Genomic DNA, 114,120 nt, shown 5'->3' with positions numbered 1-114,120 from the left:
ACACAGAAGTTAAGCTCTCTAGCGCTGATGGTACTTGGTGGGAAACTGCCTGGGAGAGTAGGACGTAGCCACGTAATCTTTTTTTGTTGTATAAAATTTAATAAAACTACAATTATTATATGTTTTTATTTGTCTTTTATAGATTTTTTTGGCAATAAATGATATAGTGGATATAATTAAATATATTAGATATATTTAATTTTTTTATTTTTTGTGTTTTATAAGTTTATTTTTTATATAATTATTTATAATTTTGGGTAGATACACTTTGATATATTTTTTAAATTTAAATCTATAAAACAAAATAGAAATTTATATTAAGTAAGGAGATTAATAAATTAATATGAGAAGAAATGCGAAGTTATTAACAACAGGAATTCTTTCAATGGCAATTGTTGCACCGACAATGGCATTTGCCACTGAATCTAGTGCTATGGAAAATAATGCAGATTTAAATATAAGCTTAGAGAAAAAAAGTATAGTTTTAGGTAGTACATCAAAAGTTAGTGTTAAATTTAAAGAAAAGCCAGATGCAGACAGTATTACATTAAAATATAAATGTTATGACATGCCATTAGATACGACTATAAATTACAATAAATCAACTGGAGCATATGAAGGGACTATCAATTATAATAAAGACCCAGAATATCAAAATGTTTGGGAATTACAAGGTATAATAATAAACAGTGAAAATAATCCGAAGACTTTAAACAAACAAGACCTGGAAAAGATGGGACTAAATTTAAAAGACTATAATGTAACACAAGAATGTATAATTGAAGACATAACTTCGAGAAAAGATGTAAGTAAATACTTGAGAAAAACTTCTGCACCTATCACAGAACTTACAGGAAGTGATAGATATGAAACAGCAGTTAAAATAAGTAAAGAAGGCTGGAAAAATGGTTCAGATAAGGTAATTATAATAAGTGGAGATGTAAGTATTGATGGGATTATATCAACTCCATTAGCGACTACGTATAATGCACCTATACTTTTGGTTGAAAAAAATAATGTGCCAGATAGTGTAAAATCAGAATTAAAACGTCTAAATCCTAAAGATGTAATTATAATTGGAGATGAAAACTCCATTTCTAAAACTAGTGCTAATCAGATAAAAACAGCTGTAAATGCTAGTCAAACACGTCTAAGTGGCTCTAATAGATATGAGACATCTCTATTGATAGCAAAAGAAATAGATAAAAATCACGATGTAGATAAAGTGTACATAACGAATGCTACTGGCGGAGAAGTGGATGCACTCACTATAGCAGCGAAAGCAGGTCAAGATGAGCAACCGATTATATTAACTGATAAAGATAGTATTACAAATAATACATACAAATGGTTAGAGAGTGAGGACTTACAAAGTGCTTATTTTATAGGTGGTCCTCAAATGATATCAACAAATGTCATCAATAAAATAAATGATATAACGAAGGATAGTGTTACTAATAATAGAGTATTTGGTGCAGATAGACATGAAACAAATGCAAATGTAATAAAGAAATTCTATACAGAGGATGAATTAGAAGCTGTGTTAGTAGCTAAATCGGATGTACTTGTTGATGCTTTAGCAGCAGGTCCATTGGCAGCTAACTTAAAATCACCAATACTTATAACACCAAAAACGTATGTGTCAGCATATCATAAAGAGAATTTAGAGGCTAAATCAGCTAATAAGGTATATAAAATAGGTGGTGGATTGACTTCCAATGTAATGAACTCTATAGCAGCATCACTATCTAAACATAATACTACTCCAACAGACCCAGATAATAATACTGGTGCTAAGACAGTTATGATTGACCCAGGACATGGCGGTTCGGATAGTGGAACAACAGGAAAACCATTAGGAGGTATTAAAGAAAAAGATTATACTTTAAATACTTCACTTGCAACTACTGAATATTTACGTTCAAAAGGTATAAATGTAATTATGACTAGAGACACAGATAAAACTCTATCACTTGGAAATAGAACTGCTTTATCTAATTCTTTAAGACCAGATTTATTTACAAGTATACACTATAATGCGTCTGATACAACTGGAAATGGTGTGGAAGTATTTTATAAACTTGAAGATAAAAATGGTGGAACTACCAAAACTTTAGCTACAAATATATTAAATAGAATTTTAGAAAAGTTCAATCTAAAAAACAGAGGTGCTAAGACGAGAGCACTATCAACTGATGCAACAAAAGATTATTTATATGTTTTAAGAACAAATGACATGCCAGCAGTACTTGTAGAATGTGCGTTTTTAGATAATGAAAAAGATATGAGTTTATTGAATACATCAAGCAAGGTAAAGGAAATGGGTACACAAATTGGTAAAGGTATAGAAGAGTCACTAAAATAGTCTAAATGAGAATAATTAAAGGTCTTAATATAAAATAAATTATTGTATTAAACTTAGACTAAGTCTACAAAATAAAATATAATTGTATTAGTAAGAAAGGCTATATATATACTGTTGCATATAAGTGCAAAATAGTGTATATATAGCCTTTTGTAGTTAAGTATAATATAAAAACATTCATATAGACCAAGAATATTATTAGCTATTAAAAATGGTGATATTTGCCTATAAAATACGATTAAAATTAAGGTATTCTGTGTTATTATTTGTTTTTTATGGATTTTTATTGTAATAAGTGATATAGTGAAGATAAATAAATGTATCTAATACGTTTATTTTTTTATTATTTTATTTTTATAATTTATTTATAAATTATTTATAATTTGGGAAGATACACTTTGACATATTAAAAAATTAAGAAGATTAAATTAGAAATTTATTTTAAATAAGGAGATTGATATGAAAAGAAATACAAAATTATTAACAACAGGAATTCTTTCAATGGCAATTGTTGCACCGACAATGGCATTTGCCACTGAATCTAGTGCTATGGAAAATAATGCAGATTTAAGTATAAATTTAGAGAAAAAAAGTATAGTTTTAGGTAGTACATCAAAAGTTAGTGTTAAATTTAAAGAAAAGCCAGATGCAGATAGTATTACATTAAAATATAAGTGTTATGATATGCCATTAGATACGACTATAAATTACAATAAATCAACTGGGGTATATGAAGGGACTATCAATTATAATAAAGACCCAGAATATCAAAATGTTTGGGAGTTACAAGGTATAACAATAAACAGTGAAAATAATCAGAAGACTTTAAACAAACAAGACCTGGAAAAGATGGGACTAAATTTAAAAGACTATAATGTAACACAAGAATGTATAATTGAGGACATAACTTCAAGAAAAGATGTAAGTAAATACTTGAGAAAAACTTCTGCACCTATCACAGAGCTTACAGGAAGTGATAGATATGAAACAGCAGTTAAAATAAGTAAAGAAGGCTGGAAAAATGGTTCAGATAAGGTAATTATAATAAATGGAGATGTAAGTATTGATGGTATTATATCAACTCCATTAGCAACTACATATAATGCACCTATACTTTTGGTTGAAAAAAATAACGTGCCAGATAGTGTAAAATCAGAGTTAAAACGTCTAAATCCTAAAGATGTAATTATAATTGGAGATGAAAACTCCGTTTCTAAAACTAGTGCTAATCAAATTAAATCGGCTGCAAATGCTAATCAAACACGTCTAAATGGCTCTAATAGATACGAGACATCTCTATTGATAGCAAAAGAAATAGATAAAAATCATGATGTAGATAAAGTATATATAACAAATGGTAAGGATGGTGGAGAAATAGATGCACTTACTATAGCAGCAAAAGCAGGTCAAGATAAGCAACCAATTATAGTGGCTGACAAAGATAGTATTACAAATAATACATATCAATGGCTAGAGAGTGAGGATTTACAAAGTGCTTATTTTATAGGTGGTCCTCAAATGATATCAACAAATGTAATCAATAAAGTAAATGACATAACGAAGGATAATGTTACTAATAATAGAGTATCTGGTGCAGATAGACATGAAACAAATGCAAATGTAATAAAGAAATTCTATACAGAGGATGAATTAGAAGCTGTGTTAGTAGCTAAATCAGATGAACTTGTTGATGCTTTAGCAGCAGGTCCATTAGCTGCTAGCTTAAAATCGCCAATTCTTATAACGCCAAAGACGTATGTGTCTGCATACCATAAAGCTAATTTAGAAGCTAAATCAGCTAATAAGGTATATAAAATAGGCGGAGGATTGACTTCGAAGGTAATGAATTCTATAGCAGCATCACTATCTAAACATAATACAACTCCAACAGACCCAGGAAATAATACTAGTGCTAAGACAGTTATGATTGACCCAGGGCATGGTGGTTCAGCACCTGGAAATTCATTTGGAGGAATGATTGAAAAAGATTACAATTTAAATACTTCACTTGCAACTACTGAATATTTACGTTCAAAAGGTATAAATGTAATTATGACTAGAGATGCAGATAAAACTGTATCACTTGGAAGTAGAACTGCTTTATCTAATTCACTTAAACCAGACTTATTTACAAGTATACATTACAATGGTGATAATAATAGAAAAGGTCATGGAGTAGAAGTATTTTATAAACTTAAAGATAAAAATGGAGGAACTACTAAGACTGTAGCTACAAATATATTAAATAGGATTTTAGAGAAATTTAAACTTACTAATAGAGGTATAAAAATAAGAACTCTAGACGATAACCCTGCAAAAGACTATTTATATGTTTTAAGAACTAATAATGTGCCAGCTGTACTTGTAGAATGTGCATTTTTGGATAATGCTAGTGACATGAGTTTAATAAACTCTCCAGCAAAAGTAAAAGAAATGGGAACACAAATAGCTAAGGGAATAGAAGAGTCATTAAAGTAATTGTAAGTAAAAATATTTAAAAGTTTAATATAAATTTATAATTGTAAATTTACATTAAAGCCATAAAATGAAATATAAGTGTATCAATATCAAAGACTGTATATACATTGTTGCATATATGAATGCAAGACTCTGTATATATAGTCTTTTTTGTAGTTAAATGCAATAATTTGATTGTATTTTGAAAAATACACAATATGATATAATTAGATAATATATACTTAATTTAATTGAGGAAGGTGATTATGTGGAATATTTACTTGAAAAGAGTGGTTTAAAAGAATATAGATATGAACCTTTAAATAAATACAGAGAAATATTAGAAAAAAACTATAATAATTCAAGAAGCATTATACTATTAGTTCCAAATAATAATACAAAAATAAGATATGAAAGATTTTTAAATTTAGATTACAGTGAAGAGTTGAAAATAACAACATATATAGGTTTTGTAAAAAAAGAATTATTGAAGTATTGGCCACTTATAATAGAAAAATGTAATGAAATAAATAAAAAAACTGTATCTCCAACATTTATATCAAACAGCTTAAGTGAATATTTAATAGTACAGAAAGTTAAGGAAAAAAGGATACAAGAAGGTTACTTTGAAGATATTACAGGAACAAATAAATCAATAGCAAATAGTATAATGACTAATATAAACAAAGCAGCATTCAATTTAACTGACTTTGATTCTATAGGAGAAAAAATATATTCATCAAAGAAAAATAGAGACAGTATATACAGATTTTCATACACTCAGATGGATGAAATTATATCGTATTATATAAATTCATTACTATCAAATTCAATTTTGGATAATGCTTTAAGTGTATATCTATATAATCAATATCTGCTTACTGATGATTTTTATATAAAAAACTTATTTAAAGAAGTAAGATATATAATAGTGGATAGCCTTGAAAGTTCAAGTAATGTAGAAGTTGATTTTATTGCAAAAGCATTAGACAATGTATTAGAAAGTTATATATATATTGACTATAGCAAGGATTATTCTGTATTTAACAATATAGATATAGACTATATAAATGAAAAGATAATATCAAAAATTAACTCACAAGAAAAAGATAAGATTAAGAAGAAGAGTATTAAAATAGAGGATTTATATTTATTAAATGCAAAAGTAGAATTGAATCAATCAAGCCAACTGTACAATGAAATGTTAGATTTAATAAGTAATAAAATTATATCTCTTATAGAAAGTGGGGTATCTCCAAGAGATATAGCAATTATATCTCCTATAAATAATACTATATTAGAGTATCAAATTAGGGATTCTTTGATAGAAAAAAACATAGATGTTTTTAATACTAAAAAAGACAAAAAAGCAATAGATTATCCTTATGGAAATGCCCTTGTAGTGGCTACTTGCATATTTTATGGGTATTTAGATTTTATAAAAGAGGATGAATATTTAAGCTTTTTAGAAACTCTTTTAGAAATAAATCGGATAAAAGCATTTAAACTTTTAAATGAAACAAGAAATTCAAGTATTGATGATATAGATGGATATAGTCAGTACTGTGATATTTTACAGTATATTGAAGATAAGAAGAAAAGTGATATAAAAATACATGAATTTTTAATTCAGTTCTATATAGATAAAATGCTAGGTTTAAAAGCAGGTAAAAAGAACGTTGGGTTATGTAAAAAGATAATAACTGAAAGTGAATCTTTTAGTGAAAGTATAAATTTACTTGGTATGAGAGAAGAAAAAATATTTATAGAAGCTTTAAAGACTACAATAAACGATTATTACTCTGTTGTTGATTTAGAGGAGTTGAAATCCAAAGATAAAATAGTAATAACTACTCCTTATTCATATATATCATCAAATATAGATAGAAGTATACAAATATGGGTAGATATAGGAAGCAATGCTTGGAATATGAAAATAGAAAAAGATATAAGTAATTTAATTGTACTTAGAAAATCTTTTGAGGAAAAAAAGGTTTATACAAATGAAATGGAAGAATATTATAAGAAATATTATCTATACAATACTGTATATAATTTATTACTAAATGCAAATAAAATTTATGCATATAAGAGTGAGTATACTATTAACGGATATATTCAAGAAAGTATGTTATATAGTATACTCTTAAAAATCTCACATAAAGGAGATAAGAATTATGATTAATATAAATTATAGAGAAGATCAGATACCGATAATAAATTATGAAGCTGGTACTATGGCAGTACCAGCAGTACCAGGTGCAGGAAAAACATTCATAATAACAAACTTAGTAGCGAAGCTATTACTTGAGCAGAAGCATAAAGGAGGTAAAATATTAGTTCTTACATATATGAACAGTGCTGTAAATAATTTTAAAGGTAGAATAAAAAAGATTCTTGAAGAGAACAAAATAGATGATATTGGCTCATATGAAGTAATGACCATACATAGTTTGGCTGTAAAGATAATAAAGGAAAAACCAGAAGTTGTAATGTTAAGTGAGAATTTTAATATAGCTGATGATTTACAAAAAAATATTATATTAAATGAATGTATAAATAGATTTAGATTTGAAGGAGGAGAAAGAGCTTTTAGATGGTTTCTAAAGGAGCAAAAAGATGAGCATTGGAAGGAAATAACTCTTGAGGCTTGGGAAAGAGGTTTTTTTGAATTTGCAGTAAACGCAATAAGTGAACTTAAGTATAAGGGGATTTCTCCAGATAAACTTGAGGAAATATTGTCAAGAGGACACAAAGGAATGCTTAAAATTATTTTACCAATATATAAATTATATGATAGGAAGTTGAAGCAAAATGGATTACTAGATTATGATGACATATTAATTTTAGCAGAAAAAACTTTGACATTAGATGAAGCACTTAGAAAGAAATTTCAAGTTAGGTACAAATATATTTTTGAAGATGAATGCCAAGATTCAAATGAAATTCAAGGTAATATAATAAAAATTATATCTAGTGAAAACAAAAATTTAGTTAGAGTGGGGGATATAAATCAGAGTATAACAGGTACATTTTCATCATCAGACCCTAGATTTTTTAAAGAATTTATAAATAACTCAGATTTCTGTTATAGGATGAATATGTCAAATAGAAGTTCAGAAGATATACTTAATTTAGCAAATACTCTTGTAGATTATGTTACAAAGGAATTTAAACAGGAAGAATGTAGACATGCTCTTGAAGATATGCAAATAAAGACTGTTCCAAATGGAATGGGTTATAAAGAAAATCCTAGCCCAGAACATTACAATATAAATGTAAAGTGGTATAAAAGCTGGAAAAATGAAATAGAGCAAACTGCCAAATATGTTAAAGGGATAAAAAATAAATACCCAGATAAGAGTATAGGTATATTAGTTCCATTTAATGAGCAAGTTACACAAGTTGCTAAAGAGCTTAGAGAATACAATCTATCTTTTGAAGAATTAGGTCCAAATTCCATGAGTAAGAGGAAAATTATAAACAACATAGCATCTATTATTGATTTTATGCTACATTGTGATGATATAGAAAAGTTAATAGATGTACTTGATAAGGTTTTTATAAATACTGATAATGGAGCAGAGAAAAAAACTTTCTTAGAAGTAATAAAAAATTATTCAACAGAAGAAATTATCTACAATTTTGAATTTAGTAAGATAGAGACTGATTTAATCGAAATTAATGAAGAAAGTGATATATATATAAGTTTCAAAAGAGGAATAGATATTATAAAACATATATTAGAATATCCAGTAATAAGGTTAGACCTATTAGTTTTATTTATTGGGAAAAAACTTAATTTAGAAAAAGAAGATAAGGCTATACTTGATTATATATCTTTTTATATAAAGTATCTAGTATCAGAAAATATACATATGGATTTAGAAGATGTATATAATTTATTGTTTGATGTAAAAAATAAGGTATTCAATCACATAATAGATGTAGTATATGAAATAAATGGATATGAACCAGAACCTGGAAGTATAACATTATGTAACTATCATAAGTCAAAGGGCATGGAGTGGGATTGTGTGTTTTTATTAGGTCTTATTGAATATAATTTCCCTGACAATATCAATCAAAAATTTCAGAGTGATAAATGGTATTTAAAAGAAAAATACAAAAATCCTATGGCAATTATTAAATCAGAAATTGAGGCTATATTAAAAGGAAGTATCTCAACTGACTATGCTCATAAAACTAAGATTGATTCTATAAATGAAAAAATTAGGCTTTTATATGTAGGAATCACTAGAGCAAAGGAAATGTTAATACTTTCGGGAAGTGCTTATAGAGATGAAAATGATATAGGGAATAAAAGAAAAGAGCAAAAACCAAGTATATACTTAAACAGATTGAACCGACATATTAGTGAAAAGAGGTTGAATAACTGTTAATATATAATAAGTTTGATTGATATATTGTTTAAAATATTGATTGAAAAAGTTAAAACAATAGATAGTAGCAAATAGCTATTAAAAATAAAGTTAAGAGAGAAGTGATATGAGTGAATGATAAATTAAAATATTTTTCTTATAGTCAAAATTCAATTAACACATATAAATCATGTCCATTGAAGTTTAAATATAAATATATTGATAGAATAAATTGGAAAAATGATGATATTGGCAGTAGAGAGTATTATGAAAGCTTAAAAACAGGAAGAGATTTTCATTTAATTTGCGAAAGGTATTTTAGTAATATACCCCTTGGAATCTATTTTAATGATGAGGATAAAAATGGCAAAAAATTTTTAAAATGGATTGAAAATATAAAAAAAGTTGTCCCTATTAAAGAAGATAAAATATATCTACCAGAGTATGAAGTAAGGATGACTTTAAGAGGAGATACACTACAGGCAAAGTATGATTTAGTTGTAGTTGGAAAAGATGAGATAGAGATATGGGATTGGAAAACTGAGTCTAGAAAGATTGACTATAAAAATGTAGAAAATAGAATACAAACAATTGTTTATATGTTTTTAGCAAAAGAAGTAATCCCAAAAGTTTTAAAAATGGACATAAATGTTAAAGATATAAATATGAAATACTATCAACCTGAATTTGATGATTTACCAATCATCATTTCATATGATGAAGAAAAGCATGAAACAAATAAAAATAAAATTCAAACTTATATAAATATGATAAAGAATACTAATTATGAAGAACATACATACGAAGACAATCTATACAATGATATAGAAAAGGTATATAATAAAGAAGAACGTATGTGCTATAGAAATAAGAACCATTGCAAGTATTGCGAATTCAATAAATTATGCAATGATAAAGAAATAGATTATAGTATTTTGGAGGCGGAAATTTATGGGACTTAGGTTTATATTAGGTAGAGGTGGAAGTGGAAAATCTACTTATATGCTAGATGAAATTAAAAGAGAAGCTCAAAGAAATGAAATAACATCAATTATACTTTTAGTTCCAGAACAATACACATTTGAGGCTGAAAATAGAGTAAGTAAACTATTTTTAGGAAAAGAAAAAGATAAGTATCTAAGAGTTAGAGTGCTTAGTTTCAAAACACTAAGTAATATAGTTTTTTCTCAAGCAGGAGGATTAACAGATGTAAATATAAATTCTAGTGGAAAAGCAATGATGGTATATAGAGCGATTGAAGATGTAAGTGAAGAATTAAATGTATTTTCAAAGTCAAAGTCACAATCTGGTTTTGTAAGTTCAATTACAGATATGATATCGGAAATGAAACAGTACAATATAAGTCCTGAAATGTTAGAAAATATATCAGGAGAATTAGATAATGAGACTTTAAGCCTAAAATTAAAAGATATAAGTAAAATATATAATTCTTTTGAAGGAAAATTACATGAAAATTATGTAGATGCTCAAGATATGTTAACTTCATTGGCAAATAGGATAGAATTAAGCAGTTATTTAGATGGAGCTTGTGTTTATATAGATGAATTTACAGGTTTTACACCAAATCAGTACAATGTGATAAAGAGCATATTAAATAAAGCTAAAAATGTCAGTATTTCTTTAACTGTAGATGACATTAATTATATTGGATATAGTAAAGCAGATGTATTTTCTAGAACTAAATTTACTTATTCAAAGTTAACTCAATTGTGTAATGAAGAGGGGATAAAAATACTTCCACAAGTAAATTTGAATACAGGTGTTATAAAAAGATTTGAAGAAATCAAAGAATTACAACACTTAGAAAGATTTTATAATGCTTATCCATATAAAACATATTTAAATCCAACTGAAAATATAAAGATAAAAGAGTTTAATAATTTATATTCAGAGGTAGAAGAAATAGCTAAAGAAATTGTACATTTAGTTAGAGATAAGAATGTTAGATATAGAGATATAACTATAGCCACAAGAGATTTAAATAGATATGATTTTTTAGTACACTCTATATTTAATGAATATAATATACCAAATTTTATAGATAAGAAGAGAGAAGCAAAAAGTAACCCGATAGTTATTTTAATTATTTCAGCCTTAGAAATGAAGCATAGACGATATGGATATGAGACCATGTTTAGATATTTAAAAAGCGGACTTATAGGAATTGATAATAATGATATAAATTTACTAGAAAACTATGTGCTAGCTAATGGAATAAAAGGTAAGAAATGGTTTGATGAAAAATGGGATTATAGAATAACACAGAGTCTTTCTAGTGAAGAAAGTGACTTTGAACTAGAATTAAAAGATAAAATAAATGAAATAAAAAATAGAGTACTAGAGCCAATAGTTACTTTACAAGAAAAACTAAAAGGGAAAAATAGGGTAAAAGAAATATGTAAGTATATATATGAATTTTTACTGGATATAAATATGCCAGAAACTATAGAAAGTTTAATAGTAAATTTTAAAGATAAAGGAGAACTTGATGTTGCCAATCAATACTCACAAGTTTGGGATATAGTAGTGGATGTACTAGACCAAATGGTTGAGCTTATGGGTGACGAAATAATTTCTTTAGAAAAATTTATAAAGCTAATAACTTTAGGTTTTGATGAATACGAATTAGGATTAGTTCCTCCTAGTATAGACCAAGTACTTGTAAGTAGTGTGGATAGAATGAAAAATCCAAATACTAAGTATTTATATCTAATTGGAACTACTGATGGTATATTTCCTCTAATTACAAAAGATAGTGGGATATTAAGTGATAATGATAGAGAAAATCTTGGAAGTAAAGGAATTGAAGTTGACATTGATAGTAAAACTAGAAGTTTTGAGGAACAGTTTCTAGTATATAAGGCTCTTACTTCTACATCTGAGAATTTAATCATAACATATCCTATATCTGACCATGAAGGTAAAACTCTTAGACCATCAATAATTATATCAAGACTTAAAAAGATATTTCCAAATATAGACAACAAAAGTTATTTAGTAGAAGAAGATAAGCAAAATGATGAAGATATACTTAAAAAAATAACTGTTAAATCACCTACGTTTAATGAACTTATAAATGTAATAAAAAATTATGATAATGATAGTTACAATAAAGAAGATATTAATAGTATTTGGCTAGATATATATAGATACTATCTAAAGGATGAAATGTATAGTTCGATAACAAAGAAAGTTATAAAAGGCCTTAGTTATACCAATCAAGTCCATAAGATTGAAGAAAAAAAGATAAGGTCGTTATATAAAAGTAATTCTCTTAGTGTATCTAGGCTTGAAAAATATGCAGAGTGCCCATTTGCTTATTTTATACAGTATGGTTTAAAAGCTAGAAAACGTAAAGAATATTCATTTACACCACCAGATTTGGGAACTTTCATTCACAATATTTTAGATAGATTTTCAAAGGAGCTTTCACAAGATAGTTTATCTTGGAGAGACATTGATGAAAAGTATATAGAATTAAAGATAGGTATAATAGTTGATGAAATAATTTCAAAGATACCAGGATATATATTAAATAGTTCTGAAAGGTATAAATATCTTGCATATAGATTAAAAAATATGTTGACAACTGCTGTAGATATAATCAGTCAACAAATAAAACAAGGTTCATTTGAGCCAATAGATTATGAAGTTAATTTTGGAAGAGATGGAAAATATCCTCCTATAAAAATAGTATTAGATAATGGAGAAGAAGTAAATCTAATTGGGCAAATAGACAGAGTTGATGAATTTAAAGAAGGAGAAAATAAATATATAAGAATAGTAGATTATAAATCGGGCAATAAAGATATAAGTTTGACAGAAATATATTATGGTCTACAGTTGCAATTACTTGTGTATTTAGATGCAATTCTTGACAGTGTAAAAGGAGAAGATGTAAATATAAATCCAGCTGCAATATTATATTGTAGAATAAATAACCCAATAGCGAAATTTAATGAAGATAAAGATGATGAAGAAATACAAGAAGCAATACTAAAAGAACTTAGAATGAAGGGGCTTGTAATAAAAGATTCTCATATAATAAAAGAAATGGATAAATCATTAATAGATGGAGAAAGAAAAAACTCTTTAGTAATACCAGTAGGTCTTACAAAGGATGGAAATGTAGGCAAAAGCACATCAGCAGTAACTTATGAGGAGTTCAAATTACTTAGAAATTATGTAAAACATGCTATAAAGGATTTATGTGAAGATATGTTAAGTGGAGAAATCTGTATAGCTCCATATAAACACAAAGATGGAACATCATGTGATTTTTGTGATTATTCAGCTATATGCCAATTTGATTCAACTATGAAAGATAATAAATATAAAAATTTAAATAATAAGAGCAATGAAGAAATAATAAAACTGATGAAAGGAGATGTTAATTAGTGAGTTCTCCTAAATGGACAAAAGAGCAATTAGAAGTCATAGAAAGTAGAGATTGCAATTTATTGGTTGCAGCAGCTGCTGGGTCAGGAAAAACAGCAGTGCTAGTTGAGCGTATAATTCAAATGATAACAAGTAGGGAAAATCCAATCGATATAGATAAGTTATTAGTGGTTACATTTACTAATGCTGCTGCATCAGAGATGAGAGAGAGAATAGGTGATGCTATAGGAAAATCACTAGATGAAAATCCAGAAAATAAACATTTACAAAATCAACTGGTTCTATTAAATAAATCTAGCATTACAACAATACACTCATTTTGTTTGGATGTTATAAAATCAAACTTTCATAGAATAAATTTAGACCCAAATTTCAGAATAGGAGACCAAACTGAATGTGCTATTTTGAAACAAGAGGCAATAGAAGATGTATTTGAAACCTTGTATGAAGAAAGAAATGAGGGATTTTTAAATTTAGTTGAAAGTTATGCAGAAAGAGGAGGAGACAAGGAAGTACAGGATATTATTTTAGGAATATATTCATTTGCAATGGCTTCTCCTAAACCTAAAAAATGGTTGCTTGATTCAGCAGAGAGATTTAATATTGATGAAGACTTTGATTTTTCACAATCTATTTGGGCTAGAGCTATATTAGATACTGTAAAAATAGAAATTAATGGTCTTTGTTTAAATATGGAAAAGGCATTAAAAGAAGTTGAATCAATAGCAGAATTAGAAACCTTTTCAGAAAAGTTAGCTATTGAGTATAAAAAAATAGTAGGTATTTCAGAAGCGTGTAATAAGTCCTGGAATGAAGCATATAAAAAGATGGCAGCTATGTCTTTTGAAAACTATGTAAAAGGAGTAAAAAGGATACCAAAAGATGCTCCTTCATATATAAAAGAATCAAAAGAAAAAGCAAAGGCTATGAGAGATAAGGCTAAGAAATCTTTAGAAAGTATAGTAAATGCTACATTCAATAAAGATAATGACTCTATTAAAGAAGAAATAAAATATCTTTATAATATAGTCAAGCCTATATCTAATATTGTACTGAGATTTGAAGAGGAATATAGTAATAAGAAAAGTGAAAAAGGAATAATAGACTTTAATGATATAGAGCATTTTGCCTTAAATATACTAACCAATATGGATGAAGAAGGTAATATTGTACCTTCTGATATAGCAATGGGATATAGAAAGAAGTTCTATGAGATATTTATAGATGAATATCAAGATAGTAATCTAGTACAGGAAGTGTTGCTTAAAGCTGTGGCTAACACAGAAACACCAAATAGGTTTATGGTTGGAGATGTAAAGCAGAGTATATATAGATTTAGACAAGCAAAGCCAGAATTATTTTTACAAAAATACAATAACTATAATGATAAAAAGGGAACTTCTCATAGAAAAATAATGCTTTATAAAAACTTTAGAAGTAGGGAAGAAGTTGTAGATGCTGTAAATTATATATTTGAAAATATAATGAATGAAAATATAGGAGAAATTGAATATACAGAAAAAGAAAGGCTCAATTTAGGGGCTGATTTTAAATTGGATACAGATGAAGCATCTATTATTGGCGGAGCAACAGAAGTACATCTTATACAAAAAGATAATAAACTTGATGATGATACTATAAACAATAAAAATGATAGTGATAATAATGAAGACAATGAATTAGAAGAAGAAAAATTAGATAATATACAACTTGAGGCCAGAATGGTTGGAAAGATTATTAAAGATTTAATGAGAGCTAATGAAGAAGGAAAAATCCAAAAAATCTACGACAAGGGAATTGACGAATATAGACCTGTGGAGTTTAGAGATATAGTGATTCTTTTAAGAGCAACATCAGCATGGGCTCCAGTGTTTGCAGATGAATTGATGAATATGGATATACCAACATATGCCGATGTTGGAGTGGGATATTTTGATACCATTGAAATAAAAACTATATTATCATTACTTCAGATAATAGATAATCCAATACAAGATATACCACTTATATCTGTATTAAAATCTCCTATATTTGGATTTACACCAGAGGATTTGATTGATATTAGAATTCAGAATAAAGATAAGACTTTTTATGAAGTTTTAGAAAGTACATCAGAGTATGATGATTTTATAGATTCTCAAAATGAAAATAAGTCTGAGTTTATTCCAAGTAAAGAATGTATAAGTAAAAGCAAGGATTTTTTCGTTAAATTAAGGGATTTTAAAGAAAAATCAATGTACATGAGTACTGACGAATTTATTTGGTATTTGTATACAAAGACTGGATATTATGCTTATGTTGGGGCATTGCCAGGTGGAAGTCAAAGACAAGCTAATTTAAAAGTATTGTTTGAGAGAGCAAAACAATTTGAAGAGACTAGTTTTAAGGGAATATTCAACTTTGTAAATTTTATAGAGAAATTAAAAAAATCTAGTTCTGATATGGGAAGTGCAAAGACACTTGGAGAAAATGCAAATGTTGTTAGGATAATGAGTATTCATAAAAGTAAAGGATTAGAATTTCCAGTAGTTATATGTTCTGCAATGGGTAAAAACTTCAATACTCAAGATTTTAAAAAGAGTATCTTATATCATCATAATTTAGGGTATGGACCTCAGTTTGTGGATTATGAAAGAAGAATATCTTTTCCAAGTATAGCCAAGGAAGCATTAAAAAGTAAAATAAATATAGAAAATCTATCAGAAGAGATGAGAGTTTTATATGTTGCATTTACAAGAGCAAAAGAAAAATTGATTATAACAGGTTCTACTAGAAATGTACAAGATAGTATAAAACGATGGGCAAATGGAATTGAAGGTCTGGATACAATATCACAATATGAGATACTAAAAGGTAAAAATTTTCTGGATTGGATAATGCCTTGTGTATTAAAACATAAAGACTTATCTAATTTATTGGAAGATGTAGGTTTAGATGCAGTCTTTAATGTTGACCATAATTCAAAATGGTATGGAAGACTATGGAATAAGAATGATGTCTTAATAGAAAGAAAGACTAATGAAGAAAATGAAAGTATTGAAGAAATCCTTGAAAAGATAGATGTAGATAATCCTGATAGCAATTATTATACTGAAATAGAAGGAAAATTAAATTATGTATATCCATATGAGTTTAGCACAAGAAAACCTGCTAGTATATCTGTTACAGAAATAAAAAAAATACAAAACAACTATGAGGAAGAGTTAATAAATACTATATTTGAACAAAAAGTAACACTAAAAAAACCTCTATTCATTCAAAATGATGAAGAAAGAGAAAAGATTAATGGAGCAGAAAGAGGTACTATAGTCCATTTGGTTATGGAAGTTTTAGACTTAAAAAAAGTAAATAGTGTAAATGATATAAAGTCACAAATACAAGGATTTATTTCAAAAGGTGTAATAACAGAAAAACAGGCTAGTATAGTAAATCCATATAAAATATATAAATTTTTTGCTTCAAATATAGGCAAAAGGATGCTGAATGCTGAACTTATAAATAGAGAAAAATCCATTTATGCACAAGTGAATATGAAAGATATTTATATTTATGAAGAATTAATAAAAAATGATGATAAAAAACTCTATGATAAAGAAAGTGTCATGTTAAGAGGTATAGTTGATGCTTATTTTGAAGAAGATAATCAAATAGTTTTAGTTGACTATAAAACAGATTTTGTAAATGAAGAAAATATAAATCAAATAATAGAGAAATATAAAAAACAATTAGATTTATATGCAGATGTTATTGAAACTTTAACAGGGAAGTCAGTAAAAGAAAAATGTATATATTTATTTGGTGTTGATGAAGCTGTTTGTTATTAGTTTTTTTATATAAATTAAACATAAAGATAGAGGAAGGGGAAAAAATGAGATTTATTCATACATCAGATTGGCATCTAGGGAAATCCCTAGAGGGCCATTCTAGAATTGAAGAGCAAGCAAAGTTTTGTGAGGAATTTATAGAAATAGTAGAATCAAATGAAATAGATATGGTTGTAATTGCTGGAGATATATATGATACTTCTAATCCTCCTGCACAAGCAGAAAAACTGTTTTATCAAACTGTTTCAAAACTTGCTAATAATGGGCAAAGGTGTGTATTAATAATTTCAGGAAATCATGATAATCCAGAGAGACTTTCTGCAATAACACCTTTAGCACATGAACAGGGAATACTTATATTTGGTTATCCATCAAGTGCTACAACAAAAGCTAAGTATAGAAACTTTGAAATAACAGATGCAGTACAAGGATGCACAACACTAAATATAAATGGTGAAAGTGTTGTAATTGCTACCTTACCTTATCCAAGTGAAAAAAGATTGAATGAAGTTTTTTCGAGTGAAGATGATTTGGAAAAACAAAAAACTTATTCTGAAAAGGTAGGCAATATATTTAAAAATCTAGAAGAAAACTTTAGAAGTGATACTATAAATATAGCAGTATCACATATATTTGTAATAGGTGGAGAGAGTACTGAATCAGAAAGACCAATACAACTAGGAGGAAGTTTTTTAGTTGAAAGAAAAGACTTACCAGAAAAAGCTCAATACACTGCATTAGGTCATTTGCATAAACAACAAAAAGCTTCTGAACGTTTAAATGCATATTATTCAGGTTCTCCACTTCAATATAGTAAAGATGAAAGAGCATATACTAAAGGTGCATATATAGTGGATATAAAGGCTGGTGAAAAACCAGTAATTGGGGAAGTATACTTTAATAATTATAAACCTATAGAAGTATTTAAATGTAATGGTATAGAAGAAGCTTTAGAGATATGTGAGCAAAATCAAAATAGAGATATTTGGTCATACTTTGAAATAAATACTGATGAGATAATATCACAGAATGAAATAAAAAAAATGAAGGAATTATTAAAAGACATAATAGAAATAAAACCAATAATAACATCTTGCTATGAACAAGAAAGTGTAGATATAAAAGAAAAGTCTATGGCAGAGTTATTTAAAGAATTTTATTCTTTTAGTAGAGGTGTGGAGCCAAAAGGGGAGCTTATGGATTTGTTTCTAGATATAATAAGTGAAGAGGGTGAATCAGCAGATGAGACCAATTAGGTTAGAAGTTACAGGACTTAATAGTTACATTGATAAACAAGTTATAGACTTTGAAAAGCTAATTGAAAGAGGTTTGTTTGGGATATTTGGAACTACTGGAAGTGGAAAATCTACAATTTTAGATGCAATAACCATTGCTATGTATGGAAATATCTCCAGAAATACAAAAGAATATATAAATAGTGTATGTGATAAGGCAATTATATCATATGAATTTGAGATAGGAAGTAAAAATACTAGAAGAAGATATATTGTAGATAGAACTATTGCTAGAAGCAAAACAGGAACAAAGACTTCTAATGCTAGATTAATAGAGATATTGAATGACAATACTAAAAATGTCTTAGCTGATAAGGTTGTGGAAGTAAATGAAAAGGTAGCTCAAGTTGTAGGGCTAACAGCTAATGATTTTACTAGGTCAGTAGTTTTGCCACAAGATAAATTTAATGAGTTTCTGAGATTGTCACGAGCAGATAGAAGAGACATGTTAGAGAGAATTTTCAATCTTGAGAAATATGGAAGAAGTCTTGGAGAAAAAGTAAAAAAGAGAAAAAACCTACATTTACAAAATTTAAAAGATTTAAAATCAAAATTAAGCCAATATGATGGAGTTACAGAAGAAGTATACAACAATATAAATCAAGAATTAATAGAATTAAAACAAACTGAAAAAGAGAAAAATAAAGCTTTGGATTTGGCTCAGAAATCTTATGAAGAGAGTAAAGCAGTATATGAAGAACAATTAAAACTAGAGAAAAATGAGATTAGAAAAGATGAACTTAATTTAAAAAGCAATGAGATAAAAGAAAAGACAAGTGTTGTAGAAAATGATAATAATGCAAGAAAAGTAGACCCATACATAGGCTCTGTTCAAAATCTAGAAAAAAAAATAAATGAAGATAACTTTACTGTAAGTAATTTAGAAAAGAAATTAGTGATACTAAATCAGGAACTTGAGGTCATAAAAAATAGATATGAAAAAATAAGTAGAATTAAAAATGAAGAGGTTCCTAAATTAAGTGAAGAAAAGATAAGGTTGCAACAGGCAATAAGATTAGAAGAGGAGTTAGTTTTATTAGATAAAGAGTTAAAAGAGTTAAAAGAACATGGTGTTAATTTAAATAAGAATAAAGTAGAATTAGAAAAAGTAAAACAAGAGGCTGAATCTAGAAAAGATGCAGTAATTAAGTCCATAAAAGAAGTTGAAGGAAAAATCGATAAAGTAAATATAGGTGCTGAATTAAAACAAAAGATATTTTTAGCATATGAATATGAGAAAGATTATAATAAAGTCTTAGAAGAGAAGAATCAAAAAGTAAATAAACTAGAAGAAATACTTAAAGAGACAGAAGACATAAATTTAAAAATCAGATATATCGATAAAGATAAAAATGATACAAAACGTAATTTAGAAAATTTATCTCTTCACTTAGATGTTCTTCTTAGAAAATGTCCTGGTAAGAGTGAAGATTTACTTTTAAAATCTGAATATGTAACTGAATTAAGAAATAAAGCAAACAATACTAAAGAAAATGAAATTAAGAAGAATAATATACAAGATGAATTAAAGATAGTACTAGAAAGTAAGTTTAATACTGAAAGAGAAATAAATTTACTAAATGAGAAGCTTGAAAATAATAGAAAAAATAGGGAAGACTTAGAAAAAGAACTAGAAGAGTTAAAATATTTAAATTTAGCATCAGAGCTTAGACGTGAGTTAAAAGAAAATACGCCATGCCCAGTTTGTGGGTCAAAACATCATGAAAACCATAATATAACAAAATATGATGAGAATATAGCTTTTGTCAAAGAAAAACTAGAAAAACAGGAAAAAGAAAAATTAAGTATAAGACGCAATATAGAGGAATTAAATGCTAAAGTAAGTGGATATTTATCTGTAGAAAAAATGAAAACTAAAGAATTGGAAGATGTAAAAGGAAAACTAGGTGATATTCCATCTAGTCAATTGTTAAAAAAGCTTGATGACGAACAAAGAAAACTTGCTTTGCTTAAATCTAACATTCAAGAATGGGAGAAAGAGAAAGAAGATACCGAAAATAAGATAACATTAGTTAAAGAAGAGAAGAATAAAGTTGAAAAAGAAGAACTAAAAATAAAAGAAAGCTTGAATAACTATAAGAAATTAACGAGAGACTTAAATACAGAGATAGAAAGTCTAGAAAATAAATGTAAAAAACTAAAACAGGAGTATATAGGGTTAAAGACGATTACTAAAGTTTCTAATTTATCATCAAAGGTAGAAGAAATAAGAGAAAATGAAAAAAAATTAGAATTACTAAGCACTGGATACTCCAAATTATTAAAAAATAGAGATTCATTAGACCTTAAAATAAGAGAAAATCAAAGTAAACTACATGAGATAGAGATAGAGTTAATAAGAGCTAGAGAATTATATGTAGAAAAAAAAGTGCATAGAGAAAATAAGTATAAAGAAGTTATTAACATAACTAAGGGTGATTTGGCTAAAAATCTTTTACATAATGTTGAAGAAAATATATGTAAGATATTAGAACAAGAAGAATCAAGTAGAAAAAAATTAGAAGAGCAAAGATTAGAGTATGAAAAAAATATTGCTGAAAAACACAATATAGATGGTAGACTTAAAACAGCTAGAGAACAATATAAAGAACAAAAAGTAATATTAAATGGATTATTAGCAGAAAATAAATTTGAAAGTATATATGCAGTAAAAAGAGCTTTGTTAGATGGCGATGAAATAAAAAAATTAATTGAAGAGATATTAGAATATGAAGAAGAACAAAAATTATTGACATTTAAAATAAAATCATCAAAAGAAAAATTAAATGGTAGGACTGTAAAGAAGGAATACTTTGAGCAATTAAAAGACGAGATTTATAATCTAAAAGTTGAGATAGGTAATATATCAAAAGATATTGGAGCTAATCAAAATAAGCTAATAACATTAAAAGACTCTTTAGATAAGATAAATGATTTTAATAAAGAACTTAAAGTAGTTGAACACCAGGTAGATTTATTAGAGGAATTAGATAAATGTGTGCAAGGAAACAAGTTTGTAGAATATGTTTCTACAAACCAATTAAAATATATCGCTTTGGAAGCATCAAAAAGATTGGAAAGAATAACAAAAGGAAGATATGCACTTGAAATTGATTCGACACTGAATTTTGTAATGAGAGATAATTTTAATGGAGGAGAAAGAAGAAGTATTGATACTCTATCTGGTGGAGAAACATTCTTAACTTCTCTATCACTAGCACTTGCTCTTTCATCTCAGATACAATTAAAGGGAAGTGCACCTCTAGAATTCTTCTTTTTAGATGAAGGTTTTGGCTCACTAGATAGTGAACTTTTAGAAATTGTTATAGAATCATTGGAAAGATTGCATAGTAATAATCTAAGTGTGGGTATAATAAGTCATGTCGAGGAACTTAAAAATAGAGTTCCTGTTAAGTTAATAGTTTCATCTAGTGAGGCTGGAGTAGGTTCACAAGTAAAAATTGAATATAGTTAAAAACATATGTTAATTGAATATATTATCTAATATTTCCAAAAAATATATAATTGTGATATAATTAAAACTAATATTAAAGTTATTTATAATTAATATTAATATAAAAACATGTAATTAGGAGTGTGGTAAGTGTTGGAATCGCCCAATAATTTGATTCAGATTATATTTTTAATAGTATTACTTATGGGGTCTGCATTTTTCTCAGCATCTGAAACGGCTTTAATGTCATTGAGTAAAATCAGAATCAGATATATGCAAGATGAAGGAGTTAAAGGAGCTAAGTTAGTAAGTTCATTAATAGAAAGTCCAAATAAACTTTTAAGTTCTATATTGGTTGGAAATAACGTCGTAAATATAGCAGCAACATCCATATCAACATCTTTATTTATAGGATTAATGGGAGAAAAAGGAGTGGCACTTGCTACAGCTGTGATGACAGTGTTAGTATTAATATTTGGTGAAATTACTCCAAAGACAATAGCAGCAAGTAATTCAGAAAAGGTTTCTCTATTAGTATCCAAACCTATAAAAGTAATTATATTTATATTAAGACCAATAGTATGGATATTTAACATAATCACAAGTGTTATATTTAAATTATTCGGTATAACAAATAAAGGAGCCAAATCATTCATAACTGAAGAAGAATTAAAAACCATGGTAAATGTAAGCCATGAAGAAGGCGTCCTTGAAATGGAAGAAAGAGAAATTATAAACAATGTATTTGAATTTGGAGATATGCAAGCTAAAAATGCAATGATACAAAGAATAGATATGGTAGCTATAGATATGGAAGATAGTTATGATGAGATAATACAGGTATTTAAAACTGAGAAATTGAGTAGAATGCCTGTGTATGAAGAAACTATAGATGATATTGTAGGAATACTTAATATAAAAGACATTATATTTTTATCAGATGAGGAAATAGAATCATTTGACATTAAAAACTATATGAGAGAGCCTTTCTTCACATATGAATTCAAAAAAATAACACAACTTCTTGAAGAGATGAAACTTGAAAAAAGCCAAATGGCCATAGTTGTAGATGAGTATGGTGGAACATCTGGTCTTCTAACTATAGAAGATTTAGTAGAAGTAATTGTTGGTGATATAGAGGATGAATATGATGAGGAAGAAGATGAAATACAAGTTATAAAAGAAGATGAGTATATTGTAGATGGAAGTACTAAAATTGGTGATGTTAATGAACTTATTGGTGTAAACTTAGAATCTGAAGAATTTGATTCTATAGGTGGCTTTATAATTGGACACTTGAGCAGATTGCCAGAAGAGAATGAAGTAATTGAAGTCGATAATATAAGATTTTGTATAGAGAGCATAGAAAAAAATAGAATTAAAAAAATAAGAATATATACATAATGTAATAATGTTCTTAAATTTATTATGAGTGCATGTAATGTAAAAGTTAAATTTTATATTGCATGCACTTATTTTTATTTTATATTCAAATAAAACTAGTATGAAATGGACAAAATAAAAATATAAATTAGAAGAAAGGAGATTTTTAAAATGAGCATACTAGAAAATAATTTCTTATATAAATTAAAAAATAATACCATCTTTTTTTGTATATATACATTGTTATTTGTTTTTCTTTATAAAGCTTTTCCATACATAGCCCCATTTTTTTTAGGTGGTATAATAGCACTTATGATTAATCCTATATCACAAAAGTTAGAAAATAAATTTCACATAAATAAAGGTGTATCTACGTTGGTTTTAAGTTTTCTTGCGGTTGCTATAGTTAGTACAGTTACTACAATAATAGTAATAAACTCAGTAAAAGAACTAATGGGATTTTTAAATAATGTATCAGCTAATCCTGAAGATATAAGTAATACTATTATGTATTTCTTAAATAAAGTAAACGACTTCATGAAAACATTTCAAGAAATAGCTAATTTTGATGTAGAGCAGTTAGTAAATAAATTTAGTGGTGAAGTGATGCAAATTACAAAAAATCTTCTTACAAGTATTCTTGGATTAGCCACTTCCATCCCATATATTATAATATTTATAATTACTTTGTTTATTGCTACATATTTTATAGCAAAAGATTTAGATAAAATTGAAAATAATTTTTATAATATGTTCACTACTGATGTCAGAAAGAAAGTAAAAAATGTAAAAAAAGAAGCAGGTCTTTCTCTTGTTGGATATATAAGAGCTTATACAATACTTATGGCTATAACATTTTTTGCAATTTGGGGAAGTTTTGCTTTATTTGGATTAAAATATGGTTTAATAGTAGGATTTGTGGGAGCTTTAATGGATTTAATTCCATTTCTAGGTATTATAACAATATACCTTCCAGTAATAGTTTACTATTTTCTTATAAAAAATTATTTTATAGCTATAAGTATGACTATAATATTTTTTATCTTATCTTTAATTAGAGAAATACTAGAGCCTAAACTAGTATCTGTAAATGTTGGATTAAATCCACTGGCTACACTTGCTGCAATTTTTATTGGAATCCAAGTAAAAGGAATAATTGGCGTAATTTTTTGTTTGGGTTTGGTGTGTATGCATGATATACTTAAGAAGGTGGATATTTTTTAATTATAATAACTTAGAGCTTTTTTAAAATAAAAATTTATTCACTAATAAATAAAAAATTTCATTAATAGTATAAGAAAGAGGGTATATACGTGAAACAAAAAGTAGTAGAAAGATTTTTAAAATACGTATCATTTGATACAACATCCAATTCTCAATGTGAAAATTGTCCATCTTCAGAAGGTCAAAGAGTTTTAGCTAAGTATATAGTTGAAGAGCTAAAATCAATGGGTATTGATGATGTAAGTTTAGATGAAAATAGTTATATAATGGCTACTTTAAAGGGAAACACTGATGGTGTGGATACTATAGGGTTCATATCACATTTAGATACAATTGAAGATGTTAGTGGAAAAGATATTAAACCAAGAATAATTCAAAACTATGATGGAAAAGATATAGTTTTAAATGAAGAATTAAATGTTGTTACGTATATAAGTGATTCTCCAGAGTTAGAAGAATTTAAGGGAGATGATTTAATAGTTACTGATGGAACAACTTTACTTGGTTCTGATGATAAAGCTGGTATAGCTGAAATAGTAACTGCAATAGAATACTTAATAAATCATCCAGAAATTAAACATGGAGATATAAAAATAGGATTTACACCTGATGAAGAAATTGGTAGAGGTGCTGATTTATTTAATGTTGAAAAATTTGGAGCAAAATATGCATATACTTTAGATGGAGGAATAGTTGGAGAGCTTGAATGTGAAAACTTCAATGCAGCAAATGCAACTATTACTATACATGGTAGAAATGTTCATCCAGGGTCAGCTAAAAATAAAATGGTAAATGCTATACATATAGCTGCTGAAATATCAGGAATGTTTCCAGCAGATGAAAGACCAGAAACAACAGAGGGATATGAAGGTTTTTGGCATCTAAATTCTATAGGTGGAAATGTTGAAAATGTAAGTATGGCTTATATTATTAGAGACCATTGTAGAGAAAAGTTTGAACAGAGAAAGTCTATTATGATAGAAAATATAGCAAGAATAAATAAGAAATATGACAATAGAGTAGAATTAGACTTAAAAGATTCTTATTATAATATGAAAGAAAAAATTGAACCAGTTATGTTTATAGTTGATATAGCTAAAGATGCTATGGAGGAATTAGGTATAAAGCCACGTCTAGTTCCTGTAAGAGGAGGAACTGATGGAGCAAGATTATCTTTTAATGGATTACCTTGTCCAAATATATTTACTGGAGGATTAAACTTCCATGGTAAAAATGAATGTATACCAGTTAGTTCTATGGAGAAAGCTACTCAATTAATTATAAGAATAGCTGAAAAATATGCTGAAAGAGTTTAGTTAAAAGTATTTAAAAACTAATCATTTAAAGTTATAATAGCTATATCATTCTTTATAAGTCAAACTGATTATGAGTTTGTATTGTATTTGAGATGATATAGCTATTTTTGTAATTAGTTTTATAAAGGATAATTATTTTTAATTGTGTGTATCGATAAAAGGTACAGATAGCAATAAGTATTAATATTAAAAAGGGGGAATTATATTGAAAATTAAATCTAAAAAAATAATAGCATTTGCACTTGTAGTGGGAATTATGATGCCAAGTTGTGTATATGCAGACATCACTGATAAAAATCAAAATACACAGACAGGTATGAATCATTATCTTAAAAACAGAAAATCTCCAAAGGGAGAAACATTAATTGGTGAAGATAGATTTGATACGGCCATAAAAATATCTCAAAGTGGATGGAATAATGGTTCAGAGAGAGTATTTCTAGTTAATTCAAATTCATTACCAGATGCATTGGCTTCAACTCCTTTAGCTAGCAAGCTGGATGCACCAATACTACTTACTAATAAAAATAGTATACCAGATAATGTTACAGATGAAATAAAAAGACTTAATCCAGAAGAAGTTATTTTAATCGGAAGTGAAGGAGCTATTTCATCAAGTGTAAAAGAATATCTTGAGGACATAGGAGTGTTAATAAGCAGAATTGGTGGAGCAGATAGAGAAGAAACTTCATTACTTCTTACTAAGCAACTGGATGATACAGGAGATTTAGGTGTTTCAAAAGTAGCAGTAGTTAATGGATACAATGGGTTAGCAGATGCAACCTCAATATCAAGTCCAGCAGCAAGTGATAATATGGCTATAATATATACAAGTAAAGATAGTATAAGAAGTGGAGCAAAGAGTTTTATTACACAAAATTCAAATGAGACTTACATAATCGGTGGAGAATATAGTATAAGTAAAAACCTTGAGGGACAATTAGTCAATTCAGAAAGGCTAGCAGGTACAGATAGAAAAGATACAAATGCCAAAGTTTTAGAAAAATTTTATGGAAAATTAAGTAAAGTTAATAATATGTATTTTGCAAAAGATGGAAGTGGAAGAGAAGCTGATTTAGTTGATGGGCTTGCTGCTGGAGTATTAGCATCAAAGACAAAATCACCTGTAATCCTTGCAAGTGGAAGTTTAAGTAGTGCACAGAAAAGTTTTATAAAAAAAGTAAAGGCTGATAAATTTGTGCAAGTTGGTGGAGGTAAGAATAGTAAACCATATACAGAAGCATTAGAATTACAGTAATATAGATAAATCAATAACAACATATAATAAAAACAAGTAAACTAAGTTAGATTTAATTAGAGGTCTAGGATATTATCTTTAAAGTTCTAATTAAGATATAAATAGCAGAGTTTACTTGTTTTTTTTGTTCATTTAAAAGAATTAAGTTTGATTTATTTTTATTGAAAGTTTATTGAAAGTTTATTATTCGTTAATATTTATTATATTTCCAGTATTGATGTCAACTAAGTTGATATCAAGTTCAAGTTCATCTTCATCATCAGTTTTTATAATATCTATAATTGCTACAGAGTGGCTTCCATCTTTAGGAATAGAAGTACTTCCTGGATTTATAACTATTAAATTATCATCCATATATAGTTTCTTTATATGGGTATGACCTAAAACCAATATGTCAGCACCCATTTTTTTTGCCTTGTCAATAATTTCTTCTTCTGATTCTGTATAGCCATGATTTAATATAATTCTAATTTCACCAAATTGACTCATGACATAAGGACTTTGAATAGGATGTTCTATTACCATCTGGTCAACATCTGCATCACAGTTTCCTTTTACAATCATAATATTATCTAACTTATTTAATACTTCGATAAATTTTTTAGGATTGTATCCTTCTGGAATCTCATTTCTAGGTCCATGATATAGGACATCTCCACCATGTAAGAGAATATCACAATCAGATAATACATTTAATGCTTTTTCAAAGTAAAGCAAGCTACCATGAGTATCACTCATTATTCCTATTTTCATATTTAAAATCCTCCTAAGTGCAGTCTATAAAAATTTTTCAGATACTCTATGCCAAAACTCATAATTTGACATCCTAAGTAATTTTATTTTTGCATCAGATATACTAACTTTTATATTTTCGATTTGTCTAAATCTGTGTTCAACTCCATCAACTACAATTAATACTGAATCTTCAAATCTGTATTCTGGTGCAATTTTTATAATAGATTCATTTGAACATATTATACTTGATGTAAAACACCTATATGCGTTGGTGTTTATTGGGTGTAAAGGTGTAATCTGCATAAGTTCAAGATTTATATCAACAATACTACCTCCAGCAGAATAGTTATAGGCTGTTGAACCTGTGGAAGTAGAAATAATCATACCATCTCCACTAAAATTTTGTATGTGTCTATTATCAAGGTTTAAATTTAGGTGTATAGTCCTAGACTTGTCCCCCCTTATAACAACCTCATTTACAGCAAGCATGTTAGAGCCACTAGTAGTTGTGTATACTTCAGCATTAAGAAGTGACATTTCTTGAATAATATAATCTTTTTTTAGATAAGCTTCAATAAAGTTATCGATTTTATCTGGTAAAATATCAGGAAAAAAACCTAGATGTCCTGTATTTATACCCATTATAGGAATTTCAGGAAAATCGAAATCTCTAACTGTCCTTAAAAAAGAGCCATCACCGCCAATTGATATAATGAGCTCTGTATCTGGATAAACATCTGAATACACTTCAAAACCAGCATTGGTAAGTTTTCTAGTTAAGAGTTCTTTAGTCTCAAGGGACTTATTTAATTGGTTTGTATTTATAGTTATAATTCTTTTCATATATTCACCTCTTCATACTTTGTATTATAACATAGTTTTATAATTCTTAATTTATAAATTTATAAATGACCTAGCTTGTTGTGAATGTGTTAAAATATGTATAGGCGGGTATAAAAACATACATAAGAGGTGAAGATGTGTTTGAAGTAAAGAATATCACAAAAAAATTAGGTAAATTCAAGTTGAATGATATAAACTTGAAGCTAAATGAAGGGGATATTGTCGGCATTATAGGTCCAAATGGCTCAGGAAAGACGACTTTAATAAAAATTATAATGGGAATTATTGATGCGGATGAAGGAGAAATTAAACTTTGTGATGAGACTATTGACGATTCTCCAATAAGTTTTAAAAACAATATTGGTTTTGTATATGATTCTTTACAATTTTATCCACACTTAAAGGTTAAAGAATTTAGAAGAATAGTATCATTGTTTTATAGTGATTTTGATAGAGAAAGGTTTGATGAATATCTTAAAAAATTTGACATAGAAGAAAATATGCATATTAAGAATTTATCTAAAGGTCAATCTGAGAAACTTATGTTGTCAAATGCACTTAGTCATAATGCTAAATTATTGATTTTGGATGAGCCAACTGCTGGAATAGACCCAATTGTAAGGTCTGAAATAATGCAGTACTTAAAAGATTTCGTAAAAAATGGAAACAGCAGTGTAATAATTTCTACTCATAACACTGATAATTTAATTAAAGTTGCTGATTATCTTGTTTTCATAAACAAAGGAAATCAGATTTTTACACTTAAGAAAGATTTAATAGAACAGGAATATAAAATAATTAGAGCAAATAAAGCAGAATTAGAAGAAATTAAAGAAAATATAGTTGGGGTAAAAGAATATAAATATTATAATGAGGCACTTGTTAAAGTTGGAGACAGTTTGAAAATAAAAAGTTTGTTGGTAGAAATTGATAAGCATAAGGTCAAAAATCCTACTATAGAAGAACTAATGTATTATTATGTAAATGAGGTGAAATAATGTTTAATTTAATAAGGAAAGATTTAATAATAGGAATTAGTTCAGATGGTATACGGAATTTAAAGTACATAGTATTATTTTTTGTTTTTTATTTTTTCCTTAATTCAATTTCATATTATACAGTAAGTATTGTTGTGAGTTATCTAATGTTTATAAATACATTTGAGTGTGATTATGAAAATGATTCAAGGATTTTTATAAGAAGTATGCCAGTTAGTATAGAAGATATAGTATACTCAAAATATTTATTAGGTGTGGGTTTAATAATTTCTGTAACAATAGTTGTGTCTTTAATAAGCAAATTGACATCACTAGTATTTTTCAGAAATATGGTTTTAAATGATGTATTTTTCTCTATAAATATATTCTTAGCAATTTTAGCGATTTTACTTCCTTTAATTTTTAAATTTGGATATGGCAAAATGAAAGTTTGTAGTCTAATAATAAGTATTTTAATCTACTTTGCATATGGGGGTCTTTTAAAGACGATTAGCATGGTTGTATATCAAGTAAAGCATTTTAATTATAGTAAAATTGGAGGAGTATATCTTTCAAATTATGTAACTGATATGGTTAATACTAAATACATAAACCTGTATAGCATTACGTTTTTAACAATAATAATTTTTATAATATCGATGTATTTTTCTATTAAGATTTCAAAAAAGAATAAGTTTAATTATTAAAATTTAAATTAATATTATAGCACAATAGCACAAAATATAAGGAGACTAGAAATGAATAAGTTTATAAAGGTTTCATTTTTTATTTTTGGGATTTTTACACTATTCATAGCTATAAATAAATTAGTATATAGAGATATGGTAAGTGTCAAAGATTATGAAATAAATCATTTAGAGGAAATTGGTTTTGATTTTGATAGCAGGAGAAGTAGAGATGTTGGTACTATTGTAAGATTTAAAATAAGTAATAATAGTAGATATAGTTATAGGCTAAGAAGTGCTAAAATGAAGTTTGAAAACTGTGTAGAAAATAAAAAAGGAATGAATAAATGTTCTTCATATGTAAATATAGATTTATCTAATGAAAAAAATTCTGTAACTGAAAAAACTCTAAAATATGGAATAAAGCCAAATAATCAAGGTTATGTTGACTTTATAATTCCAAAAGGGTTAAGTTTTGATTATAGATACTTTAATCAGTCTAGCATGAGTGTCGAATATAAGGGAGAATACATTGTCGATATTCCAATGGCAGAAGGTTTATATTTAGTAGTTGGCAAAAATAATGATATATGGAACTCTACTATTATGGAATAATTTTTAAAAATTGAAAAATCAACCAATCATATATATAATTAAGAATAATATGAGGTTTATAAACATTCAGATTAGGAGGGGTATTTGATGTCAATAAGTAATGTAAGAGAGTATTTTAAAGGATTTGGAAGAGAAGAAAGTATATTGGAGTTTGAACAATCTAGTGCTACTGTAGAGCTTGCAGCTGAAGCAGCAGGTGTTATTCCAGCAAGGATAGCTAAGACACTTTCATTTAAGATAGGTGATGATGCAATATTAATTGTAACAGCTGGAGATGCTAAGATTGATAATAAGAAATATAAGGCTGAATTTAGTTGTAAAGCAAAGATGTTAACACCAGAAGAAGTGCTAGAGTTTACTGGACATGCTATTGGAGGTGTTTGCCCATTTGGTTTAAAGAATCCTTTAAAAGTTTATTTAGATGACTCAATGAAAAGATTTAATACAGTGTTTCCTGCATGTGGAAGTAGTAATTCTGCAATAGAACTTACTTGTGATGAAATGGAGAAGTTTTCTAATTGTGAAAAATGGGTAGATGTTTGTAAGAATTGGTAAAAAATATAGTAAATTATAGTAGAAGTTTGTAAAAAACTATCCCTGTATAAATCGTATACAGGGATAGTTTTTTTGATGAAATATTTATAAATCTAATGGGAAAATCTAATTTAAACTAATAATCCAAAATATAGTTAAAAAATTCTGATTTTTCTTCTAAATTAAAAAAAAATGACAAAAAAATGGAAAAAATGTAGTAAATATTGTTAAAAAAATAATTAGAAATTATTGAAAAATTATCCTTTGAGTGATACTATTATAAATGTAAGATATTTAAAAAACAAAATAATCATAGAAAAACAAGATTATTTAGCTCTATTAAAATAATTTTGATATGATAAAAAGATTTTATATGGGTTGAAAATAGTAATGAAAGTAGAAATTTATATACTTTTTACTATTTAAATACCCTAAAAGTAAATATCATAAACAAATTATTTTATCTATGACCATTGTGAGAGAAGTTTTATTTTAGCTTGAAATTTCACAAAATTCCAAAAAGCGAGATTTTTTTTAAGTATAGTTGATTTTAAATTAACAATTTATAATTAAATTAATGTCATAATTGGTTAGTATAATTGCATATAAATATAGAGCTGACTTTAATTAAGGTTATAAATTTCTCGACGTATGTTCAAATACTTTATTATAGATGCTGCCGAGATTTTAATTAATAAATGAAAATAAAATATTTATAAAATACTGAGGAGGCTATTATGGATTTAAATTCTAAAAAATATCAGATGCTTAAAGAGTTATATGCAAGCTTCGCTGAAAATGAAGTTAAACCTTTAGCAACAGAACTTGATGAAGAAGAAAGATTTCCATACGAAACAGTGGAAAAAATGGCAAAAGCAGGAATGATGGGTATACCATATCCAAAAGAGTATGGTGGAGAAGGTGGAGATACTGTAGGATACATAATGGCAGTTGAAGAATTGTCTAGAGTTTGTGGTACTACAGGAGTTATCTTATCAGCTCATACATCTCTTGGTTCTTGGCCTATATATCAATATGGTAACGAAGAACAAAAACAAAAATTCTTAAAGCCATTAGCAAGTGGGGAAAAATTAGGAGCATTTGGTCTTACTGAACCTAATGCTGGAACAGATGCGTCTGGACAACAAACAACTGCTGTTTTAGATGGAGATGAATACATACTTAATGGCTCAAAAATATTTATAACAAATGCAATAGCTGGTGATATATATGTAGTGATGGCAATGACTGATAAGTCTAAAGGGAACAGAGGAATATCAGCATTTATAGTTGAAAAAGGAACTCCTGGATTTAGCTTTGGGGTTAAAGAAAAGAAAATGGGTATAAGAGGTTCTGCTACTAGCGAATTAATATTTGAAGATTGCAGAATACCTAAAGAAAATTTACTTGGAAAAGAAGGACAAGGATTTAAGATAGCGATGTCTACTCTTGATGGTGGTAGAATTGGTATAGCAGCACAAGCTTTAGGTTTAGCACAAGGAGCTCTTGATGAAACAGTTAAATATGTAAAAGAAAGAGTACAATTTGGTAGACCACTATCAAAATTCCAAAATACACAATTCCAATTAGCTGATATGGAAGTTAAAATACAAGCGGCTAGACATCTTGTATATCAAGCAGCTATAAACAAAGATGAAGGAAAACCTTATGGAGTAGAAGCAGCGATGGCAAAACTATTTGCAGCTGAAACAGCTATGGAAGTTACTACAAAGGCTGTACAACTTCATGGTGGATATGGATACACTCGTGACTATCCAGTAGAAAGAATGATGAGAGATGCTAAGATAACTGAAATATATGAAGGAACTAGTGAAGTTCAAAGAATGGTTATTTCAGGAAAATTATTAAAATAGATAAATACAATATACACAATAGGTCGATATTAAAATAGATATGGAGGAAGGATTTATGAATATAGTCGTTTGTATAAAACAAGTTCCAGATACAACAGAAGTTAAACTAGATCCTAATACAGGTACTTTAATTAGAGATGGAGTACCAAGTATAATAAACCCTGATGATAAAGCAGGTCTAGAGGAAGCTATAAGATTAAAAGAAGAAATGGGTGCTCATGTAACTGTTATAACAATGGGACCTCCTCAAGCAGATATGGCTTTAAAAGAAGCTTTAGCAATGGGTGCAGATAGAGGAATATTATTAACAGATAGAGCATTTGCAGGTGCTGATACTTGGGCGACTTCATCAGCATTAGCAGGAGCATTAAAAAATATAGACTTTGATATTATAATAGCTGGAAGACAGGCTATAGATGGAGATACTGCACAAGTTGGTCCTCAAATAGCTGAACATTTAAAACTTCCATCAATAACATATGCTGAAGAAATAAAAACTGAAGGTGAATATGTATTAGTAAAAAGACAATTTGAAGATTGTTGTCATGACTTAAAAGTTAAAATGCCATGCCTTATAACAACTCTTAAAGATATGAACACACCAAGATACATGAAGGTTGGAAGAATATACGATGCATTTGAAAATGATGTAGTAGAAACTTGGACTGTAAAAGATATAGAAGTTGACCCTACTAATTTAGGTCTTAAAGGTTCTCCAACTAGTGTATTTAAATCATTTACAAAATCAGTTAAACCAGCTGGCACAATATACAATGAAGATGCAAAAACATCAGCTGGAATTGTAATAGATAAATTAAAAGAGAAGTTTATCATATAATTTAAGGGGGGATAAAGAATGGGTAACGTTTTAGTAGTAATAGAACAAAGAGAAAATGTAATTCAAACCGTTTCTTTAGAATTGCTAGGAAAGGCTACAGAAATAGCAAAAGATTATGATACAAAAGTTTCTGCATTACTTTTAGGAAGTAAAGTAGAAGGTTTAATAGATACATTAGCACACTATGGAGCAGATGAAGTAATTGTAGTTGATGATGAAGCTTTAGCAGTGTATACAACTGAACCATATACAAAAGCAGCTTATGAAGCAATAAAAGCAGCTGACCCAATCGTTGTACTATTTGGAGCAACTTCAATAGGTAGAGATTTAGCTCCTAGAGTATCTGCTAGAATACATACAGGACTTACTGCTGACTGTACAGGTCTTGCAGTAGCTGAGGATACAAAATTATTATTAATGACAAGACCTGCTTTTGGTGGAAATATAATGGCAACAATAGTTTGTAAAGATTTCAGACCTCAAATGTCTACAGTTAGACCAGGAGTTATGAAGAAAAATGAAATCGATGAAACTAAAGAAGCTGTAATCAATCGCTTTAAAGTAGAATTTACTGAAGCTGACAAATTAGTTCAAGTTGTAGAAGTAATAAAAGAAGCTAAAAAACAAGTTAAGATAGAAGATGCTAAGATACTAGTTTCTGCAGGACGTGGAATGGGTGGAAAAGAAAACTTAGACGTACTTTATGAATTAGCTGAAATCATAGGTGGAGAAGTTTCTGGTTCTCGTGCCACTATAGATGCAGGATGGTTAGACAAAGCAAGACAAGTTGGTCAAACTGGTAAAACTGTAAGACCAGACCTTTATATAGCATGTGGTATATCTGGAGCAATACAGCATATAGCTGGTATGGAAGATGCTGAGTTTATAGTTGCTATAAACAAAAATCCAGAAGCTCCAATATTTAAATATGCTGATGTTGGTATAGTTGGAGATGTTCATAAAGTACTTCCAGAACTTATCAGTCAATTAAGTGTTGCAAAAGAAAAAGGTGAAGTTTTAGCTAACTAATTTCTTGGGGAGGATATTATGAGTACAAGTGATGTTAAAGTTTATGAGAATGTAGCTGTTGAAGTAAATGGAAATATATGCACAGTGAAAATGAATAGACCTAAAGCCCTTAATGCAATAAATTCCAAAACTTTAGAAGAACTTTATGAAATATTTGTAGATATTAATAATGATGAAACTATTGATGTTGTAATATTGACAGGGGAAGGAAAAGCATTTGTAGCTGGAGCAGATATTGCATATATGAAAGATTTAGATGCTGTAGCTGCTAAAGATTTTAGTGGCCTAGGAGCAAAAGCTTGTGGAGAAATAGAAAATAGCAAAAAAGTAGTAATAGCTGCTGTAAATGGATTTGCTTTAGGTGGAGGATGCGAACTTGCAATGGCATGTGATATAAGAATTGCATCTGCTAAAGCTAAATTTGGTCAACCAGAAGTAACTCTTGGAATAACTCCAGGATATGGAGGAACTCAAAGACTTACAAGATTGGTTGGGATGGCAAAAGCAAAGGAACTAATCTTTACAGGTAAAGTTATAAAAGCTGATGAAGCTGAAAAAATAGGGCTAGTAAATAGAGTAGTTGAGCCAGAAGTTTTAATGGAAGAAGTTGAAAAATTAGCTAAGGTAATAGCTAAAAATGCTCAACTTGCAGTTAGATACTCTAAAGAAGCAATACAACTTGGTGCTCAAACTGATATAAATACTGGAATAGATATAGAATCTAATTTATTTGGTCTTTGTTTCTCAACTAAGGACCAAAAAGAAGGAATGTCAGCTTTTATTGAAAAAAGAGAAGCGAACTTTATAAAAGGGTAAAAAATCTAATTAAAAATATATTTGCTGTTAACTAGATTAAATAAATATTTTAATCTAGTTAGCAGAATATAAATACTAAAATAACAGGAGGTTATAACTATGAAATTAGCTGTAATAGGTAGTGGAACTATGGGAAGTGGTATTGTACAAACTTTTGCAAGTTGTGGTCATGATGTATGTTTAAAGAGTAGAACTCAAGGTGCTATAGATAAATGTTTAGGCTTGTTAGATAAAAATTTAACTAAGTTAGTTACTAAAGGAAAAATGGATGAAGCTACAAAAGCAGAAATATTAAGTCATGTTAGTTCAACTACTAACTATGAAGACTTAAAAGATATGGATTTAATAATAGAAGCATCTGTGGAAGATATGAACATAAAGAAAGATGTTTTCAAATTATTAGATGAGTTATGCAAAGAAGATACTATTTTAGCAACAAATACTTCATCTTTATCTATAACAGAAATAGCTTCTTCTACTACTAGACCAGATAAAGTTATAGGAATGCATTTCTTCAATCCAGTTCCTATGATGAAATTAGTTGAGGTTATAAGCGGTCAGTTAACATCAAAAGTTACTTTTGATACAGTATTTGAACTATCTAAGAGTATCAATAAAGTGCCAGTAGATGTATCTGAATCTCCTGGATTTGTAGTAAACAGAATACTTATACCTATGATAAATGAAGCTGTTGGTATATATGCAGATGGCGTTGCAAGTAAAGAAGAAATAGATGAAGCTATGAAATTAGGAGCAAACCATCCAATGGGACCACTAGCATTAGGTGACTTAATAGGATTAGACGTTGTTTTAGCTATAATGAACGTTCTATATACTGAATTTGGAGATACTAAGTATAGACCACATCCACTTTTAGCTAAAATGGTTAGAGCTAATCAGTTAGGAAGAAAAACTAAGATAGGATTCTATGATTACAATAAATAAGAGTTTAGAAATTTAAATAGTATTGTTTAAGAAATAATTTCGGAAATCTGATAAAAATCTAATTTAATGGGGGTAATGAATATGAGAGAAGTAGTAATTGCCAGTGCAGCTAGAACAGCAGTAGGAAGTTTTGGAGGAGCATTTAAATCAGTTTCAGCAGTAGACTTAGGAATAACAGCTGCTAAAGAAGCTATAAAAAGAGCGAATATAACTCCAGATATGATAGATGAATCACTTTTAGGAGGAGTACTTACAGCTGGTCTTGGACAAAATGTAGCAAGACAAATAGCATTAGGTGCAGGAATACCAGTAGAAAAACCAGCTATGACTATAAATATAGTTTGTGGTTCTGGATTAAGATCTGTTTCAATGGCATCTCAACTTATAGCATTAGGTGATGCTGATATAATGCTAGTTGGTGGAGCTGAAAACATGAGTATGTCTCCTTATTTAGTACCAAGTGCTAGATACGGTGCAAGAATGGGTGATGCTGCTTTTGTTGATTCAATGATAAAAGATGGATTATCAGACATATTCAATAACTATCACATGGGTATTACTGCTGAAAATATAGCAGAACAATGGAATATAACTAGAGAAGAACAAGATGAGCTAGCTCTTGCAAGCCAAAACAAAGCTGAAAAAGCTCAAGCTGAAGGAAAATTTGACGAAGAAATAGTTCCAGTTGTTATAAAAGGTAGAAAAGGCGACACTATAGTAGATAAAGATGAATATATAAAAGCTGGTACTACAATGGAGAAACTTGCTAAATTAAGACCAGCATTTAAGAAAGATGGAACAGTTACTGCTGGTAACGCATCAGGAATCAATGACGGTGCTGCTATGTTAGTAGTAATGGCTAAGGAAAAAGCTGAAGAATTAGGAATAGAACCTCTTGCTACTATAGTTTCTTATGGAACAGCTGGTGTTGACCCTAAGATAATGGGATATGGACCAGTTCCAGCAACTAAAAAAGCTTTAGAAGCTGCTAATATGACTATAGAAGATATAGATTTAGTTGAAGCTAATGAAGCATTTGCTGCTCAATCTATAGCTGTAGTAAAAGACTTAAATATAGACATGGCTAAAGTTAATGTTAATGGTGGAGCAATAGCTATAGGGCATCCAATAGGTTGTTCAGGAGCAAGAATACTTACTACACTTCTATATGAAATGAAGAGAAGAGATGCTAAAACTGGTTTAGCTACACTTTGTATAGGTGGTGGAATGGGAACTACACTAATAGTTAAAAGATAGTTCTAAATTATAATTTTTAAAAATTAAATATTTAAACATGAATGTAACCTGTAAGAGTAACTATTCGTTATTCTTACAGGTTTTTATAGTTAAAAATAATTATTATCTATTAAACAAAAATAGTGTAAAATATATAATATCATGATTTTGAAGATATAAAAGAAAGTAGGTAAAGGATTGTTTAAAAAAGAAAATCAAAGATATAATATAATATCATATACAAATGAAGAAGAAATGACTTTAAAAGAAGTTTTATTGGACAAACTGAATTTCTCAGTTAGGTCATTATCAAAAATGAAGAGAGAAAAGAGTGTTCTAGTAAATGGAGTATATAAAAAACCAAGCATAAAAGTATATTGTGGTGATTTGATAGAGGTAAAAATAGAAGAAGAAAAAGCAAAATTTGAACCTCAAGATTTAAATTTGCAAATAATATATGATGACTTTGATATAATCATGGTAAATAAACCTCCATTTATGGTAGTTCATCCAACCAAAAGCCACTATGATAAAACAATAGCAAATGGTGTCAGTTACTATATAGATAATCAAAAGGAAAATGTAAAAATACGATTTGTAAATAGGTTAGATATGAATACATCAGGACTTGTCATAGTAGCTAAAAATGCTTATGCACATCACACTTTGTCTATAGCAATGAGTGAAAATAAGGTTAAAAAAACTTATATAACAGTAGTTGATGGAATTATAGAAGAAGATGAAGGAACTATAAATGAACCGATTTATAGACAAACAGAGGACTTCATAAAGAGAATAATAGATGAAAGAGGACAGGTATCTATTACTCATTATAAGGTGATAGAGAGATTAAAAAATGCAACTGTACTAGAAGTAAGTTTAGAAACTGGTAGAACACATCAAATAAGGGTTCATATGGCTCATATAGGGCATGGAATAATAGGTGATGAGTTATATGGTTGTGTAGATGAAAATCTTATAGATAGGCAAGCACTTCATGCTTATGAGTTGGAGTTTGAGCAACCAAGAACAAAAGAAAAATTGAAATTTAAAGCAGATATACCAAAGGATATGAAAGAGTTAATATCGAAATTAAGATAATGGGGTGATATATATGATAATACATAAATTTATAATACATGTTTTGGATAAAAATAGTGATGTTCCAATATTAAATGATTTTGAAGGCAAGGTTAATCAAGAAGTGGATGGATTTTTTCAAAAAGCTATAAAGAGAATTGCGAAAGATGAGGATTTAAGAAAAGGTATTTTTAAAGATTATAATGATAATTTAATTAAGAATTGTTGTGAGCAAATAATATATGATGAAAGTTCTTTTTTAAAAAACTCTAAAGAAATTGCATCTTACTTGTTTGATGTTATGAAAATCAATGCTGCATTAGAATCTTGTGATTTGGCAATTTGTTTATATACTATTAAAGATGAAAAGAGTGTAGCTATATTAAAATTAGATTATAAAAAATTGTATACTCATTCAATTGAATTTGTAGATGATAAATTCAATATTCAAATGGTTTCAAATGAAATTGGTATTCCAGAGACTCTAAGACAAAAACAAGGAGCTTTAATTAGTTTAAGTGGAATGAATGATGAGTTTCATCTAAGACTTTTAGATAAAGATGCAGAAAAGGAAGGGTCAGAATCAAAGTTTGTTACAGAATTTTTAAATGCTAAAAAAATTGATGACGATAAGTATAAAACAAAAGTGTTTAAAAACACAGCTGAAAATTGGATAACGAATGCCCTTAGTAATGATATAAAACAAGCAGAGGATGTAAGAAGTATATTAAACTATACATTGAAGGAAAAACATGAGGTTGATATAAATGACTTTGTTGATAATTCAATTAAAGATGATGAGCTAAAGGATAGCTTCAAAGAACATATGGAAGAAAAAGGTCTTGATGAAGGTTTTAGTATAGATAAGAAATGGGTTGAGAAAAAGCTTAAAAAAAGAAGTATAAAAACAGATAATGGGTTTGATATAAAAGGAAATTTAACTGATTTTGAAGACCCAATGAAATATACTGTAAAACAAAATCAAGATGGAACCATAGATATAGTAATAAAGAATGTAACATTTTATGAAGAAAAGTAACTTTAATTTGAGTAATTTATATATGAAAATTGAATATTTTCTATAATTGTAAATAAACGTAATATAGTCTGTGTAAACTTCGATATAAATTATTATATAGAAGTTTACACAGACTATTTATATTTGTAGACAAAACAATATTATTTGTTTTCTTCGATATATTTACATATATCACCGATACATTTAAAATTCTCAGCTTCTTCGTCTGGTATTTCTATTCCAAATTCGTCTTCAAGGGCCATTATAATTTCAACAGCATCTAGTGAATCAGCTTCTAAGTCATCCATTAAAGACGCTTCCATAGTTATCTCATCTAAATTGTCTACCCCTAATTGTTCTGCTATTATTTCTTTTATTTTTTCAAACATTTTAAGCCTCCTAAAGCAGTTTTAATTAATTTTAATGTTAGTTTAATATAATATCGAGAATTTTTCAATATGGAATCCATAAAAAATAATAAAATTTTATAAAGGTAGTAATAAAGTATTATTTGATGAATAAACTTTATTGATAACAAATATAACTTAGGAGGAAATGCTATGAAATATGTAGGACTATTACTAGCATCAGTAGGAATGTTTTTACTTATAGCAGTAAATTTTTATTATAATTCAATAACTTTAGATATGCAACGTATAGAGGATTATGTAATGGAAACCAATTTAATCCTTGAAGATGTAGCTGAAAAAGAAAGCTATGTATCTAATGAAAAAGAAGATTACATATCAAGATTAATGCATGTGAAGAAAGGGATAGAAAGTTCAAAAACATCCTTCTTGATAGAAAGATATAAAGAGTACAAAGTAAAATCAATAGAAAGTTTAATTTATACTATATCAGAAGAAAAAAAAGACTATCTAGATGAAGTTGATAGATACAATAAACTGGGCGAAAAAGAAATAAATAAACTAATCAATAAAAACTTTTTAGAAGTAACTTATCTGTCTATTACTACATATATTTAATTAAAGAGACAGAACTTAGTCTCTTAATGATTCAAGGAGGATTAGTTATGACAAAATTAGAAGACAATATGGAACGTTTCTTTGGAGGATGCGAAGGTTTTTTTAGTAATAAAATGTTGATAATAATAGTTGTAGTATTCTTATTATTATGTACAGACATTTTAGAAGACTTATTATGCGATGACAATATATGGATATGGGTTATACTAATAGTATTGTTGTTATTTAACTTCGATGATGGTTGTTGTTGCTAAAAAATATTGATTATTAAATAGGCAAAGCCAGTAACTTATACAAGTTGTGGTTTTGCCTTTTTTAGTTTAGATTATAAGATGAATGTACAAACCTTACTTTTTTAGGATGAGAAAAAATTAAAAAAATAATGAAAATACATTAGCAAAATGGAAACCAAATGCATAGTATATGTTAGGAGCGAAAAGCTCAACAAAATATCAACAGGAGGTAACGTGGAATGTTAGATAGATTCTTTGGAGAAGAAGGATGTTTTGGTGGAGGAGGATGGTGGATAATAGTACTATTCTTCCTATTCTTAGCTTTTGGAGAAAGCTGGGCAGAATTTGACATAATGGCATGGATACCATTCCTAATAGTTTTATTAATACTTTGCTGCTGTGGTGGATGCTTAGAGTAAAGATAGTAGTTACTAAAAAAAGGAGGGCTTTGTTATGTTAGATAGATTTTTTGGAGAAGAAGGATGCTTTGGTGGAGGAGGATGGTGGATAATAGTACTATTCTTCCTATTCTTAGCTTTTGAAGATTGCTGGAGAGATATTGACATAATGTCATGGATACCTTTCTTAATACTATTATTAATAACTTGTTCATGTGGTGGATTCTTTGATGGTGATGGAGGCTGTGGCTGCGGTTGCTAATACTAATATCATTAAAGTGGAAAAATGCTGGTATAAAATACCAGCATTTTTTTATTTTGTTTTTTAATATGATTTAAATTAATAATGAATATTATTAAATTTGTTGAATATAGGGTATAATATAAAATATAATGTATTTAAATGTACTTGCTTTTATGGTAAAATAAAAACTTATATAAATATAGTTAAAATAGGAACCTTCATAAATTTGGTTCAGTTTTAGATAAATTTAGTAAAATAAGGAGGATGAAGATGAAAGGCAATATAACGATAAAAGATGTTGCTAAACAAGCAGGCGTGTCAATATCTACAGTATCTAGAGTTATAAATGATTCAAAACCTGTGACTGATGAAGTCAAACAAAAAGTTTTAGAGGTTATAAAAGAAACTGGATATATACCAAATCCGCTTGCGAGAAGTTTAGTAACTAAGAAGAGTCAATTAATAGGGGTAATAGTTCCAGAAGTTTCAGATTCTTTTGTTAATGAGGTATTAAATGGGATAGAGGAAGTTGCTAAAATGTATGATTATGACATCCTTTTAGCTAATACATACTCTGATAAAGAACAAGAACTTAAGAGTATAAATCTATTGAGAGCAAAACAAGTGGAAGGTATAGTTATGATTTCATGGGTGGTTGAACAAGAACACATCAACTATATACAAAATTGTGGTATACCAGCAACATATATAAGTAAAACTGCTAGAGATTATGATATATATACAGTAAGTACTAGTAATAAAGAGGCTACTTTTGATATGACAGAACATCTTATAAAGAAAGGTCATGAAAAGATAGCTTTTATAATGACGAGTAAAGATGATACTGTTTTAGAGATGGAGAGACTCTCAGGTTATGAGAAAGCACTTTCAAATAACAACATAGAATTAGACCAGAGTTTAATTAAATATGGTGGAACTGATTATGAAAGTGGATACAACAGTATGAAAGAATTATTAGATGATGGAATAATACCTCACGCAGCTTTTGTAACAGGTGATGAGGCCGCTATAGGTGCTATAAATGCTATCTGTGATGCTGGATATAAAGTTCCAGAAGATATATCAGTTGCAGGATTTAATGATGTTAAGATAGCTAAAATGTATAGACCTAAACTTACTACAGTATATCAACCTTTATATGATATGGGAGCAGTAGCAATAAGAATGGTTATAAAATTAATAAATAAAGAAATAATTGAAAATAAAAAAATAGAATTACCTTATAGAATTGTTGATAGAGAAAGTGTTATAGAAAGAAAAAAATAAAACTATTAAAGTAAATCAGGTAGCGCTTAAAGCACTACCTGATTTTTTATGTCAATAATATTAAATTTAAGAATAGTTTAAAAAAATAATTGTTTTAATATCTAAATGGTTTACTTTTTATTTATTCATGAGGATTGGATTTCTTAGTTTTCTTAAATAAACCTTTAGATTTTTTTTGTTGACCATTTGGTGTATTTTTTGGTGCAGGTGAACTTGGTTTACCTTTAGTAGGTTTAGTTTTCTTAGTCTTAGTTGCCTTAGTATCTCTTTGAGTTTCTGCATCTGAGATTTTTTCCATTATATTGTCTAATTTTTTACGTTGATTTTCATCTAAAAATGCTTTGAATTTTGATACTACTTCATCTCTTCCATCCAAGTTTTTACCTATCTTTATAAGTTCCTCCATAAGTTCGTTTTCTGACTTTCCTTTGTAATTATCAGCAATCTTTTCTATCTTATCCTTGTCAATATTTTTTTGCTTAGCCATTTTTTCTAATGACTCTGTATCTAATTTTTTCATAAAAAAACCCCTTTCTATAAATATATATTGAATTATATTCATACTATTTATATATAGAAATAATATTGAAGTGGTGAATTGTGAGTGATATATAATATAAATAAAAATTCTTATAGATAATATATATGCACTGAGCTTTAAAAATGGAACATTAAAATATGAAAAACATACTTTAATATAGGGCAATTATATAATATAAGGGGGAATTGTCTTGAATAATTTACTATTTTTGATTGGAGTGATTGCATTGAGTAATGGTAATATCTCTATATTTGATGATAAAAATAAATCAAAAGGAAATAATAGAGTTAGAAAAAACAAAAAAAATGCAAATGATAAACTATCACAATCTACACATGGAAATTTAAGGTTTGATGCAAATGATATAAAAAGAGGTTTAAGGCTTATGGATTTGAGTGAAGAAGATTTAGAAATGGGAATGGAAATAATAACTAGAACTAAAAAATACATGTCAAGAGATGAAAGAAAAATACTAATAAAAATAGAAAGTGTTTTAGACTTAGTTAGAGGCATAAAAAAATTAAATAATATAGATTTAGTAGATACAGAAGATGAGACAGATTTTTTCAGAAAAATGGATAGTGATGATAAAAAGAATATGATGATAAAAGAAATTATAGATGTATTCCCAGAAAAGAGAAAAAATTCAGTTGAAAAAGCTATAGGAATGAAAAAGAAAATAGACTTATTTGCAGAATTATTTTTGCCAGATGACTTTGGAGAAGGTGGATTCAGTCTAAGTTCTTTGGCAAATATAAATAATCTAGGAAGCATGAGTAATCTTAAATTGCTTGGTAGCCTTTTAAGAGGTGATGATAATAATGAAGATGAAGATAACAATGAAGAATTAGATTATGAGGATGAGGAATCAGATTATGAAGATGAAGAAGATTGTGAGGACGATGAATCAAACTATGATGAAGAGCTAATAGACGAAAATGAAATATATGATGAAGAATTAATTGAAGGTGAGGAAACATACTCTGAAGGTGTCGAAAATGATGAAGATATAGTGCATGATGAAGAATTATATAATGTAAATGAGCAAAAATCTGAGAGTAATTATAATGAAAAAAATACTAAGAATAGAACTAAGAGAAAGAGATAATTTAACTAACTACATAAAGAGAAAAGGAAGAAAAAGTAAGACTAGAATAAGTTTATCTTAATTACTATATAAAACCACTTTAAAAAATTCGAAATTTATTATATAATAATAGTATGAAATCCTGAAACATACGATAAGGCTTTTTTAAATTCAACCTACAAATGAAATACGGGAGACCGTGTCTAGTAAATTATAACATGCCTGTTTAGTTTGGACGTTAAAAGTTACTGGCAAGTCACCCACCTGGGAGTGCCTAGGGTGTGAATTTACTTAGCCACCGGTGTTTCGGGACAAAAAAAGTGCTACTATTTCAAATAGTAGTACTTTTTTTATTAAAATGCATTTTTCTACTAAATATATCTAATTATTGATAAATTTAAAAAGCAAAGTAACAATTAAGTTTATAAGAGCATAGTATTAATTAGGCTTCAAAAAGCCGAAGACTTAATTACAATAGCTTACAGGGAGGGCAATGAAAAATGCAAGATTATAAAAAAAATAAAAGAAGAATGATAAATCAGCCAATGCCTACAATTAGTGAGGAAGAAGTGTATACAGAGGAAATGAGTTCAGAAGATATGAGAGGATTTAAAAAATCTCATCATCACAATAATGGATGTAATAATGATAATAAGTGTGAATGTCATGATGATTGCAAACCTAATCCATGCAATCCATGCAAACCTAACCCATGCAATCCATGCAAACCTAATCCATGTGATGACCATTGTGAATGCCATGACCATTGTAAATGTGATTGTGAACCATGCCAAATGGATTCTGATGAATGTTTTGAAAACAAATGTGGACCAGATTGCTGTAATCCTATATCACCAAAAAATTTCTCAGTATCAAATGCAGTGCCATTTGCAATAGAGGCTAGTAGAATATTTGATACTATGCAATTCCAAACATTTACAGATGCAACTGGACCAAATGGAGAGCCATTAACTTTTGAAACAGAAGTAGTAGAAGTATTTGGTTCAGTTCCAAGTGCAGGTCAAGCAAGTGTAACTATAGAAAAAATATGCTTAAGTAATGATGGAATAGTTATAGACACAGGAATGACAACTTTAGAAGATTTCGATTTAGACCCATTAGGAGATATAGTAGGAAGAAACTGTGAAACAACTTTTGAATTTGCAGTATGTGGTGAAAGAAACGCTGAATGTTGTAGACAAGGAAAAGGCAAATCAGTAGCTTATAAACAAAGAGGATTAACTGTAGCAGTTCGTAATTTAGTATTAGAGCTAAGAGGTAGATGTGGATGTACAGAATTCGTTGCATTAGCTTTCCCAGCAGTCAGAGCAGGAGGTGGATGTAAGAGAAGAGTTGATTATGTAGAATTTACTTTTAACACACTTTCAGCACCAATATGCTTACCAGCTGACGGAAGAGCTGTTACTCTAAGACAAGAATATCAAACTAACTTAACTGTAGATTGTATAGGAAAATCTATATTAAAATTAGAATGTAACGAATGTTGTGAACCTTTCTATGAATTAATAATACCAAATGATATAGATTTAGTACTTTGCTTACAAGAAACAGTTAGCACATTAATAAGTGAACAAATAGTAGTTTTAGCATCACCAAATCCAATCCAACCAAGACTTGTTGATACTTTCTCTAAAGTATGTGATTTTTCGCAATGTGGACCTCATCATGGAAGTGGAAAGCCTAGTTGCCACAGATAGATAGGTAGATATATAGACAGTTTAAATTATAAATAAAAATCATCTTAAGGAAGGCTACCAATGTAAATTATTTACTTTGGTAGCCTTCACGTTTTTATAACTAGTGTATAGATTTTAGTGATTTAAAAAGTACTATAGTATGTAATAGACAAGTAAATATTGATACTATTGTCATTGTGTATATGTATGCATAGATATTAAGTCCAGGTATAGGAAGAAATACGTATAGAGCCACAAGTTGAATTAACATACCAGTGATAGTATTTATACTTGAAGCCAACTCTTTTCTTATTGAATGTAAAATGCCAGACAGAGTTTGGTTTAATGACATAAATAGTGGAACTAAAAACATAGCTTTTAAATATTCTCCAGCAAGTTTATTTTTAAATACTAGTACACACAAATCTTTTCCAAAGAAATAAAAAAATATTGATGATAGTATACCTACAAACAAAGTTAGAAGTACAGAGTATTTGATTTTTTTCAATACACTCTTACGTTTTCTTAAAGCCATTTCTTGAGATATAGTAGGTATCAAGTTTACAATAAGTGCTGAACCAACAGTAAAAGGTAAAAATATAAAAGGCATTACCATTCCACTGACAACACCATACATACTTAATGACTGCTGATAAGTCATTCCTGATAATGCTAATCTTGATGGTATCATCATAGAGCTGATAGACTGTAAAAGTATGTTTGACATTCTATTGCAAGTTATGGGAATGGACATTTTTAATGTTTCCATTGAAGAATTATAAAAATCTTTAATACTTATAATATACCTATTGTCAAATGATGAATCTCTCCATAAGCAAATAAGCATGAATATAATATTACTCAATTCACCAATCGATATACCTAATAGGGCAATATAACAATTCATAGATTTATTATTTATGTACATAACCAGTAAAAAAACGAATAGAATTTTACCAATTTGTTCAATAATTTGTCCAATAGCAGGGATTTTTACATTCTTTATACCATAATAATATCCTCTTAGTACATTTGAAAGAGTTATTATAACTATCGCAGGACAAACTGCTAGTATAAATAGATTTAATTTGGCATCTTTTAAAAACTTAAGTGATAAAAAAGAGCTATTAAAGGATGCAACTATAGATATAACTAGCGCTACGAAAAATGATATATATAAAGTTGATATAAATAAAGCATTAGTGTTGTGTCTATCGTTTAAAGCTTTTCTCTTTGCGACTAAACAACTAAGTGCAGTAGGTATGCCTGTTGTTGTAACAGCTAAGCAAATCATTAAAAAGTTAAAAATCATATGGTAAATACCTAGACCTGTTTCGCCTAAAGCCCTTGATAAGAATATTTTATATAAAAAGCCAAATATCCTTACAATAAAATTAGATATAAATAGAATAACTGTTGATAGTACTAAATAAGGTACTTTCAAAAAAATCACCTCCTTATCTTTTAAATATATTCACAAGGAGGCGTAAAAATTTATAATTTTATAAATTCTGGTTTCAATTTATTAAATTTAGATACATATTTAAAGCCCATGTTTTTTAGCAGTGTATATATGTAATCGAATTCATAGGCAATTTGACTTACATGATGTGAATCTGAACCTGTAGTTATGATTTCTCCTCCTAAGTCTTTATACATTTGAAGGATATATCTAGATGGAGTCAAATCTGGAAGGTTGTATCTGTAGCAAGATGTATTTATCTCAATACCTTTACCATCATAAATAGCTTGTTTAAGAATTTCCTCAATTATATCAGAAAACAATCTATCATCTAAAATAGTATCATAAGGAGCATATCTTTTAATTAAATCTAAGTGACCTAAAATAGAGTAATCTTTGTAATTTTTAACAATATTATATAAGTAAAGGTAGTAATTTTCATAAACTTCATGCTGAGTTTTATCTTTAAAATAGTTACCAAGATATAAGTCCATTGTATCTATAGCATGGATAGAACATATTATAAAGTCTAATGGATATTGATTAGCTTCTTTTCTATAGGTATCCATTAATTGAGTCTGAACTCCAAACTCAATTCCCTTTTTTATTGATATTTTATCCTTATATTTATTTTGAAGAGTTTCTAGACTTTTAAAATAATCTTCATAGACAATTGAGAAAGAATCATCAGCATAAACATCATAATCAACATGGTCTGTGAAACAAATTTCATTTAAACCAAGTTCAATAGATTTTTTTATCATTTCTTCCATTGTAGATTTTCCATCAGTAGAGAAACTTGAGTGCATGTGATAGTCGTAAAACATAAATATTTCCCCTTTTTATAAAAATTTTGGTATTATATATACATACTAAATAATATCAAATATATGGGAAAGCATCAATAAAATATAAATACAATGAGCGGTGATAAATGTGGAAAAATACAGAATAGATTTAAGTGAAAAGAAGTTAACTAAATATATACAGATATTTAATCATATAAAAGAATTGATAATAGATAAAGAGCTAGTTGAACATGAAAAATTGCCTCCAATAAGAAAACTATCAGAATTTCTACAAGTAAATAATACTACTATAGTTAAAGTATATGAGCTTTTAGAGAATGAAGGGTATGTATATAAAATTGTAGGTAGTGGAACATTCGTGTCAAGTTCAAATTCTTATAAAAGTGGTGTAGACAACAGAAAAAATAAAAATATTGTACAAAGGGAGGATTTAATTCATTTTGACAATGGAAATCCATCTAATGACATGTTTCCTATTGATTCATTTAAAAATGCTGTAAATATGGCATTATCTAAAGATGGCAGTTCGATATTTGATTATGATGAAGGTCTTGGCTCTGAAGAATTAAGAGCAAAGATGGTAGAGTATCTAAGTGATGGAAGTATAAAAACGACTAAAGAAAATATTCAAATAATATCAGGTGCTCAACAGGGTATAGATATAGTTTGTAAAGGGCTTATAAGTTATTCAGATGTTGTCTTTATGGAAGAACCTTCTTATAATGGAGCGATTGAAGTGTTCAAAAGTAGAGGTGCAAAAATAATATCTATACCTATGTTAGATGATGGAATTGATATAGGTATTTTAAAATTAAAATTGGAAAAAATAAAACCAAGACTTATATATATTATGCCTAACTTCCAAAATCCAACAGGAATATCTTATTCAACATATAAAAAAAAGAAGTTAATAGAACTGGCAGAAGAACATGATTTTTATATAATTGAAGATGATTTTATAAGTGATTTTACATTTGAATCAAAAGACAATAGGACAGTTAGAAGTTATGATGATAAAAATAGAGTGGTGTATATAAAGAGTTTTTCAAAGATACTTATGCCGGGTCTTAGGATAGGAATTGTAGAAATGCCAAATGAACTGCTAAAAAAAGTTTTATGGGCTAAATACTCTTCAGATATATCAACACCAGGTCTTATTCAAAAATCAATGTATTACTATATGGAGAATTTTGATTGGAAAATTTATTTAAGCCATATAGAGAAGATATATACTGATAAGTACAAATTGGCAAAAAGCTTGATTAATAATAAATTGAGTGGTAAATTAAAAGTTAGAAAATCTTGTGGAGGAATAAACTTTTTTTTAGAATTACCAAGAGGATATACATCCCAAGCATTTACAAGCTTTATGTTGAACAAGGGAGTGTCTATGCTTCCAGGAACTTATTTTTTTGACAATTTAGTAGATGATAGATTTTTTAGGATAAACATAGCTCGTCCAAGCATGGAAGAGTTAGAAAAAGGAATAACCATAATCAGTGATAATATAGATGAATTTTTTTGTGAATATAAAAACAAGTTAGATATAAAAAGCAATAAATTATTTTATTAAATAAATAGAAGTCTTTAGGAGGAAAACATGTTTGACAAAAAGAAATTAGATAGGATTAATGAATTAGCAAAAAAAAATAAAGAGGGAGTTCTTTCAGATGATGAAATCAAAGAAAGAGAACTTTTAAGAAAGGAATACTTAGAAAATTTTAGGGCACACTTTAAATCAAGACTTGACAGTGTCAAGGTGGTTTCACCAGAGGAATATGAACAATATATGAAAAATAATAAAAATTAAAACTTAATAGGAGGAAAACATGAACTTAAAGCATGAATTTAAGAATGCATGGGATGTTGAAAGAAAAGAAAATGCTATTGAACAAGTTATGCAATATTCTCGCAATTATATGGATTTTTTAAGTAAATCAAAAACTGAAAGAATTTCAGTAAAAGAAATTATAAAATTAGCTAAAGAAAATAATTACATTTCAATAGATGAAGCTATGGAAAAAGGAAGTATAGGTAGTGGTGACAAAATTTATGTTATAAATAAAGACAAGGCAGTAGCACTTTTTGTAATAGGCAAAAACTATATAGAAAAAGGTATGAAAATTATAGGAAGTCATATAGATGCTCCAAGATTGGATTTAAAACCAAATCCACTATATCAAGAAGGAAATCTAGGTTTTTTTAAAACTCATTATTATGGAGGAATAAAAAAATATCAATGGACAGCTATTCCTCTTGCTTTACATGGTATAGTTATATTAAATGATGGAACGAAAGTTGACATATCTGTTGGAGAAGAAGAAAGTGACCCAGTATTTTGTGTAACTGATTTATTAGTTCATTTAGCTGGAGACCAAATGCAAAAGAAACTATCAGAAGGAATTAGTGGTGAAGCTTTAAATATATTAATTGGTAATATGCCTTTAAATGATGAAGAAAAAGAGCCTATAACAGCAAATATATTAAAGCTTTTAAATGAGAAGTATAGTATAGTTGAAGAAGACTTATTAAGTGCTGAAATTGAAGTAGTTCCAGCTGGGAAAGCTAGAGATTTAGGTTTTGATAGGTCAATGGTATTAGGGTATGGTCATGATGATAGGGTATGTTCATATGCTGCTGTGAAGGCCATATTAGAAACTGAACAACCAGAATTTACATCAGTTACATTATGTGTGGATAAAGAAGAAGTTGGTTCTCAAGGAAATACAGGTATGCACTCAAAGTTTTTTGAAAATACTGTGGCTGAATTAATTGCTTTGGAAGGTGATTACTGTGATATTAAAGTAAGAAGAGCTCTAGCAAACAGTAAGGTTTTATCAGCTGATGTCTCTGCTGGATATGACCCAAATTTTAGAGATGCATATGAAAAGAGAAATTCCGCATATATGGGAAATGGGATAGTTTTAAATAAGTATACTGGTTCAAGAGGTAAAGGCGGATGCAATGATGCAAATGCAGAATTTATGTCAGAAATAAGAAGAATTTTTAATGAAGGAAATGTAGTATGGCAAACTGCTGAACTTGGAAAAGTTGACCAGGGAGGCGGTGGAACTATAGCCTATATATTGGCAAATCAAGGTGCAGAGGTTATAGATTGTGGTGTTGGAGTTCTAAATATGCATGCACCATATGAGATTGTTTCTAAGGTAGATATATATGAGATGTACAAGGGATATAAAGCATTTTTTAATATCAATTTGTAAATAAATATAAGAATAATAAGTGAATAAAGGCTGTTGTATAAACAATTTTAAATTGTTATACAATGGTCTTATTTTTTTGTAAAATAATAAAATAAATTGACAACGATTTCATCTTGTTATAATATGTAATAAAGAACTTGTTATATAATGTTATAAAAATGTTACATAGGGAGGTGAACAAAATGGATGAAAAGAAACAAAGAAAAGAGATGGATTTAGAAGTAAATTCATTTGTTCCTTTATATCAACAGCTGTATGACAACATAAAAAAACAAATAGCATCTGGTATATATAAGCCAGGAGATAAACTTCCATCTGAAGGAGACTTATGCAAAGAATTTAATATAAGTCGTATAACTGTGAGAAATGCACTGAATGAACTTGTGAAAGAAGATATACTGTGTAAAAAACGTGGTAAAGGAACGTATGTAACGATACCAGAGAGAATAGAAGCTACATGTGCAGGAAACAGTTTTACTAATTCTTGTCATCGTATTAATGCAAAACCAAGTACACAAATAATATCTGTTTTAATAAAAAAAGCTGATAAACAAGTTGCTGAGGCTTTAAGTATTGAGTTAGAAGAGAAGGTAATATGTATTAAAAGACTTCGATTAATAGATGAAGTACCTGTTATCTTTGAAGTTGATTATTTTAGGATAGATTATATGTTTTTATTAAAAGAAGAATTAGAAGATAAATCTTTAATGGAAGTTATATCTAATAATATAAGTACATTACCTAAGCGTGTAGAAAATATATTTGAAGTAAAACATTCAAACAAAGAATATTCCAACCATCTTAAGTGTGCAAGTAATATGCCATTATTGAAAGTAAGACAATCAGTGTATACAGAGAATAATGATGTTTTATATTATAATGAACAATTTATAAGAAGTGACAAGTATAAATATGCAGTATCAGCAGAAATATAGTCTATATTTAGTAGGAGGACAGATATGAGAAAAATAATATTAGCATCTCATGGAGAATTTTCAAAGGGTCTTTTAGATTCAGTAAAAATGATAGTAGGAGATTTAGCAAATTGTGTTAGTTCATATAGTTTGTATCCTGGCCAAAGTGCTTCAGATTTTGCCTTAGAATTAGAAAAAATAATATTAGAAGATAAAGAATGTGAATACATAATTTTATCTGATTTATATGGTGCGAGTGTATGCACTGCAATGTTGAGATTAACTAACTTACATAATGTTAATTTATTCTCTGGAATGAACTTGAATATGGTATTAGAACTTCTTACAAGATTTTCTGATAAATTGACAACTAAAGATGTAGAAGAATTAATGAAAGAATCTAGAATGGGAATACAAAGTGTGACATTACAAATTAAAGAAGAAGAAGAGGTATTTTAGTTTATGGAAAAAAAGGGAATATTATCAGTATTTAAAAATAAGAAGCCGATTATAGCAATGATACATTTAAAAGGAGATACTCCAGAAGATATCTTTGAAAGAGCTAAAAAAGAAATCACAATCTTAGAGGAAAATGGTGTAGATGGAATAATGTTAGAAAACTACTATGGCAATTACTATGATTTAGAAAGAATACTTGAGTATGTATCAAACGCTGATTTGTCAATCCCATATGGAGTAAACTGCTTAAATGTTGATACTATGGGATTTGAACTGGCAACAAAATACAATGCAAATTATATACAAGTTGATTCTGTAGTAGGCCATGTTAAACCTAGAGACGAGGCAACATTAGAAGAATTTTTTAAATTACAACGTTCAAAGTGTCCAGCTTATTTAATTGGAGGAGTTCGATTTAAATATCAACCAGTATTATCGGAAAAAACAGTTGAAGAAGATTTAAAAATAGGTATGACAAGATGTGATGCCATAGCAGTTACAGAGAATGCTACAGGACAAGAAACATCAATGGAAAAGATAGAGTTATTCCGTAAAAACTTAGGGGATTTCCCATTAGTTATAGCTGCTGGAGTTACTTTAGAAAATGCAAAAAAACAACTTGAATTAGGAGATATGGCAATAATAGGAAGTTACTTTAAAGATAATTACAAGGATTTTGGAGATGTTAGTGTAGAACACGTGAAAACATTCATGGATGAAATAAAAAAAATTAGGGAGGAAATATAATGATTAAATTAGTAAGAGTAGACCACAGACTTATACATGGGCAAGTAGCATTTACATGGACAAAATTTTTAAGTACAGATTGCATATTGATAGCAAGTGATGAGCTATTAAAGGATGAATTAAGAATGGCAGGACTTAGAATGGCAAAACCATCTAATGTTAAACTTGTAATGAAGAATATAGAAGATTCTATAAAAGCACTCAATTCAGGAGTTACTGATAAATACAATTTATTGATACTTTGTGAATCTGTAGAAGATGTTTATAAGCTAGCCAAAGAAGTAAAAGCCATTAAATCTATAAACCTTGGTGGAACAAAATCAGATGATAATCGTGAAAATATATCTAAAGCAGTGCATGTATCAAAAGAGGATATAAATATGATTAAAGAATTAGATTCAGAAGGCGTAAATGTATTTGTACAATTGGTTCCTGATGATGATGCTACAAATGTAATGAAATTAATATAATTTTAGGGGGATGAAAATGGAATTTACACAAGTTATTCTGATAACTCTAATTGCATTCTTTGCATATATGCATTGTTTTGTAGGTTCTACAATGCATAATAGACCGATAGTTGTTGCGCCACTTGTTGGTTTAGCACTAGGTAATCTACATACAGGTATAGTAATAGGTTCAACATTGGAGCTAGTATTTATGGGTGCATTTCCAGTTGGAGCAAGTAACCCTCCTGACTTTGTATCTGGTTCTATTATTGCCACAGCATTTGTAATATTAACTGGTCAGGATGTGTCAGCAGCAGTTGTACTTGCAGTTCCTATAGCGACTTTAGTATTGCTTATAGACAACTTCTTAATGACAGTAGTACTTACATGGGGAGCTCATATTGCTGACCGTTATGCAGAAGAGGGTAATATTGAAGGTGTAGAGCGTGTGCAATTATTATTTGGTATAGGAAATAAATTAATATTAGCAATAATAGTAGGTATAGGATTCTCATTAGGTGTTCCAGTAATAGAAAAAATACTTTCATTTATACCATCATATGTAACTCATGGAATGGATGTTGCAGCAGGTGTTATACCAGCAATAGGTTTTGCTATGTTAGCTAGAATGATGCTTAATAAGAAAACAGTAGCATTTTTATTATTAGGATTTATATTGGTTGCTTATCTAAATATAACAGTAACAGGAGTTGCATTATTTGGATTAGCAATAGCTTTAATATATGTTAACTTTGTAGGAGAGAAGGAGGTAGTAGTAGATGACAACGAATTCTAAGAAATTGGAGACAATTTCACCAGACAGTAAAATAACGAGGAAAGACTTTTGGAAATGTTTTAGAAGGTCTTTAACATTAGATTCATCTTGGAACTATGAACGTATGCAAAATATAGCATATGCATATATGATGGCACCAATAATTCGTAGAGTATATAAAGATGATAAAGAAAAAAAATCGAAGGCTTTAAAAAGACACCTTGAATTCATGTCAGTTACTCCTCATATAAGTACTCTTTTGGTAGGTATATCTGGAGCTATGGAAGAAGAAAATGCAAAAAATGAAGAGTTTGATGCAAATAGTATAAATGCTGTTAAGTCAAGTTTAATGGGACCAATTTCTGGAATAGGAGATTCATTTTTCTGGGGGACATTGAAGCTTATAGCAGCTGGAGTTGGTATAGCTTTAGCTTCACAGGGAAATATAATGGGACCAATTCTATTTCTTTTAATAATAAACATTCCTCATTTTATAATTCGTTATATATGTTTAGATAAAGGATTTAAGTATGGAACTCAATTTTTTAAAGATGTAAGTGGTTCAAATATAGTTTCAAAAGTTATGGAAGCAGCTTCAATGTTAGGGCTTATGGTAATTGGAGGAATGACTGCCTCTAATGTAATGTTAAAGCTCAGTGTTAATGTAGGTAGTGGAGAGTGGGCAGAGCCCATTCAAACTTATTTAGACCAAATAATGCCATGTATGCTTCCAGCTATGATATTTGGTATTATGTATTGGTTATTAGGAAAAAAAGTCAAGACAACTACAATATTAATTTCTGTTATAATTATTTGTATAGTGCTAGCTGCTATTGGAATAGTATAAGCAGAATTAAGGATATGATTTCTAAAGTATTAAAAAAATCCCAAGTTCATTTGAACGAGGGCTTTTTTTTACTAAATTAACTAGAAAGAAAATTTTTATATAGTAATTTATGACTATTCATGTGACAATTACAATTATTTTATTCATTAGTTATATAGTATAGAATTAAGTATCTTATATTATAATTATTATATTATGATTTCAAAGTACTCACATAATCTGTTTAAGAATTTATCTTCCAATGGAGAAAAAGTTTTCTTTTTAGAATAAATAAAGAAAAATTTTCTAGTAAAATCAACATTTTTTATTTTATAACATTTAATTTTACCTGCATTTAGATAATCAATAGCTGATATATAAGATATAAAAGAGACACCAAGACCCAGTCTAACCATTTCTTTAATAGCTTCATTTGATTCCACATGGGCTATTATATTTAATTTATTTACAGGAAAGTTATTTTTGCTAAGTGTGTTTAGTATTAAATTTCTAGTACCAGAGCCTTCTTTTCTCATAATAAAATTTAAGTAAGCCAATTCTTCTATATCAATTTTATTATCTTTATTATCAATTTTAAAATCTGAAGGAGTGATAAGAACAAGCTCATCATCTAATAAGTCTAGGTATTCTATTTGAGGATTGTTAACTTTAGAACCAACCAATCCAAAGCTTATTCTTTCATTTAAAATTTCTGATATAGCATATTGAGAATCATAATGGCTTATGGAAAATTTTACGTCTGGGTAACTCATGGAAAAACTCTTCATAAAATCAGGTAAAATATAGGTTTCAGGTATAGAACTACATGCAATATCTATAATACCTTCTATTTTTCCTGAATATTCTTTTATATCATAAATTGCACGTTTACAGTTGTTTAATATATATATAGCATGTTCATAAAGAATTTCACCAGATTTTGTGAGTGTAATCACTTTGTTACTTCTATTTATAAGTACAGTTTCTAACTCTCTCTCTAAATTTTGTATATGTGCACTTACAGTAGGTTGAGTTAAAAAAAGTTCTCTTGCAGCTTTTGAAAAACTTTGATGTTTTGCAACAGCAACAAATACTTCAAGTTGTTTAAAATCCATTATTTAATCCTCCTTAAATTATCTAAAACTATTATAACATATTTGATAAATTAATAGTCAAAGGTGATTTTTAAAATAGAAAACCTTAAAATATTCATGGAGTTTTTGATTGTTTAGGAATAATTTGGTATAATGTTATAAGGATATTTACCTTTAAAATATCGTAAATTGAATTTTCAAAATTCAACTTTAAAATATATTTTATTACAGAAAAATTACAAAGAGCTTCTTAATCTTATTAAATTCAAATAAATATTATATAATTATTTTATAATACAATAAATATAATTATTGAAAAAAGAGATAATCGTACATCGAGATATAGATAAATATTATAAAATTTGAGAAAGGAGGATTGATTTATGAAGTTAAAAAAGTCATTAGTTTGTGTAACTATTTTAGGTATTGTACTTGTTGGATGTCATAAAGAAACCACTAAAGAGAAAAACCAAGTAGCAAATAAAGCAACACAACAAAAAACTATGACAAAAGTTCAAAATGATGTTAATGAAATTATGAGTAAGGATTATAAGTTTGTTATAAAAAATATGGGAATACCTTATAACACAATTTATTATATAAAACCTAAATATTTAAAAGAATCAGATACAATGCAAGATATAAATACATCAAGTTATATGACATTAGTTTACCCTAAATATACTGGAAATAATGAATTAGATGGAAGTGCTTTATACATTGATATTAATAAAAATAAAGTTGTCAATGTTGAAACAAACTCGTTTTCATCACAAAGTACTATTGATATTGATGCTAATGCCAGTATTATGATTGAAAAAAGCGACCATGAAAAATCAGCTGTGTCACTAGAAAATTTTAGAAAGATTGACTTAGGAGAGTATATTGGAGTTGATGAGTCTAGAATAAATGAAGTTGTTGGAGAGGCAAATTATGAGCTAACAGCATATAATCATGAAGGTAACAAAGTAGTTAAAAGTTATAGATTAAAAGAAGACAATAAATTATTAAAAAATGAAGTGCTTACAATAAGTATTGTGGATAACAAAATAAAATCTATAAAAACTATTGAAAGTGATAAAATTGTAAAAATAATAAAAGGAGCTTTAATAGAATAATGGATTCTAAAGCATACAAGGCTGTTTCAAGATAGAAGTAAATTTCTAGCTGGAAACAGTTTTTTTATAAGATTTATAAAATTTATTGAATATTAGTTAGAAATTATTTTATAAGCTTTATTAAATTTGAACTGCACTTATAGATAACAATTGGTTATAATTAAATATAAGATAAAATTATTTCTAAATTTTTCAATCTATAACATACTACATTGAAATGTTTTAAATAAAAAATATATTGGGGAGTATTTAAAATGATAGAATTAGCAGATGCCATAAAAATTATTGAAGAAAATGTTGTACCAATAAGTAGGGTGAAGAGAGTAAATCTTATAGATGCAGTAAATAAGGTAGTTGCAGAAGATATATATTCAACAATTGATAGCCCTCCATTTGATAGGTCACCATACGATGGTTATGCATATAATGCAAATTCTGAAAATAGAAACTTAAAGATTATAGGGACTTTATATGCAGGAGAAGTATTTGAAAGTGTATTAAATAAAAATGAAGCAGTGAAGATAATGACTGGTGGTAAAATACCAAGGGGTGCAAACTGTGTAGTAAAAAAAGAAGATGTAACTGTTGTAGATGATATGATAATTTTAAATGTAAAGTTAAAGGAATATGATAATTACATATTCAAGGGTGAGGATATAAAAAAGGGGCAATTGATTATTAATAAAAATCAGAATATAGGGTATGATGGCTTAGGAGTGCTAGCAAGTCTTGGAATATCTACAGTAACAGTGTATGATGATTTAAAAGTCGGAATCTTGAATACAGGAACAGAATTACAAGATATAAACGAGCCTTTAGAGGATGGTAAGATATACGATAGTAATAGATATACATTATATTCGAAACTCATAAAGCTTGGTATACAGGCAGATACAATATGTAATTGTTCTGATGATATATTAGAGTTAGAAAAAATAGTAAAGAATATGTTGAAAAAGGTAGATTTTTTAATTACAACAGGTGGTGTGTCTGTTGGAGATAAGGATTTAATTCCAGATGTATTTAGAAAAATAGGTGCACAAGAGTTATTTTGGAAAATAAACATTAAACCTGGAGGAGCTTGTTATGTAGCTACATTGGGAGAAAAACTACTATTTGGACTTTCTGGAAATCCACATGCAGCAATTGTGGTATTTGATAATGTGGTAGTTCCTGTGATTGAGTATTTGACATATAAGAAAAGGGAGCATTATATAAAAGCTATATTTAAGGGGGAATTTAATAAACTTTCAAATAAGGATAGATTTGTAAGTGGTAAATTATATACAAGTGAAGGTAAATTATATGTAAGGTTAAATGATAAGAAGGATGCTAAAGCTAGATTGTCAGCAACATTGAGAAGTAATTGTATGATAAAAATAAAAAAGGAAGAAACTATAAAAGAAAATCAGTTAGTAGATGTTGTTATTAGATAGTTTTATGAAAGGAAGTAAATTTTATGTATAATATATTGTCAGTTGTATCCTATTCTGGAGTAGGCAAAACTACATTAATTGAAGGTATAATAAAAGAATTAAATAAAGAAGGGTATAATGTTGGGGTTATTAAGCATACATGTCATGATTTTGATATTGATGAAGAGGGTAAAGATACTTACAAACATAGAAAATCTGGTGCTAAAAAGGTATGTATAATATCAGATAAACGAGTGGCATATATTGAAGAACTAAAAGATAATAATCCATTATATGAAATGATTCAGTTGTATAGAGATATGGACTTAATTATTATAGAAGGATATAAAAATTATAGGTTTAGAAGATTGGAGATAACTAGAGAGAATAAATATAAGGATATTTTATCAAATAGGTCTGATTTAATAGGAATTGTTAGTGATATAGAATATGATTTAAATATTAAACAATTTGATTTAAATGACTATAAAAATATATCAAATTACATAGAGTATTGTATAAAAAATGAGATTTTAAGTATAAATGATACTGAAATAAAAAACATATTAAAAGAATAATTTTAAGATACTCTTTTGATATAAAATGGTATAATTATTTATATAAATAAAGATATGAGAAATTTATCAATCGTATTTTGAATTATAAAATATCAAAGAAATCGTAGGAGGAAAAAATATGAAAAAGATATTAGTAGCATGTGGGGCAGGAATTGCGACATCAACAGTAGTTTGTGATAGGGTAGAAAGATTAATTAAAGAAAATAACATACAAGCAGAAGTTATACAATGTAAAATTGCTGAATGTGCAACAAAACAAGAAGGAGCTGACTTAATAGTATCTACTACTATATTGCCAACAACTTATGATATACCTGCGATAAAAGCAACAGCATACATAACAGGTATAAATACAGCTGCCTTAGATAAGAAAATATTGGATGCTCTGAAATAGTTTTGTATTTATAAAAAAATATTTAGTATTAAATATAGAGTTGTGTCTTTGTAAGAATTTATTTATAGAGATATAGCTCTTTTATATTGTTTTAAAGGTAGAGTTAATAATATAAGTATTCAATTTTATGAAAAATATTGATTTATATTGTAAATTTATAAAAGATTTAAAATTGTTGTTATGTTATACTAATTTATGGGTATTTTTTAGAAGTATCAATGGAGGAGGGATTTAATACTTATGATAAAACAATTTATAAAATATTATAAGCCGTATAAGAAAATTTTCACACTAGACCTTATAGCAGCTTTTTTATTTTCCTTATGTGATTTAGTTTATCCTATGATAACTAGAAATATAATGGATGATATTGTTCCAAATAAAAATTTAAGAATGTTAGTAGTTTTTGCAGTAGTACTTATACTTATATTTATAGCAAAAGCAGGGCTTAACTATTTTATGCAGTATTGGGGGCATGTTATAGGTGTAGATATGCAAGCTGATATGAGAAATGAAGTATTTACACATTTGCAGAGACTTCCAAATACGTATTTTGATAATAACAAATCTGGGGTAACTATGTCTAGAATAGTAAATGACCTAATGGATATAACAGAACTTGCGCATCATGGGCCTGAAGATTTATTCATTTCTATAGTAATGTTAGTGGGTTCATTCTTTATACTTATAGATATAAATATTCCTCTTACTCTCATAATATTTGCTATATTACCATTTATAATTTGGTTTGCAATAGCTAAAAAAGATAAGATGAATGTTGCTTTTATGAAGAGTAGAGTTACTATAGGTGATGTGAATGCTACCTTAGAAAATAGTATAGCAGGTATGAAAGTAACTAAGTCTTTTTGTACTGAAAAAGAAGAATTAAATAAGTTTGTAAGAAGTAATAAGTTATTTAGAAGAGCAAGACAAGATTCTTATAAAGTAATGGCAGAATATTATTCTGGGATGAACTTATACATGGATATTTTAGAGTGGGTAGTTGTCATAGCTGGTGGTTACTTTACTTATCTTGGAAAAATTACATTGGGTGATTTTGCTGCTTATATACTATATGTAAAAATGTTTATACAGCCTATGAAAAAATTGATAAACTTTACAGAGCAATATCAAAATGGTATGACAGGTTTTAAACGATTCATAGAAATAATGGAACAAGACCATCAAAAAGAAGCTAAAAATCCTGTTGAGCTTGAAAATGTAAAAGGTAATATTGAGATAGAAAATATATCTTTCACATACGAAGATAAGACTCAAGTATTAAATAATTTGAGTTTATCTATAAAAGCTGGTAAGACGATAGCATTAGTTGGACCTTCTGGAGGAGGAAAGACTACATTATGCAATCTATTACCAAGGTTTTATGAATTTGATGAGGGTGATATAAAAATTGATGGAAAGAGTATAAAAGATGTTAGTTTAAAATCATTGAGAAAAAATATAGGTATAGTTCAACAAGATGTATTTTTATTTACAGGAACTATAAGAGATAATATTCTTTGTGGAAATCCTAATGCTACAGATGAAGAAATGATAGCAGCAGCTAAAAAGGCGAGAATACATGACTTTGTAGAGACTTTACCAGATGGATATGATACTTATATAGGTGAAAGAGGAGTAAAATTATCAGGTGGACAAAAACAAAGAATATCAATCTCGAGAATATTTTTAAAGAATCCTCCAATAATAATATTGGATGAGGCTACATCTGCGTTAGACAATGTAACAGAAAGGGAAATTCAAGAGTCTTTAGAAGAATTAAGCAAAGATAGAACAAATTTAGTTGTCGCACATAGATTAACTACTATAAAAAATGCTGATGAAATCATAGTATTGACAGATAAAGGAATTGAAGAAAGAGGTACTCATGAAGAGTTAGTAAACAAAAATGGGGTATATAGTAGATTACACAATAACTAGTGTATAAATTTTATACCATAACTAACATATACACTAAATTTATAAACATAGAATATATTAAGGTTCATAAATCAAATTCATCTTATATTAATGACTTGTTTTATGAAAAAATGTATTCTATGTTTTATTTTTTGCAAATTACAATTAATTCTATTTATAAGAATAGTGATAAATAGCCATTAGTTGGGATAACGTTTTTCTAAAAAGAATAATTTAGAAAGCTAACTTTAATTTATAGAATTTATAGAATTTTATGAAAAAAATCGAATTTTGACTTGAAATGTTTTTCAAAAGTAGTAAAATAATGGATAACTATACATACATTGTATACAAATATATTTATTATGAGGGGGGATTTTGTATGGAGGCAATAACAGCTTTTTGTCTGGTTTTAGTGTCACTGACGATAGGAGATGTAGTTTCAGCAAAAACTAAAGCTTTTGTTCCATCAGTTTTTGTATCAGCAATTATATTTATAGTAGGATTTTGGACTTTTTTCCCAGAAAATATAGTAGATTTAGCTGCTTTAGGAACACCATTAGCCCAATTGGGAATGCTTTTATTAATAACACATATGGGAACTATGATGAGTATTAAGGAATTAGCAGGTCAATGGAAAACAATCGTAATAGCTTTAGCAGGAATAGTAGGCATATGTGTAGGCGCTTTAGCATTAGGTACAGTGGTATTTGGATGGGATACAGCAGTAATAGCTACACCTCCTCTTACTGGAGGACTAGTTGCATCTATAATGATGGCAGATGCTGCTACAGCAAAAGGTCTTGCAAGTTTGGCAGTACTTGCAATTTTAATGTATGTTGCACAAGGATTTGCAGGTTATCCGATTACAGCATTGATGCTTAAAAAAGAAGGAAAAAGACTTTTATCAGATTTTAGAAGTGGAAAAGTAACTGCAAGTAAAGTTGAAGAAAAAACTGAGAATGTACCTGAACAAAAAAGTAGATTTAAGATAATTCCAGATTTACCTGAAAAGTATGATACAACATATATGATAATACTTAGATTAGGATTGGTAGCATGGTTAGCAGTACAATTTACAAATCTTACACATGAAGTTGTATCTAGATATGTTATATGTTTAATATTTGGTGTAATAGCATCAGAACTTGGAATAGTTGATAGAAAACCTCTTAACAAATCTGGTTCATTTGGATGGTTAATGACATCATTGATGGCTTTTATATTTGCAGGTTTAGCAAAGGCTACACCAGCAATGCTTGCTGAAATGGCAGTTCCTCTTGTAGGAATTATAATATTTGGTGTAATAGGTATGGGGATATTCTCTATTATAGCAGGTAAGCTTTTAGGCGAAAGTAAAGAAATGGCTTTTTCAGTTTCACTTACAGCACTTTATGGTTTCCCACCTAACTATATATTAACTGAAGAAGCAGTAAAAGCTTTAGCTGAAACACCAGAAGAAAAAGAATTTTTAATGGATAAGATGCTTCCAAAGATGCTTGTTGGAGGATTCACTACAGTTACAATAGCTTCTGTAGTAATAGCAGGTATATTTGTAAATCTAATCTAATATTTAACTGATAATGATAAAAAATATTTTAAAGAAGAAGAATATGTACTACCTGGAGGTCTGGAATGGATATTAAAGAAATAACAAAGAGTTATAAAGACTATGTGATTAAGCTTAGAAGGGAATTTCATGAAAATCCTGAGAAGAGTATGGAAGAAGTTAGAACATCAAAGAGAATCAAAGAAGAACTTGATAAAATTGGAGTGCCATATGTATCCGCTGGAGGCACAGGTGTAATTGCAACTATAAAAGGAGCTAAGCCAGGAAAGACTGTAGCACTTAGAGGTGATATGGATGCTCTACAAGTTGTTGAATGTACTGATGTAGAATATAAATCGAAAAATGAAGGGCTTATGCATGCTTGTGGTCATGATGGTCATACATCAATGCTTTTAGGAGCAGCGAAAGTACTAAATGATATTAAAGATAGTATTAATGGAACTGTAAAATTATTTTTTCAACCAGGAGAAGAAGTTGGTAAAGGTGCAAGAGCTATGATTAAAGATGGTGCGATGGAAGGTGTAGATAGCGTATTTGGGATACATCTTTGGACTGATGTGGAATCTGGAACTATATCAGTAGAAGAAGGACCAAGAATGGCTTCTGCTGACTTCTTTAAAATCACTGTAAAAGGTAAGGGTGGTCATGGCTCACTTCCTCATCAAGGTGTTGATGCAGTACTTGCAAGTTCAGCAATAGTTATGAATTTACAATCTATGGTTAGTAGAGAAGTAAGTCCTTTAGAGCCATTAGTTGTAAGTGTTGGAGTTTTAAATTCTGGAACTAGATTTAATGTAATAGCAAGTGAAGCTATCTTAGAAGGTACAATAAGACTATTTAATCCAGAACTTAGAAAACAAATTCCTTCAATTCTAGAACGTATAGCAAAATCTACAGCAGGAGCATATAGAGCAGAAGCTGAATTAGAATATGGATATCTAACTCCAGCAGTTATAAATGACAAAGAATGCTCAAAGATAGCAACTGATGCAGCAATTAAGCTATTTGGAGAAGAATGTATAACAATGTTTGAAAAAGTAACAGGAGCAGAAGATTTGGCTGAATTTATGAATATTGCACCTGGTGCGCTAGCCTTTGTAGGAGCTAGAAATGAGTCAAAAGGTGCTTGTTACCCTCACCATCATGGATGTTTTAATATAGATGAGGATGCGTTAGAGATTGGAACTGCTTTATATGTTCAATATGCAGTGGATTTTTTAAATAAATAAATTTAATATACTATAAGGAAAAAGCAGAGACTAAGTTTATATCTCTGCTTTTTTATTGTCTATAATTTTTATAAGGATTGACTATATAAAATATATATGATAGGATAAAAGAAAATGATAATCAATATCAAATAAAAAGAAGGTGATTTATTTGAATAATGTAGTGTTTGCATTTTTGATAACATTATTGGCAGGTTTGTCTACAGGTATAGGTAGTTGTATAGCCTTTTTTGCTAAAAAAACTAACACGAAGTTTCTTTCTATAAGTTTAGGATTTTCTGCTGGTGTTATGATTTATGTGTCTATGATAGAAATTTTTCCTAAAGCACAAGATGCTTTGACAAAGTCTATGGGAGAGAAAATGGGAAGCTGGTCAACTGTAATAGCTTTTTTTGCAGGGATGGCTATCATTGCAATTATTGATAAGTTAATACCTCAAGAAGAAAATCCACATGAGATAAAGAAGATGGAAAATATAGAGGAACAAAATATCAAAAGAAATAAATCTCTTTTGAGAACAGGTATATTTACAGCAATGGCTATAGCAATTCATAATTTTCCAGAAGGTTTAGCTACATTTATATCAGCTCTTGACGATGTTACGATAGCTATACCAATAGCTATTGCAATTGCTATACACAATATACCAGAAGGTATATCCGTATCTGTACCAGTTTATTATGCTACAGGAGATAAGAAGAAAGCTTTTTATTATTCTTTTTTATCTGGTATGTCTGAACCATTAGGAGCAATTATTGGATATGCACTTCTTAGAAATTTCTTAAATGATATAACTCTTGGAATTATATTTGCAATTGTAGGGGGAATCATGGTATTTATATCGCTTGATGAACTATTGCCATCAGCTAGAGAGTATGGTGAACATCATTTATCCATTTATGGTTTAATTGCAGGCATGGGTGTTATGGCTATTAGTTTACTGCTATTTAAATAAGCTTATAGATATCTGATTGTAACCTAAAATTAATATCAAAATGATATAATTATTTAAATAGATTTTTTAAGATATTTAAAAATATCATTTTGGAGAGTGAGTATTATGAAAAAGAAAACAAGGTTTAAATTTGACTGGTATGGCTCACCTGATAAGATAGAGAAATGGTTAGAGGATATGGAAATTAAAGGATATAATTTATATAAGATAAATAAACTTGGTGGAATATTTTACTTTTATAAAGGAAGTCCAAGAAAAATAAAATACACTGTTGATTACTACTATGATGCAGAGAATAATTATTTTAATGAACATAAATCAAAAGGTTGGAATCTTGTTTTTAGGAGTATTGGCAGTTTTATGGGTACATCTTCATGGTATGTATGGTCTAAAGAATATGAAGATGTACCTCCTAAATTATATAGCGATTTTGATAAACTAAATAAAGTAAAATCAATTTTGTTTATGAACGTATTTATATTATTTTTGTTAGTGGTAATCTTTATATATTTATTATATGTTGAAGTAAGTAATCTATCTAGTGGTTATGGTGTATCAATAACTGCTATTGTACTACAGATTATGTTATTAGTTTTATATATAGTACAGTTATATAAGAGACTAATGTATTATCTAAGGCTTAAAAAGTTTAAATAAATAGAAGAGGGTACCTTGAAATGATTTTAAAAAAACTTTTAAGGTACTTTCTTTTGTTCATGAATACTGTTTTTTAATACTGTTGATTTTTATTATGAAATTGATATATCAAAATAACAATTGCATAAAATTGAGTATTGATATAAATAATTTGAAAATGTTATTCTAAAGTATCAGATGTGTAAAATCACATCTGAGTAAATTAATTCAAATATTTTAACTGTATTAATTAAAAATCGTGCAAGGAGGAATTTTATGATTAATATAGCAGTTTGTGAAGATGAAAAAGAAACTCAACTTTTAATAGTAGATTATATTGAGAATATATTAAAAAATATAAGTATAGAATATGAAATAAAAAAATATTTATCTGGAGAAGAGTTACTTGAAAACAACTTAAAAGACATAGATATACTATTTCTTGATATAAAGATGGAAAAACTAAATGGAATGGATACTGCAAGAAAGATTAGAAAAATGGGTAGTGAAATGGAAATAATATTTATAACCTCCTTGATAGACTATGTACAAGAAGGATATGAGGTAAGAGCTTATAGATATTTGCTAAAGCCGATAGAATTTGAAGAATTAAAAAAACATATGTTGACCTGTATTAAAGATATAGAAACAAACAAGGATAGTTATATCATAATAAAAAATAAGTCAAACACATACAAGATTTATTTAAATGAAATTAAATATATAGAAGTTCAAAAAAAAGAGATGCTAATACACACTATAAATAAAAATTTTTATATAAGATATAGCTTAAACAAAATAGAAAAAGAATTAAATCTATCTAGATTTATAAGATGCCATAAAAGTTTTATAGTAAATTTAAGCCATGTTGAAAATATAAAGTATAATATTGCAATATTGGAAAGTGGTGAGGAAGTACCTATTAGTAGATATAGGTATAAAGAGGTTAAGGAGAAGTTTTTGAGATTTCTTGGTGATACAATATGTTAAATTTCATGACTGAGCTATTATTAATTTTATCTATATTTATAAGATTTACTATAATGAAAGATGTATTAACTTACAAAGAAGAGCATAAAAAAAATGAAAAAATAATATTCTGTATTCTGTTGTTCTTAATTTATACTATGCTTCAAGTAACTAGATTATTGAATGAAGGAAAATATTCTAATAATATAAACTATTTATTTCCTATTGTAGCATTTATTGTATGGGGAGTATATTATAATTATTTTTACAAGATAAGTATTATTAAGTATACTGTTTTCTTTTATTTATTCAGTGTATATTATGAATGTTTAAACGATGTTGTATATAGGGTACTATTTTTTGTGATTACAGGTAATGTCATATCGTCTAAGGAATATTTATTAGCATCTCAACTAGATTATATAAAAATTCATATATATAGTAACTTAATAATGATTCTTATATACATGGTATTTTATTTTTTTAGAAAGTATATAAAATCAATTACTCAGGATAAGAGAAATTATGTATATTTATTATTTGCTTTATTAGCTAATACAACTAATGTATTCACAAATTATATATTAAAGAAATTAGAACGGTTTGGGTCATTATATTCGGAAGGATATTATTTTGATAATTTTGTGAATCCAAAGTTAATAGGAGCTAGTAGTATACTTCTTATACTAGTATTTAAAGAAATAATAAAAGAAAATAGATTAAAATCTCAAAATGAATTAATAAAAAATAAGTTAGAGATGCAATATGCACATTATTTAGCCATTCAAGAATCCCATATGAAGGTTAGGAAGCTTTACCATGATATAAATAATCATATTTATTGTGTAGAGAATCTCAAAAATAATAGTGAAGAAATAGATGAATATGTGAGTAATTTAAAAGATGAAATTAAATCATTTAAATATATTTATAATACAGGAAATATGATACTAGACATTATAATTAACGAAAAGAGCGAAATATGTGCAAAACAGGGAATTAAATTTAATTGCTGCATAAATTTTTCAAAAATAAATTTTATGAAGCCTATAGATGTCTCAAGCATTTTTTCTAATATTTTAGATAATGCTATAGAAGCATGTGATAAAATCATGGATGAAAATAGTAATAAATATATCAAAATTAAAGGAACTATAACGAAGTCATTTTTTGTACTTAAATGTGAAAATAGTAAGATAAATTCTATTACTATAAATAGAAGTATATTATTGACAGATAAAATGGATAAATTTATGCATGGAATAGGAATTCAGAGTATTAAATCGTCTTTGCAAAAATATAATGGAGAACTATTATTTGAAAATAATAAGGATAAGTTCATGCTGAATATATACATACCATTGAATCAAGATACTGACAGTTGGGATGATTAAGTTACTAGTTGGACTATACAAATTTTATATTTCAAATCATTAGTATATTAGTTTACTATAAAAATTCATAACAAGATAGAAATAGATTATATATAAATTATTTGTGCTTCCATTTTATGTAAAAGGACAGTATAATATAATTAAAGTATGTTATAACATACAAAAAGATAATAGATATTTATCTAAAGGGGGATTTTAAATGAGTCAAACTAATAGAATAGAAGAATTTAGACAAGAATACATTAATTCTAAGCCTATGATATGTTGTGAAAGGGCTAGAATTTTTACAGAATCGCATAAAAAAACTGAGGGAGAAGCTATATGTATAAGAAGAGCTAAAGCTTTTTTAGAGACATGTAAAGGACTTCCTATAAAAATATTTGAAAATGAATTAATTGTTGGGACAGCAGGTAAGTTTAGAAGAACAGGTATATTGACACCAGAATTTTCTTGGCAATGGGTAGATAAAGAAATGGATACTTTTGACGAAAGAACTCAAGACCCATATGTAATATCAAAAGAACAAATAGAATTTATAAGAAAAGAAATATTCCCATATTGGAAGGGAAAATCTTTGGAAGAAGTTTTTTTAGCAAGAATCCCAGAAGATACAGCTAAGATATTGGTAGATACAGGTATAATAGACAATGACTCTAAGTGGAGACAGGCAGTTGGTGAGGTAACACCAGATTATCAAGATATACTATTTGTAAAAGGATACAAAGGAATTAAAGAAGATGCAGATAAAAAAATAGCAGAATTAGATATATCAATTTCAGAAAATATTGAAAAAATAGATTTCTACAAATCTGTTTCTATAGTAGCAGAGGCTATTATGACACTGGCAAATAGATATTCAAATCTTGCAAAAGAAATGAGTGAATCTGAAACAGATGAAAAAAGAAAAGCAGAACTTTTAAAAATAGCAGAAATATGTATGAATGTACCAGCAAATCCTCCAACTAGTTTTTATGAAGCAATACAATTTGTATGGTTTGTACAATTAGGTGGTGTTTTATCAGAAAATCCTCTAGCATTAAATTTAGGTAGATTTGACCAATATATGTATCCATATTATGAAAATGATGCTAAAGAAGGTAAGATAACTGAATCAGAAGCTCAGGAACTAATAGAAGCTCTTTGGATTAAGTTGTCAGAATGGGTATGGACTATATCAGCAAATACAGCCAATTATTTTGCAGGATATAATCAATTCCAAAATCTTACTGTTGGTGGCAAAAAGAGAAATGGTACTGATGGAACAAATGCTATTTCATATATGTGTTTAAAGGCTACAGAAAGTGTAAAAACTCATCAGCCAGGTTTAAGTGTTAGAATAAGCCAAGGAGCACCAGATGATTTCGTTATGGCAGTTGCAAAACTAGTAAAACAAGGGACTGGTTTCCCTGCTATACACAGTGATAGTGCAGGGGCACAAATGTTATTACAAGATGGATATGATGCAGAAGATGCAAGAGACTGGAGTAATTGTGGTTGTGTAGTTCCTCATTTTAGAAAAACAGGGCAATGGACTTCAGCAGTAAATATAAACTTTGCAGCAGCTTTAGAATATGCCATGAATGAAGGTAAAAGTAGATTAACTGGAGAAACAATGGGGTTAGATGCAAAGAGTATCACAGAATTTACTTCTTTTGAAGAACTTAAAGATGAGTTTTTAAAGCAATTAGCATACCTTATCAAAAATTCTGTTATAGGAACTACTGTTGCACAACAAATTCATAAAGAAATGGTACCAAGACCATTTTTGTCTACTTGTGTAGATGGATGTTTAGATAAAGGTACTGATTTAAGTAAAGGTGGAGCAAAATATAATATAGGGCCTGTATTAACTGGTATAGGGCTAGGAGTGGTTTCAAACTCACTAGCAGCCATAAAAAAATTAGTATTTGAAGATAAAGTTACTACACTAGAAGAGTTAACAAAAGCACTAAACAATGATTGGGAAGGTTATGAAGATTTAAGAAAACTTGCACTTGATGTTCCTAAGTATGGAAATGATAATGATTATGTAGATTCATTAGCAATTGAAGTTTCTGATTTTTATTATACAGAAACTAGAAAATATAAAGATATATTTGGTTCAAAATTTAATAGTGCATTTATGGGAATATCAAACTATGTGCCAACTGGAAAAATTGTAGGTGCAACTCCATGTGGAAGAAAAGCAACAAAACCTTTGACAGAAGGTGTTTCTCCATTCGTTGGGACTGACACAACAAGTCCTCTAGCAGCTATGAAATCTGCATCAAAAATAAATCATGATGTTCATACTGGTGGAACTCTTTTAAACTTAAGACTGAATCAAGATTTAGTGGAAACAGAAAGAGGACTTAGAAATCTATCATCTATGGTAAAATCATATTTTGCTCTAGGAGGATTCCATGTACAATTTAATACAATATCAAACGATATTCTATTAAAGGCTCAAGAAAATCCAGAAGAATATAAAGATTTACTAGTGAGAGTTGCTGGATATAGCACTCAATTTGTTAATTTATCAAGAGAAATGCAAGATGCTATAATAGCTAGAAATGCACATAGTAAATTTTAATTATGAGGTATATTATGAGTAAAAAAGGCAGAGTTGTAAAAGTGCAACATTTTTCAGTAAATGATGGAGATGGTATAAGAACTACTATATTTTTAGAAGGATGTAAATTAAAGTGTAAGTGGTGTTCTAATCCAGACTCTTGGAGTAATATAGTCAAATTAGGCGTCATGAAAGATAAATGTATATCTTGTAATAGATGTATAGATGTTTGTCCTCAAAATATAAGCTCACTATTTGATAGAGCTCAAATAAATAGTAAGTGTAATTTATGTGGAGAATGTGTCAAGGTATGCCTTAAAGATGCTATCTGTATAATGACTGAAGAAATGACAGTTGAAGAAATTATAAAGGAAGTTGAAAAAGATTTTATATTTTTCTTTGAGTCCAATGGAGGAGTAACTTTTTCTGGAGGAGAGCCAACACTTCAAATTGATTTTTTAAGAGAATTAGTGGATGTATTTTATAATAAAGGTATAAACATAGCAATTGAAACTTGTGGATACTTTGATTGGAATAAAGTGAATGATGTATTTGAGAAAATAGACCATATTTTTGTAGATATAAAATCGATGGATGACAATGTTCACAAGGAATACACAGGAGTAAGTAATAAAATTATATTGGAGAATATATGTAAGCTTTCAAAGCTAAATAAATCTATGGTTATAAGAGTTCCAATTATTTGTGGAGTTAATGATAGTGAAGAAAATATAAGAAATACTGCATTATTTGTAAAACAAAATGTTCCAGAGGGAAAGATGGAATTACTTCCATATCATAAATTTGGAATTGATAAATATAAGGCATTAGGGCTTGAGGATTATATATATGAATTTGATGAAATTTGTAATAATCATATGTTAAAATTAAAAGAGATAGTAGAACTTACAGGAGTAAAAATCATAGAATACAAATAAGCTATCAGGAGGATTTTAACATGGATAATAAATTTCCTAATGTGGGAGAAAATTTAAGGTTATTAAGACAAGAAATGGGCATAAGTTTAGATAAAGCTTCAAAGATGACAGGTGTCAGTAAAGCAATGCTTGGTCAAATTGAGAGAGGGGAATCTAGCCCAACAGTATCTACCTTATGGAAAATTTCATCTGGATTTAAAATAAATTTTACAACACTATTAAGTGAAAACACAAATACTTATGAAGTCATAAAAAAAGAAGAGGTAGAACCTATTATTGAACAGAAAGGGAATATGAAGTTATATCCAATATATCCTTTCAGCCCTCAAAGGAGGTTTGAACTCTTCATAATTGAACTTGAAGAGAATTGTACTCATGTTTCATCTACACACAGTCATGTTTTAGAAGAGTATGTACTTGTAATAGAAGGAAAACTTGACCTTAATGTTGATGGAAAAACTTATATTTTGGAGTCTGGACATTCTATTAGATTTGATGGAACCTTAGAGCATATATATAAAAATTTAAATAAAGGAAAAACTATATTTCATAATATAGAAGTTTATAGATAATTTTATAGTTATCCTTTTCTAAAATAAATTATAATTTTAGAAAAGGATGACTTGTTTTTATAATATTGGAAAAAATATATATGTATTAATGTTACTGTTTAAAAAAAAACATAAAAGCATTATAATAATATTAACAAAATAGAATAAAGAGGAAGATAATATGATTATAAAGGTTTTATTGACAGTATTAGTATTAGTGGTATTGTATATTCTGTATAAATATGAAACTCAGCATATAGAAACGACAGAATATACTATTTTTAATGAAAAAATTCCAAAAGAGTTTGATGATTTTAAAATAGTTCAAGTAAGTGATTTACATAATAAGGTGTTTGATAAAAAAAATAATAAGGTATTGATAGATAAAATTGATTCCTTAAATCCAGATGCTGTATTTATAACAGGAGATTTAGTTGATGGAGAAAATAAAAATTTTCAAGTTGCACTAGATTTAATAGACAATCTAGTAGAAAAATATGAAGTATATCATATAATTGGAAATCATGAACAAAAATCTTTGATAAAAAAGTACAAGCATTTATATAAAGACTATTTTAAAAAGTTATATTCAAAAAAAATAATAAACATGGAAAATGAGTCTGTAAGAATAGATAGAGGAGATAGTCATCTTAATTTATATGGTTTAATTATACCATTAGAGTGCTATCCATATTTTTTTGGCAATAATAAAAAGTTAGAATTAAATGACAATTTTATAGAGGATAATTTAGGGAAGATAAATGAAAATGAGTATAATATACTTTTAGCTCATACACCATTTTTCTTTGAAAAATATGCAAAATGGGGAGCAGATTTAATTTTAGCTGGACATGTTCATGGTGGCATAATAAGGATACCTTTTATTGGAGGTGTATTATCTCCAAATAGAGAATTTTTTCCTAAGTATGACTGGGGTAAATATGAAAAAGATAATAGTACTATGATTTTAAATAAAGGCTTGGGAGGCTCAAAAGTTCTAATTAGACTTAATTGTAAACCAGAAATAGTCAAAATTATATTGAAATCTAATGAATAATAATTTGTATATAAGCATCAATAACATATAGATAAAGTTGATGTTAAATCCAGTTAAACATGTACGATGACCAATTTTGAATAAATGTTGAATTAATAAAAATAAAGTGCTATTTTTAGCATAGAATGTTTAAAATATGGGGGGATAGAAGAATCATGTGTGATATAAGTAGATTTTATGAATCTGTAAGAAATAAATATCCAAAACTAAAAGATGGAACCAGGGTTCATATGTGGCCAAAGGAGAACCTTATAATTGGACCAATTTATGATGAAGCAAATGGATATGAAAAAAGCATAGGAAATGTGGATAGCTTAACTTGGAATCAAATTGTCGTATTGGCAGAATGTGATGGGAAAAATACCACTGAAGATGTAATAAATATATTATCCAACAGATATAGAAATATACTTAATATGAAAGAAAATGTTATAGAATTCTTTAGGTTTTATGAGAACGTATATTTAACTTTTGAAGATGAAGTACAACCATTATCAAGTGTTTTTGAGATAACAGGAAATAAAGTATATCTTACTCCTTTATATTTTACGATAGAGATGGATGGTGACAATAGTACAAGTAAATATTTTTCTGAAATCATAAGTTTATTAAAGTGTATGCATGAAAAGGGTTGTAGATTTATAGAAGTTATTGGTGAAGATATTTTAAAAAATAAAAATATGAGAGAAATATTTCAATATATGCTAGACTATTTTGATTTGATTGTGGTAACTAAGGAGAGCTTTACTATTGATAGAGGATTGATAAAAGAATTAGATGATTATCGTCATAAAGTAATCTGGAAAGTATATTCAAAGAATGATAATGCACATGTTAGATTAAAAGAAGATATAAAAATAACTAGTCTGATAAAAAGAGGGCATACAGTAGTAAGAGAGGATAGGGGAAAAGCAATAAAGATAGAAGATATGAGATTTAAAGATACAAAAGAAAGATTTTCAAAATATGGTGCAGAATGGAGTCATTTGTACATTTCTTCTGATGGTAGTGTAAAATCTTATTCACTTCAAAAAGATAAAAGAATCTATTTAGGTAATATATTTAACAATTCGGTTGAAGAGATTTTCTTAGAGATGCAAGATAAGATTGATAAATTAGAGATTGTGTATCAATAAGTACTAAAAGTATATTTTATAAGAGTTTTATAGACTGTTTATTTAATTTTATGTCAATAATTATAATGAGGTGATATAACTTGTTAAAATTATTGGATAAATTTTTTTATGATTTTTTACTTAAATGCTGGTTATTTATGATGTTATGGATTTTTAGAGAACTTTTTACAAATTTTAAAATGACTAAAAAATTTAAATTTCATAAAATATTTATGTAAAAATCATATAAAATTCATATAGCATATGTATTATATAGAGTATAGAAAGACTAGCTTAAAAACCATAATATAATACCCTATTGTAATGATAACCCTCCCTCACATCCTCAAATAGAGTTATCATTACAAGAATTAATCCATAAATTTTAAATTTATGGTTTTTTTTTATTTAATTTGTTTTATTATATTAGAATATGATTTATTATAGAATATATACTAAGTAATATAGAATACAATAATTAAGTTTCTGACATGTTTTTAACTATATTAATAAGGAGGAGTATTTATGAATGTAAATAATCACAAGTGCCCAGAGTGTGGTGAACACAGTAAAAAGTTTGAGATAGTAGAGGAAAATGAGGATTGTGTGACATTTGAATGTTACACTTGTGGAACTATATCTATATTGAAGTATTGTGAGAACTGTAAAGAATTTGTATTTGTAAATATTCCAAATAATGTGGAGACATATGAGTATTGTTGTGGAAAATGCAATAATAAGATTTAATATAATAAATATACGTAATTTCATATATCATTTATACAAATCTCATATAAAATTCACATATAAAATGTATTATATAAATATAGAAAGAACTAGCTTAAAACATAATATAATTACCCTAAATTTATAATGACAACTCTCCCTCACATCCTCAAATTATAGTTGTCATTATAAAATAACTTGGCTGTTTCAAAATGTGAAATCATTTTAGGAACAGCTTATTTTTTGCAAAAATAAAGAAGGCAACGGGAAGCCTTCTTTCGTGTAAAAAAAGTTTAATTTTTTGTTAAGATTTGTTTGTTTATTTTATATTACCTTTATAATATGTGTTTATTTGAAGGTTGGCAATGGATTTTGCGCAACTGGTCATTATTAATGTAAAAGTGGAATATTATTAATAAATAATGATTACAAAATTGTAATTATTATTTGTTAAGTAAATGAGTAAAATATCATATTAATGGGTATATAATTAATAATATACTAGTTTGGGGAGGATAAAATTATGAATTATAAAACAATCATATTAAATAGAAAGTCTGTTAGAGAGTACAAGAACACAGATATTAAAGAGGAATATCTTAGTGACATTAAGAAATACTCAGAATCTTGCAAGAAACTAGTTCCAGAAATAGATGTTGACATAAGAATTATGAATAGAAATGAAGTTTTTGACAATTTAGATAAAGTGGCAGGATATAAGGGAAATATGATAGATGCTCCAAGTTATATTATCATATTATCTGATGTAAAAGATAACTATATTGAAAATTCAGGATACATAGGAGAAAGTATAATTTTTAAAGTGACAGAACTTGGAATAGGCTCTTGTTGGGTTACTTTTGAAGATGGCAAAAAAGTAAGAGAGAAACTTGGAATTGATTCAGATAAAGAAGTAACAGGAATTATAGCAATTGGATATGGCGAAAATGTAAGTAATACTAAAGTACTAAACGCTACAAAGACTGGCGAAAATTATTCAAAATCTGATATGCAAGTTGTATTAGACAATGGTTCTTCTAGACTTGGTGTAGAAGATGTAGTTTACATGGATGAATGGGGAAATGATGCAAGTATAGAAGTATTAGAAGAAAGAGCACTTCTTGAGGCATTCCACTATGCAAGATTAGCACCATCTACACTAAACAGACAGCCATGGAGATTTATAGTTGATGGAGGCGTTGTAGTTTTAGCTGTTAGAAAAGATGGGCATACTAGTCTATATGAAGAAAAAATAGATGTGGGTATTGTTATGCTTTACTTTGCAACAATAATAAGTGCAACTATGTTTGAATTGAAGTGGAATTTAGGTACTCCAGACAAAGATTACAAAGTACCAGAAGATTATAAAATAGTTGGATACTGTAATATATAAGATAATTTAATACTTAATTTAACTACACTTAAATTAATTTTTATAAAAAGTTCAATAACATTCTATAATATAATGTTATTGAACTTTTTTATTGTGTAATACAACTTTTTTATTCATTATAGCTATGAATAAAAAAATACCTATGAATTTAAATGCTTACAATTTTGTGCATGAATAGAGAGGTATATTATTTTATTAGATTGTATAATTTGCTTGGAGGTAATATCAAATGGAATGGATAAATAAATTAAATCAAGCTATTACTTATATTGAAGATAATCTTGAAAGTGGAGTAGATTATGCAGAAGCAGCAAAAATCGCATGTTGTTCAACCTTTCATTTTCAACGAATGTTTTCATATATTGCAGATGTACCATTATCTGAATATATTAGACGAAGACGTATGACTAAAGCGGCATTTGAACTACAGAATAGTAACATTAAAATTTTAGAACTATCAGAGAAATATGGTTATGATTCACCAACATCTTTTAATAGAGCTTTTCAAAATATACATGGCATTTCTCCGTCGGCAGCTAGGGCAAAGGGAGTTGTTTTAAAAGCATATCCTAAGATGACACTGAGTATTTATGTGAAAGGGAATGTAGAAATGCAATATCGTATTGTAGAAAAGAAAGGATTTCGTATTGTTGGTATAAAAGAAAGTATGAATATGATTGTAGAAGAGTGTTTTGATAAAGTTCCTAAGTTGTGGGCTAAATCCATAAAAAATGGAACAATTGATAAACTTTCAGAATTGATAAATAACAAGCCTCAAGGATTGCTAGGAGTTAGTATATGTACTAATGGTAAAGATTTAGATTACTATATTGCTGCTCCAACAGATAAGTCTGTATTAGAAAATACATATGAATACTATATACCATCAGGTACATGGGCAGTATTTGAATGTGTATCTCCAATGCCAAATGCTTTGGCAATACAAGAATTACAAAAAAGAATTATTACGGAATGGTTACCAAGCTCTGGATATGCATATGCTAATTTGCCAGATATTGAACTTTATCCTAATGGTAATGTCAATGCTCCTAATTATACTACAGAAGTTTGGATTCCAATTAGGAAACAACATTAAAGTTAATTAATAACATAATATTTTAAAATTGCAGACTTAAAAAGGTCTGTTAATTTTTTTGAATAGATGGAAAGTAAACTTTACATAAGAGGAAAATAGTTGTATAATTATGGAAAGTAGACTTTACATTAATGAGATATTAAAGGAGAAAAAGGTGAAAAATAGATTAGAAGAAATAAGAAAAAAGAGAGGTATAAGGCAAGAAGAACTAGCATCTGCTTTGCAAGTATCAAGACAAACTATAGGTTCATTAGAAAATGGTAGATATAATCCTTCTATCATATTAGCTTTTAAGATAGCAAGATATTTTGATATGAATATTGAAGAAATATTTATTTATGAGGAGGAGTAAAAATGAAAAAGAGCAGATTATACATTGGAGTTGGATATTTTGTTTGTGGAATTCTACTTGTTTTATTGGCTATATTTACAGAGTTTTCATTTGAGGCTTTAATTTGGGGATTATCTGGAGCTGCTTTAGGGCCCGGGGTATGTATGATTTTTCAATATATATATTGGAGTAAGCCAGAAAAATCTGTAGAATATGAAGAAAGGCTAGAGAATCAAAGAATAGAGATGAATGATGAAAGAAGAATTATGTTACGTGATAAATCTGGACGAATTACTAACCAAATCATGTCTTATATTTTCGTAATTCTTATAGTTATTGTTTCTGTATTGAGAGTATTCTCTGTAATGATAATAAGTAAGTGGGTTTTAATTGTTCTTGGATTGCTTATTTTATTTCAATTTATTTGTGGGGTTGTTGTATATAATAAATTAGATAAAAAGTTATAATACTAAGTATAAAATTATATAAAAGTAAATTAGCTTTAAAGTTTATATTAGGAGATGAATTTATATAATTGTATAAATTCTTAAAGCCACAAGTATTATGTATTGTGGCTTTTTTATATGGAACTCTATATGTTTTAAAGATAATTACTATAGTATACTTACTTATGAATGACTCTTAGATATTATAAAATAGATTAATCTTCATATAAATCACCACTATTTTCTTTATTAAGAGTTCCTTCTAATTCAATCATTAGAAATTTTGTAAGTTTTTTAACTACTGGTCTATGTATTGTATTTTGAGGAACAATGATAAATTCTCCTTCTTTAACTTCTGTCAACCCCTCTAAAGTTTCTAAATTAAATTTTCCTTCTATTACATAAAACAATTCGTCTGATTTTTCATGAACATGAAAATCTAGACTTCTGTTTGCTACTTGTACAACACTTAATATGTTATTATTTATCTTTCCTAATTTTTTGTATACATACAGTTGCTCAATATTATTTACTTCTTCAATTATATTAGTTTTTGATAACATTAGAGTCTCCTTTAAATTTTATTTTGTTTGACTTTTACTATACCTGTATGTTAACATCAAACTTATTATTTGTAAAATAGATTGATTTGATTGTATAAATCTGATATTTAGATAATATGGAGGAATAGATATGGAATTAAAACATTTGAATACATTTTTAACACTTAGTAAAATTAAAAATTTTACTAAAACTGCTGAATATTTGAACTATGCACAATCAAATATTACAGCTCATATACAACAATTAGAAAAAGAATTGGATGTACGTCTCTTTGAACGTATAGGAAAAAGTGTAGCATTGACTAGAGAAGGTGAGAAGTTGCTTCCATATGCTGAAAAGATGCTTTTATTATCATCAGATATAGAAAAAATGTATAAAGAGAAAGATAATTATGGGCGTATTGTTATTGGAGCATCAGAATCTATTTGTATTTTTAAGTTACCTGAGATTATAAAAATATATAAAGAGAAATATCCAGATGTTGACCTTTTTATAAAAACTCTAGATTCTTCTGATTTTGTTCCTTTACTTGCAAATAATACTATTGATATAGCATTTATACTTGACTTACCTATAAATGATAAATCTGCTATTTCTGTATTAAAAAATGAGGAGCCTATCTGTGTATTATCAGTTCCAGAAAGTGACTTAGCCTTAAAAGAAAAGGTGTATATTCAGGACTTTCAAAATGTTCCATTTATTTTGACAGGAAAGAGTTGTTGTTATAGAAATCTGTTTGAAAAAGAGCTGTCTGAATCATCTATAGCACCTAAAATAGTTCTTGAAACTGGAAGTATTCAGGTAATTAAACAAACAGTACTTAGTGGACTTGGATTGTGTCTTCTTCCAGAGCTTGCAGTGGAGAAGGAATTAGAAAAACATGAGTTGATTAAGATTCCATTTAATACCAACTATAATATTTATTCACAATTAATCTACCATAAAGATAAGTGGCTTTCTAAGAATCTTTGTGATTTTATTTCTATAGTTAAAGAAACATACTAGATTATTTTAAAACTATTTAATATATTAATGTATTTTGGTTAATAAAGTAATTTAAAATTCAATAAGTATCAATATAAAATTATGATGTCAAAAAATAAAAAAGCCCCTAATCTATTGAATAAATAGCTTTAGGAGTTCTTAATGGTGCCCGAGGCCGGACTCGAACCGGCACGGAGTATTAGTCCGGTGGATTTTGAGTCCACTGCGTCTACCAATTCCACCACTCGGGCATGTCATGTATATTATTATAGCAAAAAAATATATTGTTTGCAACATATTTAATTTTAATATACTATTATTATTATGGGAATATTAAATAACAGTATATTGGTATATAATATATATGTTAGAAAAATAGATAATTTTTAGGAGTGATATAATTTGGAAAAAAAATTAATTATAATAGATGGAAATTCAATAATAAATAGGGCTTTTTATGCTCTTCCAGAAATGAATAATAAAGAAGGTCTAAAGACCAATGCTATATATGGTTTTACAACAATGCTATTTAAAATGATTGATATATATAAACCAACACATATAAGTGTAGCTTTTGACAGGAAAGCACCTACATTTAGACATCTAGAATATAAAGAATATAAGGCTGGAAGAAAGGGAATGCCAGATGAATTGGCAGAGCAATTACAGCCATTAAAAGATCTTTTAGATAAATTTAAAATAAATAGATTAGAAATAGATGGTTATGAAGCAGATGATATTATAGGTACTGTTTCTAAAAAGGCAGAAGAAAATGGATATAAGGTATACATAGTAACTGGAGATAAAGATGCTATTCAGCTTGCTTCAGATAATACAACTACTCTTATAACAAAAAAAGGAGTTGGAGAAGTAGAAGAATACAACTTTAATTCTGTGATTGAAAAGTACGAGATGACTCCAACACAGTTTATAGATTTAAAAGGTCTTATGGGAGATAAGTCAGATAATATACCTGGAGTACCTGGAATAGGTGAAAAAACAGGTATAAAACTTATAAAGGAGTTCTCTAGTATAGAGAACTTAATAGATAATACAGAGAAGCTTAAAGGTAGTGTAAAAAAGAAAATAGAAGAAAATAAAGAACTTGCTATTCAAAGTAAAAGACTAGCAACTATTATAAGAGATGTACCAATAGAAGTAAATTTAGACAGTATGATTTTTGGTGATTACGATAAAGATGAGCTTTTAGATAAATTTAGATATTTTGGATTTACAAGTCTCTTATCAAGATTGGTTGATTTGGTTGATTCAAATGATACAGAGCAAATAGAAGAAAAAATAGAAATATTAAAATTGAAAGAGATAGACAAATTTATAGATGAAGTGAAGGAAAAAGGACAAGTTATTTTAAAAACTGTTAGAGGACAAGGTAATATACTTGAAAAAAATATAATATATATTTTTATAAGTATAGATGGAGAAAAAATATATTATATAGATTCAGATGAAATAACAAAATTAGATAGTATACTTTCAAATAACGAAATTAAAAAATATGGATATAATTTAAAAGATGATTATATATCTCTAAAACCATATAATATAAACTTGGAAAATATGTATTTTGATATAACAATAGCTGAGTATTTAATAGATTCAACTTCATCTACTTCATATGATTGTGGTGCAATAGCTATGAAGTACTTATCAAAAAAGGTTAAATCAAAAGAAGAGTTATTAGGCAAAGGAGTTAAATCTAAAAACTATGAGGATTTAGAATTTGAGGATTTAGCTGAGTACATGGGTCAAATAATATGCACAGTAAAAGAAACAGTTCCTATGATGGAAAGAAGTCTAATAGATATGAGTATGGATGGTCTTTTTTATCATGTAGAGATGCCTTTAGTAGAAGTTTTAGGGCATATGGAGTATGAAGGCATAAAAGTAGATAAAAGTATCCTAGATGAATTGAGCGTTGAGTTTAAAGAAATAATAGCTACATTAGAAAAGGAAATTTATGAATTATCTGGAGAGCCATTCAATATAAATTCACCAAAACAACTAGGTGTCATATTATTTGAAAAATTAGAGCTTCCAGTAATCAAAAAAACTAAGACTGGATACTCTACTAATGCAGATGTTTTAGAAAAATTAAGGGATAAACATCCAATAATAGATAAGATAACTGAGTATAGACAAATAGTAAAGCTAAACTCTACTTATGTTGAAGGACTTTTAAATATAATAAATCCAGAGAGTAATAGGATTCATTCATCATTTAATCAAACAATAACAACTACAGGAAGAATTTCATCTACAGAACCAAATCTTCAAAATATACCTATAAAAATGGAAATGGGTAGAAAAATAAGAAAAGTGTTCATTGCGGATGATAATTGTAAGTTGGTTGATGCCGATTACTCACAGGTAGAACTTAGAGTTCTTGCACATATGAGCCAAGATGAAAATATGATAGAAGCATTTAAACACAATGAAGACATTCATACTAAGACAGCTTCACAAGTTTTCAATGTTCCTATGGAAAGTGTCACTAGTGAACTGAGAGGTGCAGCTAAAGCAGTAAACTTTGGGATTATATATGGCAAAAGTGATTTTGGATTGGCTGATGATTTAAATATACCTGTGCCAAAAGCAAAAGAGTACATTGAAAGTTATTTTGCTAAATACCATAAAATAAAAGAATTTATGGATATGACAATAGAAAAGGCTAGTGAAGATGGATATGCTGTAACAATTTTAAACAGAAGAAGATATATACCAGAAATAAAATCAAGTAATTTTATGGAGAGAAACAGAGGAAAAAGATTTGCGATGAATGCACCAATACAAGGAAGTGCAGCAGATATAATAAAAATTGCAATGATAAATGTTCATAAAAAGTTGGAAGATAATAATTTAAAATCAAAACTTATACTACAAGTTCACGATGAATTAATAGTTGAAGCAATTGATGATGAAATAGATATAGTTAAGAAGATAGTAAAAGAGGAAATGGAAAATGCTGTAAGCATGGATGTTCACTTAGATGTAGATTTAAATGTCGGTAGTTCTTGGTATGAGACAAAGTAGGTGATTTTATGTTGATATTAGGACTTACAGGAGGAATAGGCTGTGGAAAAAGCAGCCTATCAAATATATTCAGAAACCTTAATATTTCTATAGTGGATGCAGATATTATATCTAGAAAAATATTTGAAGATAAGATACTATTAAAAAAAGTATTTGATTGTTTTGGGCAAAATGTAAAAAATGATGATGGAACATTAAATAGAAAAGCTCTTGGAAGAATCGTTTTTAATGATGAAGAAAAACTTAGAGAGCTAAATAATTTGACTCATCCACGAATAAGAGAAAAAATAATGAGTGAAATAGATGAAGTAAGAAAAAAAGGCGAAAGTATAGTGATTTTGGATGCAGCTATATTGGTAGAAAGTGGATTTCTAGAGATGGTTGACAAGCTATTAGTAGTTACTTGTAAACAAGAAGTGCAAATTAGCAGAATAAAGAATAGAGATAATTGTAGTGAACAAGAAGCAATTAGTAGGATAAATTCACAAATGAGTCAGGAAGAAAAATCCAAATATGGTGATTATATAATAGATAATTCGGGAACAATAACTGAATTAGAAAGTAAAGCACACAAATTTATTGAGTACATGAAGGAGAATTGGCGTGAATAGTAAGAAAGTATTGATTCTATCTATTTTTATAATCTTATTTGGAACACTATTAATGGAAAGTAAAGTAATACATAAATTTTTATATCCAAAAAAATATTCAGAATATGTAGAAAAATATTCTAAGGAATTTAATTTAGATGAAAATATAGTTTACAGTGTTATAAAAGCTGAAAGTAAGTTTAATAGTTCTGCTGTTTCAAAAAAAGAAGCAAAGGGTTTAATGCAACTATTAGACATAACTAGGGATTGGGGAGCAGATGAACTAAAGTTAAAAAATGTTGATATCTTTGACCCGGAGACTAATATAAGACTTGGTTGTTGGTACTTAAATAAATTATACAAGGAATTTGGTAAATTAGACTTAGTAATAGCTGCATATAATGGTGGTTCAGGTAATGTGAAAAAGTGGTTAGAAAATAATGAATATAGTAAAGATGGAGAAAATCTACATGACATACCTTTTGAACAAACTTCAAAGTATGTAGAAAAAGTGAAAAATAATTATAAACATTATAATAAGATATATGGCAAGAAAGGAAAAAACTAATGAAGAGAATAAAAGTCTTAACAGTTGTTTTAGCTATAACTCTTATGGTAGTTGGGTGTAGTAATACTAAAACAAAACAAAGTAGTAGTGATTCAAGTTTAAAAAGTCAAAGTTCTATAGATGCTAAGTATATAAACTTAACAATGGTAACTCCCAAAACTATAAATCCTATAACGAATACTGATAAGTCTGTTGGTTATATAATGAATTTAGTTTATGATGGTTTATTTACTATAGATGAGAACTATAATGTAACTCCTCAACTAGTTAAAGAGTATAATATAGCTCAAGATGGAATGAGTATAGATATAAAGTTAAAAGATGCAAAGTGGCATGATGGAAAAGCTGTTACTTCAAATGATGTAAATTATACTATTGGTTTAATTCAAAAAAGTGCAGATAGTCCATACAATGAATTTACTAAAAACATAGCTTCAGTGAATATTAAATCCGACAAAGATTTTACGATAAAATTTAAAGCTAGATATGCTTTCTCTATTGATAGTTTAATTTTTCCAATAGTATCTCAAAATCATTTAGATTCAAAAGATGCAAATGACAAAAATAATAATATGATAGGAAATGGGAAATATAAAATAGAATCATATACAGAAAGAGAAGGAATGATTTTATCTGTAAATAAAGAGTATTATGAAGAAGTTCCAAAGACAATGAAGAATATAAAAGTAGGTATGGTTCCTAATGAAGATGCAAGAACATCTATGGTTATGGCTCTTGATAGTGATATAACTAATGTTACATTGAATGATTTGAGTAAGTTTCAAGAGAAAGAATTTAATATAACAAAATATCAAGGTAGAGATTATGAATGTATAGTATTTAATTATAATAATCCTTTTTTCAAAGATGTTAATTTCAGAAAAGCAATTGCACATTCTATAAATAAAGATAGAATTATTAGTGAAGGATATATGGATGATGCTACTCCAGTTAATTTTCCACTTAATTCAAAATCAAAATACTACGATAGTGAAATGAAAGCTTTAGAATTTAATAAAGATAAAGCAATAGAGTATCTTAATAAAGTAGAATATGCAAATATAAATTCAGTAAATCAAAATGATAATAAAGTAGATAAAAAACAAAAAAAAGTAACTAAAAAGAATACAAAGAAACTTACTCCTGAAGAAGAAGCAAAAGCTAAAAAAGAGGAAGAAGAAAGAGTTAAAAAGGAAGCTGAAGATAAAAAAAATAGAGAAAAAGAAGAAGTAAAGAAAAGACTTTCTGAAATGAATTTAAAAATTATAGTAAATAGAGATAATAGTGAAAGATTAAAAACTGCAAACATAATAAGTGAGAACTTAAAGGCTATAGGAATAAACAATACAATAAATCAGTTATCAGATAAAGACATGGAAAATGCTCTTAATTCTAAAAACTATGATTTAGCATTGGTTGGATGGAAACTATCAAGTATACCAGATGCAAGTAGCATTATAGCAAGTAGTGGATATACTGATGATAGGTTAAATGGATATATGTCTACACTTACAAGTTCTACATCTGAAATTGAAACAAAGAAAGCATACAAAGATGTACAGACATATGTAAAAGATAACGCAACATTTATAAGTTTGGCTATCAGAAATAACTATATTGTAAGTAATAGTAGATTAAAAGGTAAAATTACTCCAAATGATTTTGATGTATATGAGGGAATATCTAATCTAGATATAAAATCTAGTGAATCAAATTAAATGATTAATTAGTATTTAAAAAGTCAAAACTATATGATAAAATACCCTTATAGGGTATAAGGAGGTAATTAAATGAAAAAGAAACTATTAGTAGAAGGTATGAGTTGTGGTCATTGTGTAAATCATCTTAAAACTGCATTAACAGAAGATATAGATGGTGTTGAAGTTTTAGATGTAGATTTAGAAAACAAATGTGCATCTGTAGATATGAAAGATGATGTATCAACTGAAAAATTAAAAGAAGTAATTGCAGAATTAGGATTTGAACTAAAAGGAATTGAATAGAAAATAATAAACTAAAAAAAGACCTCTATTGGGGGAGTAATAGAGGTCTAAAAATGGGGGAGATTGAGTATGTTTGATTTTACATTACTATTATCTCCCCTTTTAAATTAATATATACATAAAAAATAAAAAATTTTCGTGATTACTCACATTTCTTAATTATTTTGAATATACTATAAATAGTTAAGGGAGGGAGTATCATGGAATCTAGGGGATATAAAGAGGATTTAAAAAAAATGATACTTGATATGGCCCACAAAGAACTTGAGAGTTATGTATCACAAAAAGGAGCAAAAAAATACTTTGAGGGCAATCTAGATAAGATTATCAATAATAACATAAAAAAATTTAATCAAAGTATTGGTCTTAATAGAGTATATTTAAAAATGTTGAAAAAGTGTGCATATCAAGAAAGTGTAAATTCGATATCAAGAACTATAAAGAAGGAAACTTTATTTAAATCAAAAAAAGAGCTATTTGCTTTTTCAGAGTACTTAAAGCTTGATATTAACAAGAGACTTTCATATAATCAGATTTTAAGAAAAATATCAAGATATATATACTATAATAGAAGTTCATATGCTCAAAAGTATGTTGCTTTTAAAAGAGGAGATGAAGAATATCTTTTAGAACCTGAAAAGATAAAAGATGAATTAATAGCAAGTTATAGGTCAAAAACTAGGGAAGATATGAAGTCTATAGCAAAACTTTTGGATATACAAGTAGAAGATGATTATAATGCTGAAGACATTAGAAAAAAAGTGATAAACTATATTATTAAAGAAAAGATTAAGAATTAAGATTTTAATCTGTTTAGTTAGAATTGAATGAGGTAAGGTAATTATTATAAAAATTTTAAATAGTAAGTTCTATCAATTTACATGATTAAGTATAACTTGATTATAATTCTTCTGTGGATTCGATAGAACTTATTCTTTTTTTGACATATTATCTTAAATAATTTACTACTATTTATGAATTACACAGCATTATTCAAATTTTTAACTTAATGTGATTTAAATAAATTTATAATAATGATATAATATAAAAAAAATAAAAATTGGAGGGTGATTTCAAAATGAAGTTTAATTTTTGCCATAACAATTTCAATGTTACTGACTTAGAAAAAAGTCTGAATTTTTATAATAAAGCTTTAGGGTTGAAAGAAGTAAAGCGTAAAGAGGCAGAAGATGGTAGTTTTATATTAGTTTATTTAGGGGATGGTATTACTAGCCATACATTAGAATTAACTTGGCTTAGAGATTGGGATGGAGTATATAATTTAGGAGATAATGAATTCCATTTGGCTTTAGAAGTTGATGAATTTGATAAGGCAAAAAAACTTCATAAAGATTTGGACTGTATATGTTTCGAAAATGAAAATATGGGAATTTATTTTATAGCAGACCCAGATAATTATTGGATTGAAATACTTCCTAAAAATTATTAATTTTAAGGAAATATTTATAATTTCTTTACAATTAATTATATTATAAGTTATCATTAAATTATAGGTACTAAAAATGGATAATAATGTTATGACTTTATGTTTATAAAAATTTGTTGGGGGGAGTGATAGTAGTGAAGAAAGCTATAGCAGCTTTAGGAATTGGAGCAGTAGCAGTATCAGTTAGTTCCATAAATGCAAGTGCTCTTGAAAAAGGAGTAGTAACGGCAAGCGCTTTGAATATAAGAAGTGGGCCAAGTGCTGACTGTGACAAAGTAGCAAAATTATACAAAGGAAAGGCTGTAGAGATTTTAGAAAAATCTAATGGATGGTATAAGGTAAGGATATCAAATTCTGTTGTTGGATGGGGAAGTGCAAAATACATATCGACTAGTGGTTCATCTGAAAGTACATCAAACCAAAGCAATTCAACTTCAAGTGGTACAACTATAAGTGGAAATGGTAAGGTTAATGTAAGTTCGAGATTGAATATAAGAAGTGGCGCAGGCACTAACTATTCATTAGTTGGTAAGGCAAATAATGGAGATGTAGTAAAATTATTAGAACAAAGTAATGGATGGTATAAAATAAAATTATCAAATGGAGTTACTGGATGGGCTAGTAGCCAATATATCTTAAAAACGTCAGAAGATGTTGGGACAAACAATTCTAATTCAAACAGTTCTAATTCAAATAGTACTAATAATTCTGATAAAAAGCCATCTAGTGAAGAATCAATAGAAGGTAAAAATGGTAAAGTTACATCTACTGTAAGTTTAAATGTAAGAAGTGGACCTGGGACAAGCTATTCTATAATAGGAAAATTAAATGCTGGAGATATTGTTGAATTAAAAGCTAAGAGTAGTGGATGGTATAAAGTAAAGTTATCAAATGGGACAACTGGATGGGTAAGTGCTAGTTATATTTCTGAGACTAGTGAAGGTGCAAAAGAAAATCCTAGTTCATCATCTAATCAGAATTCTCAGTCTAACAGTAATTCTAATTCGTCATTTAATGGAAATTCAGATAAATCTACAGCAAAAGGTTCAACAATAGTAGACTTTGCATATACTCTTATTGGAATTCCATATCAATGGGGAGCATCAGGCCCTGATAAATTTGACTGCTCTGGATTTACACAGTATGTTTTCAAAAATTCTGTAGGTGTTTCTATTCCAAGGGTTTCTAGAGAGCAAGCTAAGTCTGGAAGCGCAGTTTCTATGGGCAATTATGCTCCAGGAGATTTAGTTTACTTTGATACTGATGGAGATGGAGCAACTAATCATGTAGGTATATATGTAGGTAATAGTAAGTTTATCCATTGTAGTGGTACTCAGACCAATCCTAATAAGGTAAAAGTGGATAATTTAACTAGTTCATATTGGTCCAAAGTATTACTTGGAGCAAGAAGACTAGCTTAACGAATATAATTTCTTATTAAAAAATTAGAATAAATAATTATTTCTATTCATAAATTGTGACTCTTAAAAATATACTTTATTAATAATATAATTTTGGGGGGGACAAACTAATGAATAGAAGAAAAACGATATACAGAGGATTTAATAATAATAGACATAAAATTGATTTACGTAAGTATGTTATAACTATTGCTTGCTTGTGTCTGATTGGCTATTATTCTTATACAAAAATAAAAGACAGCAAGGTACTTGAATATGTATCAGCTAAAATACCATTTCTAAATCATTCATCAGATATAACTTATAAAGATATATCTGATGAATTAAATTCAATAAAAAACGGAAAGAAATCTAAATCACAAACCAATTCAGAAGGTAAAGAAGAAACTAATCCAGAAAAAACAGTAAATAATACTAAAGAAGCAGAAGAAGTAAAATTAGCTACTATAGAGGGCTGGGACATGTATACTATTCAAGTTGCAGCAATAGATAATAATGATGACTTGAAAAAAATACAGACATCATTAGTCAGCAGTGATATACCTTTTTCAGTTATGGAGAAGGATGGTGTAAAAAAAATACAGACATATTCTTCATTTGATGAAAATGAGGTCAGAAAGCACATAAACAATGTAAGAAAGGTATTTCCAGATGCATTTTTGTCACACCTAGATGCACCTATGTTATCTCTAGAATACACAAGTAATTACGCTTATATAGAGAGTATATCTAATGAATTAAATAAATTAATAACAAACTTTAAAGAAGAATCAAGTTTTTGGTCAAATGATGAAAATAATGTGGATATGAAAAAATATAATACTATTTTGACAAATAGAAAGGCAATATCACAAAATATATCAAAAGAAGCTGAAAAGATTGACTATTCTGAAATGCGTTTATTTAAAGATAATTTGATTGATTATGTAAAGAATGTAAACGAAAAAATTGATACAGCTTCAAAAGCTGCAAATGAAGAAAAATATAGTGTGAGTAAAAGTCTACTTTTATCATCTATGCAAGAGTACTCTCTGTTTATAAATTCTATAAAATAAAATACAGAAAATTTAGATTTTAGAAAGCTATATGAAAAGGATTGTTTAATTAAGCAATCCTTTTCCTCATTTTGACTTAATATAAAGGTATTGATTTATAAAATAAATTATAAAAATAGGGATATTTTTTTAACAATTGTTAAGATTTTTTAATATATATAGTATACTTATAGAAGGCAGAAAAAATGTTTTTTTATAGATAAGGGGGTAAAACAATGAAACTCTTAACTTTTAAGGGAGGGATACATCCTCCATATAGAAAAGAGTACTCTAACACAAAGGCACTTGAAAAAGCTCAAGCTCCAAAGATAGTTTACATTCCTCTTCAGCAACATATAGGGGCACCAGCTAAACCTATCGTTGAAGTTGGTGATGAAGTAAAGTTTGGGCAAAAAATAGGTGAGCAACAAGGTTTCGTTTCATGTAACGTTCACTCTTCAGTATCAGGAAAAGTTATTGCTATTGAACAACATGAAGTACCAGGTGGTTCAGCTCAATGTGTAGTTATCGAAAACGACTTTAAGGAAGAATTACATGAAAGTGTTCAACCAAAAGGTCAGTTAGAGGATTTGAGTAAAGAAGATATAGTAGGTATTATAAAAGAGGCAGGAATAGTAGGTATGGGTGGAGCTACATTCCCTAACCATGTAAAAGTATCTCCTCCACCAGATAGTAAAGCAGAAGTAGTTATATTAAATGGAGCAGAGTGTGAACCATATTTAACTGCAGACCACAGATTAATGCTTGAAAATCCAGAAGATGTTGTGTTTGGTTTAAGAGCGCTAATGAAGGTATTAGATGTTAAAAAAGGATTTATAGGAATTGAAACAAATAAACCAGATGCTATAGAAGCAATCCAAAATGTAGCTAAAGATTATAGTGAAATCGAAGTTGTTGGTCTTCAAGTGAAATATCCACAAGGAGCAGAAAAACAACTTATTTATGCGTGTACAGGTAAAGAAGTTCCATCTGGTGGATTACCAATAGCAGCAGGGGCAGTTGTTGACAACGTTGCCACAGCAGCTCAAATAGCTAAATCTATTAAAACAGGTATGCCTTTGGTAGAAAGAATTACTACAATAACAGGTAGTTGTATCAAAGAACCTAAAAACCTAATAACAAAAGTTGGGACATTGGTTTCAGAAATAATAGAACAATGTGGTGGATTTAAAGACGATAAGAAGGTTGGTAAAGTTATAATGGGTGGACCTATGATGGGGATAGCTCAATATACTACTGAAATAGCAACTAATAAAGGTTCTTCAGGAATTTTATGTTTGGATGAGGAAGAATCACGTACTCCAGATATTCAAAACTGTTTAAGATGTGGAAGATGTACAGATGTATGTCCATCATTCTTACAACCACTTTATATAAGTGCATATTCTTTAAAAGATGATTATGACACAGCTGAATATCATAGAGCAATGGATTGTATAGAATGTGGGTCTTGTTCATTTATTTGTCCAGCAAGAAGACCATTACTTCAATCTATAAGATCAGCAAAGAGAGAAATAGGAGCAAAGAGAAGAAAGCAAGCTGCTCAGAAATAAAGAAAGTTAAGGGGGAAAAACGATGGAAAATAAGTTGATAGTATCATCTTCTCCTCATGTGAGAAGTAATGAAGATACTTCATATATAATGAAACAAGTTATTATAGCACTCCTTCCAGCAGCAGTAGCAGGAGTATACTTCTTTAGACTTAATGCTTTGAGTGCTATGTTTTTTTGTATACTTGGTACAGTAGGTACTGAATTTTTATATCAAAAATTTATGAAGCAAAAAAGTACTATAGGAGATTTTTCAGCTGTTGTAACAGGATTATTATTGGCATTTAACGTACCTGCATCACTTCCTTGGTGGATGTGTCTAGTAGGAGGAATATTTGCAATATTAGTAGTTAAAATGGTATTTGGTGGAATTGGATGTAACTTTGTCAATCCAGCACTTGCTGCAAGAGCATTTTTATTAGCATCATTCCCAGTTGCAATGACTGCTTGGACTCAACCAGGTGTTAACTGGATAGGTAAAAACTTAGATGCAGTTAGTACAGCAACTCCATTGAGCTTTTTGAAAAATGGAGCAGCAGGATTAGCAGACCTTTCTAGCAATGGAATTAGTCTCGCTGATATGATGATTGGTAATATTGGTGGATGTATAGGTGAAACATCAGCAATATTATTATTATTAGGTGGAGTATACCTAATGTATAAAGGCATAATAAATTATGTTATACCAGTATTTTACATAGCAACTGTATTTATATTAACATTCCTTTTAGGTGGATTTAATATAAATTTCGCAATATATCAATTGTTTGCTGGAGGTCTTATGTTAGGTGGATTCTTCATGCTTACGGATTATACAACTTCGCCTATGACTAAGAAAGGTCAAATAATATACGCTGTATTAGCTGGTCTTATAACAACTGTTATAAGAATGTATGGTGGATATCCAGAAGGTGTATCTTACTCAATACTACTAGTAAACTGTCTTGCTCCACTTATAGATAAGTTTGTTAGAAATAGAGTGTTTGGGGAGGTGGCTAAATAATGAATAGTATTGTAAGACTAGGTGGAACTTTACTTGCTATAAGTGCTATAGCCGCATTAGCACTTGGAGCTACAAATCAAGTTACAGCTCCAGTAATAGAACAAAGAAATATACAAGCAAATAATGAACTTAGAAAGGCAGTACTTCCAGAAGCAAAAGAGTTCAAAGAAATGAAAGAAAGTACTTATAAAAACCTTGGAGATGGACTTATAGCTGAGGTATATGAAGGTCTTGATGGTTCTGAAGTAGTGGGATATACTTTAAAAGCTAAACCAAGTGGTTATGGTGGAGAAATTGAAGTTATGGTAGGTATATCATCTGAAGGTCAAGTTACAGGTGTTGATATTGGGAATATGACAGAGACAGCAGGACTTGGAGCAAAAGCTAAAGATGATGCGTTTAAAGGTCAATACAAAGGAAAAACTGCTGAACCTCTTGAAGTAGCAAAAGGTAGTACAACAGCAGACAATCAAATACTAGCAATATCAGGTGCAACTATTACGTCTACAGCAGTTACTACAGGAGTAAATGCGGCTATAGATGTTTTCAATAGTGCTCTTAATAAATAAGGAGGGTTAATTATGAATTTAGCTAAAGTATTTAAAAATGGGCTAATAGATGAGAACCCAACATTTGTGCAAGTTATAGGTATGTGTCCAACACTAGCCGTTACAACTTCAGCAATAAATGGAATCGGTATGGGTCTTTCAACAGCAGCAGTTTTAATATGTGCAAATTTAGTTATATCATTACTAAGAAAAATCACACCAGATAAGATAAGAATACCTATATTTGTAGTAATTATAGCTACATTTGTTACAATAGTAGGAATGGTTTTAAAAGCATATGTTCCTGCTCTTGATAAGGCTCTTGGTATATATATACCATTAATAGTTGTTAACTGTTTAATACTAGCTCGTGCAGAAAGTTTTGCTTTTAAAACTGGTCCACTAGCTTCAATTGTTGATGGTGTGGGTCAAGGTCTAGGATTTACTGTTGCTCTTACAATAATAGGTGCAGTAAGAGAATTACTTGGAAATGGTAGTTTATTTGGATTGACTCTATTTGGAGCATCTTTCCAACCAGTATTAATATTTATATTACCACCAGGTGCATTCTTAACATTAGGATTCTTATTTGCAGGATTTAATAAATTAAGAAGTAAAAAAGCGTAGTGGAGGTGTAATAAATGAATTTAATACTTTTATTTTTAAGTATCGTTCTTGTTAATAACGTTATAACATCTCAGTTCTTAGGTATATGTCCTTTCTTAGGAGTTTCTAAGAAAGTTGATACAGCAGTTGGGATGGGAGTTGCAGTTACATTCGTTTTAACTTTAGCTTCAATTATAACTTATTTTATACAGATTTTATTAGTGAAAACTGGAACTGAATTTTTACAAACAATAGCTTTCATATTAGTTATAGCTTCTATAGTTCAGTTCGTTGAAATGGTAATTCAAAAGATGAGTCCATCTTTATATCAAGCATTAGGAGTTTATTTACCTCTTATAACTACAAACTGTGCAGTTCTTGGTATAGCTCTAGTTAATGTTCAAAAAAGTTATAACTTAGTAGAAACAATAATAAACGGATTTGGAGCTGGAGCTGGATTTACTTTAGCAATAGTAATATTCGCAGGTATAAGAGAAAGACTAGAATTAGCTGATATACCAGAAGCGTTTAAAGGTTTCCCTATAACACTTATATCAGCAAGTTTAATGTCAATAGCTTTCTTAGGATTTACAGGACTTATAAAGCTATAAAAAAGAGGGGTGAAAATAGTGATACTTACAGCTGTATTAGTTTTAGGAGTTATGGGCTTAATCTTCGGGATAGTGCTAGATTTCGCATCTAAAAAGTTTGCTGTAGAAGTAGACGAGAGAGTGGAAGCTATACTAGGAGTACTTCCAGGAGCTAACTGTGGTGGTTGTGGATTTCCAGGTTGTGGAGGTCTTGCAAGTGCAATAGTTGAAGGAAAAGCACCAGTTAATGGCTGCCCTGTAGGTGGAGCAGATGTTGGTGCAAAAGTAGGAGAAATAATGGGAGTAAGTGCTGAAGCAGGTGAAAAACAAGTAGCAAAAGTTATTTGTAAAGGAACTTGCTCAAGTGCAAAAGATAAATATGAGTACGAAGGAATATCAGATTGTAGAGCAGCAAATGTTTTAAATTCAGGAGCTAAAATGTGTAAATTTGGATGCTTAGGTCTTGGAACATGTAAGGCTGCTTGTAAATTTGATGCTATCTCTATAGTTGATGGAGTAGCAGTAATAGATGAAGAGAAATGTGTAAATTGTGGAAAATGTAAAGAAGTTTGCCCTAAGGGTATAATAATCACAAAGCCAGAAAGCCAAGAAGTAGTTGTAGAATGTAACAGCAAGGAATTTGGTAAAGCTGTTAAGGAAAAATGTACTGCTGGATGTATTGGTTGTGGAATGTGTGTGAAAGCTTGTAAATTTGATGCTATAGTATTTGAAAATAAAATAGCTAAGATAGACCCTAGCAAGTGTGTAGGCTGTATGGAATGTGTAGCAAAATGCCCTACAAAAGTAATATCAGGTGATATAACTAAGAAAAAGAAAGTTACTATTGACCAAGAACTTTGCGTTGGATGTACAGTATGCAAAAAACAATGTAAGTTTGATGCAATAGAAGGAGAATTAAAAGAAAAACATAAGGTAGATGCTGATAAATGTGTAGGATGCCATTTATGTATGGAAAAATGTCCAAAGAAAGCTATTAAAATTTTGTAATATGGACAAAATAAGGATATGGAATAATTTCCATATCTCTAATGAGTACATAAAACAGAGGTATGGAATAATTTCCATACCTCTATTTTATGTATATTTATTCTATTGGTAATAAATATAACAATAGTGTAACAAAAAAGGTTCGACATTTCTGTTGAATTTTTTACAATATAGTGATAGACTAAATAGGTACAAATTACGTACAAACGAGGTGAATAAATGAATATAATCTTGGCATCAGCCTCTCCAAGAAGGAAAGAAATTCTAGAGAATACAAATGTAATATTTGATATAATTAAAAGTGAAATTGATGAGATTATATTGGAAGGCGAAGCACCAAAACATTTAGTTATGAGATTGGCTTTTGAAAAAAGCATGTCTGTAGCATCTGAACATAATGAAGATGTTGTTATTGGAGCTGATACAGTTGTTGTTTTAGACAATGCTATTTTAGGAAAACCTAAAGATGAGTCTTGTGCAAGAGATATGCTAAAAAGACTATCTGGAAGAGAGCATCAAGTCATAACAGGTATTAGCTTAATAAACTTGTGCGAAGATAAGAAAGTAATTGATTATGTAATCAGCAATGTGAAATTTAAAACGTTATCAGAACAGGATATTGAGGATTATCTGAGAACTAAAGAGTCATTTGACAAAGCAGGAGCTTATGGCATACAAGGCTATGGGGCTTTGCTAGTTGAAGAAATTAAAGGAGACTATTTTAATATAGTTGGTCTTCCGATTTCAAAGTTAGGTGACTTATTAAAAAAACATTTTAATATAAATCTTTTTTACGGAGTGTGATTTATCTGAAAAGGTCATTTAATTCAACCATTAAGGTAAAAGAAATGGCACCAGAGGAAAGACCCAGAGAAAAGATGCTTGCTGAAGGAGTAAAGAGCTTATCAAATACTGAATTGTTGGCTATACTTTTAAGAACTGGCAATAAAAACAAAAATGCTATTGAGTTAGCCAACTATATAATAAATAGAGATATTCAGGGTATTAGACATTTAGAAGATATGACAATAGAGGAGCTGTGTAATATAGATGGAATTGGGTTATCAAAATCAACTCAAATTAAAGCAGCTTTAGAACTAGGCTCTAGAATAGCCAGTTTTAAACCTATGAAGTATAAAATAAAAAATCCTTGGGATATACATAAATATTATATGGACAGCCTGAGGTATTTAAAAAAAGAGGTTTTTAAAGCGGTTCTTTTAAACACAAAAAATGAGATAATATCTGATGTAGATATATCTGTAGGGACTTTAAGTTCGTCATTAGTCCATCCTAGAGAGGTTTTTAAAGAAGCTATAAGGAGAAGTGCAAGTAAAATAATAGTAATGCATAATCACCCTTCAGGAAGTGTGGAACCATCAAGCGAAGATAAGAATATCACATCAAGACTTGTTAAATGTGGAGAAATAATTGGAATAGAAATAATTGACCATATAATTATTGGAGATGGATTATACTTTAGCTTTAAAGAAAATATGATAATTTGACTTTATATGTGATAAAATAGTAGGAGAATGTTTTTAACATGATTCTTAATAGTAGGAAGGAGTAAAATCATGGCTAAGGAAAAAAAGAAAGAGAAAAAAGGTTTTTTTAGTTTTAATAAGATGACAAAGGATATGGGAATAGATTTAGGGACTGCAAATACATTAGTTTACATAAAAGGACAAGGTATTGTTGTTAGAGAACCATCAGTTGTCGCAATAAGAGATGACAGTAAGGAAGTTTTAGCAGTAGGTGAAGAAGCTAAAAAAATGATAGGTAGAACACCAGGAAATATAGTAGCTATAAGACCAATGAAAGATGGTGTAATAGCAGATTTTGATATAACTCAATCAATGATTAGTTATTTCATACAAAAAGCAGCTGACAAAAAAGGTGTTGTAAGTCCAAGAATAGCTATATGTGTTCCTTTTGGAGTTACAGAAGTAGAAAAGAGAGCTATAGAAGAAGCTGCAAGACAAGCAGGAGCTAAAGATGCATTCCTTATAGAAGAGCCAATGGCAGCAGCTATAGGAGCAGGATTAAAAGTTGAAGAACCAGAAGGTAATATGGTAGTTGATATTGGTGGAGGTACTTCAGAAATAGCTGTAATATCTTTAGGAGGAATCGTTACTGCTAAATCTATAAGAATTGGTGGAGACGAGTTTGATGAGTCTATAGTTGCCTATGTAAAAAAAGAATACAATCTTATGATAGGTGAGAGAACTGCTGAAAATGTTAAGATTAACATAGGTTCTACATTTAAAGATGATGAAGAAATAAACATGCAAATAAGAGGTAGAGATTTAATTTCAGGGCTACCTAAGACAATAGAAATCTGTTCTACAGAAGTTAGAGAAGCTTTAAAAGAACCTGTAAGTTCAATAGTAGATGCTATAAAATCTACACTAGAAAAAACTCCACCAGAATTAGCATCAGATATAATGGAAAACGGAATAATGCTAACAGGAGGAGGAGCTTTGCTTAGAGGTCTTGATAAACTTATCACACAAGAAACTGGAATGTCTGTGCAAATAGCAGAAACACCTCTTGATTGTGTTGCACTTGGAACAGGAAAATCTGTTGAAGACCAAGAAATCTTTGAAAAAGTATTAATGATGAATGCTAAAAATTAGAAGTTGGTGATGGCCTTGAGATTTGACAAGAATAAAAATGAGAAAAAAAGGATTAATGTTAAAGTGATAGCAACGGGCGTAGTTGCTATCACTTTAATTGGAATTGTGGGTATATCAATTGGTAAGTTTTCTAGTGGTAGCCCTGTAAATTTAGGAGTAGCATCAGATGCTATTACAAGTGTAGGAAAAGGAATAAATGATGGATTTTCTTTTATCAAAAATGGATTTAAAGACATATCAAATTTCAAAGAAAATTCTAAAAAGGTAAAAAATTTAGAAGCAGAAAATGAAAAACTTAAAAAGAATATGATAGCTTTAAATGCCAAATTAGATAAAACAGAATCATTAGAAGAATTAAAAAAGACACTTAACTTTGTAGAGGAAAAATATAAAGCAACAAGTATTTCTACAAGTGTTGTCAGTAAAAATGATGGAAACTGGTATGAGAGTTTTGTCATAGGTGCAGGAAAAAATTCAGGTGTAAAAAAAGAAAGTATAGTTATGAATGGTAGTGGATTAGTCGGTGTAGTTTATGAAGTTTCAAATAATTATAGCAAGGCAATTTCACTATTGGATTCTAAGGCATCTGTAAGTTTTAAACTAGCAAAGGATGCTAATGCCAAAGGAACAATTACTCAAAATACTACTTTAGATAATAAAGATAGTTATAATAGTAAAGGATATTTACAAGGTTATATGTTTGACTCATCATACAATGTGATTCAAGGAGACATAATAACAACATCAGGTCTTGGATTCTTCCCAGAGGGGATACCAATCGGTGAAGTTGAAAAAGTAGTTGATGATAAAGATAAGTCACTAAAATATGTAGTTGTAAAACCTTATGTTGATTTTAAGAATATAGATGACGTTGTAGTCATAGAACCAAGAAATATAGGATAAAGGGGATAAAAACAATGAAAAAAGTTTTACTTTGTCTGTTGGGGATTGTGCTTATGACTATAGAAAATAGTATAACAAATTATATAGATATTTTTGGCATAAGCTTTAATCTAGTTCTTATATATGTGACTATAATCTCTCTTTATTTAGATGAACTAGAGGGTGGAATTATAGCGGCTATAATAGGGCTTATTAAAGACATAACCGTTGGTGGAATTTTTGGTGTAAATGCGTTAGTTTTGTTTGTTATTGCATATGCAATTGGACACATGAGAGACCAGCTATATAAAGGTAGCTATATTATTACTTTCGTTTTGATTTTTATAGGAAGTTTAATTGATTCAATTGTCAATATAGGTACATCTAGTATAATCTATCAAAGCTATAGCATATCAACACTTTTTATAAAAGGTCTACTAGTAGCACCAATAGTGAATAGTTTAATTGGTTTAGTAATATATCGCTTATCTAAAAGAGCAGTTTTAAAACTTAAAGAAGATTAGTTGGTGAGTTCATGGAAGAAAATAAACAAGTTGATAGACTAAAAATAATTAAAATAGTCATAAGTGTGGTGTTTTTAGCTATTTTAGTAAAAATAATCTACATGACTACATTTAAATATGAATTTTACAATGAGTTAGCTGAAAATAAAACATATAAGAAGTTGGCAATAGAAGCTCCAAGAGGAGAAATAAAAGATAGATATGGAAGATTGTTAGCAGGAAATAAAAACTTATTTACTGTTCAGGTTTCAGGTAACGATATTAATAAAAAAGATGCAAATAAGCGTTCAAGAGCAAATGAAATATCATTAAAGCTTATAAATTTGCTTGAAAAAAATGGTGAAGAATATGTAGATGAGTTTCCGATATACGTAGAGAATGGAAAATACTATTATACATATGACAGAGATATTAGAGAGTATAAATCAGAAAATGGTATTCCAAACGATTATAATGCTAAAGAAAGTTTTTATTACTTAGTAGATAAACTTATATCAGCTGGAATATTGTCTCAAGAAGATAAAAGATTGGATGCAACAAAATTACAGGCAAAACTGAATGAAAATGGATATTATCCACCTATTTTAGTTAGTAAATGGATGTTTACAGCAGAAAGAGATAAGAGAGATTGGCTGGCTAGTTATAAGATAAAAGAGACCAAGCTAAATGCTAAAGAAGCGTTTGAAAAAGTAAGAAATAGTGAGGCATTAGATATTGATAAAAGCCTAAGCGATGAAGATGCTAGAAAAATAATGGTTGTAAGAGATTTGATAAAATCAAAAGGATATTCTCAGTATAATCCAGTAACCATTGCAAAAGATGTAGGAGAAACTACAATTGCACAAATTGAAGAGCGTGCTATGGACCTTGTTGGTGTTTCAATAGCAGTCGAACCAGTAAGATATTATCCTAATGGAACTTTAGGTTCACATATGCTAGGATATGTAGGAAAAATGCCATCAACTCAAATAGAATCATATCTTCAAAAAGGTTATAAAACTGGAGATATGGTAGGTCTTGCAGGAGTAGAGAAAAGTAATGAAAGCAGGCTAAGAGGAACTGATGGTTATAAAATGGTTAAGGTTGATGCATTAGGAAGAATCAGTAAAGAAATTGAATCTAAAAAGCCTAAATCAGGAGATACTGTATATCTTACTTTGGACAAAGATTTGCAAGAAGTCTCAGATAATGCATTAAAACAGATAATAGAAGTTGCTTCTAAAGGTGGTACTTTTAAAAGTAAATTTGGTGATAAACCAATTAGTGCATATGCAGGAAAAGCACAATCAGCAGCCCTTATAGCTATTGATGTAAAAAATGGAGAAGTACTAGCTTCTTCAAGCTATCCTAATTATGACCCAAATAAATTTGCAAAAGGTATTTCTACAGAAGATTATAAAGCACTTCAGCCAAAGAATCCAAATGACTTACTAGCAGGAAGTCCACTTTTAAACTTGGTTACACAAGGGGAATTCCAGCCAGGTTCTTCATTTAAGATGGTAACCTCAATGGCAGCTTTAGAAAATGGCTTAAATCCAAACTTTACAATAAATGACCCTGGTGTTATCATGCTAGGTAAAAAATCTTTTGGTGACTATGTATGGAACCATGGTAGAGGAAATCATGGTATGACAAACTTGTATAAAGCAATACAAGAGTCTTGTAATATATATATGGCAACTATTGGTACAGGTAAAACATGGCCAGATGGAAAAAGCATTGGTATAGACATGAATGCCAATAAAATTCTTGAATATGCAAAATTATTTGGACTTGACCAAAATACTGGACTTCAAGATGAAGTAGAAGAAAGAGCAGGTAAGGTACCTAGCACAGAGGATAAGCTTAAATCAACACAAGCTCTGTTAAAGTCAAATTTAGAAAGAGAAATGGCAAATGATTTTGTTGATATAACTAGAGATAAAAATCCTAAAGAATATGAAAAAAGAATCAATGAGATTGTAAGCTGGGCAGCAGAAAAGAAAACTCCTGGTAGAGTAGAAACAATGAATAGACTAAAAAAATTGGATGTTAAAGAAGATAGAATTGAAGAAGTAGCAGATTTAGCAGTATTTAGTTATTTTAACTTTGCAAAATGGAGTACTGCAGATACATTCAACTTAGCTATAGGACAAGGTGAGAATGCCTATACACCAGCTCAGATATCAAGATATGTGGCTGCCATAGCAAATGGAGGTAACTTAGTAGAATTATCTGTAGTTGATAGAGCTGTTTCAAGTGATTATTCATCAGTGAAAATCAATGACCAGAAGAAGGTAGAAAAAATACCTTTTAAAAATCCTGATAACTTAAAAGAATTAACAAAAGGTATGAAATTGGTTGCAAGACAAGGTACAGCAAAGAGTGCTTTTGCTGATTTCCCAATAGATGTAGCGGCAAAGACTGGTACAGCTGAGAAAAGTGGGAAAATACCTACAGATAACGAATATGAATATTTAAAAAGTCATATGTCATCTTATAATGTTAATCTAGATGATGCAGTTAAACTAGCAAATAGAATGAAAGCAGAAAAAGAAAAAGAACTTTCATTAGCTAAAGAAAAGGAAGTAAAAAAGAAATTAGAAAATAAAGATTTAAAGGACGAAGAAAGAAAGAAATTAGAAGAAGAATTAGAGGATGGAATAAAAGTTAGATTAGAAGATACTGATAAAGTAAATTCTTCATATTTAAGAAAAGCTATAAAAGAATTAAATCCAAAAATAACAGATGACGAGATAGATAAATTTAAACAAGATTATGGTTCTTTTACATGGACTGTTGCTTTTGCTCCAGCAGATGACCCAGAAATAGCTGTTGTATGTGTAATTCCTCAAGGTGATTCAAGTGTATTCTCACTTTTACCAACTAGAGAAGTTATTGGAACATATATGGGGTTAGAACCAACTAATAGTAAAAAAGACAACAATACGAATGATGTTAACAATTCTTCTGACGAAAATATAAATTTCGAGTCACAAATTAACAGATAGCTTAATCCACGTATAAACTTTAGCTTTATATATAAAAAATAAAAGGATTTAAAGCGTATTTGAAGAATATAAATGATATATCACTCTGGAGGTTGTTATGTCTTTAAGAGAAATTTGTAGTCAAGAACTAGTAGAGTTCAAGGGTAATAAAAGAGGGATAATAGTAAATATAAAAAAAGAAGCTCCATTTGAGGAAATACAGGAAAAAATAATAAACAAATTGGAAGCGTATGTTGGTTTTTTTAATGGGGCTAAAATTAGTAAAATTAATAGTGATTATTTAACTGACATGGAGATTTTAGAATTAAAAGAAGGAATTACTTCTAGATTTGATGTGGAATTTGTTGAAGATCACAAAATTGAAGAAAATAGTAATTTTCCAACAAAATATGTCAATACCCTAAGATCTGGAGAAAATATTGAATTTGAAGGTGATGTAGTAATATTAAATGATATGAAACCTGGTTCAAAAGTCCTTTCAAAATCAAATACAGTTGTTATGGGAGATATAAATGCTGGTGCTAAAGTTGTAGCAGGTGGTAATGTTTTTGTAATGGGTAAAATAGAAGGCTTTGTGCATGCAGGTGCAGAAGGTAATGAATTTGCATATGTTGTTGCTGGAAATCTTAATCCTAAAATATTACAAATAGCAGAGAATATTGCAGAAGCTCCAGATGATGAAGGAAATTATGAAATTGAATCAGAAATTAGCCCAGAAATAGCCTTTGTGAGTAATGGAAGAATTGTAATCGAAAGCTATTTGTCAAAATTAGACAAATAGAAAGAAAAATAGGGGGTAGTATTATGAGCGAAGTTATAGTTATAACATCTGGTAAAGGTGGAGTTGGAAAAACTACTACCGCAGCAAACTTAGGAACTGCGCTAAGCCTAGAAAATAAAAAAACAGTAGTTGTAGATGCAGATATCGGACTTAGAAACTTAGATGTAGTAATGGGTCTTGAAAATCGAATAGTTTATGACATAGTAGATGTAGTTGAAGGAACTTGTAGGCTTAAGCAAGCTCTAATAAAAGACAAAAGATTTGATAATCTATATTTATTACCAGCAGCACAGACTAGAGATAAAAATGCTGTCTCAGTTGAACAAATGGTTGACCTATGTGAGAAACTGAAAGAATCTTTCGAGTATATAATAATAGACTGCCCAGCAGGTATTGAGCAAGGATTTAAAAATGCAATAGCTGGAGCAGATAGAGCTATTGTAGTTACAAATCCAGAAATATCAGCAGTAAGAGATGCTGATAGAATCATAGGTCTATTAGAAGCAAATGAAATAAAAGAGATAAGATTAGTTATAAATAGAATTAGAAATGATATGGTTAAACGTGGAGACATGATGGACAAACAAGATATAATAGAAATATTAGCAATTGATTTGTTAGGTCTTGTCCCTGATGATGAAAGTATAATTATATCAACAAATAAAGGTGAACCAGCTATACTTGACTCAAAGTCACTTGCTGGTCAAGCATACAAGAATATCGCAAAAAGGATACTAAATGAAGAAGTTCCTCTACTTGAACTAGAAGTTGAAGATGGATTCTTTGGTAGACTTAAAAAAATGTTTAGCATGGCTAAGTAGCAAAGGAGGATACATCTGTGTTAGATTTATTTAGAGTTTTTTCTAACGATGCTAAAACTAGTAAATCTGTTGCTAAAGAGAGGTTAAAATTAGTTTTAGTTCATGATAGAGTAGATTGTTCACCACAACTTTTAGAGATGATAAAAACAGACATTTTAAAAGTAATAGCCAATTATGCAGAGATAGAAGATGATGGCCTTGAAATAAAAATGTCTAAATGCAGAGGTGAGCATGATGACAAACCTGTATCTGCATTAGTTGCTAATATACCATTAAAGAATATAAAAGATAGATGTATGTAATTAGTGCTTAAAAGGGGGATATCCTTATTGGTATATGCCCCTTTTATTTAATTATGTGTTTAAAGATAGAAAGACGGTGATTCTTTGAAAAAAATCAATATTAATTATAAGTCGACAATTAAGTTGATAAAACAGTTAGACTGGAAACTTATAGTTACAGTATTAGCTATCTTTATTTTTGGACTTGTTATACTTAGTAGTGCAACACATGCTAATTCGACAGGTTCATATAATCAATTAATTAAGCAAGGATTAGCTTTTGTACTTGGTATAGGGATGATTATAGTCATATTATTTTTTGATTATAATCTTCTAGGTAGGTATTACAAAGTGCTTTATATAATAAGTCTTGTTTTGTTAGCCATCGTTTTATTACCTGGAATTGGGACAGAAAAAGGTGGCGCTAGGTCGTGGATTAATTTAGGTCCACTTGATTTGCAAACATCTGAAATAGTCAAATTAACATTTGTACTTAGTTATGCAAAGATACTTGAAACTAAGAAGGACAAATTAAATACATTGAAAGAAGTTATACCTGTTGTGGTTTATGCTATTCCATTTATTGGATTATTACTTGCACAGCCAGATTTAGGAACAGGAATTGTATTTTGTTGTATGATATTTGCAATGCTATTTACAGCAGGTCTTAGTTCAAAATTGATAAAAAGAGGAATAATCATACTGTTGGTATCTATGCCACTGATGTATTTAATGATGGCAGACCATCAGAAGATAAGAATAGAAGCATTCTTAAATCCAGAAGATGTAACACTGAAAGGAAATTATCAGGTTATGCAATCTCTTATTGCGATAGGCTCTGGTGGTGTAACTGGTAAGGGGCTATATAATGGAAGTCAAAACCAAGAGGATTTTTTACCTGTACAAGATAGTGACTTCATATTCGCTGTTGTAGGTGAAGAACTTGGTGTAATAGGAATGTCAGTGTTGATAATCTTATTTGCAATATTCTTATTGAGGCTTTTAGTAATTGCAAGAGATGCCAAAGATTTTTATGGAACCCTCATCGTGGTTGGTGTCATGGGGATGTTTGGCTATCAGATAATCCAAAATATAGGTATGACCGTCGCATTAATTCCAGTAACGGGAGTAACATTACCTTTTGTAAGTTATGGAGGTAGTTCTTTATTAACATCCTTAGCAAATTTAGGGTTAGTACTAAATGTGTGTATGAGAAGAAAGAAAATAAATTTCTAGATTTGATACTTGTAAACATAAATTGAGGAGATTGAGTATATGAATATAGCATTAGTAGCGCATGACCAAATGAAAAATACTATGGTCGGATTCTGTATAGGTTATGAATCAATTTTAAAAAAGTATGGACTGTATGCAACTGGAACTACAGGAAAAAGAATAATGGATGAAACTGACTTAAATATAAATAGGTTAGCATCTGGTCCTTTAGGTGGAGACCAACAAATAGGTTCTTTAATAGTAACACAAGATATAGATTTAGTTATTTTTTTAAGAGACCCATTGACATCTCAGGCTCATGAAACGGATATACAAGCATTGATAAGACTTTGTGATGTTTATCATGTTCCAATAGCTACAAATCTAGCTTCTGCAGAAATATTTATAAAAGCTCTTGATAGAGGAGAACTATCATGGAGAGAAGTTAGAAAAAATAAAAGTCAACGTGTTTAAAAAAATAAATTGTATAATTGTATATGAAATAAGGAGATGTTTCAAAATAAAACTTTGAATCATCTCCTTATTTAAATTAAATAATTTTATTTGTTATTAATGACTATTTAACTAATTTTGCAAATTCTGCACCAAATGCCATACAGTCTTTTAATGTTTCTTCACTAGGGAAGAATTTTTTCTTAAGAGATTCTACAGGCATTTTAAATGACATAGCTTTAAGTAAAGTCTCAGCCATAGTTATACCTTCACCACTCCAACCGAATGAACCAAACACTCCTGCTATCTTACCTTGGTTAGCCATTGGGTCTATAACAGAGAATAAATCCCACATAGGTTTAACCATAGTTTTGTTTATAGTTGGAGAACCTAATAGTATTACCTTTGATACTACTAGTGTATCATGCATTTCTGTTAATGTCATATCTTCCAAATCATATAATTCAGCTTTTGCACCTTCTGCATCAAGACCTTCTTTTATCTTTTTAGCCATCTCTAAAGTATTGCTGTAAGCTGATAAGTAGAATATAGAAACTTGATTTTGATTTGTTGTATTAATAGCTTCTGTAGACCATTCAACATATCTTTTAACGGCAGCCATTGGGTCTTTAGTAAGCATTGGACCATGAGAAGTTAATATAGTATCAAATTCTATGTTCATTCCTACAACCTTATCTACAGCGCTTAAAACATGCTTAGCAAATGGTTTAACTATGCAGTCATAATAGTGTTTAGCTGATTTTAGATAATCTTCACTGTTTACTATATCTGCATCAACACTTGCAAAGTGACAACCAAATGCATCACAAGTTAAAAGAGTCTTGTCCTCTTCAATGTAAGTAAACATTGTATCAACCCAATGTAAGAATGGAGCAGTTATAAATTTAAGATTTCTTTTACCAATATTTAGAACTTCACCATCTTTTATTACATGACAATTAAAAGGTCTATTTATTTGACCATCTAAGTATAGTTTAGCAGCTTTAGTACAATAAACTTCTATATTAGGATTTAAATCTAATAAGTACTTTAAACTACCAGCATGGTCTGGTTCTGTATGATGAATTACAACATAGTCAATTTTAGCTATATCAGTAACTTCTGATAGATTGCTTAAAAATTCATCTTTAAAATTTGCCTTTACTGTGTCAAATAAAACCGTTTTTTCGTCCTTGATTAAATAAGAATTGTAAGTTGTCCCAAACTCAGTTTCCATTATTATGTCGAATACTTTTAAACCTTCATCTACTACGCCAGTAAAGTAGATATCTTTTTTTACTTCAAAAACTTTACTCATTTTTAACCCTCCTAAAATTTATCATTATACAAGTAACATACCCCATTTTGGGGTCAATGAAACAAAAGATGTCATTATAAGTTATCTAAAACAATAGTTCTATGTTTATAATATATCATATTTTGTAAAAAAATTGTAATTCAATAAAAATTTAATGTAAAATATACTCAAATATTTTTAGTTATTCTATTTTGTGAATAATATAGGTTTTAAATTCAATATTTTAGTTATATTTTTGATAGAAAATATTTTATCGTGTATAATATTACTTATAAATAAGAATAAAAATAAAGAGCTTGTTTGGAGGAATTTGGATAAATGAATAAAGTAGACTTGAAAAAAATCTTAAAAAAAGTAGAAAAGCCTGCTAGATATCTTGGAAATGAAATAAATTCAATTCATAAAGATACTAGTAATAGTGAATTGATAAGATACGCACACTGCTTTCCAGATTTATATGAAGTTGGTATGAGTCACTTAGGAAGTCATATATTATACGATGTAATAAACAAAGATGAAGACGTATTTTGTGAGAGGGTATATTCTCCTGCTGTTGACATGGAAAATATAATGAGAGAAAAAAACATACCATTATTTGCATTAGAGTCAAGAGAGCCTATAACGAACTTTGATTTTGTTACTTTTACACTTCAATATGAACTTTCATATACTAATATCTTAAATATATTAGATTTAGCAAATATACCAATATTAAAAAAGGAAAGAAAACTGGAAGACCCATTTGTAATGGTTGGAGGCCCTTGTGCCTATAATTCTGAACCTTTAGCAGATTTTGTGGATATAGTAATATTAGGTGAAGGTGAAGAGGTCAATTTAGAAGTAGTAAATGAGTATAAAGAATGGAAGAAAAATAAAACAACTAGAGAAGATTTTTTATATAAAATATCAAGTATAGAAGGAGTCTACATACCAAGTTTTTACGATGTTAAATACAATGAAGATGGTACAGTTCAAAGTGTAACTCCTAATAGAGATGGTATTCCAAAGAATCCTACTAAGAGAATAATAAAAGATGTTGAAACTGTAGACTATCCAGAAAAACTAATAGTACCTTATATAGATACTGTTCATGATAGAATAGTGTTGGAATTATTCAGAGGATGTACAAGAGGATGTAGATTCTGTCAAGCAGGTATGATATATAGACCAATAAGAGAAAAAAGTGTTGAAAGACTTAAGGAGATATTAGATAAATTAGTTAAAAATACCGGATATGATGAAATATCATTATCATCACTTAGTACGAGTGATTATAGTAAGTTATCTGAGCTTACTGATTATTTGGTGGACGAGTATGCTTCTAATAATATAGGAATTTCACTTCCATCTCTTAGATTAGATAACTTCTCAATGGAAATTGCTGATAAAATACAACAAGTAAGAAAGTCTGGACTTACTTTTGCTCCAGAGGCAGGAACTCAAAGACTTAGAGATGTTATAAATAAAGGTGTTACAGAAGAAGATTTAGAAAATGCAACAGAAAGAGCTTTTGAGATGGGATGGAATAGTGTCAAACTATATTTTATGATTGGTTTACCAACTGAGACTTATGATGATTTAGATGGAATAGCTAAATTAGCATATAAGGTTATTGATATTTACAGAAAAGTAAATGGAGGTAAATTAAAGAGAAGCTTTAGTGTTACAGTAAGTACTTCTACTTTTGTACCAAAGCCATTTACACCTTTCCAATGGCATGGTCAAGATACTACAGAAGCAGTAGTTGAGAAGCAAAGACATTTAGTAAATAAATTAAGAAACAACAATATAAAATACAATTACCATGATTCAAAAACTAGCTTGATGGAAGCTGTAGTGGCTAGAGGAGATAGAAGAATAGGAGAAGTTATATATGATGCATTCAAACTAGGTGCAAAGTTTGATGGATGGGCAGAACACTTTAATTTAGACATATGGAAGGAAGCTATGGAAAAGAATAACCTTTCTATAGATTTCTATGCACATAGAAATAGAAATTATGAAGAGGTATTTCCTTGGGACCATATAGATGTAGGTGTCAATAAAAAATTCTTAATTAGAGAAGATGAGAATGCTAAAAAAGAAAAAATCACTTCTGATTGTAGACATAATTGTAATGGCTGTGGAATAAATATACATGATATAGGAAGGGGGCTTTGCTAATATGAGTAAAATAATAAGAGTAAAATTTAAAAAAGAAGGCGATATGATATATATATCACATCTTGACCTTCAGAGATTATTGCAAAGAGCATTTAGAAGGGCTGAAATAAACTTAGCACATTCTCAAGGATTTAATCCTCATCCTAAGATGAGTTATGGTAATGCTTTGGCTTTAGGTACGGAAAGTCAAGGAGAGTATGTAGATATTGAGATAGAGGAAGAAAATTTATCAGTAGAGGAGTTTTTAAGTAAAGTATCAGTTCAACTTCCAGATGGGATAGAATTTATAAAAGTAAAAGAAATTGATAGACAAACACCTTCTCTTTCTTCTGTTATAGATTATGGAGAATATCTGTTTAATATAGAATTGAAAAGACCTCTAACTAAAGAGTTTGTAAAAAGAAAAGTAATTGATTTTATGAATAATAAAGAGATAATTATAACAAAGAAGAATAAAAAAGGTAAAATGGTCGAAGTAGATATAAGACCTATGATAAGAACTTTTGATGTTTTAAATTTAGAAGATGAACATATTACTCTTACTGCTACTATAGCTACAGGTTCAAAGACTAATTTAAATACTAGTATACTTATTCCAAAAATATTAGAGATGTTTGAATTGAATATTGACCCATTAGATGTTGATATATTGAGAAGAGACTTATATGTATTAGAAGATGGGGAATTAGTGACTCCTATGTAGCTCGAGAGGTGAAGTTGTGAAAAAGATAGTTATCGAGTCCTTAGTAGGGTCTCAAAAAACAGCAGTACTTGAAGATGAAAGATTAGCAGAACTTTTTGTTGAAGATAGTTTAAATAAAAAGACTGTATCCAATATATATCGTGGAATTGTAAAAAAAGTTATACCAGGAATAGAAGCTTGTTTTGTAGATATTGGCTTTAAAAAGCTTGCTTATTTACAATTGAAAAAAGGAAGTACTATAAAATCTGGTCAAGATATTCTAGTTCAAGTAAATAAAGAAGAGATAGGTACTAAAGGTGCAAAATTAAACACTGAAATTAGTATTTCTGGAAGGTATATTGTCTATATACCTTCCAATGATAGAACTACAATATCAAATAAAATTACTGATGAAAAAGAAAGATTTAGATTAAAAAAAATTACTAAAGCAGTGAATAAAGAAAATTTAGGATTAATAATAAGAACTGAGGCTCAAGGTTGTACTCATGATGAAATAAAAAAAGATATAGAAGAATTAAAATTACAGTATGAGAATATTTTAAAAGAATATAAACTTGGTATAGGACCAAAAGTATTATATAAATCTTTAGACTTTGCAACCAAATATGTAAAGGATAATGTGAATGATGATATCGAATCCATAATTACTAACAGTTATGATAGATATTGTGAACTTAAGTCTATTTTAAAGGGAATAGACAATACTTATGTTGATAAACTGTGTCTTGAAGAAAATAGAGATGTATTTGATTTATATAGAATAGAATCTCAAATAGAGAAATTATTAAATAAAAAGGTATGGTTAAAGAGTGGAGGTTATCTAGTAATTGAAAAGACAGAAGCTCTTACTGTTATAGATGTAAATACAGGTAAGTTTGTTGGAACTGGCAAACTTGATGAGACTGTTTATAAAACTAATATTGAAGCTGCAAAGGAAATTGTAAGGCAGCTTAGAATTAGAGATATAGCTGGAATAATAATAATTGATTTTATAGATATGCACAAAAAGAAGCATCAAAACGAGGTTTTACACCTCTTAGAGGAAGAATTTAATAAAGATAAAAGAAAAGCTGAAGTGTTAGGTATGACGAAGCTTGGTTTAGTAGAAGTTGCAAGACGTAGAGAAAAAGAGTCTATTGATAAATATTATCTAATGTCCTGCCCATGTTGTGATGGTGCACAAACGATAAAATCTATACATCATATGGTAGATGGCATTGAAAAAGAAATTATGAGAATAAGCGAGCATACAGTTTATAAAAATATAATAATAGAGTTTAATGATTTTATTTTTAGACAAATAAAAGAATATTATATGGATATAATTGATAAAATTGGTGAAAAATATAATATAAAAATTTCTTTAACTGCAAATTGTACATTAAAACACAATAAAACCAATGTTATTTTCGATAAAATAGTTGACAATAAAATGTAAATATTTTATAATTAATAATTGTAATGCCGCACAGTAAAGGTCTAAATCTTCAAATGAAGTACCTTGTACTGGCGAGTTTGAGGCCGAGGAGGTGTATTTAATGTACGCTATAGTAAAGACTGGTGGGAAACAATATAAAGTTTCTGAAGGTGATGTGTTATTCGTTGAAAAATTAGAAGCTAACGCAGGTGATGTTGTTACTTTAAACGAAGTATTAGCTTGCTCTAAAGATGGAGAATTAAAATTAGGTTCTCCAGTAGTAGAAGGAGCATCTGTTCAAGCTAAAGTTGTTGAACAAGGTAAAGCTAAGAAAGTTATAGTTTTCAAGTATAAAGCAAAAAAAGATTACAGAAGAAAGCAAGGACATCGTCAATCATATACTAAGATAGTTGTAGAAAAAATAAACGCTTAGTAGTTGGTTAAGTTATGATAAAAGTAAAATATTATTATAATGATGATTTCTTGATACAAGGTTTTTGTTTAAAGGGACATGCTGATTTTGCTGAAATAGGCTATGATATAGTGTGTGCTGCAGTTACATCTAATGCTATTGCAGTTATAAATTCTTTAGACAAATTACAAAAGATTGAATTTGAGAAAGTAGTAGGAGAAGAAGGTCATATAGAATGTATAGTTAAAGATATACATATAAAAGATGCACAATTATTACTAAATCACTTTCAATTAGCGGTTGAAGAAATTAAACG

General features: G+C 28.6%; 103 protein-coding genes, 1 tRNA gene and 1 other RNA gene (1 of these 105 cut by a window edge). 95 read left to right on the top strand and 10 right to left on the bottom strand.

Annotated features, from left to right (window positions below; genetic code table 11):
* Positions 1-343: 343 nt before the first annotated feature.
* The 13 genes from KGF38_RS06760 to KGF38_RS06700 all read left to right on the top strand — a co-directional run bounded on the left by KGF38_RS06760 (position 344) and on the right by KGF38_RS06700 (position 27,377).
* Positions 344-2,365 (top strand): N-acetylmuramoyl-L-alanine amidase, encoded by a 2,022-nt coding sequence (locus tag KGF38_RS06760; RefSeq protein WP_074179573.1) that lies wholly within the window; start codon positions 344-346, stop codon positions 2,363-2,365.
* 459 nt (positions 2,366-2,824) lie between these two features.
* A complete protein-coding gene (locus KGF38_RS06755; RefSeq protein ID WP_074179574.1) occupies positions 2,825-4,843 on the top strand; it encodes an N-acetylmuramoyl-L-alanine amidase in 2,019 nt (672 codons plus the stop codon).
* 247 nt (positions 4,844-5,090) lie between these two features.
* Positions 5,091-7,007 (top strand): hypothetical protein, encoded by a 1,917-nt coding sequence (locus KGF38_RS06750; protein ID WP_074179575.1) that lies wholly within the window; start codon positions 5,091-5,093, stop codon positions 7,005-7,007.
* Positions 7,000-9,225: an ATP-dependent helicase gene (locus tag KGF38_RS06745; RefSeq protein WP_074179576.1), complete on the top strand. Its 2,226-nt coding sequence runs from the start codon at positions 7,000-7,002 to the stop codon at positions 9,223-9,225. The genes KGF38_RS06750 and KGF38_RS06745 overlap by 8 nt, the downstream gene beginning before the upstream one ends.
* Before the next feature lie 110 nt (positions 9,226-9,335).
* Positions 9,336-10,166 (top strand): PD-(D/E)XK nuclease family protein, encoded by an 831-nt coding sequence (locus KGF38_RS20565; RefSeq protein ID WP_074179577.1) that lies wholly within the window; start codon positions 9,336-9,338, stop codon positions 10,164-10,166.
* On the top strand, positions 10,156-13,623 hold the full coding sequence (gene addB, locus KGF38_RS06735; protein WP_074179578.1) for a helicase-exonuclease AddAB subunit AddB: 3,468 nt from the start codon (positions 10,156-10,158) through the stop codon (positions 13,621-13,623). The genes KGF38_RS20565 and addB overlap by 11 nt, the downstream gene beginning before the upstream one ends.
* Complete coding sequence (gene addA, locus KGF38_RS06730; RefSeq protein WP_074179579.1) at positions 13,623-17,447, top strand: helicase-exonuclease AddAB subunit AddA; 3,825 nt, start codon at positions 13,623-13,625, stop codon at positions 17,445-17,447. The genes addB and addA overlap by 1 nt, the downstream gene beginning before the upstream one ends.
* A 44-nt stretch (positions 17,448-17,491) precedes the next feature.
* Positions 17,492-18,703 (top strand): exonuclease SbcCD subunit D, encoded by a 1,212-nt coding sequence (locus tag KGF38_RS06725; protein ID WP_054269957.1) that lies wholly within the window; start codon positions 17,492-17,494, stop codon positions 18,701-18,703.
* On the top strand, positions 18,690-22,217 hold the full coding sequence (locus KGF38_RS06720; protein ID WP_074179580.1) for an AAA family ATPase: 3,528 nt from the start codon (positions 18,690-18,692) through the stop codon (positions 22,215-22,217). The genes KGF38_RS06725 and KGF38_RS06720 overlap by 14 nt, the downstream gene beginning before the upstream one ends.
* A 129-nt stretch (positions 22,218-22,346) precedes the next feature.
* Positions 22,347-23,600: an HlyC/CorC family transporter gene (locus KGF38_RS06715; RefSeq protein ID WP_054269593.1), complete on the top strand. Its 1,254-nt coding sequence runs from the start codon at positions 22,347-22,349 to the stop codon at positions 23,598-23,600.
* Between the two features lie 150 nt (positions 23,601-23,750).
* Positions 23,751-24,803, top strand: coding sequence for a sporulation integral membrane protein YtvI (gene ytvI / locus KGF38_RS06710; RefSeq protein ID WP_054269594.1), 1,053 nt, complete (start codon positions 23,751-23,753; stop codon positions 24,801-24,803).
* Between the two features lie 89 nt (positions 24,804-24,892).
* Positions 24,893-26,119, top strand: coding sequence for a peptidase T (gene pepT / locus KGF38_RS06705; RefSeq protein WP_074179581.1), 1,227 nt, complete (start codon positions 24,893-24,895; stop codon positions 26,117-26,119).
* A gap of 205 nt (positions 26,120-26,324) precedes the next feature.
* A complete protein-coding gene (locus KGF38_RS06700; protein WP_074179582.1) occupies positions 26,325-27,377 on the top strand; it encodes a cell wall-binding repeat-containing protein in 1,053 nt (350 codons plus the stop codon).
* A gap of 183 nt (positions 27,378-27,560) precedes the next feature.
* Here the strand turns inward: KGF38_RS06700 and yfcE are convergent, their stop codons facing one another.
* Positions 27,561-28,130, bottom strand: coding sequence for a phosphodiesterase (gene yfcE, locus KGF38_RS06695; RefSeq protein WP_054269597.1), 570 nt, complete (start codon positions 28,128-28,130; stop codon positions 27,561-27,563).
* Between the two features lie 24 nt (positions 28,131-28,154).
* The gene (locus tag KGF38_RS06690) at positions 28,155-28,955 is read right to left on the bottom strand and encodes an NAD(+)/NADH kinase (RefSeq protein ID WP_054269598.1); all 801 of its coding nucleotides are present in this window, start codon (positions 28,953-28,955) and stop codon (positions 28,155-28,157) included.
* Positions 28,956-29,092: 137 nt separating this feature from the next.
* Between KGF38_RS06690 and KGF38_RS06685 the strand changes: the two genes are divergently transcribed.
* From KGF38_RS06685 to KGF38_RS06630, 12 genes are all read left to right on the top strand, one after another.
* Complete coding sequence (locus KGF38_RS06685) at positions 29,093-29,953, top strand: ABC transporter ATP-binding protein (RefSeq protein WP_074179583.1); 861 nt, start codon at positions 29,093-29,095, stop codon at positions 29,951-29,953.
* Complete coding sequence (locus KGF38_RS06680; protein ID WP_054269600.1) at positions 29,953-30,639, top strand: ABC-2 transporter permease; 687 nt, start codon at positions 29,953-29,955, stop codon at positions 30,637-30,639. Before KGF38_RS06685 ends, KGF38_RS06680 begins: the two co-directional genes overlap by 1 nt.
* Positions 30,640-30,690: 51 nt before the next feature.
* On the top strand, positions 30,691-31,233 hold the full coding sequence (locus KGF38_RS06675) for a hypothetical protein (protein WP_074179584.1): 543 nt from the start codon (positions 30,691-30,693) through the stop codon (positions 31,231-31,233).
* Positions 31,234-31,320: 87 nt separating this feature from the next.
* Positions 31,321-31,788 carry a YbaK/EbsC family protein gene (locus KGF38_RS06670; RefSeq protein ID WP_074179585.1) on the top strand — a complete coding sequence of 156 codons (468 nt, stop codon included), beginning with the start codon at positions 31,321-31,323 and terminating at the stop codon, positions 31,786-31,788.
* A 716-nt stretch (positions 31,789-32,504) separates the two neighbouring features.
* Entirely contained in the window at positions 32,505-33,641 is a 1,137-nt protein-coding gene (locus tag KGF38_RS06665) for an acyl-CoA dehydrogenase (RefSeq protein ID WP_054269603.1), read from the top strand.
* A gap of 55 nt (positions 33,642-33,696) precedes the next feature.
* A complete protein-coding gene (locus KGF38_RS06660; RefSeq protein WP_054269604.1) occupies positions 33,697-34,479 on the top strand; it encodes an electron transfer flavoprotein subunit beta/FixA family protein in 783 nt (260 codons plus the stop codon).
* Positions 34,480-34,497: 18 nt separating this feature from the next.
* Positions 34,498-35,508, top strand: a complete 1,011-nt coding sequence (locus KGF38_RS06655) for an electron transfer flavoprotein subunit alpha/FixB family protein (protein WP_054269605.1) — start codon at positions 34,498-34,500, stop codon at positions 35,506-35,508.
* Between the two features lie 18 nt (positions 35,509-35,526).
* Positions 35,527-36,324 (top strand): enoyl-CoA hydratase-related protein, encoded by a 798-nt coding sequence (locus KGF38_RS06650; protein WP_074179586.1) that lies wholly within the window; start codon positions 35,527-35,529, stop codon positions 36,322-36,324.
* 99 nt (positions 36,325-36,423) lie between these two features.
* Entirely contained in the window at positions 36,424-37,269 is an 846-nt protein-coding gene (locus KGF38_RS06645) for a 3-hydroxybutyryl-CoA dehydrogenase (RefSeq protein ID WP_021383883.1), read from the top strand.
* A gap of 81 nt (positions 37,270-37,350) precedes the next feature.
* Entirely contained in the window at positions 37,351-38,526 is a 1,176-nt protein-coding gene (locus KGF38_RS06640; RefSeq protein ID WP_054276199.1) for an acetyl-CoA C-acetyltransferase, read from the top strand.
* 177 nt (positions 38,527-38,703) lie between these two features.
* Positions 38,704-39,606, top strand: coding sequence for an RluA family pseudouridine synthase (locus tag KGF38_RS06635; RefSeq protein WP_227832270.1), 903 nt, complete (start codon positions 38,704-38,706; stop codon positions 39,604-39,606).
* 13 nt (positions 39,607-39,619) lie between these two features.
* Positions 39,620-40,624, top strand: coding sequence for a nucleoid-associated protein (locus tag KGF38_RS06630; protein WP_074179587.1), 1,005 nt, complete (start codon positions 39,620-39,622; stop codon positions 40,622-40,624).
* Positions 40,625-40,764: 140 nt separating this feature from the next.
* Here the strand turns inward: KGF38_RS06630 and acpP are convergent, their stop codons facing one another.
* Entirely contained in the window at positions 40,765-40,992 is a 228-nt protein-coding gene (gene acpP / locus KGF38_RS06625) for an acyl carrier protein (RefSeq protein ID WP_003418905.1), read from the bottom strand.
* Positions 40,993-41,163: 171 nt separating this feature from the next.
* Between acpP and KGF38_RS06620 the strand changes: the two genes are divergently transcribed.
* The 5 genes from KGF38_RS06620 (at position 41,164) to ccpA (ending at position 43,751) form a co-directional block, all read left to right on the top strand.
* Positions 41,164-41,589 carry a hypothetical protein gene (locus tag KGF38_RS06620; protein WP_054269610.1) on the top strand — a complete coding sequence of 142 codons (426 nt, stop codon included), beginning with the start codon at positions 41,164-41,166 and terminating at the stop codon, positions 41,587-41,589.
* A 47-nt stretch (positions 41,590-41,636) separates the two neighbouring features.
* On the top strand, positions 41,637-41,843 hold the full coding sequence (locus tag KGF38_RS06615) for a hypothetical protein (protein WP_054269611.1): 207 nt from the start codon (positions 41,637-41,639) through the stop codon (positions 41,841-41,843).
* A 218-nt stretch (positions 41,844-42,061) separates the two neighbouring features.
* Positions 42,062-42,241 (top strand): hypothetical protein, encoded by a 180-nt coding sequence (locus tag KGF38_RS06610; protein ID WP_054269612.1) that lies wholly within the window; start codon positions 42,062-42,064, stop codon positions 42,239-42,241.
* A gap of 34 nt (positions 42,242-42,275) precedes the next feature.
* On the top strand, positions 42,276-42,482 hold the full coding sequence (locus KGF38_RS06605; RefSeq protein WP_054269613.1) for a hypothetical protein: 207 nt from the start codon (positions 42,276-42,278) through the stop codon (positions 42,480-42,482).
* Between the two features lie 246 nt (positions 42,483-42,728).
* On the top strand, positions 42,729-43,751 hold the full coding sequence (gene ccpA / locus KGF38_RS06600; protein WP_054269614.1) for a LacI family transcriptional regulator CcpA: 1,023 nt from the start codon (positions 42,729-42,731) through the stop codon (positions 43,749-43,751).
* A 121-nt stretch (positions 43,752-43,872) separates the two neighbouring features.
* Here the strand turns inward: ccpA and KGF38_RS06595 are convergent, their stop codons facing one another.
* Entirely contained in the window at positions 43,873-44,271 is a 399-nt protein-coding gene (locus KGF38_RS06595; RefSeq protein ID WP_054269615.1) for a hypothetical protein, read from the bottom strand.
* Positions 44,272-44,482: 211 nt separating this feature from the next.
* On the opposite strand from KGF38_RS06595, the gene KGF38_RS06590 reads away from it, so the two are divergent.
* From KGF38_RS06590 to cdeC, 3 genes are all read left to right on the top strand, one after another.
* Positions 44,483-45,400, top strand: coding sequence for a hypothetical protein (locus KGF38_RS06590; RefSeq protein WP_227832269.1), 918 nt, complete (start codon positions 44,483-44,485; stop codon positions 45,398-45,400).
* 115 nt (positions 45,401-45,515) lie between these two features.
* A non-coding RNA gene (ssrS, locus tag KGF38_RS06585) (6S RNA) lies at positions 45,516-45,696 on the top strand.
* A 183-nt stretch (positions 45,697-45,879) separates the two neighbouring features.
* Positions 45,880-47,097, top strand: a complete 1,218-nt coding sequence (cdeC, locus tag KGF38_RS06580; RefSeq protein WP_054269617.1) for an exosporium morphogenetic protein CdeC — start codon at positions 45,880-45,882, stop codon at positions 47,095-47,097.
* A 100-nt stretch (positions 47,098-47,197) separates the two neighbouring features.
* Here the strand turns inward: cdeC and KGF38_RS06575 are convergent, their stop codons facing one another.
* Complete coding sequence (locus KGF38_RS06575) at positions 47,198-48,520, bottom strand: polysaccharide biosynthesis protein (RefSeq protein WP_054276203.1); 1,323 nt, start codon at positions 48,518-48,520, stop codon at positions 47,198-47,200.
* 50 nt (positions 48,521-48,570) lie between these two features.
* Entirely contained in the window at positions 48,571-49,365 is a 795-nt protein-coding gene (locus KGF38_RS06570; RefSeq protein WP_074179592.1) for a histidinol-phosphatase HisJ family protein, read from the bottom strand.
* Positions 49,366-49,474: 109 nt separating this feature from the next.
* Between KGF38_RS06570 and KGF38_RS06565 the strand changes: the two genes are divergently transcribed.
* From KGF38_RS06565 to KGF38_RS06525, 9 genes are all read left to right on the top strand, one after another.
* Positions 49,475-50,920, top strand: coding sequence for a PLP-dependent aminotransferase family protein (locus KGF38_RS06565; RefSeq protein WP_176702521.1), 1,446 nt, complete (start codon positions 49,475-49,477; stop codon positions 50,918-50,920).
* A gap of 27 nt (positions 50,921-50,947) precedes the next feature.
* Positions 50,948-51,157 carry a DUF896 domain-containing protein gene (locus KGF38_RS06560; RefSeq protein WP_054269620.1) on the top strand — a complete coding sequence of 70 codons (210 nt, stop codon included), beginning with the start codon at positions 50,948-50,950 and terminating at the stop codon, positions 51,155-51,157.
* A 19-nt stretch (positions 51,158-51,176) separates the two neighbouring features.
* Positions 51,177-52,571 carry an aminopeptidase gene (locus KGF38_RS06555; protein ID WP_054269621.1) on the top strand — a complete coding sequence of 465 codons (1,395 nt, stop codon included), beginning with the start codon at positions 51,177-51,179 and terminating at the stop codon, positions 52,569-52,571.
* A gap of 182 nt (positions 52,572-52,753) precedes the next feature.
* Positions 52,754-53,506, top strand: a complete 753-nt coding sequence (locus tag KGF38_RS06550) for a GntR family transcriptional regulator (protein ID WP_054269622.1) — start codon at positions 52,754-52,756, stop codon at positions 53,504-53,506.
* Positions 53,507-53,530: 24 nt separating this feature from the next.
* On the top strand, positions 53,531-53,944 hold the full coding sequence (locus tag KGF38_RS06545; RefSeq protein WP_227832268.1) for a PTS mannose transporter subunit IIC: 414 nt from the start codon (positions 53,531-53,533) through the stop codon (positions 53,942-53,944).
* A 3-nt stretch (positions 53,945-53,947) separates the two neighbouring features.
* Positions 53,948-54,691: a BtpA/SgcQ family protein gene (locus KGF38_RS06540; RefSeq protein ID WP_054269624.1), complete on the top strand. Its 744-nt coding sequence runs from the start codon at positions 53,948-53,950 to the stop codon at positions 54,689-54,691.
* Entirely contained in the window at positions 54,691-55,161 is a 471-nt protein-coding gene (locus KGF38_RS06535) for a PTS sugar transporter subunit IIB (protein WP_054269625.1), read from the top strand. Before KGF38_RS06540 ends, KGF38_RS06535 begins: the two co-directional genes overlap by 1 nt.
* Before the next feature lie 16 nt (positions 55,162-55,177).
* Positions 55,178-55,936, top strand: coding sequence for a PTS mannose/fructose/sorbose/N-acetylgalactosamine transporter subunit IIC (locus tag KGF38_RS06530; protein WP_054269626.1), 759 nt, complete (start codon positions 55,178-55,180; stop codon positions 55,934-55,936).
* Positions 55,920-56,762: a PTS system mannose/fructose/sorbose family transporter subunit IID gene (locus KGF38_RS06525; RefSeq protein WP_054269627.1), complete on the top strand. Its 843-nt coding sequence runs from the start codon at positions 55,920-55,922 to the stop codon at positions 56,760-56,762. The genes KGF38_RS06530 and KGF38_RS06525 overlap by 17 nt, the downstream gene beginning before the upstream one ends.
* Before the next feature lie 188 nt (positions 56,763-56,950).
* On the opposite strand, the gene KGF38_RS06520 is transcribed toward KGF38_RS06525, so the two are convergent.
* Positions 56,951-57,856 (bottom strand): selenium metabolism-associated LysR family transcriptional regulator, encoded by a 906-nt coding sequence (locus tag KGF38_RS06520; RefSeq protein WP_054269628.1) that lies wholly within the window; start codon positions 57,854-57,856, stop codon positions 56,951-56,953.
* Positions 57,857-58,218: 362 nt separating this feature from the next.
* Between KGF38_RS06520 and KGF38_RS06515 the strand changes: the two genes are divergently transcribed.
* The 21 genes from KGF38_RS06515 to KGF38_RS06415 all read left to right on the top strand — a co-directional run bounded on the left by KGF38_RS06515 (position 58,219) and on the right by KGF38_RS06415 (position 80,238).
* On the top strand, positions 58,219-58,953 hold the full coding sequence (locus tag KGF38_RS06515; protein ID WP_074178837.1) for a hypothetical protein: 735 nt from the start codon (positions 58,219-58,221) through the stop codon (positions 58,951-58,953).
* Between the two features lie 254 nt (positions 58,954-59,207).
* Positions 59,208-60,389 carry a molybdopterin molybdotransferase MoeA gene (locus KGF38_RS06510; protein ID WP_074178838.1) on the top strand — a complete coding sequence of 394 codons (1,182 nt, stop codon included), beginning with the start codon at positions 59,208-59,210 and terminating at the stop codon, positions 60,387-60,389.
* Positions 60,390-60,412: 23 nt separating this feature from the next.
* Complete coding sequence (gene mobB / locus KGF38_RS06505) at positions 60,413-60,946, top strand: molybdopterin-guanine dinucleotide biosynthesis protein B (RefSeq protein ID WP_054269631.1); 534 nt, start codon at positions 60,413-60,415, stop codon at positions 60,944-60,946.
* 118 nt (positions 60,947-61,064) lie between these two features.
* On the top strand, positions 61,065-61,340 hold the full coding sequence (locus tag KGF38_RS06500; RefSeq protein WP_021383888.1) for a PTS sugar transporter subunit IIB: 276 nt from the start codon (positions 61,065-61,067) through the stop codon (positions 61,338-61,340).
* A 240-nt stretch (positions 61,341-61,580) separates the two neighbouring features.
* Complete coding sequence (locus KGF38_RS06495) at positions 61,581-63,281, top strand: ABC transporter ATP-binding protein (protein ID WP_054269632.1); 1,701 nt, start codon at positions 61,581-61,583, stop codon at positions 63,279-63,281.
* A gap of 361 nt (positions 63,282-63,642) precedes the next feature.
* Complete coding sequence (locus KGF38_RS06490; protein ID WP_054269633.1) at positions 63,643-64,830, top strand: hypothetical protein; 1,188 nt, start codon at positions 63,643-63,645, stop codon at positions 64,828-64,830.
* Positions 64,831-64,895: 65 nt separating this feature from the next.
* On the top strand, positions 64,896-66,059 hold the full coding sequence (locus KGF38_RS06485) for a M20 family metallopeptidase (RefSeq protein ID WP_054269634.1): 1,164 nt from the start codon (positions 64,896-64,898) through the stop codon (positions 66,057-66,059).
* A gap of 151 nt (positions 66,060-66,210) precedes the next feature.
* Complete coding sequence (zupT, locus tag KGF38_RS06480; RefSeq protein ID WP_054269635.1) at positions 66,211-67,014, top strand: zinc transporter ZupT; 804 nt, start codon at positions 66,211-66,213, stop codon at positions 67,012-67,014.
* A gap of 105 nt (positions 67,015-67,119) precedes the next feature.
* Positions 67,120-67,671, top strand: a complete 552-nt coding sequence (locus KGF38_RS06475) for a DUF2812 domain-containing protein (RefSeq protein ID WP_054269636.1) — start codon at positions 67,120-67,122, stop codon at positions 67,669-67,671.
* 255 nt (positions 67,672-67,926) lie between these two features.
* Entirely contained in the window at positions 67,927-68,640 is a 714-nt protein-coding gene (locus tag KGF38_RS06470; protein WP_054269637.1) for a LytR/AlgR family response regulator transcription factor, read from the top strand.
* Positions 68,634-70,013, top strand: a complete 1,380-nt coding sequence (locus KGF38_RS06465) for a sensor histidine kinase (RefSeq protein ID WP_054269638.1) — start codon at positions 68,634-68,636, stop codon at positions 70,011-70,013. Before KGF38_RS06470 ends, KGF38_RS06465 begins: the two co-directional genes overlap by 7 nt.
* Positions 70,014-70,212: 199 nt before the next feature.
* Complete coding sequence (locus KGF38_RS06460; protein WP_054269639.1) at positions 70,213-72,585, top strand: glycyl radical protein; 2,373 nt, start codon at positions 70,213-70,215, stop codon at positions 72,583-72,585.
* A 14-nt stretch (positions 72,586-72,599) separates the two neighbouring features.
* Positions 72,600-73,502, top strand: a complete 903-nt coding sequence (locus KGF38_RS06455; protein ID WP_074178840.1) for a glycyl-radical enzyme activating protein — start codon at positions 72,600-72,602, stop codon at positions 73,500-73,502.
* A 20-nt stretch (positions 73,503-73,522) separates the two neighbouring features.
* Positions 73,523-74,074, top strand: a complete 552-nt coding sequence (locus tag KGF38_RS06450) for a helix-turn-helix domain-containing protein (protein ID WP_054269641.1) — start codon at positions 73,523-73,525, stop codon at positions 74,072-74,074.
* A 160-nt stretch (positions 74,075-74,234) separates the two neighbouring features.
* Positions 74,235-75,110 (top strand): metallophosphoesterase, encoded by an 876-nt coding sequence (locus KGF38_RS06445; protein WP_054269642.1) that lies wholly within the window; start codon positions 74,235-74,237, stop codon positions 75,108-75,110.
* Between the two features lie 155 nt (positions 75,111-75,265).
* Positions 75,266-76,246: an SPASM domain-containing protein gene (locus KGF38_RS06440; protein ID WP_054269643.1), complete on the top strand. Its 981-nt coding sequence runs from the start codon at positions 75,266-75,268 to the stop codon at positions 76,244-76,246.
* Positions 76,247-76,750: 504 nt separating this feature from the next.
* Positions 76,751-76,972 (top strand): hypothetical protein, encoded by a 222-nt coding sequence (locus tag KGF38_RS06435; RefSeq protein WP_054269644.1) that lies wholly within the window; start codon positions 76,751-76,753, stop codon positions 76,970-76,972.
* A 502-nt stretch (positions 76,973-77,474) separates the two neighbouring features.
* Entirely contained in the window at positions 77,475-78,344 is an 870-nt protein-coding gene (locus KGF38_RS06430; protein WP_054269645.1) for a nitroreductase family protein, read from the top strand.
* Between the two features lie 229 nt (positions 78,345-78,573).
* Positions 78,574-79,440 carry an AraC family transcriptional regulator gene (locus KGF38_RS06425; protein WP_227832267.1) on the top strand — a complete coding sequence of 289 codons (867 nt, stop codon included), beginning with the start codon at positions 78,574-78,576 and terminating at the stop codon, positions 79,438-79,440.
* 154 nt (positions 79,441-79,594) lie between these two features.
* Positions 79,595-79,792, top strand: coding sequence for a helix-turn-helix transcriptional regulator (locus tag KGF38_RS06420; RefSeq protein ID WP_054269647.1), 198 nt, complete (start codon positions 79,595-79,597; stop codon positions 79,790-79,792).
* A gap of 2 nt (positions 79,793-79,794) precedes the next feature.
* The gene (locus tag KGF38_RS06415; protein WP_054269648.1) at positions 79,795-80,238 is read left to right on the top strand and encodes a hypothetical protein; all 444 of its coding nucleotides are present in this window, start codon (positions 79,795-79,797) and stop codon (positions 80,236-80,238) included.
* A 194-nt stretch (positions 80,239-80,432) separates the two neighbouring features.
* Here the strand turns inward: KGF38_RS06415 and KGF38_RS06410 are convergent, their stop codons facing one another.
* Entirely contained in the window at positions 80,433-80,780 is a 348-nt protein-coding gene (locus KGF38_RS06410) for a cupin domain-containing protein (protein ID WP_054269649.1), read from the bottom strand.
* Positions 80,781-80,910: 130 nt separating this feature from the next.
* Between KGF38_RS06410 and KGF38_RS06405 the strand changes: the two genes are divergently transcribed.
* The gene (locus tag KGF38_RS06405) at positions 80,911-81,786 is read left to right on the top strand and encodes a LysR family transcriptional regulator (protein ID WP_074178842.1); all 876 of its coding nucleotides are present in this window, start codon (positions 80,911-80,913) and stop codon (positions 81,784-81,786) included.
* Positions 81,787-81,928: 142 nt separating this feature from the next.
* Here the strand turns inward: KGF38_RS06405 and KGF38_RS06400 are convergent.
* Positions 81,929-82,016, bottom strand: a tRNA-Leu gene (locus KGF38_RS06400).
* A 151-nt stretch (positions 82,017-82,167) separates the two neighbouring features.
* Between KGF38_RS06400 and polA the strand changes: the two genes are divergently transcribed.
* The 26 genes from polA (at position 82,168) to mgsA (ending at position 107,812) form a co-directional block, all read left to right on the top strand.
* Positions 82,168-84,816 (top strand): DNA polymerase I, encoded by a 2,649-nt coding sequence (gene polA / locus KGF38_RS06395; protein WP_074178843.1) that lies wholly within the window; start codon positions 82,168-82,170, stop codon positions 84,814-84,816.
* 8 nt (positions 84,817-84,824) lie between these two features.
* A complete protein-coding gene (gene coaE, locus KGF38_RS06390) occupies positions 84,825-85,427 on the top strand; it encodes a dephospho-CoA kinase (protein WP_054269652.1) in 603 nt (200 codons plus the stop codon).
* Positions 85,420-85,974 carry a lytic transglycosylase domain-containing protein gene (locus KGF38_RS06385; protein WP_054269653.1) on the top strand — a complete coding sequence of 185 codons (555 nt, stop codon included), beginning with the start codon at positions 85,420-85,422 and terminating at the stop codon, positions 85,972-85,974. The genes coaE and KGF38_RS06385 overlap by 8 nt, the downstream gene beginning before the upstream one ends.
* On the top strand, positions 85,974-87,692 hold the full coding sequence (locus KGF38_RS06380; RefSeq protein ID WP_054269654.1) for an ABC transporter substrate-binding protein: 1,719 nt from the start codon (positions 85,974-85,976) through the stop codon (positions 87,690-87,692). Before KGF38_RS06385 ends, KGF38_RS06380 begins: the two co-directional genes overlap by 1 nt.
* A 72-nt stretch (positions 87,693-87,764) precedes the next feature.
* Positions 87,765-87,977, top strand: a complete 213-nt coding sequence (locus tag KGF38_RS06375) for a heavy-metal-associated domain-containing protein (RefSeq protein WP_054269655.1) — start codon at positions 87,765-87,767, stop codon at positions 87,975-87,977.
* A gap of 200 nt (positions 87,978-88,177) precedes the next feature.
* Entirely contained in the window at positions 88,178-88,777 is a 600-nt protein-coding gene (locus tag KGF38_RS06370) for a hypothetical protein (RefSeq protein ID WP_054269656.1), read from the top strand.
* Positions 88,778-89,055: 278 nt separating this feature from the next.
* The gene (locus tag KGF38_RS06365) at positions 89,056-89,427 is read left to right on the top strand and encodes a VOC family protein (RefSeq protein WP_054269657.1); all 372 of its coding nucleotides are present in this window, start codon (positions 89,056-89,058) and stop codon (positions 89,425-89,427) included.
* Between the two features lie 131 nt (positions 89,428-89,558).
* A complete protein-coding gene (locus KGF38_RS06360; RefSeq protein WP_054269658.1) occupies positions 89,559-90,845 on the top strand; it encodes a C40 family peptidase in 1,287 nt (428 codons plus the stop codon).
* Between the two features lie 110 nt (positions 90,846-90,955).
* On the top strand, positions 90,956-91,900 hold the full coding sequence (locus KGF38_RS06355; protein WP_054269659.1) for a hypothetical protein: 945 nt from the start codon (positions 90,956-90,958) through the stop codon (positions 91,898-91,900).
* Between the two features lie 215 nt (positions 91,901-92,115).
* Complete coding sequence (rsxC, locus tag KGF38_RS06350) at positions 92,116-93,453, top strand: electron transport complex subunit RsxC (RefSeq protein WP_054269660.1); 1,338 nt, start codon at positions 92,116-92,118, stop codon at positions 93,451-93,453.
* Positions 93,454-93,475: 22 nt separating this feature from the next.
* Positions 93,476-94,453 (top strand): RnfABCDGE type electron transport complex subunit D, encoded by a 978-nt coding sequence (locus KGF38_RS06345; protein WP_054269661.1) that lies wholly within the window; start codon positions 93,476-93,478, stop codon positions 94,451-94,453.
* Entirely contained in the window at positions 94,453-95,022 is a 570-nt protein-coding gene (locus KGF38_RS06340) for an RnfABCDGE type electron transport complex subunit G (protein ID WP_054269662.1), read from the top strand. Before KGF38_RS06345 ends, KGF38_RS06340 begins: the two co-directional genes overlap by 1 nt.
* Positions 95,023-95,034: 12 nt before the next feature.
* Complete coding sequence (gene rsxE, locus KGF38_RS06335) at positions 95,035-95,628, top strand: electron transport complex subunit RsxE (RefSeq protein ID WP_021383804.1); 594 nt, start codon at positions 95,035-95,037, stop codon at positions 95,626-95,628.
* A gap of 14 nt (positions 95,629-95,642) precedes the next feature.
* Positions 95,643-96,218, top strand: a complete 576-nt coding sequence (gene rsxA / locus KGF38_RS06330) for an electron transport complex subunit RsxA (RefSeq protein WP_054269663.1) — start codon at positions 95,643-95,645, stop codon at positions 96,216-96,218.
* Between the two features lie 15 nt (positions 96,219-96,233).
* The gene (locus KGF38_RS06325; protein ID WP_054269959.1) at positions 96,234-97,205 is read left to right on the top strand and encodes an RnfABCDGE type electron transport complex subunit B; all 972 of its coding nucleotides are present in this window, start codon (positions 96,234-96,236) and stop codon (positions 97,203-97,205) included.
* 219 nt (positions 97,206-97,424) lie between these two features.
* Positions 97,425-98,009 (top strand): Maf family protein, encoded by a 585-nt coding sequence (locus KGF38_RS06320; RefSeq protein ID WP_054269664.1) that lies wholly within the window; start codon positions 97,425-97,427, stop codon positions 98,007-98,009.
* A gap of 44 nt (positions 98,010-98,053) precedes the next feature.
* Positions 98,054-98,713: a RadC family protein gene (radC, locus tag KGF38_RS06315; RefSeq protein ID WP_021383866.1), complete on the top strand. Its 660-nt coding sequence runs from the start codon at positions 98,054-98,056 to the stop codon at positions 98,711-98,713.
* A 69-nt stretch (positions 98,714-98,782) separates the two neighbouring features.
* Positions 98,783-99,844, top strand: a complete 1,062-nt coding sequence (locus KGF38_RS06310; protein WP_054269665.1) for a rod shape-determining protein — start codon at positions 98,783-98,785, stop codon at positions 99,842-99,844.
* Between the two features lie 9 nt (positions 99,845-99,853).
* Complete coding sequence (gene mreC / locus KGF38_RS06305; RefSeq protein ID WP_054269666.1) at positions 99,854-100,747, top strand: rod shape-determining protein MreC; 894 nt, start codon at positions 99,854-99,856, stop codon at positions 100,745-100,747.
* A gap of 14 nt (positions 100,748-100,761) precedes the next feature.
* Positions 100,762-101,250: a rod shape-determining protein MreD gene (gene mreD, locus KGF38_RS06300; protein WP_054269667.1), complete on the top strand. Its 489-nt coding sequence runs from the start codon at positions 100,762-100,764 to the stop codon at positions 101,248-101,250.
* 11 nt (positions 101,251-101,261) lie between these two features.
* Positions 101,262-104,240 carry a penicillin-binding transpeptidase domain-containing protein gene (locus KGF38_RS06295; protein ID WP_074178848.1) on the top strand — a complete coding sequence of 993 codons (2,979 nt, stop codon included), beginning with the start codon at positions 101,262-101,264 and terminating at the stop codon, positions 104,238-104,240.
* A gap of 97 nt (positions 104,241-104,337) precedes the next feature.
* On the top strand, positions 104,338-105,021 hold the full coding sequence (gene minC, locus KGF38_RS06290; RefSeq protein WP_054269669.1) for a septum site-determining protein MinC: 684 nt from the start codon (positions 104,338-104,340) through the stop codon (positions 105,019-105,021).
* A 23-nt stretch (positions 105,022-105,044) separates the two neighbouring features.
* Positions 105,045-105,842: a septum site-determining protein MinD gene (gene minD, locus KGF38_RS06285; RefSeq protein ID WP_021383865.1), complete on the top strand. Its 798-nt coding sequence runs from the start codon at positions 105,045-105,047 to the stop codon at positions 105,840-105,842.
* A 17-nt stretch (positions 105,843-105,859) separates the two neighbouring features.
* A complete protein-coding gene (gene minE, locus KGF38_RS06280; protein ID WP_021383822.1) occupies positions 105,860-106,144 on the top strand; it encodes a cell division topological specificity factor MinE in 285 nt (94 codons plus the stop codon).
* Between the two features lie 84 nt (positions 106,145-106,228).
* On the top strand, positions 106,229-107,359 hold the full coding sequence (rodA, locus tag KGF38_RS06275) for a rod shape-determining protein RodA (protein WP_054269670.1): 1,131 nt from the start codon (positions 106,229-106,231) through the stop codon (positions 107,357-107,359).
* 39 nt (positions 107,360-107,398) lie between these two features.
* A complete protein-coding gene (gene mgsA / locus KGF38_RS06270; RefSeq protein ID WP_054269671.1) occupies positions 107,399-107,812 on the top strand; it encodes a methylglyoxal synthase in 414 nt (137 codons plus the stop codon).
* A gap of 103 nt (positions 107,813-107,915) precedes the next feature.
* On the opposite strand, the gene KGF38_RS06265 is transcribed toward mgsA, so the two are convergent.
* Positions 107,916-109,109 carry an FprA family A-type flavoprotein gene (locus KGF38_RS06265; RefSeq protein ID WP_054269672.1) on the bottom strand — a complete coding sequence of 398 codons (1,194 nt, stop codon included), beginning with the start codon at positions 109,107-109,109 and terminating at the stop codon, positions 107,916-107,918.
* Positions 109,110-109,427: 318 nt separating this feature from the next.
* On the opposite strand from KGF38_RS06265, the gene KGF38_RS06260 reads away from it, so the two are divergent.
* The 5 genes from KGF38_RS06260 to KGF38_RS06240 form a co-directional block, all read left to right on the top strand.
* Positions 109,428-111,272, top strand: coding sequence for a TIGR03960 family B12-binding radical SAM protein (locus KGF38_RS06260; RefSeq protein ID WP_074178849.1), 1,845 nt, complete (start codon positions 109,428-109,430; stop codon positions 111,270-111,272).
* 1 nt (position 111,273) lies between these two features.
* Positions 111,274-111,975: a TIGR03936 family radical SAM-associated protein gene (locus tag KGF38_RS06255; protein WP_074178850.1), complete on the top strand. Its 702-nt coding sequence runs from the start codon at positions 111,274-111,276 to the stop codon at positions 111,973-111,975.
* A 16-nt stretch (positions 111,976-111,991) separates the two neighbouring features.
* Entirely contained in the window at positions 111,992-113,413 is a 1,422-nt protein-coding gene (locus KGF38_RS06250; RefSeq protein WP_054276232.1) for an Rne/Rng family ribonuclease, read from the top strand.
* Between the two features lie 100 nt (positions 113,414-113,513).
* Complete coding sequence (gene rplU, locus KGF38_RS06245) at positions 113,514-113,825, top strand: 50S ribosomal protein L21 (RefSeq protein ID WP_003419082.1); 312 nt, start codon at positions 113,514-113,516, stop codon at positions 113,823-113,825.
* 14 nt (positions 113,826-113,839) lie between these two features.
* Positions 113,840-114,120: the 5' portion of a ribosomal-processing cysteine protease Prp gene (locus KGF38_RS06240; RefSeq protein ID WP_021383819.1), read on the top strand. 37 nt of this gene lie beyond the right edge of the window; 281 of the gene's 318 nt are visible here — the first part of the coding sequence; it begins with the start codon at positions 113,840-113,842; the stop codon falls past the right edge of the window.

The sequence above is a fragment of the Clostridioides sp. ZZV14-6387 genome (assembly GCF_020657835.1).
Lineage (GTDB): Bacteria > Bacillota > Clostridia > Peptostreptococcales > Peptostreptococcaceae > Clostridioides > Clostridioides difficile_A.
This window is presented reverse-complemented; position numbering and strand designations above follow the sequence as displayed.

What these genes read in the sequence shown, in the direction of transcription:
- mgsA (WP_054269671.1), top strand. Translation starts at nt 107,399, where the DNA reads ATGAATATAGCATTAGTAGCGCATGACCAAATGAAAAATACTATGGTC.
- KGF38_RS06380 (WP_054269654.1), top strand. Translation starts at nt 85,974, where the DNA reads ATGAAGAGAATAAAAGTCTTAACAGTTGTTTTAGCTATAACTCTTATG.
- KGF38_RS06720 (WP_074179580.1), top strand. Translation starts at nt 18,690, where the DNA reads ATGAGACCAATTAGGTTAGAAGTTACAGGACTTAATAGTTACATTGAT.
- KGF38_RS06495 (WP_054269632.1), top strand. Translation starts at nt 61,581, where the DNA reads ATGATAAAACAATTTATAAAATATTATAAGCCGTATAAGAAAATTTTC.
- KGF38_RS06645 (WP_021383883.1), top strand. Translation starts at nt 36,424, where the DNA reads ATGAAATTAGCTGTAATAGGTAGTGGAACTATGGGAAGTGGTATTGTA.
- KGF38_RS06430 (WP_054269645.1), top strand. Translation starts at nt 77,475, where the DNA reads ATGAATTATAAAACAATCATATTAAATAGAAAGTCTGTTAGAGAGTAC.
- KGF38_RS06410 (WP_054269649.1), bottom strand. Translation starts at nt 80,780, where the DNA reads ATGTTATCAAAAACTAATATAATTGAAGAAGTAAATAATATTGAGCAA.
- KGF38_RS06435 (WP_054269644.1), top strand. Translation starts at nt 76,751, where the DNA reads ATGAATGTAAATAATCACAAGTGCCCAGAGTGTGGTGAACACAGTAAA.
- rsxE (WP_021383804.1), top strand. Translation starts at nt 95,035, where the DNA reads ATGAATTTAGCTAAAGTATTTAAAAATGGGCTAATAGATGAGAACCCA.
- KGF38_RS06605 (WP_054269613.1), top strand. Translation starts at nt 42,276, where the DNA reads ATGTTAGATAGATTTTTTGGAGAAGAAGGATGCTTTGGTGGAGGAGGA.
- KGF38_RS06725 (WP_054269957.1), top strand. Translation starts at nt 17,492, where the DNA reads ATGAGATTTATTCATACATCAGATTGGCATCTAGGGAAATCCCTAGAG.
- KGF38_RS06255 (WP_074178850.1), top strand. Translation starts at nt 111,274, where the DNA reads ATGAGTAAAATAATAAGAGTAAAATTTAAAAAAGAAGGCGATATGATA.
- KGF38_RS06485 (WP_054269634.1), top strand. Translation starts at nt 64,896, where the DNA reads ATGGATATTAAAGAAATAACAAAGAGTTATAAAGACTATGTGATTAAG.
- rplU (WP_003419082.1), top strand. Translation starts at nt 113,514, where the DNA reads ATGTACGCTATAGTAAAGACTGGTGGGAAACAATATAAAGTTTCTGAA.
- KGF38_RS06475 (WP_054269636.1), top strand. Translation starts at nt 67,120, where the DNA reads ATGAAAAAGAAAACAAGGTTTAAATTTGACTGGTATGGCTCACCTGAT.
- ccpA (WP_054269614.1), top strand. Translation starts at nt 42,729, where the DNA reads ATGAAGATGAAAGGCAATATAACGATAAAAGATGTTGCTAAACAAGCA.
- KGF38_RS06690 (WP_054269598.1), bottom strand. Translation starts at nt 28,955, where the DNA reads ATGAAAAGAATTATAACTATAAATACAAACCAATTAAATAAGTCCCTT.
- mreD (WP_054269667.1), top strand. Translation starts at nt 100,762, where the DNA reads ATGAAAAAAGTTTTACTTTGTCTGTTGGGGATTGTGCTTATGACTATA.
- KGF38_RS06660 (WP_054269604.1), top strand. Translation starts at nt 33,697, where the DNA reads ATGAATATAGTCGTTTGTATAAAACAAGTTCCAGATACAACAGAAGTT.
- KGF38_RS06595 (WP_054269615.1), bottom strand. Translation starts at nt 44,271, where the DNA reads ATGAAAAAATTAGATACAGAGTCATTAGAAAAAATGGCTAAGCAAAAA.
- KGF38_RS06620 (WP_054269610.1), top strand. Translation starts at nt 41,164, where the DNA reads ATGAAATATGTAGGACTATTACTAGCATCAGTAGGAATGTTTTTACTT.
- KGF38_RS06340 (WP_054269662.1), top strand. Translation starts at nt 94,453, where the DNA reads ATGAATAGTATTGTAAGACTAGGTGGAACTTTACTTGCTATAAGTGCT.
- KGF38_RS06460 (WP_054269639.1), top strand. Translation starts at nt 70,213, where the DNA reads ATGAGTCAAACTAATAGAATAGAAGAATTTAGACAAGAATACATTAAT.
- coaE (WP_054269652.1), top strand. Translation starts at nt 84,825, where the DNA reads ATGTTGATATTAGGACTTACAGGAGGAATAGGCTGTGGAAAAAGCAGC.
- KGF38_RS06295 (WP_074178848.1), top strand. Translation starts at nt 101,262, where the DNA reads ATGGAAGAAAATAAACAAGTTGATAGACTAAAAATAATTAAAATAGTC.
- mreC (WP_054269666.1), top strand. Translation starts at nt 99,854, where the DNA reads ATGGCCTTGAGATTTGACAAGAATAAAAATGAGAAAAAAAGGATTAAT.
- KGF38_RS06745 (WP_074179576.1), top strand. Translation starts at nt 7,000, where the DNA reads ATGATTAATATAAATTATAGAGAAGATCAGATACCGATAATAAATTAT.
- KGF38_RS06760 (WP_074179573.1), top strand. Translation starts at nt 344, where the DNA reads ATGAGAAGAAATGCGAAGTTATTAACAACAGGAATTCTTTCAATGGCA.
- KGF38_RS06440 (WP_054269643.1), top strand. Translation starts at nt 75,266, where the DNA reads ATGTGTGATATAAGTAGATTTTATGAATCTGTAAGAAATAAATATCCA.
- KGF38_RS06545 (WP_227832268.1), top strand. Translation starts at nt 53,531, where the DNA reads ATGAGAAAAATAATATTAGCATCTCATGGAGAATTTTCAAAGGGTCTT.
- KGF38_RS06650 (WP_074179586.1), top strand. Translation starts at nt 35,527, where the DNA reads ATGAGTACAAGTGATGTTAAAGTTTATGAGAATGTAGCTGTTGAAGTA.
- KGF38_RS06310 (WP_054269665.1), top strand. Translation starts at nt 98,783, where the DNA reads ATGGCTAAGGAAAAAAAGAAAGAGAAAAAAGGTTTTTTTAGTTTTAAT.
- KGF38_RS06345 (WP_054269661.1), top strand. Translation starts at nt 93,476, where the DNA reads ATGGAAAATAAGTTGATAGTATCATCTTCTCCTCATGTGAGAAGTAAT.
- KGF38_RS06405 (WP_074178842.1), top strand. Translation starts at nt 80,911, where the DNA reads ATGGAATTAAAACATTTGAATACATTTTTAACACTTAGTAAAATTAAA.
- KGF38_RS06655 (WP_054269605.1), top strand. Translation starts at nt 34,498, where the DNA reads ATGGGTAACGTTTTAGTAGTAATAGAACAAAGAGAAAATGTAATTCAA.
- KGF38_RS06610 (WP_054269612.1), top strand. Translation starts at nt 42,062, where the DNA reads ATGTTAGATAGATTCTTTGGAGAAGAAGGATGTTTTGGTGGAGGAGGA.
- rsxA (WP_054269663.1), top strand. Translation starts at nt 95,643, where the DNA reads ATGAATTTAATACTTTTATTTTTAAGTATCGTTCTTGTTAATAACGTT.
- KGF38_RS06490 (WP_054269633.1), top strand. Translation starts at nt 63,643, where the DNA reads ATGGAGGCAATAACAGCTTTTTGTCTGGTTTTAGTGTCACTGACGATA.
- KGF38_RS06515 (WP_074178837.1), top strand. Translation starts at nt 58,219, where the DNA reads ATGAAGTTAAAAAAGTCATTAGTTTGTGTAACTATTTTAGGTATTGTA.
- KGF38_RS06630 (WP_074179587.1), top strand. Translation starts at nt 39,620, where the DNA reads ATGATAATACATAAATTTATAATACATGTTTTGGATAAAAATAGTGAT.
- KGF38_RS06640 (WP_054276199.1), top strand. Translation starts at nt 37,351, where the DNA reads ATGAGAGAAGTAGTAATTGCCAGTGCAGCTAGAACAGCAGTAGGAAGT.
- KGF38_RS06415 (WP_054269648.1), top strand. Translation starts at nt 79,795, where the DNA reads ATGAAAAAGAGCAGATTATACATTGGAGTTGGATATTTTGTTTGTGGA.
- KGF38_RS06465 (WP_054269638.1), top strand. Translation starts at nt 68,634, where the DNA reads ATGTTAAATTTCATGACTGAGCTATTATTAATTTTATCTATATTTATA.
- minD (WP_021383865.1), top strand. Translation starts at nt 105,045, where the DNA reads ATGAGCGAAGTTATAGTTATAACATCTGGTAAAGGTGGAGTTGGAAAA.
- KGF38_RS06370 (WP_054269656.1), top strand. Translation starts at nt 88,178, where the DNA reads ATGGAATCTAGGGGATATAAAGAGGATTTAAAAAAAATGATACTTGAT.
- radC (WP_021383866.1), top strand. Translation starts at nt 98,054, where the DNA reads ATGGCACCAGAGGAAAGACCCAGAGAAAAGATGCTTGCTGAAGGAGTA.
- minC (WP_054269669.1), top strand. Translation starts at nt 104,338, where the DNA reads ATGTCTTTAAGAGAAATTTGTAGTCAAGAACTAGTAGAGTTCAAGGGT.
- rsxC (WP_054269660.1), top strand. Translation starts at nt 92,116, where the DNA reads ATGAAACTCTTAACTTTTAAGGGAGGGATACATCCTCCATATAGAAAA.
- KGF38_RS06670 (WP_074179585.1), top strand. Translation starts at nt 31,321, where the DNA reads ATGTCAATAAGTAATGTAAGAGAGTATTTTAAAGGATTTGGAAGAGAA.
- KGF38_RS06530 (WP_054269626.1), top strand. Translation starts at nt 55,178, where the DNA reads ATGGAATTTACACAAGTTATTCTGATAACTCTAATTGCATTCTTTGCA.
- ytvI (WP_054269594.1), top strand. Translation starts at nt 23,751, where the DNA reads ATGAGCATACTAGAAAATAATTTCTTATATAAATTAAAAAATAATACC.
- KGF38_RS06425 (WP_227832267.1), top strand. Translation starts at nt 78,574, where the DNA reads ATGGAATGGATAAATAAATTAAATCAAGCTATTACTTATATTGAAGAT.
- KGF38_RS06450 (WP_054269641.1), top strand. Translation starts at nt 73,523, where the DNA reads ATGGATAATAAATTTCCTAATGTGGGAGAAAATTTAAGGTTATTAAGA.
- KGF38_RS06675 (WP_074179584.1), top strand. Translation starts at nt 30,691, where the DNA reads ATGAATAAGTTTATAAAGGTTTCATTTTTTATTTTTGGGATTTTTACA.
- addB (WP_074179578.1), top strand. Translation starts at nt 10,156, where the DNA reads ATGGGACTTAGGTTTATATTAGGTAGAGGTGGAAGTGGAAAATCTACT.
- KGF38_RS06520 (WP_054269628.1), bottom strand. Translation starts at nt 57,856, where the DNA reads ATGGATTTTAAACAACTTGAAGTATTTGTTGCTGTTGCAAAACATCAA.
- KGF38_RS06500 (WP_021383888.1), top strand. Translation starts at nt 61,065, where the DNA reads ATGAAAAAGATATTAGTAGCATGTGGGGCAGGAATTGCGACATCAACA.
- mobB (WP_054269631.1), top strand. Translation starts at nt 60,413, where the DNA reads ATGTATAATATATTGTCAGTTGTATCCTATTCTGGAGTAGGCAAAACT.
- cdeC (WP_054269617.1), top strand. Translation starts at nt 45,880, where the DNA reads ATGCAAGATTATAAAAAAAATAAAAGAAGAATGATAAATCAGCCAATG.
- KGF38_RS06455 (WP_074178840.1), top strand. Translation starts at nt 72,600, where the DNA reads ATGAGTAAAAAAGGCAGAGTTGTAAAAGTGCAACATTTTTCAGTAAAT.
- KGF38_RS06375 (WP_054269655.1), top strand. Translation starts at nt 87,765, where the DNA reads ATGAAAAAGAAACTATTAGTAGAAGGTATGAGTTGTGGTCATTGTGTA.
- KGF38_RS06445 (WP_054269642.1), top strand. Translation starts at nt 74,235, where the DNA reads ATGATTATAAAGGTTTTATTGACAGTATTAGTATTAGTGGTATTGTAT.
- KGF38_RS06320 (WP_054269664.1), top strand. Translation starts at nt 97,425, where the DNA reads ATGAATATAATCTTGGCATCAGCCTCTCCAAGAAGGAAAGAAATTCTA.
- KGF38_RS06365 (WP_054269657.1), top strand. Translation starts at nt 89,056, where the DNA reads ATGAAGTTTAATTTTTGCCATAACAATTTCAATGTTACTGACTTAGAA.
- KGF38_RS06470 (WP_054269637.1), top strand. Translation starts at nt 67,927, where the DNA reads ATGATTAATATAGCAGTTTGTGAAGATGAAAAAGAAACTCAACTTTTA.
- KGF38_RS06665 (WP_054269603.1), top strand. Translation starts at nt 32,505, where the DNA reads ATGGATTTAAATTCTAAAAAATATCAGATGCTTAAAGAGTTATATGCA.
- KGF38_RS06680 (WP_054269600.1), top strand. Translation starts at nt 29,953, where the DNA reads ATGTTTAATTTAATAAGGAAAGATTTAATAATAGGAATTAGTTCAGAT.
- KGF38_RS06755 (WP_074179574.1), top strand. Translation starts at nt 2,825, where the DNA reads ATGAAAAGAAATACAAAATTATTAACAACAGGAATTCTTTCAATGGCA.
- KGF38_RS06550 (WP_054269622.1), top strand. Translation starts at nt 52,754, where the DNA reads ATGGATGAAAAGAAACAAAGAAAAGAGATGGATTTAGAAGTAAATTCA.
- yfcE (WP_054269597.1), bottom strand. Translation starts at nt 28,130, where the DNA reads ATGAAAATAGGAATAATGAGTGATACTCATGGTAGCTTGCTTTACTTT.
- KGF38_RS06570 (WP_074179592.1), bottom strand. Translation starts at nt 49,365, where the DNA reads ATGTTTTACGACTATCACATGCACTCAAGTTTCTCTACTGATGGAAAA.
- KGF38_RS06355 (WP_054269659.1), top strand. Translation starts at nt 90,956, where the DNA reads ATGAATAGAAGAAAAACGATATACAGAGGATTTAATAATAATAGACAT.
- KGF38_RS06525 (WP_054269627.1), top strand. Translation starts at nt 55,920, where the DNA reads ATGACAACGAATTCTAAGAAATTGGAGACAATTTCACCAGACAGTAAA.
- KGF38_RS06560 (WP_054269620.1), top strand. Translation starts at nt 50,948, where the DNA reads ATGTTTGACAAAAAGAAATTAGATAGGATTAATGAATTAGCAAAAAAA.
- KGF38_RS06615 (WP_054269611.1), top strand. Translation starts at nt 41,637, where the DNA reads ATGACAAAATTAGAAGACAATATGGAACGTTTCTTTGGAGGATGCGAA.
- KGF38_RS06555 (WP_054269621.1), top strand. Translation starts at nt 51,177, where the DNA reads ATGAACTTAAAGCATGAATTTAAGAATGCATGGGATGTTGAAAGAAAA.
- KGF38_RS06540 (WP_054269624.1), top strand. Translation starts at nt 53,948, where the DNA reads ATGGAAAAAAAGGGAATATTATCAGTATTTAAAAATAAGAAGCCGATT.
- KGF38_RS06260 (WP_074178849.1), top strand. Translation starts at nt 109,428, where the DNA reads ATGAATAAAGTAGACTTGAAAAAAATCTTAAAAAAAGTAGAAAAGCCT.
- KGF38_RS06265 (WP_054269672.1), bottom strand. Translation starts at nt 109,109, where the DNA reads ATGAGTAAAGTTTTTGAAGTAAAAAAAGATATCTACTTTACTGGCGTA.
- KGF38_RS06510 (WP_074178838.1), top strand. Translation starts at nt 59,208, where the DNA reads ATGATAGAATTAGCAGATGCCATAAAAATTATTGAAGAAAATGTTGTA.
- KGF38_RS06535 (WP_054269625.1), top strand. Translation starts at nt 54,691, where the DNA reads ATGATTAAATTAGTAAGAGTAGACCACAGACTTATACATGGGCAAGTA.
- acpP (WP_003418905.1), bottom strand. Translation starts at nt 40,992, where the DNA reads ATGTTTGAAAAAATAAAAGAAATAATAGCAGAACAATTAGGGGTAGAC.